Raw genomic sequence first — 105725 nt, 5'->3', positions numbered from 1 at the left:
AGATCCGCCCTTAGCCTTGGTCAGGATTTTTCCTTTTTCCGAGGGTATCTGGACAGCGAAATTGTAGTACATGTGGTTCCTCCTTTTAGTGTAACCGTTGCACTAAAATCATACCACTAAATCGGAGGTTTGGCAAGCAAAAATCGCGTAAAATAAGGCTTTGCGTGACTTTTTATATTCAAAACAGAACTTTAGTGTAACTCGCATGCAAAGTTAGCAAAATTAATTCAGAAAAGCGATTGTCAAGCCGCCTGTTATTCGGTAAAATAAAAGATAGCAGCAGTTTAACCCTTAATCCCTGATGTGCTGAACTGTTACACAAAATAAAGCAAAAAACAAATGCCGGCTTAATATACTGGCAGTCTATCTGGAAGGAAAGAGAATAATGAAAGGATTCAAATACTTGATCGGAGGACTGGGCGCCGTCCTTATTCTGTTCTTTGCCATGCCGGGGGCCTACGCGTCAGATTTTGAGGATGGCGTCGAGGCCGTGACCGCAGATTCAGGCGATGAAATGTGGGAGGAAGCGCTGTCTTTAAATATAAATCATCTGGGCGGGTATGAGAGCGCCTATATGTTTGCCAATGAGATCAGTACTTTTGCCCTGGATGTGGAGAGCGTGCTTCGCCAGGAGCTGGCCTCGGCACTGGAGCAGTTTGTCTTTCAGGTGGATGTCTCAGATCTCGGACTGAAAAGGGACAGCGCCACAGTGCAGATGCTTACAGATATTGCGTCGGATATTTTAAATTCAGATTACAGATATTTTTATATCAGCGGATTTTCATACCTCTATGACCAGAATGATAATATTGCCTCGGTAAGATGGACCTGCGACAGCAGTTACCTTATCAGCGGGACTCAGGAGCCGGATGTTGACCGGATTAAGGGGGAACTGTCTGAGCTGGAAGCTGCCCTTGATAAAGCCCTGGACTGTGTGGACAGCCGTATGACTGTGGTGGAAAAGGTGCTGGCGGTTCATGACTATATCGTGCGGGTATGTGATTATGACCAGGAGAATTATGTAAATAATACGGTCAGCGTTCATTCCTATTCTGCCTGGGGGGTTCTCATTGATGGAAAGGCGGTGTGCCAGGGTTACGCGGAAACTTTTGGCGCGATGATGAAGGCCCTCGGCATTGACAGTTGTCTTGTGGCTAGTCCATCCATGAATCATATATGGAATATGGTTTATATTGATGGGGTATGGTATCATGTTGACGCCACATGGGATGATCCGGTGCTGTACGGTACGACGGCTATGGGGCTGCCCAATAATGACTATGCCGATGAAGGCTATTGTGTACATAAAAGTTTCTTAAAAAGCGACAGTGAGATGACGGCCCTGGGTTATTTTTCCTGGGATGACGACGTGCCTGACGCGCCTGTCAGCCAGGCATTTAACAGCTATTGTTTTTACAATGCGGCGTCAGATATGAGCTATTACAATACTTACTGGTACTATCTCCAGTCGCCGGGGACAATCTGCCGGGCTAAAATCGACGGCTCTGACAAGCAGAATTTTTCCGCCGGAGATGGGGCATATCTCCACCTGCTTGGAAACGTTTTGTATTACAGCGACAGCAAAGGCGTTTATAGTTTTGATCCCGCAAGGGGCAGTTCGGCTGTATACTTTTCCGTGGATAAGACATATCCGGGATATACACTGACGGAATTTGCGGTGAAAAATGATCAGATGATCGGCGTACTCTGGGACGGCTCCGGGAAATTTTTGCGGGTTGTTCTTGAAGAAACCGGGCCGGCAGAACTGGAGAGCGGCTCCCAGACAGAAAACGGTACTCAAACAGAAAACGGTACTCAGACCGGAGACAGTGGTCAGACGGGAGGCGGCAGCCAGACCGGGACGCCGGGGCAGCCAGATACATCTGAGGATCCCGGTATGCAGGCCTATGACGATCCTGTAGAAGAGTTTGTGGCCCGGCTGTATGAATATATTTTGGATCGCTCTCCTGATCCTTCTGGACTGGCATCATGGACAAAGGTTTTGAAAGAAGGCAGAGAGCAGGGGGCCAAAGTGGCTCAGGGCTTTATTGACAGCGATGAATTTAAGGCGAGGACGATAAGCGGCGAAGAATATTTGAAAATATTATACCGGACATTTTTTGACAGGGAACCGGACGCCTCAGGGCTGCAGGCATGGTTGAACGTCCTTGATGACGGCCTTTCCAGACTTCATGTTTTTAAGGGATTTGCCGAGTCTGATGAATTTACAGAAATTTGTCGGGAGTATGGTATCCACCGGGGAAATGTGGCTTTAACCGCACCGAGAGATCAAAATGAAGGGGTCACAAAGTTCCTGGTTCGCTGTTACCGTCTCTGCCTTGGACGGGAAGCTGATGAGGATGGTTTAAACGCATGGTGTACCCAGATCCTGACCGGAGCCAATACAGCAAAAGAGGCGGCCTGGGGATTTGTTTTTTCCAATGAATTTAAGGGGAAAAATCTGTCTGACCAGGAATTTGTCAAAGTGCTGTACCGGGTATTTATGGACCGGGAGGCGGATGCCGACGGACTGAATGCCTGGATCAGAGTTCTTGAAAGCGGCCAGGGCAGGGAGCATGTGTTTAATGGATTTGCGGATTCTTTGGAATTTCAGGAGATATGCCGGGAATACGGAATCCAGTAAATATAGTAAACGACAATGTCGCTTACTATAAACCCTTCGGGGGATGTGTATCATTAATTTAAAAAGGGGGAGAAGAGAATGAGAAAAATGTACAAAAGAATCGGGGCATTTTTCCTCATCGCGGCAATTCTGTTTATTCAGTTTGGCTCCAGAGGATATGCCCAATCGTCCTACGACAATCAGGGCGTCCGGGATTTTGTTGTCCGCCTGTATCAGGTCGTTTTGGACCGGGAGCCGGATGCGGCCGGGCTGGACGCGTGGTACGGCCAGTTGGTCAGCGGTGGTCAGAGCGGCGCTCAGGTGGCCAGAGATTTTTTGTTCAGCCGCGAGTTTGAAGAGAAAAATTACAGCAATGCCCAGTATGTGGAAATTTTATACCGGGCACTGTTTGACCGGGAACCGGATGCCGAAGGGTATGAACAGTGGCTCGCCCAGTTAGACGCGGGAGTCTCCCGGCTGACGATCTGTAAAGGTTTTGTGGATTCTCAGGAATTTGCCGCGCTGTGTCAGAACTTTGGTATTGTCAAGGGAACCATTGAAGCGCCATCTAACGGACAGCAGATTTATCTGGTAGATCAGTTTGTGCGCAGACTCTATCAGGTAACTCTTGGCAGAGAAGCGGATCCAGACGGACTGGAATCTTGGAAGAAACTTCTTATTGAGGGAAGTTCCACAGGCGCCCAGGTGGTTAAAGGTTTTGTATTCAGCCAGGAATGCCAAAATATGAATCTTTTCGATGAAGACTATATCCGTCTTTTATACGCCAGCCTTTTTGACCGGGAGGCGGATCCAGACGGACTGGCAGGCTGGAAAAACTTGCTGGATCATGGCCTGACCCGGGATTATGTGTGCAATGGCTTTATTAATTCCGATGAATTTGCCGCACTGTGCCAGAAATATGGTATTGAGAAGGGAAGCGCTGTGTCGGAAGATATCCGCGACCGCAATGAATCTCTGACAGTTTTTGTGGCGGATATGTACCTTAAAGGGCTTGGAAGGGGATTTTCTCAAAGTGAACTGGAAAACGCCCTGAACCTGTTCTTTAATAATGAAACCAACGGTTATACATATGTCAGAGGAATTGTGGAGTCTGCTGAATTTTCGGCGAGATCTGTCAGTGACGAAGCTTTCATGGATTTTCTTTATGACACAGTCCTTCAGGCGGATAAAACCAGCGGTGATTACAGCCGTCAGCTTTCTGCTCTTAAAAATGGCAGTTCCCGCAGCGATATCCTGGAGGAGTGCCTTACCGGGGAAACTTTTGCAGCCAGATGCCAGGCTATGGGGGTTCAGGCAACCGGAAGGCTCATTGATCCGGACAAGCCGATGGTAGCCCTGACTTTTGACGATGGACCGTCAGCCCATACGCCAATCATACTGGATACATTGGAGCAGTATGGCCAGGTGGCAACATTTTTTGTTGTGGGAGAGTGGATACCTGTGTATCCCAACACGGTAAAGCGAGCCTATGATATGGGATGCGAGATCGGAAGCCACTCCAATACCCATGCGGATCTGGCAACACTTAGTCCTTCCGGGATTGTCAGCGAAATGTCCATTACCGACAATAATCTTCTTAACGTGACAGGAGCGCCGGCGACCGTCATGCGTCCGCCGGGAGGAAGTCAAAACGCTACCGTACGGGCAAATGTGGGCAAGCCTATTATTATGTGGTCTTTGGATACGGCGGACTGGAAGACGAGAGATGTAACATCGACCGTCAATGCGGTGTTAAATAATGTTCGGGACGGAGATGTGGTGATCATGCATGATCTTCATCGTCCTACAGCCCTTGCCGCTCAGATCATTATCCCGGAACTGGTAAACAGAGGATATCAGTTAGTGACCGTCAGCGAACTGGCCCAGTACCGGGGTGGCCTGGAGCCGGGGCAGGTATACTACGATTTTTATAAATAATCCCGATGGCCGGCGGCTTTTGCAATTTTGTAAAGCTGCCGGCTTTTTTGAAAGGAGAGTGGTCTTAACGAAAAGTGCAAAAGTTTTATGGGGAATATTATTGGCAGCATTCATTCTTGCCTGGCCGTGGAAGAGCTACGGAAGTGAGGCCGATAGCGTAAGAGAATTTCAGGAGGAGACCGTGTTTGAAAAACAGGGCGTCTATGATTTTCTTAACCGGCTGTATGTCATTATTTTAGGAAGAAATCCCGATGCTGAAGGTATGAGGGCGTGGTATGAGCAGTGGCTTATCCAGCTTCAGGCCGGGGTTAGCAGGGAGGCGGTTTGTAAAGGGTTTATTAATTCAGAGGAATTTAAAAATCTTTGCGGCCGTTACGGCATCCGGCCGGGAACGATTGAAAATAATGAAAATAGCCGTCAGATCGTTCTGATTGATCAGTTTGTGGAGCGGATGTACGTGACAGCCCTTGGCAGGACGTCAGATTCTGTGGGAAAAGAGCAGTGGAAGGCCCAGTTGATCCAGGGGAGTGCCACCGGAGCCCAGATTGTCCAGGGTTTTATTTTCAGTGAAGAGTGCGTCAACAAAAATCTCTCGGACGAAGCTTATGTGGATCTGTTATACAGAGCCTTATTTGACCGCCAGGCAGACGATGAGGGAAAGGCTTCCTGGCTGGATCTTCTAAATCGGGGAATGACCCGGAATTTTGTGTGCTGCGGGTTTATTAATTCCCAGGAATTTGCCGCGCTGTGTGAGCGGTATGAGATTATCCGGGGAAGTGCCGCTTCCGGTCAGATCCGCGATGTAAATCAGGCGCTGACTTTATGGGTGTATGATCTGTATGCGTCTGCACTTGGCAGACCATGTTCTGTTCTGGAGCAGGAAAATGCGCTGAATCTTCTGATCAACAGAAAAATTTCTGGCAATAATTTTGTGAAAAGTATTTTTTTGTCGGCAGAGTATCAGGCCAGACAGTGTTCCAACGAAGATTTCCTGGGCTGTATCTATACCTTTATTCTCCAAAAGGATATGTCGGGCGAAGATTTTTCAGGGCTTATCCAGCGGCTGGCCGGCGGCGCCGGGAGAGATGTGATCCTTGGCGAATGTTTGCGAATGCCTGAATTTGCCAGCCGGTGTCAGAACCTTGGGATTATCTGCGAAGATGCGGCCATAGAGATTCCGGATAGTAATCCGCTTCAAGTCTTTAACGCGTGGTCATCTGTTTCGCCTCAGGCGTTAAACCGCATTCAAAGCGCTGTCAATGACTTTTCCGTTGCGGGATATGACGTGGGATTTGTCATGGTAGATCTTCATACCGGACAGGGCATCAGTTATAACAGTCAGAAGGAATTTTACTCTGCCAGCACCATTAAAGGCCCCTATGTTGTATGCCTTAATGAAATGATTCCCTCCTCTGTTTCTGCCTGGGGAAATACCATGCGCCAGACCATTATGGTGTCCAGCAATGAGGGCTATGCGTCACTGAGGGCCACTTTCGGTTCCGCTTTGTTTCGCCAGTGGGTCAGCGAGGCCGGCTGTACCAGCGTGGACACATCCAGGAATTATCCAGGGCTGACGCCTAAGGAACTGGCCCAGATGTGGATTAAATGCTACGGCTTTTTTACAGGCGGCCAGGAAAATTCCCAGTGGTGCGCCCAGCTTTTTACCAACACACTTCAGTCAAGTATTTTAAATACTCTGGGCGGAACTTACACCACATATTCCAAGGCGGGATGGATCGGAGCGGGCGGTTACATGACGGTACAAAATGATGCCGGGATTGTTATGAAACCGGATCATCCCTATGTCATTGTCATTATGTCCGGCGCTTACGGACGGTTGGATCTTCTCAGTAATCTCGTGTCAGCTTTGGATAGCGCCCACTCGGAGCTGGTGATGTAAAAGAGAGCTTACGCTGCGCTAACTATTTCCATGTCCATCAGCTTGCTGCGGGGGATTTGACTGACCGGTGTTGTTTGTTGGCGGGGATGTTTGTACAAGCTCCCGTTTTTTGCGAACATCTTTTTGGAGCAGCTTATAAAGGGTTGCTGTGATGGGGACGGCAAACAACATGCCAATGATGCCGTTCAGGCCGCCGCCTACAGTAACTGCGCACAGAACCCATATGCCGGGAAGTCCCACGGAGGAACCAACCACTCTGGGATAGATCAGATTGCCTTCGATCTGCTGAAGAATAGCAATGAAGATTAAAAAGGCAATAGCGCGGATAGGATTGACGGTAAAGATCATAAACGCGCCCACCGCGGCACCTAGGTAAGCACCGACAACTGGAAGCAGGGCGGTGGCGCCCACCAGAGTGCCTACCATGGCGGCATAGGGAAATCTGAAAATGAACATGCCCACTGTACACAGGGCGCCGAGGATCACCGCCTCTGTACACTGTCCGACAATGAATTTAGTGAAGGTGTCGTGGGCCGTGGATAAAAACAGGGAGATCCGGTTGAAGTATTTTCCTTTAATATATGTTTTTGCCACAGACTGGAACTGAGTCAGGAGCTTTTCTTTTCCGGCCAGAAGATAAAAGGAAAAAATCAGCGCCACGACGAAGGTGATCACTGTGGAGGCAATACTGCTCAGCACATATACGGTGGAGGAAAAAATATTGCTCAGGCCGTTGGTCAGGTGGGACATGAGTTTTTGAAGCAATTGATCCCAGTTGACATTCAGTGATTGGAGAATACTTTGAAGCCTTGGCCAGTCTCTGTCTGAGGAAGACAGCCAGTTCATCATGTCGGAGATCGCCGATGGGATTTCCTTAGTTAAAACAGAGATTGCCTGGACAAGCTGTGGTATGACAATGAGGGTGATCAGGACAATAATGGCGGCAATGATAACGATGGAGCCAACAATACTTATCGGACGCTTGATTTTTTTTACCCATGGTTTTTCGGATTGAAAGATCGGAAGGCTTTCGATCCTTGAGACCGGAATATTTAAAATATAGGCAAGGACACAGCCCAGGGCCAGCGGGCGCAGTACGGTAATCATAAGGTTGGCCATGTCCAGCACACGATCGCTGTATTTTATGAAAAGGGCCAGCAGAGCAATGATGACCAGCACAATCAGTATCTTTTTTCTCAGTTTCATAAAGGACACCTCCTCCTCATAAATATTTGCCGGATCTTTGGTGACGATGATCCGCTGAAACTGTGGATTATATCTAATCTTAACATAGATCTTTGTTTATGGATAGTGAAAATACTGATTTGAGGAAAATATAGATAAACTTGTGGTAGAGAAATAACAAATGACAGATTAAAGACGGTATGCTATGATAAAGCCATAAAAAGTCACACGCAGATTAGGAGATGAAATGTCATGGAACATCAGGAAATATGGAAGACGAAAGAGCCTGTGGATATTGTTTTTAGTCCAAGGGTCGTGCCTCCAGGCTATGTTCCTTACCATTGGCATGACGCCTACGAGTTTAATTTTGAGATTGAGGGGAGTTTCCAGGTTATGATCCATCATGATAAATATGTGGCCGGACCGGGCGATTTTTTTGCCATTAATCCGGGTGAGCCCCATTCTTTTGTGTCTGAAAAGGGCGATACATCTATTACGATGATCATTCCAAGCAACTTTTTCAAACGTTTTGCGCCTAATGAGCCTCTGCCGGTATTTCCAAATGTTTTTTCAAAAGAGCAGAAGGCGGTGATCGGAGAATGGTTGATGCGGTGCAATCATTTATATGAAGCGTCTCTCGAAAGTAATTTCCTGGATTTTTACGGGGAACTGTTTTATTTGTTAAGCTACCTTTACCAGCAGCGCAAAAAGGATGCCCGCCTGGAACAGATCGCTCTTAGTGATACACAGAAGCATCGTCTGGAAATATTGACATCCTATATTGAAGACCATTACAATGAATCTATCGGTCTTAATGACGCGGCAGGCATTCTCCATCTTCAGCCTAATTATTTCTGTCGTTTTTTCAAAAAGCTTACAGGAATGAGTTTCATGGAATATCTTAATGATTACCGGATTATTAAAATTTATCGGGATATTATAGATACGGACGATTCAATTAGAGATATCATTATCCGCCATGGATTTGATGATTATAAGATTTTTCGAAAGTACTTTTACAGGCGTTATCAGGCAACACCGTCCCATGTGCGGAAGTTTAAAGTGATTTCTCAGTACTCGGAAAAGAAAAAATAAGGTATAAATGGAAAACGGAGTGTCCTGCTTTGAGGATGCTCCGTTTTTCATTTATGTGTTATTTATTTTTGGAAACTATTGTTGTCAAGCCAGGTTTCAAGCTGTTGCTGGTAAGCATCAATAACTTTCTGAATACCGGCGTTTTCCATAGCCTGGCAGTACTGCTCATACTCGCCTTTAAGATCTGTGGAGGCTCCGGATTCAAGGGTTGACCGGTACTGGTTGATAACGTTGTTAATGGCCGTCAGTTCGTTGCTGAACTGGGATGTGTCGGCGGAGAAGCCGATATATTTAGAAACCTCAGCGGCGTCATCGGATGCCTGGAGCCGCTCCATAAAATCTCCGCCCTGACCCTGAGCCGGGTAGGTGAGAAAACCGTTGCCCCACAGATACATATTGCTGGAATAAACAGCATCCTCCGCTTTGACAGCTTCTCCTTCTTCGTTGACTGTATAATCTCTGCCCTCAATACCCCAGGTCAGAAGATTCATTACATCAGCGTCAGAATAGAGAAGATCGATAAATTTCGCGGCAGCTTCCGGTTCCTGGCAGGTGACAGGAATACACAGTCCCCATGTCTGGGAAACGCTGCTGCCCATAGGAATAGATAATACCTGACTGGCCACAACATCATATCCGGTCACAGAACGGCGGATATCATCAATACCAACCTGGCCGGTGGCAATGTAAGAGAATGTGACCCCGTTGGCCATCAGAGTGTCTCCGCTGTCTTCAGTAATGGAGGCATCTTTATAAATATAGCCTTTTTCATACCAGCTTTGAACACGCTGAAGTGTTTCAAAGTAATCTTCGGATTCATAGTAGGGTTTTACTGTGTCTGTTTCAGGATCAGCATAGATAATGCCGTAAGTGTCGCCGAGAATATCTACGCCATAGTTTTCGGACCAATTATCGCTTCCTAGCATTACGCCCTGGAGAGGATAAACGCGGCCGGACAGGTCAGCATTGCTCAGGCAACATACAGTCTGAAGCTCTTCGGGTAAAGTGCCGTTTTGGTTGGCATCATAAACGGCGGCCAGGATTTCTTCATATTCGGACCATGAGGACAGATTTTCCGCTTTTTCCACAAGGTCAAGGGCTTCAAGAATATCTTTGCGCATGATCACATAAAGCTGGGTGGAGAATCCGGCGATTGTAGGTACTGCGTAAATTTCACCGTTGACCGTGTTGCCTTTTACAAATTCGCCGACAGCCTCCAGAGCATTTGGCGCGTATTCTTCAAGAAGATCCGTTATCCCCATGAGCTGATTCTGGGATGTCATGCTGGAAAAGGTAGCTGGCGGAGCAGGGGCGAAAAGCATGAGATCCATGCGTTCCTGGCCAGACATTTTAAGGCTTACCTGCTGAAGGTATGAGCCGAAATCAAGTATATTAAAATTAACATGAACACCGATTTTTTCTTCACTGATAGCGTTGACTGCGTCCGCTATATCTGTGATATCATTGGTACCGGTCAGATCAATGCCGTAGTATTCAATAGTTACAATTTCTTCCGGTTCGCTGGCGCTGTCCTGCGAAACGGAGGAAGATGAAGCCTCGCTGTTTTGCTGAGTCTGAGAAGTTACTGTATTGTTCTGGGCGTTGTTCTCACTGTTGCCGCAGCCGGCAAGAACAGTGGATACGGCGAGAATGCCAGATAGGAAAACTGCAGATAATTTTTTTAACATTTTATCTATCCCTCCAATTACAAAAAAAGAATCTTATCACGCTTATACCTTCCGGATGGTTAGGTAAATTATAGACTTTACAGGATATTTATACAATTATTTTTTTAGCTTTAAAGTAGGTAAATATTATCTTTTAGAAGAATATACTACATTGCGGAATTTTTTCGTTTGGCGATGGGAGTTGACAAGGTATGAAAAAAGTTGTAGAATTCCTAGTGAATTACTAGGAAAAAGACTGTTTGGGATGGCGCCGGTGGTTTTGGACGCGTCCGCAAATCAGCCATTTTTGAGAGGATCACAGGAGGAATCTATATGTTAGACGCTAAAGTTGCACAGTTGTTAAACACACAGGTGAACAAGGAGTTTTACTCTGCTTACTTATATCTGGATTTTGCCAATTATTATATTGAGGAAGGACTGGACGGTTTTGCTAACTGGTATAATGTTCAGGCCCAGGAAGAGCGGGATCACGCCATGCTGATGATCAAATATCTTCAGAACAACGGCTGCCCTGTGACTCTGGAGGCCATTGACAAGCCAGATCAGACATATAATGGCGTAGGCGATCCTCTGGATGCCGGATACAAACATGAGCAGTATGTGACAAGCCTGATCCATAATATTTATGATGCGGCTAATACAGTAAAGGATTTCCGCACCATGCAGTTTTTAGACTGGTTCGTCAAAGAGCAGGGTGAGGAGGAGACAAACGCGGAGAATCTTATTAAAAAGTTTAAGCTGTTTGGCTCCGATCCAAAATCTTTATATATGCTGGATAATGAGCTGGCGGCAAGAACTTACGCGGCTCCGTCTCTTGTACTGTAAAATATTAGCTTCGATAAAATTAAAAATCCGCGCTCTCGTTTCGGGAGTGCGGATTTTTTGAAATTTCGTGGATTTTAAATGGCACGATTCCCCTGCCATTTTCCTCTCAGATACCAGAAAAAGGAGATCAGGTAATTGGATAGCCAGCCCAGCGGTACGGCATACCACACGGCAGAGACACCAATAACAGGGGCAAAAATATGGGCAAAGGCCACACGGATTGTAAGATTGACCAGGTTGGCCACAGTAAAAACAATTGTATCACCGGAACCTCGCAGAACGCCGTCCACGCTGCACTTAAATCCGATCAGAACATAAAAGAAACCAAGAAATTTCATATAGGCGATACCTGTGGAAAATGCTAAAGCATTGGAATCTCCATCCAGAAAGGCGGTGATCAGTGTATCGCCGAAAAGTTCCAGGATAAGGCATAGGATTATTGCGATAGCTATGACCAGGCGGTAACTGGCGTGATATCCTTTTCGAACGCGGGCTGTTTGACCGGCTCCCATATTCTGGGCGGTAAAGGTTGACACTGCAGTACCTACGGCAACCATGGGGATGACACAGATCCCTTCAAAACGGCTGGCCGCCGCATATCCGGCCATGACCTGAGAACCAAAGCTGTTGACCACGGACTGAACCAGCAGCATTCCCAGATTGACAATCGTCTGCTGGATAATGGATGGAATGGCGATCTTAATAATTTTTAAGGACAGGCGCCGGTCATAAAGGGGCAACCTCCCGGACGAAGGATAAGTTTGAAGACGGCGTGTCATTATGTAAAAAGATAAAACCGCGGATATCCCCTGGGCGATAAGGGTGGCAATGGCCACGCCCGCGACAGCCATATGAAAAAACACAACAAACACAAGATCAAGAACGACATTGGTTAATGAGGACATGATCAGCAGTTTTAAAGGTGTTTTTGAATCTCCCAGCGCATTAAAAACAGAGGAGAGAGCATTATATAAAAATAGAAAAGGAAGTCCCCAGAAATAAATGCTCAGATAGGTCCTTGCCTCATCAAAGACATTGTCCGGAGTATTTAAGGCGTAAAGGATGTTATCGCAGAAAAGAAGACCGATAGCGGCCATAACAACAGAGAGAACAAGGAAGTTGATCAGTGTGGTTGTAATGGCTCTTTTCATGGCATCTATCTGTCGGGCTCCCAGAAATTGAGAGATTACCACACTGCTGCCGATACCGGCGCCAGTGGCAACCGCGATAAATACATTGGCCAGAGAATAGGTAGTTCCTACGGCAGCCAGAGCTTCCTCGCCGACAAAACGGGCGACAACGATCCCGTCGACCATATTGTAGAATTGCTGAAAAAGGTTTCCGAGGATAATGGGAACCGCAAAGAAGAATAAAGCTTTCCCAGGAGTGTCTGTAAGCATATTCAGTGATGTTTTTTTCCTGGATAAAATGGACATAGTCATTGTCCTCCTCTACAAACATTTGTGATCAATATATTTTTTTCTGTAGGCGATCACGACCATATTAAAAAAGAAATCCCTCTCATAATTATCCATGATGGTCTGGGTGCCGCTGAAATTGAAAAAGAAATCCGCGTACAATTTCAGCTTTTCCGGTGCGTGGGTTGTGATGACAATGGTGGTGGCACCGTTTTTGCTGCATTCCTTCAGAGCTTTCGTCAGATATTCTGTGGCCTTGAAATAAGGATACTGAAAAATAACAACGCTGCCTTTGCCAAATTGTTTTGTGTTATTTAAAGGCTTGCGGCTGTTGTTGGGACGAACCTGATGGCCGGCAACAATGAGTGCATTCTGCATAAAAACAGTGCTGGATGTATTGCCGTAGGAATAAATGCCGATGAGCCGTGAACTGTGGATCACATCGGCCAGCTTTTCATAAATATGCTTATCCATGGAGTGGAGTTCCCGGACGCTGTTTTCCACAGTATCCAAAAGTATGTCATATTCATCTTTTTGAGGTGTTGACATCATATCGGGGACAATCCGGTTGAAATCAGTGTAGTGATCCAGAACATGGACAATTTCTTCCTTGAAAGCGCTGTAGCTTTCACAGCCCAGCTTCCGGCACAGACGGCTGATCGTGCTTGGGGAGACATAGCACATCTCCGCCATCTGATAAATGGTGGAATTCCTGATTTGATTGAGATGATCCATCAGGTGCATGACTGTGTCATGGTAAATGTCACCTTGAGGGGTAGCATTATAAAAACCCAGTAAATCGTCAATAATATTCATATTCCTGCCGCCCTTTCCATGTACTTATATGGGAACTGGTGTCCGCGCTGTCAATACGCGGACAGACTTTAGTATTATTTTATATAGTTTACTGTATAAAAACAAGTATAAAAAAACATTGATTTTTTGTCACCGAGCGTATACAATGAGAAAGACAATAAAATAATGGGAGAAATATTAGAGATCAGAGAGGTAATCCAAAATGAAAAAGAACACTATTCTTTGTAGTTTACTGGTACTTTTAGTATCTGCCGCACTCTGCGCATGCGGAGGCGACAAGAATACAGAGACTTCATCAACTGCCGCTAATACTTCTTCAGAAGACACACCAACCACAGGCGGAAGTGTTGTTTTTGGAATGACACAGGACCTGGTAAGTCTTGACCCCCACCAAATAACGGATGCAGGAACTCGGAGTGTGGTATTTAATATTTATGAAGGGCTTGTAAAGCCCACTTCCACCGGTGATCTTGAACCGGCGGTTGCCAGCGATTACACCATTTCAGATGATGCGAAAACCTATACGTTTACATTGAGAGATGGCGTGACATTCCATGATGGAAGTGCTGTGACTGCGGAAGATGTTAAATATTCCATTGAACGTTATGCGGAGATTCAGGGCGAATCCTCCGCTTTTTCTTTGCTGGATCAGGTGGAGATTGTGGATGAAAAAACGGTGGCCGTTCATCTGACAGAAGGCAATTCGGAGTTTCTGGCCAATCTCACCCTGGCGGTGATACCAAAAGCCAACGAAGATCCGGCGGGCAATCCTGTCGGGACCGGTCCTTTTAAGTATGTATCCTATACGCCGGGACAAAATCTCACCCTGGCAAAAAATGAAAACTATTGGAAGGAAGGCGCGCCTTATCTGGATGAGGTTCAGTTTAAATTTATTGCGGACACAGATACGGCATTTACCCAGCTCCAGGCGGGGACAATAGATATTATGAATTATCTGACCACCGCCCAGGTCCAGACCCTTTCCCAGTCCGGAAGTCAGTTTGAGATTGTTGAGGGGAATATGAATCTGGTTCATGCCATGTTTTTAAATAATGAATATGAACCTCTTTCCGATGTGCGTGTGCGCCAGGCTTTATGCTATGCTGTGGACCGGGACGCTATCAACAGTTTCCTTTTTGACGGAAAAAGCCACATTATCGGTTCCCATATGATTCCGTCTCTCCAGACATGGTATGAACCGGAAGCGGAAACCGTGTATACTTACGATGTGAATAAGGCAAAAGAACTTCTGGCCGAGGCAGGCTACGGCGATGGTTTTGACCTGGAGATTACTGTGCCAAGCTCTTACAGCCAGCATGTGGATACAGCCCAGATTATTGTAGAACAGCTTGCCGCTGTAGGTATTAACGCCACTATCCAGAAAGTTGAGTGGAGTACATGGCTGGAGGATGTTTATACTAACAGAAATTATCAGGCTACAGTTATTGGCTTTGACGGCACTTTGGCCCCCAGCGATTGGCTGCAGAAATATGGCACCGGAGTTTCCAACAATATTGCCAATTATTCCAATGAAGAATACGATAGTATTTTAGAGCAGGCTCTGGCAGCTATTGACACAGATGAGAAAGCAGCGCTTTACAAAGAACTTCAGATGAATCTGGCCGAGAACGCCGCCTCTGTTTATATTGAAGACCCGGCGGATTTTGTGGCCATGGATTCACGCCTGGGCGGATACACATTTTATCCCACCGCGGCCTGGGATATGTCCGTCATCTATGTCAAAGAGGGCGCTGGCCAATAATCTAAAGATGCAGGAAAAAGGCGAAAATCAATGAAATATATACTGAAAAAAATCGTTACTCTCATTATCACATTATTGTTCATCTCGTTGATCACATTTACAGCGTTTTCAGTGATCCCAGGCGACGCGGCAACCGCTCGCCTGGGCACGGACGCCACCCCGGAACAGGTAGCTCAGCTCAGGGAAGAGATGGGGCTTGATGACCCTCTCCCGGAGCGTTATGTAAACTGGCTGGGGGGAGCCATACGGGGAGATTTCGGTGATTCCTACCAGTATGATACATCCACCGTAGCTTCCCTAATGGCGGACCGTCTTCCCGTAACATTGATCCTGGCAGTGATGTCTCTGGTGCTGATCCTTGTGATCTCTGTGCCGCTGGGGATTGTCAGTGCCCGGTATGCGGGGAAATGGCTGGATACGCTGATCAATCAGGTCAGTCAGGTCACAATGGCTATACCTGCCTTTTTTCTGGGAATACTCATTACTTACATTTTCGGGCTGATTTTGTCATGGTTCCAGCCGGGGGCTTTTGTGGATCCGTCGGTGAGCTTCTGGGGCTGTGTGGCCAGCCTGATTTTCCCGGCGATTGCCGTAGCTCTGCCTAAAATTGCTATGGTGGTAAAGTTTCTGCGCAATTCCATATTAAGCGAAATGCCCAAAGACTATGTACGGACAGCCTACAGCAGAGGTAATGGGAAGAGCCGGGTGCTTTATGTTCATATTCTTCGCAATGCCCTGATTCCAGTGATCACATTTGTGGCGATTATTATTGCCGAGATCATGGCGGGCAGTATTATTGTGGAGCAGGTGTTTGGCATTCCGGGAATGGGGCAGCTTCTTATTACATCCATTTCTGCCAGAGATTATCCGGTGGTCCAGGCCATCGTTACCTATATTACGGCCATTGTTGTTATTGTAAACTTTCTGGTAGATATCCTTTACCGTCTGGTTGACCCGCGGGTTAAGGCATAATAAGGCGAGGAGGCAGTGACCATGAAAATTTCCATAAAAAAGAAAAGAAATTATAATTTAATCATTGGCCTGTGTCTGACCGGCTTTTTTGCCCTTATGGCTTTAGTGGGCCAGTTCTGGACGCCTTACTCAGTGACATCTATGGACCCGTTAAGTGTCAACGTTGCCCCATGCCTTGCCCATCCCTTCGGAACCGATAATTTTGGCCGGGATATTTTAAGCCGGGTCATGAACGGCAGCGGCATGACTTTTTTCGTTGCGATCTGTACGGTTTTGATGGGGGCGGTTATCGGCACCGTGGTAGGCGCCCTGACTGGTTATTTTGGCGGCTGGATTGATGAGATTATTATGCGCATAAATGATATTCTTCTCTCGTTCCCTAGTGTACTGCTGGCACTGCTGTTTATCAGTTTTTTGGGGCCTGGGACGGTGAATGTGATCCTCGCTCTGGGAATTTTATTTATCCCAAGCTTCGCCCGTATTGTCCGCAGTGAGATGATCCGGTGCAAGGAACTGGATTTTGTTAAAAGCGCCAAAGTTATGGGTGTTGGACCCTTTCGTATTATGTTTGTCCATATTTTGCCAAATACACTGGTCAGCATGCTTACGGCGGCGGCCATTGGCTTTAACAACGCTGTTCTGGCGGAGGCCAGCATGAGCTACCTGGGACTTGGAGTACAGCCGCCCCTGCCGAGTCTTGGCCGTATGCTTTCAGAGGCTCAGTCCTATTTGTTTAATACACCCTGGTACGCCATCGCTCCAGGTGTGACGATTATCCTGATTATTCTGGGCTTTAGCATGATCAGCGAAGGCCTCCGGGCAGTGGAGCGATAGGAGGAACCGATATGGGTATGTTATTTGATGTAAGCCATTTGACCATCGGCTTTGAAGATAAGGGACAAATGAATAAAGTAGTCAATGATCTGTCTTTTTCTATGGATGAAGGGGAGATCCTTGGCGTTGTGGGAGAGTCTGGTTCGGGAAAGTCCATGACCGCACTGGCCGCCATGGGACTTTTGTCGCCTCAGGCCCATATTCTTGACGGGACTATCATGTTTGACGGGAAAGATATGTTGGCTCTCAGTGAAAAAGAGCGCAGCGCCATATCCGGAAAAGATATGTCTATGATCTTCCAGGAGCCGATGACATCTCTTAATCCTGTGATGAAGATCGGAAAGCAGGTGGGGGAAAGCCTGCGCCTCCATACCAGTTTGAGCAAAGAGCAGATCCATGAGAAGGTGATCCGGGCCCTGTCTGACGTGGGCTTGTCGGATCCGGAGGGATTGTGTAAAAAGTATCCCCATGAACTGTCCGGCGGTATGCGCCAGCGGGTAATGATCGCTCAGGCGATGGTCTGTTCCCCAAAACTTTTGATCGCCGATGAGCCGACAACGGCTTTGGATGTGATCGTTCAGGGACAGATTTTAAAGCTGCTTAGAAAGCTCCATCGGGAACGGGGCGTGGCTATTTTATTTATTTCTCATGATCTTAATGTGATCCGGGAAATCTGCCAGAATGTGATCGTCATGTATAACGGCGATATTGTAGAGCGGGGGAAAGTTCTGGATGTTCTGGAACACCCTAAGCATGAATACACGAAAACTCTGGTAGCTTCTATCCCGGATAATACCACAGCGGATAGGAAGCGCCGTCCTATTGTGACGATGGAACATCTGAACGTGTTTTACCGGGATCATGAAGGTGGTTTCTTCAATAAAAGCGGTCGTCAGCAGGTCATTAAAGAGTTAAATCTTCAGGTCTATGAAGGAGAACTGATGGGTATTGTGGGGGAGAGCGGATGTGGAAAATCCACCCTTGCAAAAACCATTGTCGGTTTAAATACTGACTATAATGGGACACTGAAAATGGATGAGGATCTTCACCCTCAGATGGTTTTTCAGGATCCCTTCGGCTCCTTAAATCCCGCCCGCAGAATTGGCTGGATTATGTCGGAACCTCTGCGTGTTCGGGGGATCCGCACAAAAAGGGAGCGCCGGAATATGGTCTGTGATATGCTGACGAAGATCGGCCTGGATTCCTCCTTTTATGACCGTTATCCCCATGAGCTGTCCGGCGGGCAGCGTCAGCGTGTCAGTATCGGTGCGGCTCTTTTGATGAACTCCAGACTTTTAGTGGCTGATGAGCCGGTGTCAGCGCTGGATGTGACTGTTCAGTCCCAGATCCTTGAGCTGCTTCTGGATATTCATAAGAAGGGCGGTCTGACGATTTTGTTCATATCCCATGATCTGAACATTGTGCGTCATATCTGCCACCGTGTGGCGGTAATCTATCTGGGGCAGATTGTGGAACTGGCGCCGGTGGATGAGATTTATAAAAATCCATGCCATCCCTATACCCAAATGCTTTTTGAGTCTGCTCTTTCTGGTAATGATTCCCGGACAGCTCATTTTGCTCCGGACGATATTGGCGCGGATATTGAGGACACAGTGATCGGGGATACAGGCTGTCCTTTCTATCCCCGGTGTAAGTACCGCACACAGCGCTGTGAGGCACAGGCGCCGGACTTTGTCAATGTAGGGGCGGATCAGGAACATTTTGTGAGGTGTTTTTTTGAAGGTAAAATCACCTTGGAAAAAAATGAACTGCATAATGGGGATATGCATATTATTTGAAACTTTCAGAACTGGAAAATATTTGAGCGGAAAACTGGTTCAAGGGGATTTGATTGAACCGGTTTCCAGTCATGGGAAAGGTAAGTATAGATTATTTATAAAAATAACTTTTTCCCTAGATAAGACTCCAGGCGTGTCTGTTCCGGCATGCCGTAAATCCCGGAGGCAGGGTCCATAAAAAGTCCAATGTGGGGCGGATAAAATGTGAAAATAAAAAACAGAGCGGTAGCGCTAAAAAGGATCAGCGCCGCTGCCATTGTGCGCGCCGGGAGTCTCCGGCGCCATTTTTGTATATAGACGGTCAGGATAAAAGTGATCAAGACGGAGAAAAAAAATAGTGCCAGATCCGCCCAGAGATAATGTTTTCCGACAACACCGGTGTAAGTATAAAAACCGGCGATGATAAAAAGGAGAGCGGTTAAAAGGGCAAGGGTGCGAGCATACAGAAACCCTGGGATTTTTTTAGTGTAGACGCTCACCTCCAGGATAGTATAGAGCAATACAGGAAAATATAAAAGTTTTAAATGTTCCCAGATGGATTCATTGACGGCGGAGAAAAGAGCGGCAGCGGGAACTCCGGTACTCCACTGGAACAGAAAGTGGAGCAGGAATCCCGCCGATGTTGTAAAAATAATTCCCAGAATGGTAAAAAAAACCGGTATGGCCATGGAGCGTGAAGCATAGTAATACATAAAAATTCCCTCATTCAAAATGTTTTCCGATGATAAAAAGTATGTTCGGCCGGGAGATTTTTATGCGTGCCAAAGTAAACTTTTTCCAAGCTTGCGCGGCATTGGCCCAATAGACAGGTCAGCGCCTTATCGGGTCTGCTGTCTGAGAGAATCAAAAAGGCATATCCCACAGGAAAAATATATTCCAGGGGGATATGCCTGATTTTTATAAAGTCAGCTCTATGGCTGAATGGATATTAAGATAAATTAGCAAACGCCCTGAGCCAGCATAGCATCGGCAACTTTCTTGAAGCCTGCGATATTTGCGCCGGCAACAAAGTTGTTCTCTACGCCGTATTCTTTTGCGGCGTCATCAATGTTGTGGAAGATGTTTACCATAATATCTTTCAGTTTAGCGTCCACTTCTTCAAATGTCCAGCTATAACGCATGCTGTTCTGGGACATCTCAAGGGCAGATGTGGCAACACCGCCGGCATTGGCAGCCTTGCCGGGAGCAAAGTATACGCCGTTTGCCTGTAAGTATTCTGTAGCGTCCATTGTTGTAGGCATGTTAGCGCCCTCAGCGACAACGATGCATCCATTGGCAACAAGCTCTTTTGCGTCTTCGATGAACAGTTCGTTCTGTGTTGCGCATGGAAGAGCGATATCACACTTCACGGACCATACGCCGCGGCCTTCATGGTACTCAGCGTTTGGACGGTAGTTCTTATACTCTGTGAGACGGGCCCGTTTAACTTCCTTGATCTCTTTGAGAGCGTCAAGGTCGATGCCGTCTTTATCATATACCCAGCCTGTGGAGTCGGAGCATGTCACAACTTTAGCGCCAAGCTGATGTGCTTTTTCGATAGCGTAGATGGCAACATTGCCGGCGCCGGAAACGGCGATAGTCTTGCCTTCAATAGTATTGCCTTTAGATTTTAATAATTCTTCAACAAGATATACAAGGCCGTATCCTGTAGCTTCTGTACGGGCAAGGGAGCCGCCGTAGGATAAACCTTTACCTGTGAGAACACCCTCGGAAACGTTGCGGATTCTCTTGTACTGGCCGTACATATAACCGATCTCTCTTGCGCCTGTGCCGATATCGCCTGCCGGAACGTCTGTGTCAGCGCCGATGTGACGGCAAAGCTCTGTCATGAAGCTCTGGCAGAATGCCATGATCTCGCGGTCGGATTTGCCTTTTGGATCGAAATCGGATCCGCCTTTGCCGCCGCCGATAGGAAGGCCGGTCAGGGAGTTTTTGAAGATCTGCTCAAAGCCAAGGAATTTGATAATGCTTAAATTTACAGATGGATGAAGACGAAGGCCGCCTTTGTAAGGTCCGATAGCGCTGTTGAACTGTACGCGGTATCCTCTGTTGACCTGAACCTTACCGTTGTCGTCAACCCATGGCACACGGAACATTACAACACGCTCAGGCTCTACGATTCTTTCAAGAAGAGCGGCATTCTGGTATTTTTCATCATTGTCAACGACAAGGCGCAGAGAATCTAATACCTCAGTAACAGCCTGGATAAATTCCGGCTCGTTAGGGTTTTTCTTTACAACACTTTCGATGACGGTATCAACATAAGACATTGTTTTTTCCTCCTTAAAAAATGAAAATGTCCGGCAAAAAATATTTTTTGCCCCGATTATGCAAGTAATTATACAATATTGATTCAATAAATTCAATATACTAAAGTGAGAAAGAATTAAAAAAATATAATTTTTTGACCACTGTATATTCATCATGTTCCGGAGAAAAACGCCGCGAGTGTCAAAAACACTGTCTTTTGTGTGATTGCGAGCGTGATGTTTTTTTGGTTTTCATTGGAGAAATTGATTTGAATGTGGATGACGGTAAAAAGAAAATAACTTTCAAATTTACAAAATTATAGCGGATATATACATTTTGTACAAGGAAATGTCGAAAATTGGGTGCAAAAAGTGCTTTCCTTTTTTGGTGGAAATGTGTATAATAAAAAAAGATTATCCAGTAAATTTATTGTAGCTATTCGGCCATGCCGGACAGTTGCAGATTATTCTATGTTCAAAGGTTTCCCTAAAAATTCCAAACTGATATTGAAAAAATTTCAAGTGAAGAAGAATTTCAAGTGCTTTTCTGTATAGATGTTCATAATTGGATGTTTCTGTATAAAGATTAAATCAGTATGCAAAGTTAAATTTAAGAACGGAGGTTTATATGATTGAAAAATATAATACTCTGTCGCTGGCTGAGTTGAAAGCTATAGCTAAGACATTGGGTATCAAAAATACATCGTCGATGAGGAAAGCCCAGCTCGCTCAGATTTTAAGCGATCTGGAGGAAAAGCAGAAGGAAGGCGCGGCGCATCCGGAGGATGCCGCTGGTGAGAAGAAAGAGCAGGAGGTAAAGGAAGAGACCCAGAGCCATACTCAAGTTCACACAGGTAGCTCTAATACATCTTCCTCTGTTTCCGTACCTGCCGGACATACTTCATTATCCGGACATAGCACAGAGGGCGGTGCGGCCAGGGTTCGGGCGGTGAGGAATGCCAGCGGGCGCATTTCCGGACGAAATCTGAGAGGTACGGTAACTTACAGCCCGCGTTCTGCCCATCGCTATGACACTGCCGAAGGTGACAGCCGCAGTGAGACACCGGGCCGTGCAGAGACGTACGGCCGCAGCGAGGCACCGGGCCGTGCAGAGACATACGGCCGCGGTGAGGCACCGGGCCGTGCAGAGACGTACGGCCGCAGCGAGGCACCGGGCCGTGCAGAGACATACGGCCGCGGTGAGGCATCGGGCCGTGCAGAGACGTACAGCCGCGGCGAGGCGGCAGGCCGCGGGGAGACTTACAGCCGCGGGGAGACTTACAGCCGCGGTGAGATAGCAGGCCGCGCAGAGTATGGAAACCATCGTGTGGATGACTGCCATATGGAGCCTGCTCTTGAGGAACTGGACAGCGGCAATATGGCCCATGGTATCCTGGAAGTTATGCCTGATGGCTTTGGCTTTATCCGCTGTGAGAATTATCTTCCCGGTGACAACGATATTTATGTTTCTCCGGCCCAGATCCGCCGTTTTAATTTAAAGACCGGGGATATAATCGAGGGTAATATAAAGATCAAACTGCCTACAGAGAAGTTCAGCGCTCTGCTTTTTGTCCGCGCGGTTAATGGATTCCATCCGGCAGAGGCCAGCCGTAGGATGAATTTTGAGGATATGACGCCGATTTTCCCCAATTCCAGGATACGTCTGGAAACTGAGCGGGCCAGTGTTCCCATGCGCATTGTGGATTTGGTATCCCCTATTGGCAAGGGTCAGAGAGGTATGATTGTGGCACCCCCCAAGACAGGAAAGACAACGCTGTTAAAGCAGGTGGCCAAATCTGTCCATGCCAATTATCCGGAGATGAATATGATTATCCTCCTCATCGACGAGCGACCGGAGGAAGTAACGGATATTAAGGAATATATTGAAGGGGACAACGTGGAAGTCATCTATTCCACATTTGATGAGCTGCCGGAACACCATAAACGGGTTTCCGAGATGGTGCTGGAGCGGGCTAAACGCCTTGTGGAGCATAAGAAGGACGTGGTTATTCTCCTGGACAGTATTACCCGTCTGGCAAGAGCCTACAATCTGACAGTTCCCCCCAGCGGCCGTACACTTTCCGGCGGTCTGGACCCAGCGGCGTTACATATGCCTAAGCGTTTCTTTGGCGCTGCCCGGAATATGCGTGAGGGAGGCAGTCTTACAGTATTGGCGACGGCCCTCGTGGAGACGGGAAGTAAAATGGACGATGTGGTTTATGAGGAATTTAAAGGTACTGGCAATATGGAACTTGTTTTAGACCGGAGACTTTCTGAAAAACGTATTTTCCCGGCGATTGATATTGCCCGGTCGGGGACACGGCGGGAAGAACTGTTGTTAAGCAAGGATGAGCTTGAGTCCGTCTATATGATGCGCAAAGCGCTCAGCGGTATGAAATCTGACGAGGCTCTGGAACGGATTCTGGAGATGTTTATGCGTACCCGTTCTAATAAGGATTTTATCGCCGCCCTGAAACGAACAAAATTTGTACAGTAACAGTTCAGCCATCAGGGATGGGCGGGATGATTTATGCTTGCATAAGGATCTGTCCGCCCCATTCCTGATGAGCCCGGCGCCGGATCATGAGCAAAGGAGCGGCGTAAGCCGCAGGTCAGCGCGTCTGCGCGGCTTTGCGAGTGGCCCAGGCTGAACTGTTAGTTACTGTTACACATACAGTAAAGAAAAAGTAAAAAACATATTGAAATCTCATCTTGATTATGCTATAATAGGGAAGCTGTTCAGAGAAAACAGATTGACAAGTTCAATTTTTTCAATATGAGAATTTCGTAGTGAGGTGAAAAAGATGAGAGAAGGAATCCATCCAAAATACTATCAGGCAAAGGTGACCTGCAACTGCGGCAATGAATTTGTAACTGGTTCCACAAAACCGGAGATTCATGTAGAAGTTTGTTCCAAGTGCCATCCGTTCTACACTGGCCAGCAGAAGGCTGCAGCAGCCCGCGGACGTATTGATAAGTTCAATCGTAAATATGGTATTACACAGTAATAGCGAAAATGAAGGTTGGGATTTGATAAATCTCAACCTATTTTTGCATTCAGGGATGTTTAAGGAGGAGCATGATGAAGTATGCTAAAATTGGCGGACAGGCGGTGATCGAGGGGGTTATGATGCGCTACGGCAATGACTATGCCGTGACCGTGCGCAAACCTGACGGAACTCTGGAAGTAAAAAAGGACAGATATGAGAGTCTTGTCTCCCGGCTGCATCTGACCCACATACCTATTTTGAGGGGTGTTTTTGCATTTATTGATTCCCTTGTTCTGGGAATATCCACACTGACATTTTCCGCCAGCTTTTATGACGATGAAGAAAGTCCGGATAAGGACTCCCAAAAGAAAGGGGAGAGTACAGGGGAGAAAGTGCTGATGGGCGTCACTGTGGCCTTATCGGTGGTTATTGCCGTTGGTTTGTTTATGATCCTTCCCTTTTTTATCTCCGGACTTTTTGGCCGGGTAACAGAATCTTCGTGGCTTCTCGGAATCATCGAGGGGCTTGTCCGTGTTATCTTATTTATGGCCTACATTCTATTAATCTCCCGTATGAAAGATATTCAGCGGGTCTTTATGTATCACGGGGCGGAACATAAATCCATCAACTGTATTGAACACGGAGCCCAGCTTACCCCGGAAAACGCCATGAAATATTCGCGTTTTCACCGGCGCTGCGGCACCAGTTTTCTATTTATCGTGATCTTTTTAAGTATTGTATTTTTTATTTTATTTTTCCAGATTTTCCCTGTGGAACATATGATCCTGAAAGTTATTTTCAGAATTTTGCTTGTCCCTGTTATCGCTGGGGTTGCCTATGAGGTGATCCAGTGGGCCGGCCGCAGCGAGTGCCGTTTTGCCTCAGTGATCAGCCGTCCGGGGATGGCTTTGCAGAAACTGACCACAAGGGAACCGGATCTATCCATGATCGAGGCAGCCATCGCTTCAATCGAGGCTATTTACGATTGGCGGGCTTTCCAGCGGGAGGAACTTGCCGGGGATGGAGCAGATTCTGACGGACAGGCGGGAGCGCAAGCATAAGATGGAACAGATCACATTAAGACAATTAATTAACGTGGGAACGAAGGAATTGGAATCTGTGGGAATTGTCGAGGCGGCCAATGACGCGTGGCTGCTAATGGCCTGGGTATTTAATATCAGCCGCCTGGATTATCTGTTGGATCCGGAGACTCCTGCGGATCCTGATCTGGCGGCCAGATACAGGGAATGTATAAAACTGCGCGGAGAAAATATTCCCTTGCAGCACATTACCGGCGAACAGAATTTTATGGGATTTTCTTTTAAGGTCAACAGAGATGTTCTGATTCCCAGACAAGACACAGAAGTTCTCGTCGAGACCGTTCTTGACCACATACCACGGGATGGCTCAGTGCTGGATATGTGTACCGGCTCCGGATGTATTTTGCTCAGTATCGCGGCCATGGCGTCCTGCGACTGCTGCGACGGAGCGGATCTCTCAGAGAGAGCCTTGGCGGTGGCAGGGGAAAATGAGGTTCGGCTGAGAAAAATGGGAAATATTGGAATTTCCGGGACTAAAAGCCCTAAGATCCGGTGGATACATAGCGATCTGTTTGAAAATGTCCGCGGAAGGTATGATGTGATCGTGTCCAATCCCCCCTATATTCCTTCCGGGCAGATTTTTAAGCTTATGGCGGAAGTGCGCTGCCATGAACCTTTAATGGCTTTAGATGGGAGCAGGGACGGGCTGGAATTTTACCGCAAGATTACCGTCAAGGCGCCGGAATATCTAAAACCCGGAGGAATGCTTTTTTTTGAGATCGGCTGGGACCAGGCCGATGCTGTGTCAAAACTTCTTGAGTTGGCAGGTTTTGACCAGATCCATGTGAAAAAAGACTTGGCCGGATTGGACCGGGTTGTTTATGGGTCATTGTAGAAATGGAGGAAAGATATGTTTGATAAACTGGATGATATTCTGATCCGCTATCAGCAGGTGATGGAGGAACTTAACGATCCGGATGTGGTCAACGACCAGTCAAGGTTTAGGCGGCTGATGAAGGAGCAGGCGGATCTCCATCCTATTGCGGAAAAATATACAGAATATAAGAAAACAAAGCAGGATATGGAGGACAGCGTCGCCATGCTTGAGGAGGAGCATGACGAGGAGATGCGGGAGATGCTCAAAGAGGAGCTGTCTGAATGTAAAAGCCGTATCGGTGATATTGAAAATGAGCTGAAGATACTTTTACTGCCCAGAGATCCCATGGATGATAAAAACGTTATTGTGGAGATCCGCGCAGGCGCCGGAGGCGATGAGGCGGCCCTCTTTGCCGCGGAGCTGTTCCGCATGTACTCCAAATACGCGGAATCCCGCCGCTGGAAGGTGGAACTGATGAGCGTCAATGAGAGCGGCCTTGGCGGATTTAAAGAAGTGGTCTTTATGATCAGCGGCAGCGGCGCCTACTCCCGCCTGAAGTTTGAGAGCGGCGTACACCGGGTTCAGCGGGTGCCGGAAACTGAGTCCGGCGGCCGTATCCACACCTCCACAGTTACCGTGGCCATTATGCCGGAAGCGGAGGATGTAGATGTGGAACTGGATATGAACGATGTGCGCATTGATGTTTTTAGGGCGTCGGGAAATGGGGGACAGTGTGTCAATACAACGGATTCCGCAGTGCGTATTACCCATATTCCCACAGGGATCGTGGTGTCCTGCCAGGATGAAAAGTCCCAGCTTAAAAATAAGGAAAAAGGTTTAAAGGTGCTGCGCTCCAGACTGTATGATATGGAGATGGAGAAAAAGCGCAAAGAGGAAGCCTCCCTGCGGAAAAATCAGGTGGGGACGGGAGACCGCTCGGAAAAAATCCGAACCTACAATTTCCCCCAGGGACGCTGTACAGATCACCGGATCAAGCTGACAAGTCACCGTCTGGGTGAGATCTTAAACGGTGATCTTGATGAGATTATTGATAGCCTGATCGCGGCTGACCAGGCGGCAAGACTGAGCAATATGGATGAAGAGTAATGTTCATACACAGGCGAAGAGAAAGAGAGGTCATGGGTCATGGTAATATCAAAAAATATGGAAAACCTTGTGGCAAACAGTTCTGTTATACGCCGGCTTTTTGAGGAGGGGGTTGAGCTGGCTGCTGTGGTTGGCAAGGAAAATGTCTACGATTACAGTCTAGGAAATCCGAGCGTAGCTCCGCCGGAAGCGGTGAAAAAAGCGGTTTATCACATTCTTGAGAGCAGGGATCCCAATTTTGTCCACGGATATATGAATAACTCCGGCTATGAGGAAGTGCGGGATGCTGTGGCCGCCTCCTTAAACCGGCGCTTTGCCACAGATTTTGTCCGGGATAACATAATAATGACAGTGGGTGCTGCCGGCGGATTAAACTGTATCCTCCGAGCCCTCCTTGATCCCGGAGACGAGGTCATCTGCTTTGCTCCGTTTTTTGGCGAGTACCGCAGCTATGTGTCCAACTTTGCCGGGACGCTTGTGATGATCCCGGCGGACACGGAGACTTTTCAGTTAAATCTGGACGTCCTTGACGGCTATATTACGGAAAAGACAAAAGCGCTGATCATTAATAACCCTAACAATCCTTCAGGGGCTGTGTATTCGGCCCAGACTCTGGACCGGCTCCAGGCCATCATTGAAAAGGCCCAGGAGCGCATCGGCCATCCTGTTTATGTCATCTCCGATGAACCTTATCGTGAACTGGTTTACGATGGACTTACCGTACCCTTTATGACAAAGCATGTTAAAAACTGTATTGTATGCTATTCTTTCAGTAAATCCCTGTCACTGCCCGGTGAGCGCATCGGTTATCTGGCCATTCCGGGACAGATTGACGCCTATGATGAAGTACAGCCGGCCATTGTGGTGGCTAACCGCTGCCTTGGGTATGTAAATGCGCCGTCCCTGTTCCAGCTTGTTATTGGGGAGTGTATTGACGCGGAGGTGGATGTAGAGACTTATGACAGAAACCGCATTCTGCTATATAACAGCCTGACGGAAATGGGCTTTCAGTGTGTGAAGCCCCAGGGAGCTTTTTATCTTTTTGTAAAATCTCCTGTGGCCGATGAAAATGAATTTGTGGAGGCCGCTAAAAAGCACAATCTTATTATTGTTTCCGCCAAATCTTTCGGATGTCCGGGATATGTGCGGCTGGCCTACTGCGTTTCCTATGATATGATCCAGCGTTCTATTCCGGCTTTTAAAGCGCTGGCTCAGGAATATTTTGGATGAGGAGGATGGCTATGAAGTTATGGGAAAAAAATGTGCGCCGGGTGATCCCCTATACGCCGGGAGAGCAGCCTTCGGCCGCTAATGTGATCAAATTAAATACAAATGAAAATCCTTATCCCCCCGCTCCGGGAGTGACCGCAGCGAAAGACGCCATGGACGCAAAGCGCCTGCGCCTGTATCCGGACCCCACCGCAAAGGTTTTAGTGGATGCCCTGGCCCATTACTACGATGTAGGAGCGGATCAGGTGTTTGTGGGGGTCGGATCTGACGATGTACTGTCTGTGGCATTTCTTACTTTTTTTAATTCGGAAAAACCGGTACTATTTCCGGATATTACGTATTCTTTTTATCCGGTGTGGGCTCAGGTTTACAGGATTCCCTATGAGACATGCCCTCTGGACGAAAATTTCCGTATAAATCCGGAAGATTATTACAGAGAAAACGGCGGCATTGTATTTCCAAATCCCAACGCGCCCACAGCCTGCTATGAATCTTTAGATAAGATCGAAGATATTTTGGACCACAATCGGGATGTGGTTGTCATTGTGGATGAGGCATACATAGATTTTGGCGGGAAGTCCGCTCTTGAGCTGATCAAAAAGTACGATAATCTGCTGGTTGTGCAGACCTTTTCCAAATCCCGCTCTATGGCCGGGATCCGTATTGGCTATGCCATGGGTTGTCCGGAACTGATCAAGGCTATGAATGATGTAAAGTACTCCATTAATTCGTATACCATGAATATGCCGTCGCTGATCATGGGGGTGGAGGCGGTGAAGGATGAGACTTATTTTTCCTCCTGCACCCAGAAAATCATCGCTACCCGGCAGCGGGCAAAAGAGCGGCTGTCCGAGCTGGGATTTGAGTTTCCGGACTCTATGGCCAACTTCATTTTCGCCAGACATCCAAAATATCACGCCAGGGAACTTTTTGAGGCTCTTCGCAGTGCGAATATTTTTGTGCGGTATTTTAACCAGCCCAGGATTGATGAGTATATGCGTATTACCATCGGTACCGATGATCAGATGGATGCCCTCTTTGATTTTCTGAAAAATTACATGGATGTCAATAAGAAAAAACTATAAGTTTAAATGTAACTGTTCAGGACGGCGCATCTTCTTGCCCTGACCGTTTTTTAAAAAAACGGCCGGGGCAGTTTCTTTTTTTGAAAATCAGACACCTTAGAGAGAAAGATTGTTGACATGTATCATAGTAGGGCCGTATACTTTATTTATTAGTTAATAGTTGTAGATACAACAGTTAAGGGGGAGTTTACTATGACAGGACAGGAAGAAGTCCAGTACAAAAAAATGACGGAGACGCCTATACCGCGGCTGATAACTACGATGGCGGTGCCGACAATTATCAGTATGCTGGTCACATCCGTCTATAATATGGCGGACACTTTTTTTGTGTCTAAGCTTGGAACCAGCGCCACAGGGGCGGTCGGAATTGTATATTCACTGATGGCCATTATACAGGCCGTGGGATTTATGATCGGCATGGGATCCGGAAGTCAGTTGTCAAGGCTGCTGGGACAGAAGAACCAGAAGGAGGCCAGCGAGATCGGCGCCACCGGTTTTTACATCTCCATCGCCTTCGGACTGCTGCTCACAGTGTTTGGCTTGATCTTTATTGATCCGCTGATGCGCATTCTGGGCGCTACGCCTACGATCCTGCCCTATGCCAGAGATTATGCCAGATATATTCTTCTGGGAGCGTCTATTATGTGTGCGTCTTTTGTACTCAACAATCTTTTAAGGGGAGAGGGAAAAGCGACACTGGCTATGGTGGGTATCGCCACTGGCGGCGTGTTGAATATTTTTCTTGACCCGTTGTTTATTTTTGTCTTCAATCTGGGTATTGCCGGGGCAGCTATCGCCACGGTATTAAGCCAGTGTATAAGTTTTATTATTTTGCTCAGCTTTTTCCTGAGAGGGAAAAGCCTGATTTCTCTCAATATCCGCAATGTGTCCAGACAAGCTAAAGTTTACATAAGTATTCTCAAGACAGGACTGCCTTCTTTGTGCCGCCAGGGACTGGCAAGTATCTCTACCGTGGCCCTGAATTTAAACGCTGCGGTCTACGGAGATGCGGCGGTGGCGGCTATGTCTGTAGTCAGCAGGATCTTTATGCTCATGATCTCAGTTCTCATCGGCTTTGGACAAGGTTTCCAGCCGGTGGCTGGCTATAATTACGGTGCCCGGAAATTCGACCGTGTACGTCAGGCGGTTAAGTTTTCCCTGGTGTGGGGAACAATTGTTGTTGTCGTTCTCGGAATTATCGGGTTTGTTTTCGCGCCTCAGCTTATGGCCATTTTCCGGAAAGATGACGCAGAGGTTATCGCTATCGGCTCCCTGGCTTGCCGGTGTCAGTCTCTCGCCTTAATGCTGGCGCCCACCGGCACTATATGTAATATGCTTTTCCAGTGTACGGGAAAAGCGGCGCTGGCGACATTGGTGGCTTCCTGCCGCCAGGGTATATGCTTCCTGCCGCTGGTAGTGATCCTGCCGCAGATTTGCGGACTGCTCGGTGTACAGTTGGCACAGCCTCTTGCCGATGTGATCACACTGGTTATCTGTATTCCGCTGCTGAGAAATTTCTTTGTCCAGTTGAAAAAAGAGGAGGCCAGGAAGACAGCTTAAAAAGGAAATGGGGGAGATAATATGGTTCGTGATATGACTTCGGGGAGTCCCATGAAGATCATCACAATGTTTGCCGTTCCCATGTTTGTGGGAAATGTGTTTCAGCAGGTTTACAATATGGTGGATTCCATTGTGGTTGGAAATTTTGTGGGCCCCCAGGCACTGGCCGCCGTAGGGGCCTGTTCCGGAGCTTTTAATCTGATATTGGCCCTTATTGTGGGGCTGACCAGCGGTATGTCTGTGGTGGTAGCCCAGTATTTTGGCGCCAAAAATCATGTCATGGTCAAAAAGACGTTTATATCGGCCATTATTGTCAATATGAGCGTGGGACTGGCGGTGTCTGTAGTTGGAGTTTGGCTGGCCCGCCCTCTGCTTCTGCTTCTTGGAACTCCGGAAGATATCATGGATGACGCTGTGGCCTACTTGACAATAATGTTCTTAGGGACTCTGGCAAACTGTATGTATAACGGAATGTCCTCCGTTCTCCGGGCACTGGGGGACGCGGTGCTGCCCCTGTTGATCCTCATCATGGCCAGCCTAATGAATGTGGGCCTGGATCTTCTGTTTGTTTTGACCTTCCACATGGGCGTGCCTGGGGTGGCTCTGGCAACCGTTCTCTCCCAGCTTGTTTCCGCGGTACTGTGTGTGATCTATGTATTTATCCGCCTCCCTATGCTGCGGTTTGGAAAGAAGGAATTTCGTCCGGATTGGGATGTGGTCAGGGAAATCGTAAGAATTGGTGTTCCGGCAGCATTGTCTTCATCAGGCGTGTCTATCTCCGTAATGTTTATGCAGAGAGCCATTAACGCCTACGGATCTACGGTGATCGCGGCATATACAAGTGGTAACCGGGCGGAACAGCTTGGTATGTGTCTAAGTTTTTCTATTGGATCTTCCGTGGGAACATTCTGTGGGCAGAATATTGGAGCGAAAAATTTTGACAGGGTTAAAAAAGGTCTCCATGCCGGATTAATTATATCTTTTGCCTATACCATTACTGTAGGGGCGCTCATGTTTATTTTTTCCGGATTTTTGTCCCGACTATTCTCATCGGATCCGGCGGTTATTGCCATAAGTTCGGAGTGTGTCAGGGTCACCGCTGTGTTTGCTCCCATGCTTGGCCTGGTTTTTATTTTCCAGAATTTCTTGCGCAGCGCCGGGGATGTGACGCCTACGGTGTGGATGAGTATTTCGGAGATCGTGGCTCGAAGTGTCCTTGCTTTTGCATTTTCGGCACTGTTTGGGTATCATGGCATATGGTGGGCCACTCCTGTGGGATGGACCGGCTCGGCTCTCATCGGGTACCTGAGATACCGGACGGGAAAATGGAAAGCGAAATTAAAAGTAACTACAGAGAGCGTCACGGGAGAAACGGCTGTAAAAGCCGGATAATTTGCCAAAAAAGGCAGCCTGTCCAGCAAAAATTGGGGGACAGACTGCCTTTTAAAGTCAAATATCAATATCCCGCAGCAAGCTGACGGGGCATGGAAATAGTTAGCACCGACAAATGGACGCGCAAGCGCGTCCGCTTGGCTCACTGCCCGCGGGAATAAATATATTTGTCTTAATACATAACCATGAGACGGCTGATGAGGAACTGGTATTCATCAATACCTTTTGTCATGGACAAAGCCTCGTCAATGTCAAAATCAATGAAGTTTCCGTTTTTATAGGCGATGACACGGTTGGTAGCCCCCTGCTTCAGCAGGTCCACGGCGTAGGCGCCCATGGTGGAGGCATAAACGCGATCCTTGGCTGTAGGAACGCCGCCCCGTTGGATGTGTCCCAGAATGGTTGCGCGGGTTTCAATACCGGTAGCCACTTCAATCCGTTTAGCCAGACGGTTGGAATGGCCGATGCCCTCCGCGTTAATAACAATGTGATGAGTCTTTCCCTTCTGGCGGTTAGAAAGGATGGTGTCGATGAGATCCTGCTCATTGAAATCACCTTTTTCAGGGATAAGGATACCGTCGGCACCGTTGGCAATTTCGCACCACAGAGCGATGTATCCGGCATTTCTGCCCATGACTTCTACAATACTGCACCGCTCATGGGACATGGACGTATCTTTGATCTTATCAATGGCAGCTACGGCTGTATTGACGGCAGTATCAAAACCGATGGTGTAGTCCGTGCAGGCAATGTCCAGGTCGATGGTACCGGGAATGCCGATAGTATTAATTCCAAGACCGGCAAGTTTTTGAGCCCCTTTAAAGGAACCGTCGCCGCCGATGACAATCAGGCCTTCAATGCCGTTGTCCCGAAGAATCTGCGCGCCTTTAGCCTGGCCTTCCGGTGTCTCGAACTCTTTGCAGCGGGCAGTAAAAAGGATGGTGCCGCCCCGGCGCATGATCTCAGAAACGCTTTTTGTATCCATATCAATAATTTCGTTTTCAAGAAGTCCGGCATAGCCTCTCTGAATGCCCTTGACTTTCATGCCACTGTTAATGGCTGTGCGGACAATAGCGCGGATAGCCGCGTTCATGCCAGGCGCGTCACCGCCGCTGGTGAGTACGCCGATGGTTTTTATCTCTGACATAATTTTATCCTCCCCGTGGACTACTTTTTCTATGACTATCATAATAAATTTCTATATGAGTGTCAAATGAAAGTTGCTTCCCATTGAGAAAAGCCGGTGAGTATGTTAATATGATGATGATACCAGGGTCAAATAGACATGCGTTTCATACTTGTATGAAAAAGCATGTCTGCTTGACCCGTAAAAACATCGAAAAGGCGCCATTTTTCCCAGAAAAAGGAGCGGATTTGAGGTGTTTTAGGATTTCGGGAGCATGAAATGCGGAGAAATCCGTGGTATCATCTTAATATACCAGGTGAAAGAAATCTTTTACAGCAAGGTGATGAAATGGATTTATTTGATTATATGCGGGAGACATCTATGGAGAAGGAGTCTCCCTTAGCCTCAAGGCTGCGGCCGCAGACTTTAGACGAGATTGTGGGACAGCGGCATATTATCGGGAAAGACAAGCTGTTATACCGGGCTATCAAGGCAGATAAAATACGGTCTGTTATTTTTTACGGACCGCCGGGGACCGGCAAGACGACCATTGCCAGAGTGATTGCCAACACTACAAGCGCTCAGTTTAAGCAGATCAACGCCACAAGCGCCGGGAAAAAGGATATGGAGCAGGTAGTGGAGGAGGCGAAAAATGCCCTGGGCATGTACGGGCAAAAGACGATTCTGTTTATTGACGAGATCCACCGGTTTAATAAAGGCCAGCAGGACTATCTCCTTCCTTTTGTGGAGGACGGCACAGTCATACTGATCGGAGCCACCACAGAAAATCCCTATTTTGAGGTCAACAGCGCTCTTTTATCCCGTTCCATTATATTTGAACTGGAACCTCTGTCCAAAGAGGATATTAAGACATTGATCCGCAGGGCGGTCTATGACCGGGAGCGGGGAATGGGTGCCTATGACGCGGTTATTACTGAGGAGGCTGAAGATTTTCTGGCAGACGTGGCCAACGGAGATGCCAGGGCTGCCCTCAATGCAGTGGAGATTGGCGTCCTGACAACAGACCGGAGCGGCGACGGGAAGATCCATATTGATCTGTCCGTGGCTTCGGAGTGTATTCAGCGAAGAGTGGTTAAATATGATAAAGAGGGGGACAATCATTATGATACTGTCTCCGCTTTTATAAAGAGCATGCGGGGATCAGATCCGGACGCAGCGGTGTATTACCTGGCCCGGATGCTTTACGCCGGGGAGCCGGTGGCGTTTATTGCCAGGAGAATCATGATATGCGCTGCGGAGGACGTAGGCAATGCCGATCCTCAGGCATTGATGGTGGCAACAAACGCCTCCCTTGCGGTGGAGCGTCTGGGAATGCCTGAGGCCAGGATTATTCTCGCCCAAGCGGCCATCTATGTGGCCAGTGCGCCTAAAAGTAATTCGGCTATTATGGCTATTGACCGGGCCATGGATTATGTAGGGAGCCATGAGACGGCTCCAGTCCCTTCCTATTTACGGGATGCCCACTATAAAGGCGCCGCCAGCCTTGGCCATGGCGTGGGATATAAATATGCTCATGACTATATTAATCATTATGTCAATCAACAATATCTTCCCGACGCTGTGGCCGGGGAGCGGTTTTATGAGCCGGGAACGCTGGGCTACGAAAAGAAAATGGGAGATTATCTGAAAAAGGTCAAAGATGCTGCCGCAGGAAGCAGTGAATAAAAGATACACAGAGGATGAAGAACGATGATTGAACTTTACATTTTACGTCATGGGCAGACCACGTGGAATGCTGCCCGGCGTATACAGGGAAGTACCGATATTGAATTAAATGAGAAAGGCCGTCAGGCGGCTAGGAATACGGGAAAAGCGTGGGAGGACATGGGGCTTCATTTTGACGCTGTTTATTCAAGCCCCTTAAAGCGGGCTTATGAGACGGCCTGTCTTGCCAGCGCCTATACAGGTCTTGAAGTACACAGAGACAAACGGCTGAGGGAACTTTGCTTCGGTGTTCTGGAGGGGGAGGATGTCACCCATATTAATGATCCAGGAACCGATCCGCTTCACGGATGTTTTTTTGAACATCCGGAGCGGTATCAGCGTCCAGAGGGCGGAGAGTCCCTGGAGGAGCTTTGCGCCAGGGTTCAGAGTTTTCTTGAGGATCTGATGAAAAAATACACTCACGGGGAGCGGATACTTGTTGCCGGACATGGCGCTATGAACAAGGCCATTATGCGGGTATTAAAAAAGACGCCGCTAAAGGATTTCTGGAGCGGTGGATTTTTAAAAAACTGCAGTGTCAACATTGTCCGTATTTCTCCGGGACAATGTGAAATCATTGAAGAAGGAAAAGTTTATGGATAAAAAGAGCAATAAAATGCTTGTGATTTCCCTGGACGCTCTGGGAGCTGAGGATGTGCCTGTGTTTACCCGGCTTCCCAATTTCAGGCGTATCCTTTCAGGGGGAAGCCACTGTTTTAATGTATCTTCGGTCTACCCAAGCCTGACCTATCCGGCACATACAAGTATTGTCACCGGGTGCTATCCCAAACGGCACGGAGTGATAAATAATACCCGGATTCAGTTTAAGCGGCTGTCTCCGGACTGGATGTGGCAGCGAAAATATATAAAAACAACCACCCTTTATGACGAGATTCTCCGTCGGGGGCGGACTGTGGCCGCTTTTTTGTGGCCAGTGACCGCGAGGTCCAGGATCACATGGAATGTGCCCGAAATTTTTGCTAACCGGCCATGGAATAACCAGATATTTACATCCCTTTATAATGGCTCCGCCGCTTTCCAGGCTGTGCTTCAGAAAAATTTCGGACATATACGCAACGGACGTTCTCAGCCGGAACTGGATGATTTTGTTATAGAATGTGTCAAATATACTCTGGCAAAAAAAAGACCGGATCTGACCCTTGTCCACCTGACAGATGTGGATACCCAAAGACACCTTCACGGCACGCTGTCCGGGGAAGCTACATCGGCGATCTGCCGTCATGACCGCCGTCTTGGGGAAATTCTGGATACACTTGAGACGAACCGCCTTCTGGATCAGACTAACATTATTGTTCTAGGGGATCACTATCAAAAGGATACATTTACGGCAATCTATATCAATTACTGGTTTTTGCAAAAAGGCTGGATTACCGTCAAAGGCGGACGACTCTCCCAGTGGCAGGTGTACTGCAAAAATTGTGACGGCAGCGCCTATGTGTATATTCGCAAAGGCTTCGGCTATCTTAAAGATGCGGTTCGGGAAGTGCTTTTGGATCTGGCCGGAGATGGGGACGGCGGCATTGAGCAGGTAATCGAGGGGAAAGACGCGGCGGCTTTGGGGGCGGATCCTCATTGCAGCTTTATGCTTGAGGCCAGGGATGGATTTTATTTCCTCGACGGTTTTCGCAGCCCTTCCCGCCAGGTGGATGATATGAATGTCCGGGACGGCGACGAGCCTATGCGGGCCACCCACGGTTATTTGCCTGGAAAGCCGGGATACCAGACGGTGTTTATGGCCAAAGGGCCGGATATTGCCAATAAAGCTGAGATTTTATCAATGTGTCTTGTGGACGAAGGCCCTACACTGGCCCGGCTTTTAGGCGTGACGCTGCCGGATGCTGACGGGCGCGTGATACGTCAACTGATCCGGACAGTGCCACAAATTTCCGTGAAAGAGAAAAAGGAGATTTAAGCAGCCGTTTGACGGTTGTGGGCGGCATTGCCGGCGGCGAGGGCCAACAGTTTTCCTATAGTTAAAAAGAAAGGATGAAGATAAAATGGCAAAAGTTGATACTGTAAGAGCCGCTATGGTTGCGGCAATGAAAAGTGGGGACAAGGAGCGTAAAAACGCTCTGTCTATGTTATTATCCGCGTTAAAAAACGCCACTATTGATAAGCGGGAGGATCTCACTGACGAGGAGTCAGATGTGGTAATCCGCAAGGAGATCAAGCAGACTCAGGAGACTCTGGATACCACCCCGGCAGACCGGGAAGATATTATTCAGCAGTGCCGGCTGAGAATTTCTGTCTATGAAGAGTTTGTTCCCAAAATGATGGAGGCGGACGAGATCGACAGCGTTATCGACAGTGTTCTGGCAGAACTGGGCATTGACGCGCCGACGGGCAAAGATAAGGGGCGTATTATGAAAACTCTGATGCCGAAAGTGAAAGGGAAGGCCGACGGGAAGCTGGTTAATGAGCTTCTGACAAAGAGGATGGCATAAACAATGGGCTCCCGGGAAAAAGAATGGTTTAATGTGGATTTTGTGCTTGAGGATGCATTGGAAGAACATATTCATCAGGAGATAGAATTTATTTATATCGTTGATGGAAAAATCCGTTTATTTGTTGGGGATGCTCAGTTTATTCTCCAGAGAGAAGACTGCGTAATTGTGAACAGTTATCACCGCCACAGATGGATAGCGTTGGAAAAGGCCTGTGTATGTACAGTTCATATGGATTCTAAATCTCTTATGGCTTATATTAACAGGCCATTTCTGTTTTTTTATTGTAACAGCGCTGTAGAGCAGGACAGCAAATATGTTCAATTGAGACGAATTATGAGTGATTTGTTAAGTGAATACGCAGTGAATCCGGGACAGAAGACGTTAATGAAAGATAGTCTGGTTCTGCGCCTGGCGGCATATCTGACCACATTTTTTCTGTCTGTTCAGATCTCCGGAAAAGATGTGGACGACGACCAGCGCCTGGAAAACCTTCTCCAGTATATTCACATGAACTATTTTAAAAAATTATCGATTAAAGAAATGTCGGACATTCTGTGTATAGCTCCTACATCATTTTCAAGATACTTTAAGAAACATACAGGAATGACTTTCGGAGAATATTTGCAGAACATTCGTCTTCATTTTGCCTTTTCTGATCTTATGTATACCGATTATCCGGTAACACGTATTGCTGAGGAACACGGTTTCACTAATGTTTCCGCTTTTTGCAGGATGTTTAAAAAGATCTATGGGTACTCACCTTTGAATTTCAGACGAGAATACAGGAATAGTGAGCTCCCCGGTACATCCGGAAAAAACCAGGAGATTAGCCGTGTGCTTAAAAAGTTTTATAAAGGACGACCGGATCTTACAGGACAGTTAGATGAAAAAGCCCGTAAAAATATTTTTCTTGACGTAAAAACATGTTCTCCTTTCTGCAATCCGTGGAAAAAAGTCATTTATATAGGAAACGCCTATGCGCTTCTGTCTTCAAAAATGAAAGATCAGATCCTTGAGGCCAAAAAAATGCTTGGGTTTACCTATGCTAAAATTGACAGGATTTTCTTTGACACTATGCGAATACGTCATGGACATATTCCTTTGATTACTAATTTTGAGTGGTTGGATGATATTTTTGACTTTTTAGTTCAAAATGATATTATTCCTGTTGTTGGTATAGATAACAAACCGGAAATGATGGTACAGGATACAGAACATGCCGACAGAGAGTATAATAACGTAATTTTGTTTGAAAGTATGGAAGAATGTCTGGGAGTACTTTCATCGTTCCTGAAACATATTATTGAAAGATATGGACAGCAGCGGGCGGAATGCTGGATTTTTGACTGCTTTTATGATGAATATCACAGAAATACGCTTGGAATGGGCGGAAGTTTTGCCAGTAATTTTACAAAGATCAGCCGGTGTATTAAGGAACATCTCCCCGGTGCGGCAGTAGGAGGATGCGGTTTGCTGCCGGCGGTAAATGCGTCTGCCTTTGACAGTCTTTTGTCGGAATGGACTAAAGAACCTATATGGCCTGATTTTATTTCTGTGGATCTTTATCCCTATTTTCGTGAAGGCACTCCGGAAAAAATCCGTCTGAAACCTCAGATATTGGAACATTTTTTTAAAAGTGAGATCAGCAGGCTGAAAGATTCACTGAGGCAGGCGGGCTGGGGCGAACTTCCGGTAAAAATCCTTGGCTGGAATTTAGGGCTGTCCCAGAATAATTTATTCAATGACAGTTGTGAAAAAGGGGCAATGATGCTCGCTTATATGCTTGCGTTGTCAGATGATTCGGATGTGATAGCCTATAATTGTCTGAGTGATCTTACCATCGGTTTTACAGATGTCCACGGCATATTTTCAGGAAAATGGGGGCTGATCAACAGCAATGGTATTTTCAAGCCTGCATTTTGGGCCATGTATATGTTTGCCAGACTTGAGCCTTTTTGCATAGACAGAGGCGAACATTATATTGTCACAACAGATAAAAAAACGAAATTTGTCATCGTATGTTTCAATGAAAAATCATTTTACAGTCGGTATTATATGAAAAAGGAATCTGAAATTGATAAAACAGCGCTGACCCAAATGTTTTTGAACAGAGAAGGCATAGAGCTTCATTTTTCTTTGACGGGGATTGAAGAGGGAACATATATTTTTCATGAATATAGTGTGTCTCCGGAAAACGGGAGCGCTCTTGAAGAAATGGAGCGCGGGGGATTTAAGTCAGAGGATACCCTCTCGCCTGAAGAAGAAATGTATTTAAAAGAAAGCTGTGTACCGTCAATGTATAAGAAATGTATGAAAAGTGACCAGAGCAAATTAACGTTTACAGAATATCTGATTGCCCATGAAATCCGTATGATTCTTATAGAAAAGGTAAATGGTTAAATAAAGCAAAAAAAATTGCATAAAACAATCGGACATAAAAAATAATACATAAAATATGAAAAAATAATAGTTTAAAAAGGTCGAATTAAAAAATTAATACCTGCCTGAACAATTTATAATACATATATAAATTTTACAGGCAGGAGGTAAAGCAATGAAAATGAAATGTATTGCAGGTATTCTTACAGGGGTTATGGTTTTATCTGTTATTGCCGGATGCGGTAATTCGGAAGGGGGTTCTGCTCAAAGCAATGGCGGGGCGGTGGATACAGGTTCTGCCCGAGGAAACACCGCGGATTCCCCATCGGAAGCGGGCGGCGGAGGTGATATTACTGAACTGAAAGCCGTACTCATGTCTCAGGGAAATACTGCCGGATGGGATGATGTAGAGGCTGAGATCAACCGTATTGCCGGGGAGGCCATTGGCGTTAATATTGATGTGGAGTGGATTGAACTGGGCTCCTGGAATCAGCAGATTAATCTAAAGATGTCCAGCCAGGAAGAAATGGATATTATTATGCTGACGCCCCTGATGACTTTCTCTAATCTTTATGGTGCGAATCAGCTTATGGATATTACAGATGTTCTTGAAGATTATGGCCAGGATATTTTGGATATTGATGGTGAATATCTCCAGTCGGCTTCTGTAGATGGGAGGATTTATGGTATTCCCAATTATTATCCCAAAGAGGGAACAGCTATTATACAGATGCGGACGGATGTGCTGGAAAATCTTGGAATTTTAGAACAGGCTGAAAATATTACCACATGGGACGACTATGAAGAAATATTAAAGGCCGTAAAAGAACAGACAGAGTATGTCCCCATGTTTTGTGTGGGACGGACAGGCTATGGAACTACAGTTGTCGGACATATCGATGTGTCGGAAAATGATTTTTCACAGGCCGAAGGCCTGGAAAGCGCGGGAGATCCCTATGGCCTTGTGAATATTGATCCGGAAACCAATCAGGTTTACTGCTATTATCTGACGGAGAATTTTTTGCAGGACGCTGCCAGAGCTGCCGATTTTTATCAAAAAGGTTATATGTATCAGGATGGCGCCAATTCATTGCAGACGGCTATTGATATGTTTGTTTCAGGTTCTTTGTTTTCAACCCTGAACATCGCTAATCAGCCCAAAATTAAAGAAACTGTTGAATCCAGCATTCAGGGGATTGACCTGACAGTCGTAGAAATATGCAATGAACCTGTGACGCGGAGCAATGCCAATATGTGGGGCTATGCTGTTCCTTTTACAAGTAAAAATCCGGAGGCTGCCGTAGAGTTTATTAATCTTTTGTACACAAATGAAGCATTGGCGAATTTATTTGTCTGGGGAATTGAAGGCCGGGACTATACAGTCAATGAGGATGGTACAGTAACGAAAACCGAAGAACCCCAGTATGAAAGTGAAACATTTTTTTATGGAAACTCTCTGTTAGCCTATCCCAATGATATTAAAGGCGGGGATTTTAATGATCTGTCCGAGGAAGTGATACAAAATCAGTCTTATTCTAAATACCTTGGTTTTTCCTGCGAAACGGATGCGATCGCTAATGAGCTGGCTGCCTGCTATAATGTAAAACTTGAATATGCGCCGAGCCTTGTATGCGGCTCATCCAGTGATTACGCGGCAGACCTTGAGGCTTTTAAAGAAAAACTGGAGAGTTCCGGAATACAGAAAATTCTGGACTATTATCAGGAACAGCTTAATCAATGGCTGAATAATCAGGAAAGTTAAAGGGGAATCAAAATGCTTAGGACAGCGCCGATTTTTGCAGATTATATGGTTCTTCAGCAAAAGAAAAATCTTTATGTTTGGGGGAGTGCATCGCCGTGGGAATGTATTTCCATAACGATACAGGGCAAAAGAAGTACCGCTTTTGCCGATGAAAATGGACACTGGATGGCTGCGGTGGCTCCGTTGGAGATGTCTTTTGAGGAAAAAATGGTCATTTCCGGAAAGAAAGAAGAAATTTGTATTAATAATGTTGCTGTAGGAGAGGTCTGGGTAGCCGCGGGACAATCGAATATGGAATTTTATATGCGATATGACCAGGATTTTGAAAAAGAACATCTGAATTGTCATAATGAAAATATACGATTTTTTGACGTTCCCAGAATATCCTATGAATCACAGATGGAAGAAGAGGATTATTCCCGCTTTGGTTTTTGGCGGGTCTGTGACGAAGAAAATCTGGAATATTATTCAGCCGTGGCCTACTATTTTGCGAAAGAACTGCAGAACAGTTATCACATACCGATCGGGATTGTAGGCTGCAACTGGGGAGGAACATCTGCCTGCTGCTGGATGGATTATAAAAGCGCGGTTTTGTCCGGAAAAATATGGGTGGATGAGTATGTGGAAGCATTGAAAAAATGCGGAAATTATCAGGCTTACATTGATAAAGAAAAAAAGGGAAATGCGATTTGGAAAAATGATCCTTTCAAAGATCCGCTCACTGAACGGCTAATGTATGGAGTGTCACCGGAAGAAACCCGGAAGATTCTGAAAAAGATGGCCGAAAGCGGAATGTTTGACGCGCCGGTAACACCGGTCCATCCATGGCGGCCCTGTGGTTTGTACAGGACTATGTTAAAGAAAATTGTTCCATACAGTGTTCAGGGGATTTTGTGGTATCAGGGAGAAAGCGACGCTGGTCACGCTGAAATCTATGATTCTGTGCTGACCCGACTGATTCAGTGCTGGCGCGGCGAATGGCGTGAGGAACTGCCGTTTATTATGGCGCATGTGGCTCCTTACAGCGATGGACGGCGCTTTGGTGAAATACGAAGGGCTCAGGAGCAGGTGGCTGAATGTATAAATAAGGTTTATACGGTGGCCACCGGTGATGTGGGGATGAAGTATGATCTTCATCCCAAGAAAAAAGGACCGGTTGGTTATAGAATGTCTTTAATTGCAAGGCACTACATTTACGGGGAAGATCTGTTATGCGAAGCTCCTGTACCGGAAAAATGGTCAGTGTTTGAAAACAGGGTGACGATATCTATGAAAAATGCAGGAAAGGGATTGGTGATGGAAGGCGAGTCGTTGACAGCGCTGAAAATATTTGACAAAGCCAATGTGTGTCTGTCTGAGACGGCCTATAGTGTCCGCATTGAAAAAAATCGCTTATCTATTGACTTAAAGCAGGGAAGTTTTCAGGAAGGAATGAAAATCAATTTCGCGATGGAGGATTTCTTTCAGGTGAATTTGTTCAATTCTGCTCACATTCCGGCAAAACCTTTTTCTTATGTCATTGAAGGAGATGATAAAAAATGAATCAGACGATTTATCCCTGCTTTCCTGAGGGGAAAAAGAAAGCGGTAACACTGAGTTTTGATGACGGAGTTATCCAGGATATTCCTCTGGTAGCACTGCTGAATAATTATGGAATGAAGGGAACCTTTAATATAAGCTGTGGAAAATTTGAACAATGTCAGACAATCGAAGCCGATGGCATGGTTTTTGAACATAAAGTGATTTCCCGGGAGCAGGCCGCAGGGCTTTACAGTGGTCACGAGATTGGAAATCATACATGGAGCCATATTGCTTTGGGGAATATGCCGTCCAATGTTCAGATGTATGAAATTTCCAACAATCAGCATATGCTGGAGACACTGGTTCATTCTATGATCAGAGGTCTGGCATATCCTTATGGCAGCTACAACAAAGATACTTTTGAAATTCTCCGCCTGTCGGGCTGTATTTACGGGCGGACAACTGTTGATACTAAAAAATTTGATCTTCCCGGGGATTTTTACCAGTGGCACCCGACCTGTCATTTCGCGGCACCGGAACTATTAAATCTGGCGGATATCTTTCTCAAAGAAGAACGGCCATGGTATATGCCCTGGCAGGTTTTTCATATCTGGGGACACAGTTATGAGCTGGACTGTCTGAATTTGTGGGGGCAATTCGAAACATTTATTCAGTTGATTTCCCGAAGAAAAGAAATATGGTACGTATCCAACGGAGAACTGGCGGCTTATGTTCAGGCAGCGGAAAAACTGGAACTTTATGATGATGGAAAGCGATTATATAATCCAACGCCTGTAACAGTCTGGGGGATCTATGGAGAAAGGCCGTTTTGCGCGGCTCCTGGACAGTGGACAGATGTGGGATAAAAGATGGAGGACTTAAAGAATGATGTTAAGATGGGTGACAGAATGGGCCTGTGCCCAATGCGATTGCCGGCTGTTTATTTCACCTTTGCCGGATAAAACCCTTCGATGCCGGTTTAAAAGTACATCAGATGGGGAAGCACTGCGCTTTCTGCTCTCAAATTTTTATGGCTCGGAGCCTGTAAGGATTGAAAAAGCGACGGTAACTATAGGTGAGGCCTGTTTCAGACTAACCGCAGGCGGTCGGAGCGGTTTTACTGTTGCCGCCCTTCAATCTATACGGACGGATCCTGTAAAGTTTCGTATTTATGCCGGAGATGAGGTGGAAATCTGTTTTTATGTGAAAGATGATATCATCTCCGGATCTATGACCCAAACAGGGGAACACTCCGTTGTCGGCGATTATACCGCCCCCGGAAGGTTTATCATAGAACCTAATCAAAGGACGGTACTTCCCCAGATTCCGGAAGCAGTCTTTCAGGAACCGCTGATGCTTGTTCAGGCCATGGAAATTTTAACGGGGGAGGAGAGTTTCGCCGTTGCCGCTTTTGGAGATTCTATTACACAGATGGGATTCTGGTTCAACCCTTTGAGAGATAAACTTTTAAATGCTTCTTCGGGAAGGATAACCGCCCTGAATCTGGGAATCAGCGGAAACCGGCTGCTGCGCAGTACTCCGGATCGGTGTATTTTCGGAGAAGCCTTTGGCGACAGCGCTTTAATCCGGGTTTATCAGGATATTCTTACCCTTTCCGGCGTCAGCAAAGTAATTATAGCTTTAGGTGTGAATGATATTTCCCAGCCGGGAACCGATGACGTCGGCGGCAAATGTGTCGATGAAATGCCTTCGTTTGGCCAGATGGCCAGGGGCTATAAAATTTTGAAGGATGTTTTGGAGAAAAATGGCATTCAGGTTTATGGAGCCACTATTACGCCTTTTGAAGGATATTCCGGTTTTAATGAAGGCGCGGAATCACTGAGAAATCAGGTGAATGAATGGATGCGCGGCAAAGAAGTTTTTGAGCATATCATTGATTTTGACCAGGCGATCTGCGATCCGTTTCATAAATCCCGGATCAGGCCGGAATATGATTCCGGCGATCACCTCCATCCCAATGAAACAGGCGGACGGGCAATGTTTGACCGGATTCCTGTAGATGGATTTACGGACAGATGAAAAATCCCATGTGAACCCTATTTTTTCACTGATTTGTCTGGACATATCCCCTTTTTCTGTTGTATAATAGCAATAACCTCGTTTGCTGAGGATAAAGTATCCATAATAAAAGGGAGTAGCCGCCATACATTTATGGATTTTCAGGCGTCAGGACGATAGAAATATCCGCTTGTAAGTTGAAATGGCAAGACTTTTATTACAGGCCTTTGGGCCCGTGATAAAAGCCTTTTCTTTTTAAAGTGAAGGTGCCTCACCTGAAATTACGGCTGATAAAATCAAACAAAGGGGTGTTTTATTTATGGATTTTCTTTTGGACGGCATAATGTCCGTGACATGGCAGCAATGTGTGATGTATCTGGTTGGAATCTTACTGATCTGGCTGGCCATTAAGAAAGGCTGTGAACCCACACTGCTTCTGCCCATGGGCTTTGGCGCGATTCTGGTCAATTTGCCATTATCCGGTGTTCTTAATCAGGTCATGTCCGGCGTAGGCGAGACCAATGGTATCATCGAGTGGCTTTTTGATATTGGTATCGAAGCCTCAGAGGCATTGCCAACACTGTTATTTATCGGTATCGGCGCCATGATTGATTTCGGACCGCTTCTGGCCAATCCGGTCATGTTCCTTTTTGGCGCAGCGGCTCAGTTTGGTATTTTCTTCGCCATCTGCGCAGCTTCTCTTTTTGGCTTTGACCTGGCGGACGCAGCTTCTGCAGGTATTATCGGTGCTGCTGACGGTCCTACAGCTATCCTTGTGTCCCAGGTTCTTGATTCCAATTATGTGGGAGCCATCGCCGTGGCTGCCTACTCCTACATGGCACTTGTTCCTATTATCCAGCCGCTGGTTATTAAAGCTATGACAACAAAGAAAGAACGGCGGATTCATATGGAATATCATCCGGCTATGGTTACAAAGACTGTACGTATCGCTTTCCCCATTATTGTAACCATTATTGTGGGCTTTGTCGCTCCGTCTTCCATTGCTCTGGTAGGTTTCCTGATGTTCGGTAATCTGCTCCGCGAGTGCGGTGTCCTCGGCACATTGTCTGATACAGCTCAGAATACGCTGACTAATCTTATTACCCTCCTGTTAGGTATTACTATTTCCTTCAGTATGCGGGCGGAAGCTTTTGTTGATCTGGATACTATCCTGATCATGTGTATTGGCCTTCTGGCATTCGTTTTCGATACTGTAGGCGGCGTCCTTCTGGCCAAGATCCTTAATCTGTTCAGAAAGAACAAGATCAACCCCATGGTTGGCGCTGCGGGTATTTCCGCGTTCCCTATGGCCTCCCGTGTTGTTCAGAAGCTGGCCAATGAGGAAGAGAAGGGGAATATTATCCTCATGCATGCTGCCGGAGCCAATGTATCCGGGCAGATCGCTTCCGTTATAGCCGGCGGTCTTGTTATCCAGGTCGTTACCAGTTATCTTTGATTGAAGGGAAGGTTTTGGATATATGAATGATTTTATAATAACATTGGAAATTATGGGAAAAGGCATGGCGGGCATTTTTACAGCGATCATTCTCATTATGATCATCGTGTGGGCCCTTGGAAAATTTTCCGCGTCCTCCGCGAAGAAAAAAGAGAATAAGGATGAAAATTCCATGCCCTGACAGAACAGATAGATGTTTATGATCTTTAAGATCCCTTTCAGGCAATAGGCCAGATATGTCTTATTGCCCGGAAGGGATTTTACTTTATTTCCATGAATCCATGCCGCAGCGGAGTTTTTCCAGAGCCCGCTTCTCAATGCGGCTGACGTAGCTTCGGGAAATCCCCAGTTTCTCAGCGATTTCTTTTTGGGTGGCGGCGGGCTGGCCGCCAAGGCCGTACCTTCGGCAGATGATTTCTTTTTCGCGGCTGCTAAGGAGCCGATCCAGATTGTCATAAAGCTGGTGTATGCTCCCTTTCAGAGCGATGCGGTCAGCAATATCCATTTCAGGGTTTTCCACAATATCTAAAAGACTGATCTCATTTCCTTCCTTATCTGTGCCGATAGGATCGTATAAAGAGACTTCCCTTGTTAGCTTACGCTCGCTGCGCAGCATCATGAGAAGCTCATTTGCTATCCTCTCCCCGATGGGTTTTTGTGAGGATATCGTCATCATCTTCGTAATCCACGTCACTGAACCGTTCCAGTTCTTCGAAGTCATCCTCCGCAGCGTTTGTTTCATTGCTGAGCTGGGAGAGCGGCGGATACTCAATGTCATCATCCTGTGCGCCAAATAAGATAATATGAGCATTGACGCCGTCCCACACGACTTTACGGACTAGAGTACGGATTGCAGAGCGTTTCTGTTCTACGGTCATTTCATCAATACTGTCTTTGAAAACTGATAATAACTGACGCATAACATCAAATTCTATATCGCTGAGATCATGCTGTGAAGTCAGTCCTTCCATTTCATGAATTCGGGAAGCTATCTCAACAGATTCCTGATTTAACTGTTCGATCCGTTTTGCTACATGATTTTTCGCTATACTGTCGCTAAGCTCTGCAAGGGAATCAACCAGCCTTTCGATTTTTCTTTCAATATCGGATTTATCTCTCCGCATAGAAGCAAGCTGCTCTTCATAGACTGCCCGGTTTCTTGTATAGAATTTCCTGCTTTGCTCCAGCTGATCGATAAAAGAGCCTTTGTCATCCTCAAGCAGTTTGATTTGCTCGATAACAGCCACGTCCAGGGTATTCCCATTGGCATTTTTGCTGTTGCAAAGAGTGCGTTTGCTGCGTTCTTTCAGCTTGCATACATAAGTATAGATCGGTTTACCATTCGCAGTTTTCCGTTTGCTGATCTTCGGGTACATACGGTTACCGCAGGTACAGTATAATAAGCCGGTGAGTAATGCTTCATTATTTCGGGGTTTACGGTAGGCTTTACTTTTATTCCGGTTGAGGGAATCCTGGACGGAAATCCATATCTTGCCTGGAATAATCCCCGGATGCAGGCCTACTGCTACGATCCACTCATCGGGCGGAAGATAGGTGGCTGTCTTTCCTTTTTCCTGACGGGTACGATTATATGCCATAATGCCATGGATGCCATCAAAATCTTTCTTATCAGAGTTCAGATCTGTATTTTCTTTTACAAGGTAATCGTAGGCGGTTTCATCTGCGGTCATATAGACTGGATTCTGTAAAATGGATTTTATGGAAAAACGGGTGAAGTGTTTATTATTCTTTGTTTTGATCCCCCGTTTCATTAATTCCGATTCTGTGGCTGTCAATGAGTCATATTCAATATATAGATCAAAGATCAATTTGATGATCTCTGCCTCTTCCGGTATCAGTTTCAGTTTGCAGGCTTTCTTTGCCTTTCCGTCTATGGTGACCTTCTGGACTGATTCTGAAGCATATCCGGTGGGAGTTGTGCCTCCAAGCCACCGTCCGGTTTTTGCCAGTTCGTGCATATTATCCCGGATACGCTCAGCTATAGTTTCACGTTCCAGCTGGGAAAAAACAGAAGCGATATACATCATGGCTCGTCCCATTGGTGTACCTGTATCAAACTGCTCTCGGATGGATGTGAAAGCAATGTCCAGCCTCGACAATTCTTCAATCAGATTAGAGAAATCACTAATATTACGGCTGATCCTGTCAAGACGGTAAACAATGATTGCCTTGAATTTGCGTTCTCTTGCAGCTTCCATCATCTTCTTAAAACCTGGACGGTTTAGATTGCCGCCGGAGAAGCCTTCATCCTCATATACTAAAATATGATCCTTTGGGATTTCAGCATAATGAGTCTGAATGTATTCTTTACAGAGTTCTATCTGATTTCCGATACTTTCGCCTTTGCCGGTAAATTTTGATTTTCGGGAATAAATGGCAACGTAATTCTCATTTTCTTTCATTGCGTTTCTCCTCATTATATGATATATGACATAAGCTATTATATCATATAGTATCAAATGAGTAAACGGTAATATAGACGCATATGCGTATAAAAGCAAAGTATGGACAACTTTCAAAAGGTGAAATTAACATAGGTCAAAAAGGCTCTTTCATCAACAAATTTCGTCCGTGTTCTTGGGCGAATTTCTATACTGACGTGGTGAATATCCATACATTTTGTGGAATTGAGATGAGCGGTATAGTGCCACATGTTGTCTGAAGCGGAGAAAATGATTTTGGGAATATTGCATAAAAATCAAAGAAGGGAATTATGATATATGATGAAAATAAATATAGCTATGGACAAATGAACTGAGAACTGTTAATATATACACATAAATTAAGTTTGTTATTACGTGATGGTAAGCAAGACTGTTTATAATACTGATTGGGATAATAGTATTATGGGCAGTTTTTTTTATAGTAAAGCCGTTTTGGATGCTTGCTGGAGGGGGCAGGAACAGGTGAAGATCATCAGAGTTCTGAATACAAATGCAGTTGTATCGTTGGATCCGTGCGGCCGGGAAATTATCATTACCGGCGTCGGGATTGGTTTTAAAAAGAAAAAGGGCGAAGAGCTGGACAAGTCCCGCGTGGAGAAGATTTATTGTCTGAAGAGTGCGGAGGATAATTACAGGCTCCAGCAGGTGGTGAGAGAAATCTCGGAGAAATATCTGGAGATTGCCGGCAAGGTAGTCAATGCTTCTAGAGAAGCAGGACTGAAGGTGAGAGATACCCTCTATGTGACATTGACAGATCACATCAATTCCGCTGTGGAGAGATACCAGAGCGGAATTAGCCTTAAGAATCTGATGCGACACGAAATTCGAAAATTTTATCCACAGGAATACAGGGTGGCCAAGGAGGCCATTGAGTGGATACGGAAGATGACAGATATTGATCTGGGAGAAGACGAGGCGGGATTTATCGCCATGCACATTATATCCTCAGAGCTTGAGAGCAGCGAGGTTTCAGATGTGCAGAAGATGACAGAGCTAATTAATGCCATTATCAAGATTGTAAAAATACATTTCAGGATTGAATTTGACGAGGATTCTGTGTCCTATCAGAGGTTTCTGACACATTTAAAATTCTTCTCAGCCAGAGCCCTGGACGGTGAGGTTTATCAAGATAGCATGGAGGAGATATACCAGGCAATGGTGGCACAAAACGGGCATGCCTATACGGGGGTGGAAAAGGTGGCCCGATTCATTGAAAAGCAGTACGGATACCGGATCAGCATAGATGAGGAGCTGTATCTGCTGATTCATATAAAGAGAATACTGGACGAACAGCACCGCTAGTTCGCAGGTTTGTTATTATTCAGTTAAGCAAGACCTGGCCCTGAAGGGCACATTTCCCGGGAAAATGTGCTCTTTAAGGCTAGGTCTTTCTTTTTCCGGATACTTCCGGGATACATATATTAATTATTCTAATGAGGTGAAGATATGGATTACGCAAGTGTTGCAAAGAAAATCCTGCAGCGTGTAGGGGGAAAAGAAAATGTGATCAGCCTTGTACACTGTATGACCAGGCTAAGATTCACGCTGAAAGACGAGTCCATTGTGGACGACGAGGCAGTGAAAAAGACAAAAGGCGTTATGGGAGTGATGAAGAAGGCAGGACAGTACCAGATCATCATAGGAAATGACGTGGCCAATGTCTTTGCAGAGTTGAATAAGCTTGGCAACTTCTCAAACGAGGCTCCGAAGAAGGCACCCCAGAAGCAGGAAAAGAAGGGAATCGTCTCTATGCTGATGGACACGATTTCCGGCATTATGGCGCCGGTTATTCCAGCAATCATCGGCGCAGCTATGATCAAGGTGCTTCTGACGCTGCTGCCCATGATAGGTGTGCTTGATACAGAAGGGAATACCTATAACCTGTTAAGTGTTATAGGAGACGGAGCATTTTTCTTTATGCCTGTTTTGATTGCCATTTCTGCATCAAAGAAATTCGGGACAAATATGTACTATGCGGCGAGCATTGCGCTTATCATGCTCCATCCCAATTTTATTTCTCTGATGAGTAATGCAAATGAGGCAGGGGAGGTGGTAAAATTCCTCGGCTTTATTCCGGTTACCTATGCTTCCTATTCCTACTCGGTCATCCCGATCATCCTGGCAGTATGGTCCCTAAAGTATGTGGAGAAGTTGGCAGATAAGATTACGCCCGTGGTGACCAAGAACTTCCTGCGCCCCATGCTGGTGGTGCTGATCGAGGCACCGATTGCCCTGATCGTACTGGGACCTCTGGGGGCAATCCTCGGCAATGTCCTGTCAGATGTCGTATACTTTATCCATGACCAGCTCGGTTTTATCGCTATCGGACTGGTGGCCGGTATTTATCCGTTTGTTGTCATGGCTGGCATGCACCATGCATTTACCCCGATAAAGCTTGGTATGATTGCCACAACCGGGTATGAGAACTTTATCTGTATCGGTGAGCTCTGCTCTAACATGGCGCAGGGTGCTGCTTCTCTTGCCGTATCCGTAAAGAGCAAAAATAAAGATTTTAAACAGGTGGCAGGCTCTTCCGCATTCTCCGCACTTGTGGCAGGTATTACAGAGCCCGCTCTCTACGGTGTGACACTGAGACTGAAAAGGCCAATGCTGGGAGCCTGCATCGGAGCTGTCGCAGGTGGACTCTTCGGTGGATTTTTTCAGATGAAATGCTTTGGTATCGCAACACCGGCAATCGTGACGATTGTTCAGTATGTGGAGGAGGACAGAGCGGCCAGCCTTCTGATAGCAGCCCTTACCATTGTCATAACAATCATTGTGGCATTTATCGCCACTATGCTGATCGGTTTTGAAGACATTGTGGACGAGGACGATGAGGATATTCTGGCAGAAGAAGCCAAGCCTGCAGCCGCTCCCCTTCCGGAGGGAAGAGAAATCCGTATTTCGAGCCCTATCCAGGGAGAGTGCATCCCGCTGGATCAGGTGAAGGACGCTACATTTTCACAGGGAATCCTGGGAAAAGGCGCCGCTGTCATTCCGGAGAAGGGAGAAGTGGTAGCCCCCTTTGACGGAAAAATAGATATGATGTTTGAGACCGGTCATGCAGTCGGAATGACCAGCAATGATGGTGTGGAATTGCTGATACATGTAGGTATGGACACGGTAAATCTGGAAGGAAAATATTTCTATCCGAAAAAGGCTTCCGGAGATACAGTCAAGAAGGGAGAAGTTATCCTGGAGTTTGACAAGGATGAGATCCTGAAGGCGGGATATGACATCACGACTCCGGTTATCGTATCCAACACGGATGCATTTGCGGATGTCTCTGCCACCTCCTCCGGACCGGTGAAGGAACTGGATGAGATACTGATAGTACGTTAATCGAAAATAAAAGGAGGAAGAGACATGGAACAGATGAGAGCAGCAGGATTTCCGGAGGGATTTCTCTGGGGAAGTGCTTCTGCCGCCTATCAGATTGAAGGCGGATGGAAGGAAGGCGGAAAAGGGATGACGAACTGGGATGCGTTTGTGCGCATCCCGGGCAAGACTTACAAAGCTACTACAGGGGATGTGGCAGTGGATCACTATCACAGGTACAAAGAAGATATCGCACTGATGGCGGAGATGGGACTGAATACATACCGCTTCTCTGTCTCCTGGGCCAGGATCTTCCCTGAGGGGACCGGGGAGGTCAACGAGGAGGGAATAGCTTTTTACCAGGATATCATTGACGAGTGCCTGAAATACAACATAGAGCCCATGGTGACTATTTACCACTGGGATCTGCCCCAGGCCCTTGTCGATGAGTATCAGGGGTGGGAGAGCCCCCGCATCATCGATGATTATGTACATTATGCAAAAACGCTGTTTTCTAGGTTTGACGGCAAGGTGAAGTACTGGATCACTCTGAACGAGCAGAATATATTTACTTCGCTGGGATGGCTGACAGCCCAGCATCCGCCGGGTAAATTTGATGACCAGAAAATGTTCTACCAGGTCAATCATCATGCGTTTATGGCTCATGCAAAGGCGGTGTTGGCCTACCGGCAGATGGGAGGAAAGGGACAGATAGGGGCGAGCTTTGCCTACACCCCCTCCTATGCCCTGGACTGCAAGCCTATCAACGCTATGGCAAAAGCCAACTACGATGACCTGAAAAACTACTGGTGGATGGATGTATATGCATACGGGCGTTATCCTGTTGCGGCGATGACATATTTGAAGAAAAAGGGGATTGCGCCGGACATGGCTGATGGAGACAAGGAGATTCTCAGACAGGCGGCATCACAAATCACGTTTATGGGCGTGAACTATTACCAGAGCTGTGTGTGCGAGTACAATCCCATGGACGGGGCCACTCCCTACGGGACTATGAACACGACCGGTGTTAAGGGCTCTGCCCAGGAGCTGGGGATGCCAGGGATTTACAAAAATCCGGCCAATCCGTATCTGATGACCACAGACTGGGACTGGAGTATCGATCCTTCGGGACTTCAGTTCTGCTGCAGAGAGATTACGAGCCGCTATGCGCTGCCCATAGTCATCTCTGAGAACGGACTGGGAGCATTTGACAAGAAGACTGAGGACGATCAGATACATGACGAGTACAGGATCTGCTACCTGAAAGAGCATATCAAGGCGCTGGGAGAAGCTGTGGAGGAGGGCTGCCAGGTACTGGCCTACTGTACCTGGTCCTTCACTGACCTTTTGAGCTGGCTGAATGGATATCAGAAGCGATATGGTTTCGTTTATGTGGACCGGGAAGAAGAGGAGGGTGGCACACTGAACCGCTTCAAAAAGGACAGCTTCTACTGGTACAAAAAAGTCATTGAGACAAACGGGAAAGAGATCTTTGAAGAGGAGTAGAGAACAGAAGCTTTATTCCTGACAGGGCTGCTAGACAGGTGTAAGCCCTCGATAAGAGTCTAATTAATCATGTGATAGAGTAACAGGCGGTACTTAGTGCCGCCTGTTACCGTTCATGATCATGCACTTTTTTCTTCAGTTGGACAGGCTGTTTTTTTCTGCGTTCCATTTTCCATAAAGCACGCTTTTGATAAGCCTGTTCACGGAAAGTTTCCAGATCTTCACCAAGCAGGTGATCTATATCACTGACAGATTCATGAAACAGGGAGGCATCGAATCTCTGTCCCATCGTGGCGTATAACTTCTGATAAATCTGATCCCTGACAGTATCTCTTTCATCAACTCTTGCATCGAATTTTTAAGAGTGATTTCACTCGTCTTTATCTCGGATTCATTGTGAAAGTAATTATTACAGATAAGCCGTTCTTTCTGCGACAGCAATTCTTCAATATCCTCAGTAAGAGTCGTGATCTTCTGGCTGATCTGATAGTACTGAACCGGTTGCAAAAAGCTGAGTTTCTTTTTCTGTGACTGAAGAGATTCCTTTTCTGACTGCTTTGTCCGGATCGCCTTTGTGATAGCTTTGTATGTCTTCAAAACCGGTGTGATCATAGAAATCCATTCTCTGGCGGAGGATGCCTGCATACGGTTATGGAACAGATAATAGCGGATCATGATCATTGTGCCCCGGAGCTGTTCCAATCGTTTTGCGATGGTCAGACAGCTTTAGCCAGTGTGCATATAGCCTGCCGCTGATCCCGCCTGCCGGGGCAAAGGAAAATCCCCTCATAATATCCTGTTCCGCCGGAGAAAGCTGATATAAGGAAAACAGAGTATGAATGTGGTCGTAGTAAGTAGCTTTGCGACTTTGTCCATCTTTGATGATGTCGATTGTATCTGTGGCATTCAAAGCTGATTTTTCCACTTGAAGTCTGATCAATAAATTTTGAGGCTCTAAAATTCCGGTTTCCAGCAGACGTGCGGACAATTCTACCGCCAGCGTATGGCTGTGTACGGCTTGAATGATCTGTTTCAAAACAGAAGAATATTTTCCTGCATCTGAGTAAAAGCATCTCATCAGCGATAACAAGGCTTCCGGATTGGAGATTTCTTCAAGATCCATGGAAGTATAATTATCAAACCGGCTGCGGGTTGTGAAAATAATACGGCAACGATATTTTAATACTACAGATAGAAAGCTGTCTTTGGTGGCGGTGGTGTTGAAATTATCTATGATCAGCAGAGTATCATCTTTCAATGTCCGAAGAAAACGATTATGTTTGCGAAAACGATCCTCCTCAGAATCTTCTGGTAGATCATCTGCAAAATCCAGATTGATGATATCCTGCCTCAGATCGCCGCTGTAAGTAAGATACAGGATGTTCGTGTATTCCTTCCTGTATGTTTGGGCATAAGCCTTTGCAACCTCGCTTTTTCCGATACCAGCAATGCCCTGCAGGAAGACTTTTTTGTTGTTTTCTATTAAATCATGGAGGGTGCAAAGTTCTGTTTCTCTTCCGCAGAAATGAGGGCAGACTTTTGGAACATCTCCATCAAATACAAAATCTTTTATAACTGGAGAAAGATTTCCGGCAGAAAGCAGTTTCTTTGTATCACTGTTTCTCTTCACAAAAGTGCGTTCCATGCCAAAGCAAAGAGCAGAGGCAAGGAATAAGGCTTCATCTGAGGTAGAGCTGCAGAGATACCGCCGAGAAAGCTGCTCTTTAACCTTATCTGAAATCGTGCTGTCCTGTATCAATATCTGATAAACTTCCTGTACAGCCATTGCACTATCGTACATCAATGGCAAAATATTTTTTTCTATATCAAAAATTAACCGTTCTCGATTTTTCTCATACATGTAATATTTTGAAATACGGGGACTGATCCGAGCCTGACCGTTATACCAACGGCAGACCAGACCGTTATCAAAATCAAAGTCCTGAGAGGATTCTTCCGCCAGAAAACTTTTAAATAATTCATATAGTAAATCTATCTGATTCATCCCCCGGTCATCGCTGATATATTTGCGAAACGTGGTAATGATCGAACTGAAATCGCACCGTTCCATGTAATCCTCCTGATAATAATCAATTTATGCTCAAATATCGTTCAATGAGCTTTTGAAGAGCTCTTGGTAAAATGATATCACAAAGAAGTTCCGAAGAGTTTCTTCAATATATTATAACATCAATTTTTATCTCGTGAAGCAAAAAGAGAATTATGTGGAGGGAATAGAGGACAACTTCTCGTTCATAAATTGAAATACCGGGGAGGTGTGTGGTATCGCAAGAAAAAGTGTTCCGATCAATGTGATTGTTCATTATCCGAAAACAGAAGAGGGCAGACGTGAACTGGCAGTCCGGGCGGCAGGCGTCCACGCCGATATGGTAAGCCAGTATATCAGCAAATTAAATTGCTCTTCCGAGCAGAAAATACAATTGCTTGGTGAGATCATAAGAACAGCAGCGAAAGAAAAAGCAGACGGACAATCCATATAAAGATTGAACGTCTGCTTTGTGTGCGCTCTATAAATCGACAATATCCCGAAAATATTTATTCCATGTTATTTTAAACATGCGCTTCTTATCAGCCTCCCAGTCCCGATATGTATTTGGATGTACATGGAGCAGTCTCGCGAAAGTTTTTTTCTTTAAGCCCATTTTCTCGCGGCATTCCCTCAGCAGTTCTCCTTGACCTTTATACTGAAAACGATTGTAGTCATCCAGCAGATCATCAACCGGTATATGGTAAAGAGTAGCCAGCCTGTCCACGATTTCTTTTGGATAGTAGTCAACGTTTCCCATCTCAAAATCTATGTAATGTTCCCTGGATACTCCGATCCGCTCTGCCACCTCTTTCTGCATCAGCCCCATGTGATGACGGCACCAGCGCAATCGGTCGGGAACATTTTGATCTCCTCGTAGCTGTGATATTGTTGATTGAATAACTGTGCTTCTAAGAGCTTGCGCGGGGCTATCAATTGAAAGGTATGGATACAAAGAGGCGCATACCTTACAATGCTGTCCTCTGTTCTGCACATCAGGTAGATTTCATCAGAATATTTGGCAAATACCCTCCAGTGCGGCTTTGATCTGTAAAGGGGAATCTCTTCAGGACGTAAAACCGCATTAGTGAGAGGATAGGTTTTTCAATGCATCGCGCCGCGTAAGTGACGATCCGGTTCCCCTTATCCGCATCAAAGGTGTTGACAGCTTTTACAAGGCCCACAATGCCAATGGCGATTAACTCATCCATATCCCGGCCGGAATTGTTATATTTTTTTACAATATGTGCCACAAGACGCAGATTTTTTTCAATGAGGATATTTTTGGCGTCCTCATCGCCGTTGCGGTAGCGCTCCAGATAACAGCGCTCCTCCTCGGATGTGAGCGGTTTGGGAAATGACTGCAATAAAAGCACCTCACAGCTGTCTTTCATTACAGTTTATGCGTCTGGTGGAAGTTAAGTGCATTTCCCATTTTCTTCTTTTGGCCAGAAGGGATGAGCATCGGGAGCAGGGCATGAAAAAGACATATAAAAAGCCCCCAACGGGCTGACAGGATGATTCTGTCAGTCCGTTGGGAGCCGATGATTGACTGTTTAGAAAAATTATAGGGTGAGTTAAAAGAATTTTCCGGCTTCAGGAATCTGTTCCGGGGTAAGATGCTGGATACAGTCCCAGTGTTCCGCCAGTTTACCGTCTTTGAGGCGGTAAACATCAAAAACAATATTCTCAATTTCACCTTTTTTCAGAACAGCGTGATTATGGCTGATGACAATGTCACCGTCCTCGTAAATGTGCATGATCTTCAGTTCCAGATCTGGAAACATTTTAAAAAAACGGTTTTGAGCGAAATCCAGAAAACCTTCTTTCCCCTGGGCAACTGTAGGATTATGTTGGATATAATCGTCATGCATATATCGGTCGATCGCGGACAGGTCTTTACCATTAAAAACAACGCGAGTAAATTCTTCCACAATTTCTTTGTTTGTCATAGCACAGATCCTTTATTCAAAATCAAAACCGGACCACACAGGAACACCGGTGTATTTCTTAACCTGTTCCTGTCCGGTTAACACGCGGATTGCACCGGAAGCCATAGCTTCCATTTCGAACTCGCCAGGATAAGCGGATACGGGAGCGATCCATTCGCAGGCTTCCTTGATTTGGGATACAAGATCTTTGTTGTAAACCATGCCGCCGCCGAGAAGGATGCCGTCCACCTTGCCGTGAAGCACTGTGGCCATAGAGCCGATGCACTTGTTGATCTGATAGATCATGGTGTTCCATACCATCTTGGCATAAGGCTCGCCGGCCTCAGCCTGCTGGCTTACAGAAAGAGCGTCGGAAGTTCCAAGGTGACTTACAAGACCGCCGGTCTTTGTGCAAACTTTTTTTACCTCGGACAGATCTTTTCCTTTAGCGTAATTGATCAGGTCGGAGACGGAAACAGAGCCGCAGCGTGTGGGAGCCATGGGGCCCTCGCCGCCGACGATATCATAACCGTCAACCATCTTGCCCTGTCTGTGGGCGGATACGGAAATACCGCCGCCGATATGGCATACCACATAGTTCTGCTCTTCATATTTTTTGCCCTGGGACTGAGCGTGACGGATAGCTGTCTCCTTCAGGTTTAAGGCATGAAGGTGGATAATACGGTTAACACCTTTGATACCTGTGAGACGGGCGAGATCCTGAAGCTCGTCAACATCCGGGGGATTGACAACAAAAGCCGGGCAGTTGTACTGTTTCGCAAATTCTCTGGCAAGCTGGGGCCCTAACTGAGCCGGATGCTGAACGCCGTTGGCGCCTCTTGTGGCATGGTCAAGAAGAAGGTCGTCAATTTCATATGTACCGCCTTCCATGGCGATGAGGCCGCCGCCGCGGCCAACGCAGGCGTCAATGCCTTCAAGAGATATGTTGGACTCTTTTAAAAGATTTAAGATAGTTTCCAGACGATAAGGGAGCTGGGCGGAAATACCGTCAAATTCAGCCAGTTTGCTGGCATCGTGGGAAACGTTTTTGGAAAAGAGTACTTTGTCATTTTCGATCAGAGCGATCTTTGTGGATGTTGATCCTGGGTTGATTGTGAAAATTTTGTATGAATCTTTCATGACACTCTCCTTAATAAATAAAATATATTTTCAGCGAGCCTTCCAGTCATGATCTGAGGTAAGGCTCGCCGGGGGTCTGTTCATTATTTTGCGCGGCGGCAAATACTATCGCCCTCCGGCGGCTTTATAAATCGCGGTGGTTCAGCCTTCTATCAGCTTTTCGACAAAATCAGCGGCTTCGCCGAAAGTCTTTTGGCGGCAAAACTCCGTGAAAGGAATCTCGATGTCATATTTGTCCTCAAGATCATTAATGATCTGATTATAGTTTACCGATTTCATGCCAAGTTCCCCAAATGGGGTCTCAGCCGTAAAAAACGCTTCATCTTTGCCGAACATGGCAGCGGCCCGTTTCGCCATGTTTGCCAGAATCTCCTTTCTCATAATGTAAACCCTCCAACTTATCATCATTATATTTACCATTGCGCAATATAACTTTATTATAGTATAATAATAAAATAAAAACATCGTGCAAATGTACAAAGATCAATAAATTTACTCCCTTCAGATTCGTACGGATTTATAAAAATCAGCGAGGAAAAGGGGAAAAATTGAAATTTTTGTACAAAGAATATGAAAGGTTGACATTTTATGCGATTGTGTGAGATTATGGAAAAGCTGGATAATTATGCCATAACTGTCCTGGAAGGGAAGAATCTTGAGACAGATATTACCGGTATTCGTATGATCACGAAAGATCAGACTGTATTTTTGTCCAACATTTTATATTTCGGAAGTATATCTCAGCTCCCGGAAGTATCTCAGAATGGATACTGCGTTAATTTTCTGTGTTATGGAAGTCTGACGGAACTCACCGGCATTTTGGACTCCGGTGTGGACGTGAACTGTCTGCTTATCTCTTCCAGGGAAGATGCTTTTGCCATATATAATCAGATTCAGGATATTTTTCTTGAAAGCGAGCAGGTAGTCACCGGTATGCGGGCTTTTCTTGACGCCCTCTTTGAGGATAAGGGTTTGCAGGGCCTTTGTGATGTGGCCTATGGGATTTTGGGAAATCCATTGTTTATTGTGGACAACAGTTATAAGTATCTTGCCTTTTCTTCTGGAACCGTGGCGGACAGCCAGCTCATGGAGAAAGAGACGATGATGGGGCAGATTGCCGAGGAGGGGATAAGACAGATCAGAAAAATGCAGTTGGACGATAAGATCCGCCGAAGCGGCCGTCCACTTTACTTTTTTAATCCGGTTCATAAAAGCGGAATGCTTGTGGGGCCGGTGACGATCCACGATATAGAGGTGGGGCATGTCATGCTCTATGAGATGAACAAGCCTTTTGCTGACAACGATTATGAGCTGGTACAGAGACTTTGCCGGATTACATCCATTGAACTCCAGAAAAATGATTTCTATAAGAAGAATAAAGGGACAATGTACGCCTATTTTATAGGGGATCTTCTGGATAACCGGGCGGGTAATCTTGAAGGAAGTAAGGAACGGTTGGCGACGCTGGGATATGTCCTCAAGGACGAGCTTTTTGTTCTGACCATCAGCCCGAAAAACAATCTGACTTCACATGCCCGCCAGGAGCTTATCATCTCAGATCTGCAGCGATATGTTCCCGACTGCCTTTATGTAGTGTATGATAACGCCATTGTCCTCCTTATTAATGGATGCGGGCAGGGGGAGAATCACCGGTTTGAAAGCGAGGGGCTGGAAAATTATTTAAAACATAACGGTCTTATTGCCGGTATCAGCAATAACTTTGAAAATATACAAGACATCCGTAAATATTATGAGCAGGCATTAAAAGCCGCAGATCTTGGCCAGCGGATTCTTCATGAAAGCGGGCTGCACCGATATGAAACTATGTCGATCTTTCATGTTCTGGAGATATGTGAAAATCAGGACTACAGTCTGTGGGATTTCTGCCATCCCGCCCTGTCCATTCTTATGGATTATGACAAAAGGAAAGGGACAGACTTTTTGAATACCCTTTATCAATACCTGAATTTTTCTCAAAATACAATGGAGACGGCAAAGTATCTCCATATTCATAAGAATACTTTGCTGTACCGCATTGAAAAAATCCGGAAAATTACGGGAAATCCCCTGAATCACGGAGATGAACTGATCAAACTTCATTTTTCCTTTAAAATTCTCCAGTATCTTGGGGTTTTATAGTCCGTGGATCAGCCCTTAAAGTCGGAGCAGGCCAAAACGGTGTGACTACAGGGGAAACAGGAACAATCTTTTTTATTATGATTTGTAAAAAGCTCTTGACTTTTATGCAAAATTACTTTACTCTGGTAGAGTGATAATCAGACAGCAGTGCCGCGCTTTGCGCGGCATAAAAATTTAAGAAGGAAGATGATGAAAATGAAAAAGTTTACAGCTCTGTGTCTTGCAGGAGTTATGGCCTTTTCACTGGCTGCCTGCGGTAGTGACAGCGGAAGCGGGGAAAGCACTCAGGCCCAGGAGACAGATACTCAGGCCGTTACAGAGGCTGCTCAGAGTGAGAGCGCTGCACAAAGCACTGATGCCGGCGCGGACACTCAGGCGTCTGACGGGGAGACTGTGGATCTGACAGATATCGGTTATGACCATCTGATCATTGGTGTGGACGATACATTTGCTCCTATGGGATTTCTTGATGAAAATAATGAGCTGGTAGGTTTTGATATTGATCTTGCCCGCGCCGCAGGTGAGCGCCTTGGCGTGGAGGTCGAGTTCCAGGTGATCAACTGGGATATGAAGGAGCAGGAGCTGAATCAGGGAAATGTGGATCTGATCTGGAATGGGTACACCATCACCGACGAGCGCCGGGAACAGGTGAATTTTACAGATCCTTACCTGGATAATGAGCAGGTTGTTTTGACAATGGCAGATTCCGGGATTACTTCTCTGGAAGATCTGTCTGGGAAAGTTGTAGCCGCTCAGATCAATTCCAGCGCTGTGGAAGCTCTGGACGCACATCCGGAAATTTCAGATACATTTGCGGACCGTCCGGTATTTGACACCAATGATATGGCCATTATGGATATGGAAGCAGGACGTTCTGACGCGGTTGTGGCGGACAAGGTACTTCTTGATTATGTGATCGCCCGAAAAGATGATCCTTCCCAGTACATGATTCTGGGCGAAGGTTTCGGAAGTGAAGAGTACGCAGTAGGTGTGCGCAAGGATGATACTGTACTGCTGGCCGCGTTAAATCAGGTGCTTGACGAGATGAAAGCCGATGGTACGGCTGCCGAAATCTCAGAGAAATGGTTTGGCGCTGATATTGTAAAATAAAGGGCGGGGCTGTTTCGCGTTGTGCTGGATAAGGCGCGCGAAACGGCCCTTAAATATTGTGTATTGTAGAGTGAGGAGAAGCGTATGTCATACATAATTCAGATATTACCCCAGATACTTGAGGGACTTGGGGTTACTATGGGAACCTTTGCGGTGACGATTGTTTTGTCCATCCCAATCGGGGCGCTGATCTCTTTGTGCCGTGTGTCAAAGATCAGTGTTTTACGGTGGATATCGGGATTTTATACATGGGTCCTTAGAGGGACACCTCTACTTTTGCAGATGTTCCTTATCTTTTTCGGGCTGCCCGCTGTGGGAATCCGTCTTTTTGGCCGTACTCGCCTGCCCTATGTGTTTTTCGCCTTTATCATTAACTACGCCGCCTATTTTGCGGAGATTTTCCGCTCTGGCATTCAGTCTGTAGAAAAGGGGCAGATCGAGGCAGCAAGACTTTTAGGATTCAGTAACGCCCAGATCCAGCTTAAAATCGTTATGCCTCAGGTAATCAAACGTACGCTGCCATCCATTGGCAACGAGATTATTACACTGGTTAAAGATACCTCATTAGTCTATGCCCTGGGAATCACTGAGATTTTCAAGATCGCTAAAAGTATTTCCACAAGGGACGTAACTCTGACGCCGTATATTGTCGTCGGTGTGATTTACCTGATATTAACGGCGATCATCACAAAACTGCTGAACCAGGCAGAGAAAAAGGTGTATTATGAGGAATAAAGACAGTTCAGACGGGGGTGAAAACATGCTTCTTCAGGTGAGAGGTTTATATAAAGCTTTTAAAGGCAATCAGGTGCTTTCAGATATAAATTTTGACGTGGAAAAGGGTGAGATTGTCTCTCTTCTGGGCCAGTCCGGCGCAGGAAAAACAACGATTATCCGGTGTGTCACAGGACTTGAACGTCCGGACCGGGGGAGCATCGCCATAAACGGCAGATTTATCTGTCAGGAACAGGACGGGAAAATGGTTTACGCCACTAAAAAAGAATTGTATAATATCCGCAGGGATCTTGGGATGGTTTTTCAGAGCTATCACCTTTTTCCCCATATGACAGTGCTTAAAAATGTGACACTGGCTTTGACAGATGTCCACAAAGAACCAGCGGCGGAGGCTAAAAAGAAGGCGATGGATATGCTGACCAGTCTTGGGCTTGCGGACAAAGCCCAGAGCCGGCCTTATGAGTTATCTGGCGGACAGAAGCAGCGGGTGGCAATTGCCCGCTCCTGTGTGGCTAATCCAAAACTTCTATGTTTCGACGAGCCAACGGCGGCTCTGGACCCTAAAACAACCCAGGAAATGACAAAGATCATTAAAGACCTGGCGGCAGAAGGTATGGGAATTCTCATTATAAGCCACGATATTCCTTTTGTAAAAGAGGTATCCGGGCGTGTTCTCACTGTGGAGAATGGAAAAATCAAAAATTTGTAGTAACTATTCAGCCATGTATCTCTGTGGGAAGTGCCAGAAATAGCGTTGTATTATCTTAATCAGGACGGTGTTAATTTATGACAAATATTCTTGTGCGGCTGTTTGTGAAGAATTATAATGATACAGAAAATGACCAGGTACGCACAGCCTACGGTGTTTTGGCCAGTATTGTGGGGATTTTATGCAATATCCTGTTGTTTGCGGTAAAGGTAGCTATCGGGACATTGGTCGGCAGTATCGCTGTTGTTGCCGATGCCTTTAATAACCTGTCCGATGCCTTTTCATCCATTATTTCTTTTGTGGGCGTAAAGCTGGCAAGCCGTCCGGCGGACCAGGAACATCCTTTTGGCCACGGCCGTTATGAGTATATTGCGGCGTTTATTGTGGCCTGTCTGGTCATTGAAGTAGGATTTACATTTATACAAAGTTCTTTTGACAAAATCCTGCACCCGGAGGCCGTGACATTCAGTATTGTTTCTGTGATCATCCTATGCCTGTCGATCCTGGTCAAATTGTGGCTGGGACTTTTTAACCGGAAATTGGGGAAAAAGATTAATTCTACAGTGATGATGGCAACTTCCGCCGATGCCCTGGGAGATGTACTGACAACTCTGGCCACTATTGTTTCTCTGCTGATCTATGGAATACTGGGATGGAATGTGGACGGAATTGTAGGTATGGTCGTGGCTATCGTGGTTGTTTTTGCAGGGATCAATATTGCCAAAGACACGATCCGCCCCTTGCTGGGAGAGCGGCCGGACCCTAAAGTTTATAAAATGCTGGAGAAAAAAGTGGAATCTTATGAAGGGATCGTAGGTACCCATGACCTGATCATTCATAATTATGGCCCCACAAAGAGTATGGCCACGATCCACGCGGAAGTCTCCAATAAAGAAGACATTGAGACGTCCCATGAGCTTATTGATAAGATCGAGCGGGAAGTGACGAAGGAGACGGGAATATTTCTCGTGATTCACATGGATCCTGTGGATGTGGAGGATCCTTTTGTCATTCAATGGCGGAAACGGGTTTATGACATGATCCATGAGATGGACCCCAATGTTTCGGCCCATGATTTTCGTATGGTTAAGGGAAAGGAGCAGATTAATCTGATTTTTGATATTGTGGTTCCTTATTCCTATGATCTTGAAAAGACTCACCAGTTTACGATCCGTCTTGAGGAGCGGATCAAAAGGATGGACTCCCGGTGCCAGTGTGTGATTACCATTGACCACAGTTTTGGCGATGAATAGAAAGGAGCGGACAGATTCCCTTTGCTCATAGTCGGCGCTCCGTCCATCAGTAACGTAGCGTCCAGATTTTTATGCAAGCATAAATCTGTTCGCTCGTTTCTGATGGCTGAACTGTTGTGAAAATTAAAAATTTTAAAAAAATTAAAAAAAAGGCTTGCTTTTTTTCTGGAACATGATATAATAACATCTGTCAACGGGATGATGGGCTGTCGCCAAAAGGCAAGGCACAGGATTCTGACTCCTGCATTTGAAGGTTCGAATCCTTCCAGCCCAGTTTAATTTAGTAAGGCAGTCCAATTTGGACTGCCTTACTTTTTTAATATCACAGCAAACTATGTTTGCTGTGATATTAAAAACATACCGCGTGAGAGGAGATCGACGGATGTTTACATATGAACGAAAAGTGACCTACAGCGAGGTGGCCAGTGATGCTATGGCTGATGTAGCTCAGATCGTCCGATATTTTCAGGACTGTTCCACGATGCAGTCGGAATCTCTCGGAATGGGCATTGATTTTCTGGCACAGCACAGCCATGTGTGGATGCTGACAGCTTGGCAGATCCAGGTGATGCGCAGACCGAGATATTTTGAGGAAATTGTGACAGGAACGTGGGCTTATGGATTTGATTCTATTTATGGATATCGCAATTTCTTATTAAAAAGCAGCCGGGGAGAAATATTGGCGGTGGCCAATTCTATCTGGATTCTTGCGAATACTAAGACCGGGAAGCCTGAGCGGCTGACCGGGGAAATGGTCCAAGGCTACGGCAGTGAGGAGAAATATCCTATGGTATACGCGCCCCGGCGCATTGCGCTTCCTAAAACATGGGAAGACCTTGAGCCATTTGAAGTCAGACGGAGCGATTTAGACACAAATAACCATGTCAACAATGCCAGATATATTGATATGGCTTTAGAATATGCGGACCCAGGGGTAAATATTTACCAGCTTCGGGTGGAGTATAAAAAAGCTGCCAGATATAAAGACAAAATATGGCCCCGGATTCATAGAGAGAATAACAAATTGACAGTTGCTCTGTGTGATAAAGATCAGAAGGTCTATGTGGCGGTAGAAATTGCTACTGATGAAAATTAACGGAGAGGTGAATATGATTCGATTAGGAGAAAAACAGATCTTAACAGTAACCCGTATGAAAGATTTTGGCGTCTATCTCGCCAATGAGGAGGATAACTCTGAGGAGGCGGTTCTGCTGCCTAAGAAAGAAGTTCCCCAGAACACTCAGGTGGGAACACAACTTGAGGTTTTTATATACCGGGATTCCAGCGACCGGCTTATTGCCACTACAGCTACGCCAAAGATTCTTCTGGGAAAGACCGCGCCCCTTTTAGTGAAACAAGTGACAAAAATCGGCGCTTTCTTGGACTGGGGACTTCCAAAAGATCTGCTGCTGCCCTTTAAAGAGCAGATCACCAGGGTAAAAGAAGGTGAAGAATACCTTGTGGCACTCTATATTGATAAAAGCAGCCGCCTGTGTGCCACAATGAAAGTTTACCAATACCTGGACACTCATTCCCCTTATGAAAAAGAAGATCACGCCCAGGGGTATATTTACCAGATCCATCCGGAATACGGCGCTTTTGTGGCTGTTGATGGCATGTATCACGGGCTTATCCCGTTAAGAGAGTTTAAGGGAAGGTATAGCCTTGGGGAAAAAGTTCACGTGCGTATTGTCCGGGTTCGGGATGATGGACGCCTGGAATTGTCTCTTCATGAAAAAATTCCCTTCCAGATTGATCTGGACGCGGCAAAAGTTATGGAAGTGATTGAAAGCTACGCCGGCGTTCTCCCCTTTACTGAAAAAGCTTCACCGGCAGTGGTGGAGAGGGAGACAGGGCTGAGCAAAGCGGCGTTTAAGCGGGCAGTAGGACGTCTGCTGCGCAATGGAAAGATTACCATTGAAAACGGCGTTATCCGGAAAATAAAAGACTGATACTTATGCAGGCATAAACCATCCTACCTATTCCTGATGGCTGAAGCAGAGGAAGCAACAGTTCAGCCCGCGCCATTCGCAAAGGCGCGCTAACGCGCTGACTCGCGGCTAACGCCGCTCCTTTGCTCATAATCGGCGCTCCGTTCATCAGGAATGTGGTGGTCTGGTTCTTATGCAGGCATAAACCATCCCACCTATTCCTGATGGCTGAACTGTTACTGGAATATTACAGAAGTTTTACAAAATTTGTTGACATGGAAATAGGGCACTGTTATAATAGATTCGTAACAAATTTGTAATAAATGTCATTTCAAGGATATATAGAAACGGTGGATTTTATGATTAAATTAACGAAATTCAGAAAGAAAGCCAGTCTCACGCTGGCAATGGCCATGGTCCTGGCGACGGCGGCAAGCGGTCCTTCCATTCCTGCTCACGCGGCCTCAACGGGGACAGTGACCTGTGATGTGTTAAATGTGCGTTCGGGAAGTTCTACCAGTGATTCTGTGATTGCCACAGTGACAAAAGGCACCCAGCTTGAGCTTCTCGCTTCTGAGAACGGATGGTATCAGATTTCCATAAATGGGACAACAGGCTATGTCAGTGGCCAGTATATTTCCACTGACGGCACAGGACAGACAGAAGCTGTTTCAGGACAGACCGGTACGGTCAATGTCAGTGTTTTGAATCTCAGAAGTCAGGCGTCTACAGATAGCAGTGTGATCGGAGCCCTTTATATGGGTGACAGCGTTACAATTACAGAGAGCGGTAACGGATGGTATGGTGTGACTACAGCATCGGGAAGTAAAGGCTATGTGTATGCTCAGTATGTGACTCTGGGCTCAGCAGGCACATCAGAAAGCACTTCCGGTTCCACAAGTGTTTCTCCGGCGTCAGGAGAAGGGGTATGTAATACTTCTGCTCTGAATGTCCGCTCTGATGCCAGTACGTCATCTTCTGTTTTAGGGTATATTACCAATGGAACAAAGGTGACAATTATAGGTACTGCCGGAAGCTGGTATCAGGTGAATACGACAATCAGTGGACAGTCCGTGACGGGCTTTGTCCATGGAGACTATATTACATTAGGCGGCAGCACAAGTTCAGGGACAACTACAGAGCCGGCATCCGGTCAGGGCGTTTGCAATACATCCGCATTGAACATAAGAAAAGAAGCATCCACATCCTCACAGAGCTATGGGCTGATCTATCAGAAAGATGTGGTAACGATCCTTGGTAAAAGCGGCGACTGGTACCAGATAAAAGCTACGGTTAATGGCAGTGAAGTTACCGGTTATGCCCATGCTTCCTACATTACAGTATCCTCAGATACCGGATCGGATACCCAGGACAACATTCAGGATGACTCATCCTCCGCTGTTGAGTCTGCATCCGGTGAGGGAGTCTGCAACACTTCCGTTTTGAATGTGCGGGAGAAGGCTTCCACAGATTCAAAAATTCTTGGACTGATCTATCAGAACGATTCAGTGTCTATCACCGGAAAGAGTGGAAGCTGGTATCAGGTGAACACATCGGTGAACGGACAGTCTGTGACAGGTTTTGTTTATCAGGATTATATCCAGTTAAAGAACAGCGATAGCTCAGAAAACAGCCAGGCCTCCGTGTCTGTCAGTGACGTCAATGAGACTGTGTGGGCGACGGCAGCTGTCAATGTGCGCGAAGAGTACAATACCTCATCGGCTATTATCGCTACACTGAAGAGCGGCGATAGTGTTACCCGTACAGGTGTTTTGAACAACGGCTGGAGCCGTGTGGATTATAATGGGCAGACTGCTTATATATCCAGTACATATCTTACAACAACGGATCCTTCACCTGAGGAGGAGGAAAACTCTTCAACCTCTGAGGAAAACGGCGGAGCAAGCACATCCACAGGCGTTACGGGAGAAGCGGTAGCGGCCTATGCTCAGCAGTGGGTTGGATACCCCTATGTGTGGGGCGGCAATGATCTGAATACCGGTGTTGATTGTTCTGGATTTACCCAGCAGGTTTATCTTCATTTCGGAATCAGTCTGAACCGTGTGGCTGATGCACAGAAGCAGAATGGCATTCGGGTAGCTTCCCTTGAGGAGGCTCAGCCTGGAGATCTGATTTTCTACGGAAGTAGTAGTTACGCGGATCATGTAGCCATTTACATCGGAAATGGACAGGTTGTCCATGCCAGCAGTCCTTCTGTAGGCATCATTGTCTCCAGCACAAGCTATCGTACCCCGGTGGCTATTGTGAGAGTAATTTATTAAAATATAAAATACTGCGATTGGTTCCCTTTTCTTAAAATGGCCCCGGAGCTGGAATATCGTGAAAAATCATAAAACCAAAAGATATATAAAAACTGCCATGTCGGTTAAGCCGGTGGCAGTTTTTTTGTTATAGAAAACGGTGTTCCTTATAATACAAAGAAGCGCTGTAAGCATCGGGGCAATGCGTAAATCGTCAGAATATTTAGCGGGAATAAAAAAGATGTGCGATGGACTATAAGCGACAAAATTGTCTGTGGGTGAAAAAGGGAAAAAATGCACAAAAAATGTCGGAAGCGTTTACATAATCAAGTGATAAAAAAATTATTTGCTCACAGAGTTATCCACTATAAAAAAACGGGTTTTTTTCGATAAAACAAAGTTATTCACAAAGTTATCCACATTATCCACAATCGAAATCTGTGGAAAAGTGGATAATTATGTAATTTAAAAACGAAAATATGTTTTGTTCATAATGTAAAATTTGCCTGTATTTGTAAAAAAAAATTAAAATCCCCTTGACTTTTTTATTTTTTTAAAATTGATAAAAATCCTATGAATAATTATATTTTGGTGAAAAAAACAGAACATATATAGAAATATTTTGAAAATAACTTTAATTGACTTGAAAAGAAAAGGTTTTATGCTATAATAATCTTACAGAGAATTTACATAAGGAGGTTTATTTTTTTCAGCAAAATTTATGGGCAAAGGAGTTGGGTAATATGCGTTATATTATCAGCGGAAAGAATATTGATGTGACCGAAGGATTAAAGGATGCCATTTATGAAAAGCTTGGTAAACTGGAAAAATACTTTACCCCTGAAACGGATGTTGTTGTCACCCTGAGCGTGGAGAAGCTGCGGCAGAAGATTGAGGTTACGATCCCGGTGAAGGGAAGCATTATCCGTGCTGAACAAGTCAGCGATGATATGTATGTATCTATTGATCTGGTAGAGGAGATCATTGAGCGCCAGATGCGCAAATATAAAACAAAACTTGTCAATCAGATGCATGGAACAGGCAATTTCCAGAAGGCATACATGGACATGGAGGGCGATGAGGATGAAGGCATTCAGATCGTGCGTACCAAACGTTTTGCCATAAAGCCTATGGATGTTGAGGAAGCCTGTGTACAGATGGAACTGTTGGGCCATAATTTCTTTGTATTCAGAAATGCCCAGACCGATGAGGTGAATGTAGTCTATAAACGCAAAGGCAATACCTACGGACTCATTGAACCGGAATTTTAAAAACTGAATTTTTTTAAATTATAAAAAGCCGGAGCGGGCTCCTTTTGGGAGCCCGCTGTTTTTGTGCCGCTATCCCTGATGGATCATTTGATGGGGGTTCCTGCTTCAAATCGACAGTGAATAGTAACAACGGTTACTTTAAATTGGTAAAAATGCTCAAACCGTATATGCAAAATCAGTGCTTTGTTATATAATATATGCAAACGTGGCGGAGACAGGACACAAAACAGGGGGGAGTTTTATGCCAGACCAGGATATTCGGATTTACAACCTTTTTCCGCGCCTTTATGATGGCGTTCAGGACTGGTGGAAGGCGGCGCAGCACGCGCGGGATATGGGTTTTGATACGCTGTATCTTAATCCCATTCATCAGACGGGCTCGTCAGACAGCATATATGCCATACGGGATTATGACGCCTATGACGAGGCTATCTTTCCAAAGTCAGACAGGGAGCAGGCCAAAGCGCAGGTTCAGTGGTTTCTCTCATCCTGCCGGACCATAGGTATGCGTGTGTTATATGATCTGGTGATCAATCATACGGCCATAGATTCGCCCCTTGTCACCGTCCATCCGGAGTGGTATGAGCAAAATGAGGACGGTTCAATACAGTGCGCGGGGACTTTTACTATTGAAGGTGATTACGAGGAATGGAAGGATTGTGCCAAGCTGGATTATCGCCATCCCCAAAATGGGCTTTGGGAATATATAGTGGCGCTGTGCCAAAGATATATGGCGTTAGGTTTTGCAGGTTTTCGGTGTGATGTGGCAGCGAAAGTGCCTGCCCGCTTTTGGAGACATCTGATTACGGAACTGAAAAAGGAGTATCCCCAGGTTATATTCGCGGGGGAAGCTTTTTTAGCGGCGCCGGAACAAATTCACGCTCTGGCCCAGGCCGGTTTTCAATATATATTCAATTCGGCCTGCTGGTGGGATTATAAGGAGAACTGGCTGGTGGAGCAAAACAACCGCAATGGGGCGGTTATCGCTGCGATTGCCTTTCCGGAAAATCATGATACCTGCCGGTGTATGGTAAGAGAAGAAAATAACCTGGCCAGAGTAAGACAGCGTCTCAGATTTACCGGTATACTATCCTCCGGATGGATGATTACCAGCGGATTTGAATATGGGTTTAAAAATCCCATCCATGTATGCCATACAAGAAAGGCGGATTGGGAACATACGCAGACAGATCTTACAGAGGATATCCGCAATGTTATGAGGTGGCGGGATACATACCCTGTTTTTCGCAAGGAAGGCGAACTGGCATTTATTCCTTCGGAAGATCGGCGGGTGACGCTGCTTTCAAAGACCGTGCGGGGACAACAGGCGCTGCTGGCCCTTAACCGTACTGAGGAGAGGATAACTTTACTGACGCGGCAGCTGAAAGAAAATTTTCCATATTCATCTCTGCCGCCGCAGATTGTTCTGGAACCTTATGATTTCCAGTTTTTTGTCGAAACTATCCCGGATGTGGGGGATTTGCCTGTAAATACTTCGTACTGCATAGAGACAGGGGGAGAAATGGTGCTGCGTCAGGTTCCCATCAGAGCTTTGGGATGGGGCGAGGCACTGGTAGAAATACTGGCCTGCGGTATCTGTGGATCGGATTACCGTGAAATGCGGCATGGAAGATTTTACTGGAAACGTCCGGATGAGGGCGGACATGAGTGGACAGGCCGGATTGTTGCCCTGCTGCCGCCGGAGAATGGATTGAGCCGGGGAGACATAGTCGCTCTGCGTCTGCCGCGGCAGGGGAACGGTATGGTACAGGGCGGGGGCTTTTCCAGGTACGCGGTGGTGAAAAATACATGCCTCTTTGCCCTGGAGCCACAGGATGACCCTATATGCTCAGCGATGACCGAACCCCTGGCGGTGGCCATACACGGAGCCAACATGATTGATAAAGAGGGAGAAATCGCTGTTGTCGGATCTGGGACACTGGCATTGTTAATGGAACGGGTATTGGGTTTGCTGCGCCCTTCCTGTCACATTACGCTGGTTTACAAATATGACAGAGTCAGGGACTATGTCGCTGCAGCCACCCGGTGTTGTCCTTTTCCCGCCGCGGATCGGGAGGTAGTTTGGGATACTGTGATTGAATGCAGCGGCGCAGGGGAAAATATTCCGCTTTTGCAGCCGTCCCTGCGCCGTGGAGGGCAGATGCTCCTTATGGGGATCTATGGACTTATGCCGTCACTGAATCTGTCGGATGTAATGTTTCGGGAACTGCGCATTCAGGGAAGCTTTCTTTATGACGAATCGGATTTTAGCATGGCGGCGCAGTTTATCCGCAGCGGCGCCATGAACGTAAAGGATCTTATACAGATGATTCCGTTTACTCAGGCTCAGAAGGCATTTTCCATGCCCTCACGGGAAAGGATAAAAGTCATATTGGATCACAGCAGATAAGGAGAACAGGCTATGGAAGAAGTGTATAAAAATCTCAATATTTTTTTAGTGGAGGTCATAGGCTTTCCCAACCACTGCAGCCTGGACTGCAGTTACTGTGACTGGGAAAAACAGTCGTTTTCACCATTGACAGAGCTGGAACTGGTGCGGGTGCGGAGGCATTTACAGGCGGCCTTAATCTTTATCCGGCGCCATTACCCCAATACCCAGGTGATCGAATACTCCGGGGGAGAGCCTTATGTCCATCCCAAAGTGGTGGAATTAGTATTGGAGATTTTTAAGGATTATTGGGTGCGCGTCAATACCAATGGCTTACATATAGATGAGACAGCGTTAGAGGCATTAAAAGCTCATGGGCGCGTTTATCTGGCCCTGAGTTTGGACGGGCATACGCTGGAAGCCAACAGCTACCGCGTCCGCTCGCAAAAACAACTGGATCGCATTATTGAGGGATTAAAAAACGCTTTGGAGGCCAAAATTCCAGTCGCGCTGCTCTGCACTATCCATGACCGGAATATTGACGGATTTGTGTATTTTGTGGACTGGCTGGAGCAGAACTGGCTCTCTGAGATTAAGCAGGGGCGGCTTATGATGGCGGCCCACCGGATGAGCAGCTATGGCAGGCCACACCCCTTTCCTTCTCCCGCCCAGAAGCAGCGCATGGGGGAAGCAATGGCAGGGAGCAGCTCCCCGGTCATTCTTCCGATCCGGGAACACTATGAAGCAATGTGGGATGATGACAGCCCCTGTACCATTTACCGCTGGGCCGCCTCCATGCATTTTCTCGGCAATAGTCTGGCGACTGCAGGGAGGTTTACCAGTTTTCGCTGCGGTATGAGGGGAGTTGCCCCCATCGGGGAATTTGCCCTGGATCAGGAGATGGAATGGGATTCATTTTCACGCGCCGCCTCATTAAGCGTCCAGATGGATTTTTCCTTTTACAGGTGCAGGTGTTTTGTGGACTGGAGAGCTTTTGACCTGATATTTTCCGGAGTTATCCCAATGGAAAGAGCAAAAAAATGGTTTCTGCCCCTTCAGGATCAGCGTGTACAGCAGTGGGTGAGAGATTATCAGAAATCAGATTCGTAATTTATTAACAGGAGGAGAGAATATGGAAATAAAAAATTGCCCTGCCTGCGGAAGTGCCATACCAGGCGGTGAGGATCGCTGTCCTGTCTGCGGACTGGACGGGCAGAATCAGATTTTTTTGTCTGAGGAGGACTATACAGCGTGGGTGGAACGGGTGCTGAAGCCCCACATGAAAAACGTTGCGCCGCCCCAGGTGTTCGCGGGGCCCAACCACGCTCTGATTCTGATGGCCAACGGGGATCTGTACGGGATCGGCAATAACTGGAATGAAGCGTGCGGCCCCGATCTGCCCCGGGAACTGAAAGAGCCTGCGCGCATTGCACAGGGGGTGAAACATGCAGCGGCCAGCCCCAATCATACCCTGTATGTTACCAGAGATGGCCAGACAGTGCTGCTGGGCAATTCCGACCTGACGGACCGGTTTGACTGTGTTCTGGATACTGCCAGGAGGGTGTATGGGAAGTATGATGAGGACGCTTTTTTGATTGAGGATTCGGATGGGCAGTTCTATTTCTTTGGGGAGAACAGCGGAGGCAGACTTGTGAATGACAGCAGTCAGGTGCTGCGCCGGCTTGAGGATGTGGTTGTACACACAAAAAAGACTTATACCTGGTGGAATGAATATGAGAACGGAACGATCAGGGATGCAAAGTATACAGAGTGGGGAGGGAAAGAAGAGATTCTTCATGCCAATTTTCACACTGTAAAACATCTTATCCCTGACGAGATCCCGGAGCTTGAGGCTGTGCGCCGTGAAAAATGGTATCGCCAACTGGCGCGGGAGTATGGCGAAAAAAATGTTGTCATCCGTCTGCAGCCTCCGAATTCTGCAAAGACGATCGAGAGCCAGATCCTCACTAAGGAACATGGCGTAAGAAATAAGGAAGCAACGTTGGAATACGTCTATCAGGCCAGCGTTGTCCTGGAAAATAACGTCATTTATCAGCCGGTACCCTGTGAACTCCAGGGTCGGCTGAACGGCTTCTTTTGCGATTGCTGGCCTGTTTTTGGGGGAACTGCCCAATGGCTTGAGCGTAAGGGTATTCCGGAAAAGGCGGTTAAGGTGATGACCGGCAGTTTTGATGATTTTAAAGTCTATGAAAATATCCTGGCCTATCTGGATGGGGAGGGCAATCTCTGTTTTATGAACGGTGCTTCCGGCCAGCCCGCTGTCAGTCCCCTGTCGGGGATCACAGATTTCGCTGTGAACTCACAGGAAGGAAATGGCGATTACATCCTGATAGTCACCGACCGGCGAGAAATTTATTTTGGAAGTAAAAAAGAACTTGCAGAAAAGGGCGGCTGGGATCATTTGAAAAAACTGACCCTGTAAAATATATGACGAGAGAAAAAACGGCTGTGTTAGGGAGGGATAGTTATGATTGACCTGGATCAACTGGGAAGCGGCGCGCGGAATTTCCTGACCGGCAGAATTTATTGCGGGGCTGTGGGTATGGGAAATCTGTTTGAACCTTTAAAAAAATCTGCCCGCAGCGATCCTCCTGTTGCGGCATATCATGTGCTGCTTACGGAGCCCTGGCGCCGTTTACATGGGAATGCTCCCTTTTCCATGCCCCTCCATGAACAGTGGACGGCGCGCCTTTCCGCTCTGGCATGGCGGCGGTATAACGGCCCGATCCATTTGTTCACAGACCGGCAGGGAAAAGCGTATTTCCGGGAAAAGGGGCTGGACAGCGTATATGACAGCGTGAGAGATGATCTGTGGGATACCTACGGCCTGGATCAGCGGAAATTCTGGGCTTCCGGCAAGCTGCTGGCTCTGCAGAAACTCCCGGTTCCCTGTCTGATCATAGATATGGATCTGATTGTCTGGGACCGGCTGCCTCTGGAGGGCGCGGCGCTGGCAGCGGCCCATATAGAGCATTTGAATGAAAAATTTTATCCCGATGTGGATTATTTTCTCATGAGTCCCCGCTATCAGTTCCCAAAGGAGTGGGATTATGGCGCAAAGCCCCTGAATACGTCCATACTTTATCTGGCAGATGAGCGGTTAAAGGAGGAGTATCTTTGCCAGGCGTTTGATTTTATGCGCTATGAGCGGGATACGCCGGATAATGGTTCCAACTGCATGATCTTTGCCGAGCAGCGTATTTTGGCCATGTGCGCGGCAAAACTGGGGATCCGGGCAAAAACATTTCTGGATTATGACAATTTACAGGCGCCCCAGAGATTGATCACCCATACATGGTCCGGAAAACGATTACTTACCCGCTTTAAGGATGTGGAAAATGTATTTGCCGCCTGCTGCCAGGAAAAATGCGGACAATTAGAGGCGGAAATATGGAATATGGCTGGAAGGAAGTGATATGCGGATGATACGTGTTGGGTTTGACCTGGGAACAACCTATTCCGCTTTTTGTGTATATGATGACAACAGTAAAAATGTAGATTATTTTAAATTTGATACCTGTGCGCGGGAATTTTTCCCCACGATCATCGCCTACCACAGGGAGGATCGCGCAAGATGCTATGTGGGGGAGGCGGCGCGGCGCTATCGCTTTTCTCCCCAGTATGATGTGTATGATACATTTAAGCTGAGACTGGGGGATGGCGCCTGTGAAAACGGCGGGCGGATAAGATCGCCATTTGAGGCCGCCCGGGACTTTGTCGGGCAGGTGCTGAAAAAATTCTCAGAAAACCGGGGAGTTTCACTGGAAGATATGATCCTGGTACAGACAGTGCCGGATATATGGAAAAATGAGATTCACAATAAAATCGCTCTGGAACACCTGGCGCAGATATACGAAGATCTGGGAATGGATACGTCCAGCCGGGTTTCTTTTGAAAGCGAACCGGTATCCGCCGCGGTATATTACCTCAATGAAATCTGCCAGGGCAATTATCACGGACATATTGTGGTGGTGGATTATGGCGGGGGCACACTGGATCTGACCCTGTGCAGGGCGGAGAAAAACGGCAGTATTTCCGTGCTTTACAGTTGCGGAAATGGAGGCAGGGGACAGACCGGCTGCGCGGGCAATGCCTTTGACCAGGCCGTCACCATGCGCCTGGCCAGCAGAAATGGAATGGACGCCGCGATCTATGTTCCGGGGAAGCCTGCTTTTGACGCTCTGCAGAGCGCTTTTGAGGACTGTAAGATTGCCTCCACAGAGAGTACCCGCGCAGCTTTGGAAAATTACTATGAGTCCGGCGGCCTGGATGACCCCGTCGCCTTTTCCGTGATGATGCCGCCGCCGGTCTATGAGGAGTATGATGTATATGCCTCAGATATCGCCCTGGCATTTGAATCGGTCAACCATCAGGCTCTGAGGGAGTCTGTGATGGAAATGCAGAAAAAGTGTGGGGAAATGGACGTTGATATGGAAGGTATTGATGATTTTCGGGTGCTTTTGGTGGGAGGCTTCTCCAATCTGTATTGTGTGGAAAATTGCGTTCGGGAATTATTCGGTTCAATGGCCGGCATTGACGACCCGCGTTTTGATGGGAGGATGAACCGGGAATCCCGCTCCACGGCCATCGCCCACGGCGCGTGTCTGATTGCCGCGGGCATTACACCGGTGGCCTATATCAATCAGACAGAAGTTGGCTTTTTTGCCCGCAATCTCCATGGGCAGGAAATAGCCGTGCCTGTGCTTCACCGGGGAAAGGCGGTCAAAGAATACGCTCAGCCCCAGTACTGCCCTTATACACTGGCGCGGACATTTCAGGATATGCCGGTGAGCCTGGATCTGTTTTTTGACGACGGCATGGGGCCGGTCCGGGTGCGGATGGATAAGGCATTTGGATCCATTTGTCCCAATTTTGACAAGGAGGACAACCGTTATCAGATTGGCTTTTCCATTGACCGCCACCGTATCCCGCAGCTCCATATAAGGGATGCCGGCGGGGAGGAAAATGTTATCTCGCTATATCAGACCATCGCCAGGCTTCCTGCCATTATTATCCAGGAAGAACTAAAGGAGGGACAGCCGTGAACATTGCATTGATTGAACACAATATCAGACAGCTGGAACAAAAGGCGCAGCAGGGGGACGGGGAGGAAGCGGCCAGGCTTGCGCTGGCCCTGGCCAGGCTGATCCTGCAGACCCCTTCTCCGGCACAGCCGAGGAATTTGTATGGCGCCTATGCCGGCGTGGCCTCAACCCTCCGGCAATGTTATGACACGCTGCTGGAAAATTATTCGCCCACATCGGACATTGAACAGATGCTTGGAAAAATACAGGAGGTCAACGCCTGTATTGAAGAGTGCGGGAAAGAAAGGGAAGCGGTTGCCCGGGCCAATAAGGAACTGCTGGACGGGCAAAAGGCGCTGGAGAAGCAAAAGGCGGAACTGGAAGCGCTGAAGGATAATGTGGCGAAGCTGACCGCGGTTAAAGAAAAAGAGATTCCCGAACTGCGGCGCGAAATTGACCGGCAAAAGGAAAAGTTAAAGTCTTTGGAGGAAGAGTGCGCGGCGGCGTTGGAAGAGAAAGAAAGATGGAAGGCGGTATTTGACGAAAATAACCGGCTGATCATTAATCTGCCCGACAGTGTGATGGATCAGGATGCGGATGCGATCATCGCCGAGGCAAAAGAATACGCGCTGCGGGCCAGACAGGCGGATGAGGAGGGGGATCAATGGCTGCGCAGGGTGATCGGGGCCATTATGGCCGGCAAAGAGCGGATGAAAGATCCGCTGCAGACGTGACGCGGCTGCGTCTGCACATGGTGGCCGCTCCTGTCCACACCCTGGGGCCGTATGCCCGTTTTGGCATCTGGGTACAGGGCTGTATGAAAAGCTGTCCCGGCTGTGTTACGCCGGATGCCCGGCCGCTGAGCGGAGGATATGAAATGGATGTGGATACGCTGGCGCGCCTGGTACTGCGCCGTCCGGATATTGAGGGACTGACCATCAGCGGCGGCGAGCCATTTTTACAGGGGGACGCCCTGTATCGGCTGATTCTGAAGATCCGCTGTGCCGCAGATATTGGTGTGATTTTGTATACAGGCTATGCTTATGAGGAAATTGAAGGTCAGCCTTTGACAGGACAGTGTGACGCCATTATCGACGGACCTTACCTGTCTGATCTGGATGATGGGGGGAGCCTGCGGGGTTCGGCCAATCAGCGGCTGATTCTGCAGACATCCCGATATCAGGGCTTAATTTCCTTTGGAGCCGGGCGAAGAACTACGGAATGGATCCGGCCTTATGGCGGGGGACTGGCGCAGGTTGGCGTGCCGTCCCGGCAGGACGCGGAGAGGGCGCAGAAACTGCGTTCCTTTTTTGAACAGGGAGGGACAGTTGATGGGGGAAAATGATTTTTTTGACGGGCTTGACCGGATATTTTCCAGCTATGGGGAATTTATGGAGGAACATACCTTTATCGGCCTGGGGCTGCATCTGGCCGGACTTATGGGCCTGGCCAAGATCAGCGACTGGCTCAGCGGCGATCATGAAAGAGACATACCGTCAGATTGGGATTTTGAATTGGATGAAGCGCGCAGACGTCAGCAGCAGGATCTTTGCGATCTTCAGGAACAGCTGGAGGACCGGCGGACCCGGAACAGCCAAGACTCCCGGACGGGGGATGAATTTTTGCGGCAGGCGGGGGACATCCTGGATTCACTGAAACAAAAACCGCGGCTGCATCTGATGGATAAACAGTTTCTCCATGATCTGGAGGGACTGGAGACAATATATCATGATCTGGAGAAATATTCCGCAGCATCTTCCCGGACTCCTTCCCAGGGACAGCAGACTGCAGCGGCCAGTTTGTACCGCCAGGCCGACGCTGTACTGACGGAGTACCTGGAATGGGAAGAACGGTGGTTAAATGCGCGGCAACAGTGGATTGACCAGTGGAGCCGGACAAAAGCGCTTCTTGAAAACAGCCGTACAGTTCAGATTTCTCTGAACACCACAGAGGGGGAAGAGACGGTGGAGATAGACTGTATATTCTGGAGCAGAGGGGCTCTGGAACAGGCAGAGCAATCCCTGCCGCCGTTGGAACAGCCGGAAGACACCGCCATGGATACCTTTGCCGCGTTAAGCGGCCAGGCCCAGAGCCTGTCCCGGCGCGTACAGGAGATTGTCCGGCAGGCCGGAGAAAGTTTTCTCTCCTCGCAGGCGCGTATTCAAATGAGCGCCGCCGTTTTGGAATTGATGGAAAGCAGAGGATGGTGTCTGGAGAGGGAGGAAGATTACGCCTTTGAACAGGATGATGAGCGGGAGACGCTCCATTTGAGACTGATAAGTCCGGTGGGTGATCAGCTGGAATTTCAATTTAAGCCTGACGATACACTTATGATGCGCCCTGAATTTCAGGGGGTGCATAACCGCAGCGTCATAGAACAGCTGACCCGGATCATTGGACAGGCGCTGCAAAGCCAGGGAATTTTAGTCCGGGATGTGACCATTATTTAACAGGAGAGGAGCGAGCATAGGATGAGTACTGTATTTATTATCCGGCCGGATACCGGAGAGATTGTGGAAGAATTAATCGCGACGGCGGATTATCGTTCACCCAGGGGACTTACGGTGAAGCCCAGGACGTGGATGGAAGAGCAGCGGCTGCGCGCTATATCTGACAATGCCGTTCGGATCCGAGAGATGCAGGCGGAGATTGCCCGGCTGGACCAGGAGATGGAGTACGCGAAAATGGCGGACAGATTGTCCGAGATGGAGGAGATTCGTCAGAGACGGCGCCGGATGGCAGGGGAAGTACAGCGGAAGGAAAATTTTTCCCAGGCAGTGAATAAGCTTCATCGCTTGCAGGAACGGATGGGGGAGCTGGAAAATATTGAGATCGACCTGCCTACATCCATTGGCACAGAAACCGTATTATGCAATCTTGATGAATATACACAGCATTCATTTTCCGGGCTGGCGGATCAGCTTGAGAAGCTTAATACCGATTTCCAAAACGATGATCCGGAATCTGTCCGATATACGATGCAGCGCCTTGTGGAACTGGAGCAGGCGCTGGAAGAACTTCCGGGGCAGGCGAAAAAGAATTATATGCGCACGATGGTGCGGCTGGAACTGGCCCAGTGCGTCATAGAGCGATTGGGCGAGGCCGGGTGGAAATCCACTGTTTTGGCCAGAGGGGACGGCGATACGCCTACGCGGATCACTGTGGAAAATCCTGTTGGCGACCGGGCCTCTGTGACATTTTCCTGTGATGATCAGATTTATCTGGAGACGCCTGGATTTTCAGAAAGCGCCCGCAGTGCCCTCCAGCAGCTTGTTTTAGGTACGCTGCAAGACAGCGGCGCTGTCAGGGCCACCGGGACGTGCATCAGTGACGATCCGCGGCATGACGCCAGGGTTCCCGGACAGGCGCAGGATTCTTTACAGGAAAAAATCACCCCGGTCAGAGAGGGCAAGGAGCGCTGACGCTTATGAAAAACAGTTATTTTAGTGCGGCCACAAGCCGGATATTTTGTTATTTCGGTGAGATTTTTGATCTTTTCACAGATGAATCGCTGGTGCCCATGTCCCTGCCTCAGCTGCTGCACCAGGATCTGAGATGCCAGGGATATGAGCGCATTATCTTTTTAGATTATACGGAAGGGGTCACTTTTCTGGACGCGGCATCCAGAAAGCTGTTTCAGGGGAAAAGCGCCGTACCCCGTGTTCATGGCGCCACAAAGGGAAAACTTTTATCCAATCGCGGCGCGGCTGCTGTGAGCCAGCCGGCCCGCAGAGATTCCCTCTCCTATAACATAGCTCCCGCAGAAATGATCCGCTATGCCGGAGAATTTATGAGGAATGGCCTGATTAAAACAGCTATTATCTGTTCCGACGGTCTGAATATGCTGGAGCATTTGCAGCGGGAAGGCGATAACGGCTCCATGCTCAATGATCTTTTTAAAAAAATCGAGAGTATTCACGATCCCTGCAACCGCAATGTGATGATTTTTCTGTTTGACCGAAGCGAGGGCCAGGTGGCAGATTTCTTTCACGGTCAGCGCTGGACCTATGTGTGGGAGAGCCTGAAGAAACGCGCGGTGTTCCATCATATTCCGCCGGTGCCGGCACCGGAGATCCGCCTGGCCCTGCACTATTTGCGGCTGGCGGGCATTGGCGGAAAACGGCTGGAGCTGGATCAGGATCATCTGGAAGATATCTGCCAGATGATTGCGGGAAAGATCCAGCGAAATATTAATGAGGGGGAGACTGGAGCCAAATATACCGGAACAGAAGAATTGTCCGCCTGCCAGCTCAAGGCATTGATGCAGCATTTACTTGATCATTTTATGGCGCCCGGGAAAATCCTTAACCTGGAAGCATGTCAGAAGATGTGCGGACAGGACATGAAAAAGCCTGCCATGGAGCAGTTGGATGAGCTGACAGGGATGCAGGAGCTGAAAGAAAAAATCCGGGCGTATATTGGTAAGTACCACGGAGAAACGGAAAAACAGGTACAGCCCCTGCGGCTGGAACCGCCTGCCTGTGAGGGGAAAAAAGCCGGACCTAATCTGCATTTTGTCATTACTGGCAAAAAGGGGACAGGAAAAAGTACGGCAGCGCGCCTGATCGGGGAGATTTTTGGGGAATATGGCCTGCTGCCGTCCGGACATATGGTGGAGACCCAGCCCAGCAAGCTTATTGGCCAGTATATCGGACATTCCGAGGCGAATATGCGGGACGCCATTGAGCGGGCCAGAGGAGGGGTGCTGTTTATTGACGAGGCATACGGCTTTGCCGCCAGCGGCCATGAAACCAACAGCTATCACCAGGGTATGGTCAATGAGCTGGTGGCCAGCATGACCTCACATCCGGGGGAATATGCGGTAGTTCTGGCAGGATATCCCGATGAAATGGAGCATATGTTTTCCACAGTGAACCCGGGACTCAGGGAGCGGTTTGGCAACCATATCCATATTGAGGACTATTCTCCCGAAGAACTGGCGTGTATCTTCCGCAAAAAGGCTCATGACCGGGGGCTGTCTGTTTCAGGAGAGTTAGATCACATGATCGTGGATTTCTTTGGCAACTGGTATGCCGATTGCCAGGATGACTGGGCCAATGGGCGCAACGCGGAAAATCTGGTGAATGATATGGCAGTGGCTGCCTGTGACCATGTGCTGACGCCGGAGCTGCTGCCGGCGCAGCTGCAAAAATACGCTTCCGATGAGCAGCAGCAAAGCGTTAAGCAGCAGTTGGCGCAGATGGTCGGCCTTTCAGGCGTCAAACAGACGATACGTGATTTTGAGAATAAATTGCGTTACAGTGACAGGCAGAACAAACGCAACTACCATTTTGTCTTTGCGGGGAATCCCGGCACAGGCAAGACAACGATTGCCGAGATTTTCGGCCATCTGCTCAAAGGCGCGGGGGTACTCAAAAGCGGAACCGTGCGCAAGGTGGAGGCGGGCAGCCTGATCAAAAATCCGGATGCCCTGGCCAGGGAAATCAGCAGATGTAAAGACCGGGTACTGCTCATTGACGAGGCGTATCAACTTTTGCAAAACCCTTATCTTATTGATCAGTTAGTGGAAAAGACTAATCCGGATAAGACGGAATTTCCTTTTTGCGTGGTATGTACCGGCTATGAAGACAAAATGAAAACTTTTATGCAATACAATGAAGGCATGGCACGCCGCTTTCAGGTAATTCATTTTGAAGATTACACGCCGGAAGATCTTTTGCAGATTCTTTGTATCGTGCTAAAAAATAAATATGGGAGATATGGCGTGACCGAGGGATTTTTACATGCCTCTCTGGCTCATTTTCAAAAATATAGGGATATTATCGGGGAAAAATATAACGGCGGCTATATCGGCCGGTATTTAGATGAAGTGGAAAAAATTCTCTACCGCCAATTTAATACTGTCTATGAAAATGAACAGCCTCCGGAAGACGCCTATTGTTTTACAGATTCATCAGTTCCGGATTATCTTGTTTAAAACCCCGCTGAATCATTCACACCCGCAGCCGTGCGGCAGGCGCATGGCTGCGGGTGCGGCATGTAATAAAACCAGCTCTGCGGTTTACAGAACTTTATAAAAAAAATTGACAAATGCGGCAAAGTGTAAGAATATATAAGAGTGGAAAAAATGAAAGAGAACACAGATCCGCAGGTCTGTGTAGTGCATAAAGAGAGAAAGGAGATTGTTATGGAAAATCAATATGGAAGCGGTCCGGGTACATATGAAGGAAACACCAACCCCTATGGCAGCAATTATGGAAATGGGCAAAACACAGGCCCCTATGGCGGCGATTACGGAAATGGGCAAAACACAGGCCCCTATGGCGGCGCTTATGGAAATGGGCAAAACACAGGCCCCTATGGCGGCGCTTATGGAAATGGGCAAAATACAAGCCCTTATGGCAATTATTACGGTACTGGCCAGAATGCCGGCCCTTATATGAACAATACAATGTATGGGGGCTTCGGAGGCGGTTTGGGTCAGCAGCAGCCGGGAGCGGCGGTGGCAGCAGTGCGCGAAACAGGAAGATCATTTCCCTTCTTGTTCGGCACTATCTGCTATAGTCTGGCTTGCGTTTTAAGTATTGCCAGCCTGTTTTTTCCAACAGTCAGTGATATCTATCATATGGATATTAATGTTCAGAGTGTACAGATAGGCTCATTTGTGGGCTGCCTTCTCCTTGGAATCACCGTGCTTGGTATGTGGCTTTTCTTTGCTAGCTGCGCCGGTTCAAAGCCGGTCCCTTCGACGGTGGGAATTACCCTGACACGGGGCGTGGTGATCACAGAGATCGTATTGATTTCAATTATGATCGGGATCGTAGCCATTGTCTCATGTATGCTCCTTTTCGGCGCGTCCTTTTTAAACAGCTCCCTGCGCTATTATAGTGGAGATTTTACACCTATGGCAATGATAGGCATTGTGGCTGTGGTTATATGCGTCGTGTTGGCTGTCTGTATTCTGATGCTCATCTATCAGGTTAAGATTCTCAAGACGACCAAGGTGATCCGCAATACGTTAAGGACAGGTCAGGTACAGGGGAATGTTTCCATGTATCATATTGTCTTTAATTTTATTATGGTTGCTTTTTATGTGATTACTATTGCCGGCAACTTTATCAACACATATTATGTGGCTAGTGTTGTGCCGGCGATGATCCAGTCTCTTTTAATGATTATTTCTTACATCTCTATCACTGTCAGCCTTCTTATGCTGCGGTCCAAATTCAAGATGATTACAGATCCGTTCCAGGGGTGCTGACCTGGAAATAAGACATCCGGAGTCCAGAGGGCGCCGGATGTCTGTGCGTTATTACATATAAGCCGGTGTTATCCGGCCGGCGCATTATTGCTGTTCACGGTGGAACAGTAACACGGTCTGGGCTTTCATCTCAAAATCTATTTACAAATACCATAGACTAGTGTTAAAATAAAAAGTATTCAGCCTGAGGCAGGGCTGCAGTGGGGCTGCTTCAGGGCTGGAATGTTACCTAACGTTTATGCCGCGGGAAAGGGCGGCGGCATTAAGGTGAAAATAACAGGAGTGAATATTTGGAATGAAACTGATGGAAAAAATTCTGGGAACGCACAGTGAGCGCGAGCTTAAACGTGTGTATCCTTTAGTCGATAAGATTGAAGCCTTGGGGCCGGAGATGAAAAAACTCTCCGACGAGGAGCTTCGTCAGAAAACTCAGGAGTTTAAAGATCGTCTGGCCAAAGGCGAGACACTGGATGACCTTTTAGTGGAGGCTTTCGCAGTAGTGCGTGAGGCAGCGGACCGTGTCCTTGGCATGCGCCATTACCGGGTGCAGCTCATTGGCGGCATTATTCTCCACCAGGGCCGTATTGCCGAGATGAAGACCGGTGAAGGAAAGACTTTAGTATCCACCCTCCCGGCCTATCTTAATGCCCTGGAAGGCAAGGGCGTCCATATTGTAACTGTCAATGACTACCTGGCGAAGCGTGATGCCGAGTGGATGGGGTCTGTCCATGAGTTTCTGGGACTGACTGTAGGCGTTATTTTAAACAGTATGTCGCCGGATGAGCGCCGCGCTGCCTATGCCTGCGATATTACCTATGCCACAAATAATGAACTTGGATTTGATTATCTGAGAGATAATATGGTCATTTACAAAGAGCGCCTTGTACAGCGAGACCTTAACTTTGCCATTATCGACGAGGTGGACTCTGTGCTTATCGACGAGGCCCGTACACCTCTGATCATTTCCGGACAGAGCGGAAAGTCTACAGAGCTGTACCGTGTCTGTGATATCCTGGCCCGCCAGCTTGTCCGGGGCGAAGCCAGCGGCGAAATGACAAAGATGACCGCCATCATGGGCGAGGAGATCACCGAGACCGGGGATTTCATTGTCAATGAAAAGGAAAAGACCATTAACCTGACCGAAGAGGGCGTTCACAAGGTTGAAAAGTTTTTCCATATTGAAAACCTGGCGGATCCGGAAAATCTTGAGATTCAGCATAATATTATCCTGGCTCTGCGCGCTCACAATCTGATGTTCCGGGATAAGGACTATGTTGTTAAAGACGATGAAGTTCTCATTGTTGATGAGTTTACCGGCCGTATCATGCCCGGCCGCCGCTATTCTGACGGCCTTCATCAGGCTATTGAGGCCAAGGAGGGCGTGAAGGTGAAGCGAGAGAGCAAGACCCTTGCCACCATCACTTTCCAGAATTTCTTTAACAAATATAAAAAGAAATGTGGTATGACAGGTACAGCTCTCACAGAAGAGAAGGAATTCAGAGACATTTACGGTATGGATGTGATCGAGATTCCTACCAATAAACCGGTCATCCGTAAAGATCATCATGATGCCGTTTATAAAACCCATAAAGAAAAGATCAATGCGGTCATCGAGGCCATTGAGCAGTGTCATAAGAAAGGACAGCCGGTCCTTGTGGGTACTATTACCATTGAGGCGTCTGAGGAGATCAGCAACCTGCTGAAAAAGCGGGGCATTCCTCATCAGGTCCTCAACGCCAAGTTCCACGAGAAAGAAGCAGAGATTGTGGCCCAGGCCGGACAGTATGGGGCTGTGACCATCGCCACCAACATGGCCGGCCGTGGTACTGATATTAAGCTGGGCGAGGGCGTGGCAGATGTGGGTGGCCTGATGATCATCGGTACAGAGCGCCATGAATCCCGCCGTATTGACAATCAGCTCAGAGGACGTGCCGGACGTCAGGGCGATCCCGGCGAGTCCCGATTTTATATTTCTCTGGAGGACGATCTGCTCCGTCTCTTTGGCTCAGAACGTCTGATGAACATTTTTAACTCCCTCGGTTTCCCTGAAGGAGAGGCTCTGGAGCATAAAATGCTCACCTCTGCCGTAGAAAAAGCTCAGATGAAGATTGAGTCCAACAACTACGGTATCCGTAAAAACCTTCTGGATTACGATGAAGTCATGAACGAACAGCGTGAGATTATTTACGCGGAGCGCCGCAAAGTTCTCGACGGCGAGAGCATGAGGGGCGTTGTGATCCGTATGATCGGCGATACGGTGAAAGAGACTGTGGACAAAGTAATCCACGATTCTGTGCCTTCCTCAGAGTGGGATATTGCCGAATTGAACAACGTTCTTATTCCTATGATTCCTCTGGAGCCGCTGTCCACGGAAAAAAGCGATTATGACGGCATGACCAAGGACAAGCTTGTGGAGCAGCTTAAAGAGAAAGCTGTGGCTTTATATGAGGCTAAGGAAAAGGAATTTCCTGAAATTGAACATTTGAGAGAGCTGGAGCGTGTGGTACTTCTCCGTGTCATCGACCGGAAGTGGATGGATCATATTGACGATATGGACCAACTCCGCCAGGGCATTGGCCTTCAGGCGCTGGGCCAGAGAGATCCGCTGGTAGAATATAAATTTGCCGGTTACGATATGTTTGATGAACTGATCGCGGGAATTTCCCGTGAAACGGTTTCAGTGCTGATGCATGTGCGCATTGAGCAGAAAGCGGAGCGTGAGGAAGTGGCCAAAGTAACAGGAACTAACAGAGACACATCTGTGGCCCAGGCTCCGGTGCGCCGCAGTGCCGGTAAAGTTTATCCAAACGATCCATGCCCCTGCGGCAGCGGTAAAAAGTATAAACAGTGCTGCGGCCGCAATAAGTAAACAGTAACGGTCCGGCTGTCTGCTCCGGATAGCCGGTCTGCTGTATAGAAAATGGACGCCTGCGCGTCCGTCTGGCCTGTGCCGTTACTATTCACAGTCCCCTCCACGCTGCATTCGCAATCCCGCCTGCTTTGCAGGCTTTGCCGCTGCAGCAGCAGCTTAAAATTGCTCATTTGGTGGAGGTTCCTGCTTTGCAGTTCGATTTGAAGCAGTTACCCATCTTCTTACGAGTAAGCTCGACGAATCTGTGTATTTGCTTCAAATCGACTGTGAATAGTAACCTTGTGCCAAAAAATTAAGAAAGAGGTGATTTTAGTGGTTGAATTAGACCAGTTCAAATTTACACTGGGCAATTATAAGCAGCCTCTGATCGAAGTGAGGGATTCACTTTAACTTAGCTGCAAAAGAAGCCCGTATTCAGGAGTTAAACAATATCATGGAGGAACCGGGATTTTGGGATAATCCGGAAAAATCCCAGGAGGCCATGAAAGAACTTAAAAACCTGAAAGATACTGTGGAACAGTATCAGAAGCTGTCCCAGGCCTATGAGGATGTAGAGACTATGATCGAGATGGGCTACGAGGAAAATGATGACAGCCTGATCCCGGAGATCCAGGAGATGCTGGACAGCTTTGTCAATGATTTTGAAACATTAAAGATTTCCACCCTGCTTTCCGGAGAGTATGACCATAATAATGCCATTCTTACCCTCCACGCGGGAGCCGGAGGCACGGAAGCCTGCGACTGGACCAGTATGCTGTTCCGTATGTACAGCCGCTGGGCTGAAAAGCACGGATATTCCACAGAAGTGCTGGACTATCTTGACGGCGAGGAGGCGGGAATTAAAACCGTGACGATCCAGATTAATGGTGAGAACGCTTACGGATATTTAAAATCCGAGAAAGGCGTACACCGTCTGGTGCGGATTTCCCCGTTTAACGCCAACGGCAAGCGCCAGACTTCCTTCTCATCCTGCGAAGTAATGCCAGAGATTGAAGAGGACCTGGATGTTGAGATCAATGACGATGATCTGCGCATTGATACTTACCGTTCCAGCGGCGCCGGCGGACAGCATGTTAATAAGACGTCCTCGGCTATCCGTATCACCCATCTCCCCACTGGAATTGTTGTGCAGTGCCAGAATGAGCGCTCCCAGTTCCAGAACAAGGATAAGGCGATGCAGATGCTCAAAGCGAAGCTGTATATGCTTAAACAGCAGGAGAATATGGAAAAAATGTCCGGTATTCGCGGCGAGATCTCTGAGAATGGTTTTGGAAGCCAGATCCGTTCCTACGTCATGCAGCCCTATAAGCTGGTGAAGGATCACCGGACAAATATGGAGATCGCCAATGTGGACAGCGTTATGGACGGCAATATTGATCCTTTTATTAACGCTTACTTAAAGTGGATCAATACTCAGCCGGAAGATATGGAAAATTAACAGAGATCAAAAGCAATCCGATGCGGGAACATTATAGCTGTATTATATGGCGGAACTGTTTCTGTCCAGGGTTGCTTTTGTTTTATCAGATGGGAAAGACCTTTGAGAGCGTCTTGATGGTGAAGAGTATGAATATGCATAAAGTATTGGAAAATTTTATTGCCCGGTATTTTGAAAAAAAGCTGATGCCTGGAATCCGGAAAAAGTACCGGGAGATGGAGGAAAAATATGGCGCGTCCGGTGCCGGGGATGGAGAATTGGGGAAGGATTATTATGTAAACTCCTTTGGCTTTCAGACAGAATTTATGATGCGTTATATGACCATCGCTTTTGGGATCGTATGCCTGTTTCTTGTGGCGACGGCCTTTAGGATTGGCGGGGACGCCTGGAACGGCGCTGGGATCTTCGGTGTGTTTTTCGGTATTTGCCTGATTCTTTGGGGTATTTGCAGAATCCGTAGAGGCTATATTGTATATAATACTCGCTGGATCAGCGTCAGCCGGGGCGGCCACTGGGCCGATGAGACGATGGACCGCTTATCCGGGATTAGTGTTACAGGCAATCTGACACTGACTTTTGGAATAGAAAAGAACACGGCAAGGAAGATATCTATTCCGCTGGAAGGCGGACAGTACATGGATTTTACCCGGTTTCTGGAAAAAAACTTCTCCCAGGTGATCGCCGCGATCCCGGAAAAAGTTTATGCCAGGGCAAAACGCAAACATGGGTCGTCCTGGGGGAATCAGATGTAGACTATGCATGAAAAACAGGTTGCATTTCCCGGATAAATATGGTACTATCTTCCTTGCGAGAACAATTGTATTTGTTAGACGAACAAAGGTGGTCAGCAATGAGTGAAGATATTAAATATTACGTGGTTAAGAAGAAAGCTGTGCCGGAGGTGCTTTTAAAGGTTGTTGAAGCGAAGCGTCTCCTGGACTCTGAGAAGGCCATGACTGTCCAGGAAGCGACAGAGATGACCGGAATCAGCCGCAGTTCTTTTTACAAATATAAAGATGACATTTTCCCTTTCCATGACAATGTGCGTGGACGGACGGTAACGCTGATGCTTCAGCTTGACGATCAGCCGGGACTTTTATCCAATGTGCTGAATCATATTGCCCGGTGCAGGGCCAATATCCTTACCATCCATCAGGCCATTCCCGTCAATGGAATTGCTTCACTGACACTGAGTATTGATGTGCTCTCCACAACCGGCGACATATCTGCACTGGTGGAAGAAATTGAGGGGCTTGAGGGGATTCATTACATTAAAATATTAGCTAGGGAGTGAAACGATGGTTAAAATTGCAGTTTTAGGGTACGGAACCGTAGGAAGCGGCGTTGTGGAGGTGCTGAATACCAATCACGACAGTATCGCGAAGAAAGCCGGAGAGGCTATTGATGTAAAATATGTTCTGGATTTAAGAGATTTTCCGGGAGATCCTATCCAGGAAAAAATCATCCATGATTACAATATTATTTTAAATGATGATGAAGTTCGTATTGTGGTGGAAGTCATGGGCGGCGAGGAGCCGGCATGCACTTTTGTTAAACAGGCGCTGATGGCGGGGAAACATGTGGCCACATCTAACAAAGCCCTGGTGGCCAGTCATGGAGCCGAGCTGGTTGCTATTGCCAGAGAACACAATGTGAACTTTATGTTTGAGGCTAGCGTCGGCGGTGGGATCCCCATCATCCGGCCTCTTCTGGCGTCCCTGACAGCCGACGAGATCGAGGAGATTACCGGTATCTTAAACGGTACAACCAACTATGTGCTGACAAAGATGGGCGAGGACGGCCTGGAATATGAGGATGTTCTCAAAAAGGCTCAGGAAAAAGGCTATGCGGAGCGCAATCCTGCAGCGGATGTGGAGGGCTATGACGCATGCCGCAAAATTGCCATCCTCGCTTCTCTGGCCTATGGCCACCAGGTAGATTATGAAGATATTTACACTGAAGGTATCACAAAGATCACAGAGAAAGATTTCCTTTACGCCAAAAAGCTTGGCGTGGCCATTAAACTTCTGGCCACATGCAGCCGCAGCGGCGAAAAAGTATTTGCTATGGTATCCCCCATGATGATTGGCCAGGATCATCCGCTGTATAATGTCAGTGGTGTATTCAACGCTATTTTTGTTCGGGGAAATATGCTTGGCGACGCTATGTTTTACGGCCGCGGCGCGGGCAAGCTTCCCACAGCCAGCGCGGTTGTGGCGGATGTTGTGGAGGAAGTCCGTCATATGAATACAAACATCCGCCTCACATGGAACCCGGAGAAACTTCATCTTGCCGATATGAAAGAGGCGTCCCACCGGTTCTTTGTCCGTGTGTCCGGCAGCGTCAGTGATAAAGGGGAACAGGTGTCCCGGATTTTTGGAAACGTGTCCTTTGTGCAGGCTGTGGACGGGGAGTTTGGTTTTGTCACTGAAAACATGGAAGAAAAAGTGTTTGATGAAAAAGCTGCCCAGATTGACGGTGTGCTGATGCGCATTCGGGGCAATTTCTAAGGCGTGGAAAAGTGAGGAAAGCATCATGAAATACGTGATTATTTTAGGTGATGGAATGGCCGATGAGCCTATAGAAGCACTTGGTGGAAAGACGCCTTTAGAGTACGCCGCCACTCCGGCTATGGACCGGCTGGCAAAAATGTCTCAGATCGGCATGGCAAAGACCATTCCTGACGGTATGCAGCCGGGGAGCGATACCGCCAATTTATCGGTGATGGGTTATGATCCAAAGATTTACTATACCGGACGTTCCCCGCTGGAAGCGCTGAGTATCGGAGTGGACATGGAGCCGGAGGATATTGCCCTGCGGTGTAATCTTGTGACTCTTACAAAAGAAGAGGAAAATTACGAAGACCGAAAGATCATAGATCACAGCTCCGGGGAAATCTCCACAGAGGACGCGGCTGTTCTATTAGAGGCGGTCAGGGAAGCTCTGGAAGATGATATTTACAAATTTTATGTAGGAACAAGCTACCGCCACCTGACCATCTGGAAACATGGCCAGGTTGTTCCTCTGGAGGCGCCCCACGATCATTTAGGACAGGTTATCGGAGCATACCTCCCCAAAGAAAAAGTACTTTACGAAATGATGAAAAAGAGCTATGATATTCTGGCGAATCATCCAATAAATATCCAGAGGGAAAAAGAGGGGCTTAATCCTGCTAATTCCATATGGTTCTGGGGAGCGGGAACCCGCCCGGCTCTCACCTCCTTTAAAGAGAAAACCGGCAAGGACGGCGTTATGATCTCAGCGGTAGACCTGCTTAAAGGCATTGCTGTAGGCGCTTCCATGGAGAATATCCAGGTGGAAGGTGCCAACGGAGGGCTTCACACCAACTATAAAGGAAAAGCTCTGGCAGCAGTAAAAGCGCTGACCCAGGACGGCAAAGATTTTGCCTATATCCACATTGAAGCGCCCGATGAGATGGGACACCAGGGCAGTCTGGAGAATAAGATCGAGGCTATTGAGAGCATTGACCGCTATGTGGTGGACACGGTGGTCAGTGGATTGGACGCCTCCGGCGAGGCGTACCGCCTTATGATCCTTCCCGATCACCCAACGCCTCTGCGCACCCGGACCCACAGTTCGGAACCGGTGCCCTTCCTTCTCTACGACAGCAGAGCGCCCCGGCAGGAGCAGTGGCTTTATAATGAACGGGAGGCAAAGACAGGCGGACTGTATGTGGCGGCCGGCCACACACTCATGGATATGTTATTGGAAAATGTTGCTGTGAACAGTGACAAATGATAGCGTAACTATGAGGTACAGGAGGCTGACATGTTAATTGTTAAAAAGTTCGGCGGCAGTTCAGTAGCCGATAAAGACAGGATTTTTAATGTAGCCAGGCAGATCAGCGAGTCCTACAGGGAGGGCAATAATGTAGTTGTCGTCCTCTCGGCGATGGGAAAGACAACAAATCATCTGATCGCCCAGGCCAACGACATTAATCCACGTGCCTCCCGCAGGGAACTGGATATGCTATTAACCTGCGGTGAGCAGATCAGTGTGGCCCTTATGGCAATGGCCCTTTCATCTCTGGGAATACCGGCGGTTTCACTCAACGCCTGGCAGGTGGCCATGCACACCAACAGTGCCTATGGCAATGCCCGTCTGAAAAATATTGACACAGAGCGGATCGCGGCGGAGCTGGAGTCCGGGAAAGTTGTTGTTGTCACAGGTTTTCAGGGGATTAATAAGTATGATGACTATACTACTCTGGGACGGGGCGGCTCAGATACTACAGCGGTGGCCCTTGCAGCGGTCCTTGGCGCGGATGCCTGCGAGATTTATACGGATGTGGAAGGAGTCTATACCGCGGATCCCCGCGTTGTGCCAAACGCCCGGAAATTGAAAGAAATTACTTATGACGAGATGCTTGAAATGGCGTCTCTGGGGGCGAAGGTTTTGCACAACCGGTCTGTGGAGCTGGCCAAAAAATATGGTGTGCAGCTCATTGTCCGTTCAAGTCTTACCCCGGCGGAGGGAACAGTGGTCAAGGAGGTTGTTAAAGTGGAAAAGATGCTTGTCAGTGGTGTTGCTGTGGATGAAAATGTGTCACGGATCGCGGTTATGGGGCTGGCCGATGTGCCGGGGACGGCTTTTCGCCTGTTTAATCTGATCTCCCAGAAAAAGATTAATGTGGATCTTATTGTACAGTCTGTCGGCTATGAGGGCACAAAGGATATTGCTTTTACTGTATCTTCCGACAATGTGAACGATGTTGTCAGCCTTCTGGAACAAAATAAAGAAATACTTCAGTATTCTTCCCTGGAAATCAGTTCTGATGTGGCTAAAATTTCTCTAGTGGGCAGCGGGATCATGTCTACGCCGGGCATGGCCAGCAAAATGTTTGAGGCTCTCTACGATGCAGGGATCAATACCCGTATGATCTCCACATCTGAGATCAAGATTTCTGTTCTCGTGGACAAGCGCTATGCCCATAAGGCCATGATCGCTGTCCATGATAAATTTCAACTGGGCGAATAAAGATTTGTTCTTTTGGCTTGGTTCAATCTCTGAACAAATGCTCTCCCCTTATCTTGACATTCAAAGTATGAATAGGTATAATGAAGTCAAATCTAAAATTTTTATTAAGATTTTTTAAAAACAGAGGAGGAGCTACTATGAATCAGAAACCTTCAAATGGCGCTGGCGTTGCGGCATTAGTTCTTGGTATCGTTGGTATTGTCACAGGCTGGCTTTACGGCCTTGGCTGCATTCTTGGTATTATCGCCGTAGTTATGGCAGTAATGTCCAAAAAGAATGTTGGACCTAACGGTATGGCAACAGCAGGACTTGTTTGCGGGATCATCGCTATAGTATTTGGAGCTGTATGGCTTGTTTGTACTGTATGCACCTGCAGCGCTGGTCTTATGGCGTTTTAATGAAACAAAATGTGAACAAGAGGTGAGGGAGAGGCAGACGGATGTTTCGTCTGCTTCTTTCACGTGATCTATGAGTGTCTGTGGTACAGGAGGAAAAATGTATCCTTATATCGAAATTTTTGGAAGACAGCTCACATCTTATGGAGTTATGGCCGGATTGGGATGTCTTATTGTTTTTGTGATCTCCCTTGTCCGGGTGCGAAAGCTGCGGTCCTCCCTGGACGATCAGCTTTTTTTTATCGGTTTTATTCTTGTAGGCGCCATCGTTGGGGCGAAGGTTTTGTATCAGCTCCAGCATATCAGCGAACTGTGGAGGTACGGTTCGGTGATATTCTCAAGTTTAAATACATTTCTTGAATATTTCGGCCAGGGCATGGTTTTTTACGGCGGCCTGATCGGCGGTTGTCTGGGAGCCATTGCCTATGCCAAATGTTTCAATGTGAACGCCGTACCCAATGCGGAGGCGATTATTCCATGTATCCCTCTGTTTCATTGTTTTGGACGTATCGGCTGCTTTTTAGGCGGCTGCTGTTATGGGATCGAATATGACGGTCCGTTTTCCGTGACTTTTACCCAGGCTATCGGCGGACCAAACGGAGTTCCGCTACTGCCCATTCAGCTCATTGAAGCCGGGGCTAATCTCATCACATTTTTTGTGCTTATGGCTCTGTTAAAGCGGTTTAAGCGTCCGCTCCAGGATTTTGGCCTGTATCTGGCCATCTATTCAGTGGAGCGTTTTATCTTTGAGTTTTTCCGGGGAGATATTGTGAGAGGTTCTTTTCTGTCCCTCTCCACATCCCAGTGGCTCAGCCTTATCATTCTGCCCATCGGACTATATTTTCTTTTGGCGAAAGATAATATTATTGTGAGACTGTGCCTGAATTCAAAGAAAACGGCCACCATATATAAAGGTCCGGAAAAATACGCTGCGGAGCATCAGAATTCTGCAGAAAGCTGATCGTTGTGCAAAGTGTAAAATGGTTCGACTATCTCTGGCGGCAAAACTGCTGCTGAAAATGACATTACTGAAAGGACTTACATTATGGATATTATAGAAGTACTTGCCAGGGAGCTTTCCATCCGCCCGGCTCAGGCTGAAGCTGCGGTAAAGCTCATTGACGAGGGAAATACGATTCCCTTTATTGCCCGATACCGCAAAGAGGTGACTGGTTCATTAAACGATGAGGTTCTGAGAAATCTTTACGAGCGCCTGACCTATCTGAGAAATCTTGAAGAAAAGAAGCTTCAGGTTTTATCAGTTATAGAAGAACAGGGAAAGCTGACCAAAGAGCTGCAAGAGCAGATCCTTCAAGCGGCAACCCTGGTGGCGGTGGAAGATCTTTACCGCCCTTACCGGCCAAAGCGGCGCACACGGGCTACGGTGGCGAAAGAAAAAGGTTTGGAACCTCTGGCGTCCCTTATTATGCTCCAGATGCTTAATCAGCCGTTGTCGGAGACTGCGGCTCCTTATATTTCTGAAGAAAAGGGGGTTGTCTCTGTCCAGGATGCGCTGGATGGGGCGAGAGATATTATCGCAGAGATAATCTCTGACCAGGCGGATTACCGGACGTGGATACGCAGGGCCACATTTAATGAGGGAAAAATTGTCTCAAAAGCCAAAGAAGAGAAGAATATGTCGGTTTATGAGATGTATTATGATTTTCAATCCCCTGTGTCAAAAATGGCAGGATACCGTGTTCTGGCCATTAACAGGGGAGAAAATGAAAAGATACTTACAGTCCATGTAGAAGCGCCTGAAGAAAAGATTTTACAATGGCTGTGCCGGCAGGTGGTGAAAAAGGATAACCCCAGCACAACGCCATTTCTTAAAGAGGCGGTGGAGGACAGCTATAAGCGCCTTATAGCTCCGGCCATAGAGCGGGAGATCCGCAGTGAGCTGACGGAGAAAGCCCAGGAGGGGGCCATTAAAGTTTTTGGAAAAAATCTGGAGCAGCTTCTGATGCAGCCGCCTGTTGCCGGGCGAACGGTTCTTGGCTGGGATCCGGCGTTTCGTACCGGATGCAAGCTGGCAGTTGTCGACCCTACGGGGAAAGTGCTGGATACGGTAGTGATTTTTCCCACAGAGCCGCAGAAAAAGGTGAAGGAGTCCAAGGAAATCCTCAAAAAGCTTATAAGAAAATACGGCATTACGCTGATCTCTCTTGGAAATGGCACCGCCTCAAGGGAGTCGGAGCAGGTGATTGTGGAACTTTTAAAAGAGTTGGATACACGGGTGGAATATGTGATCGTTAATGAGGCCGGTGCCAGCGTTTATTCTGCCAGCAAACTGGCCACGGAGGAGTTTCCCAACTTTGACGTGGGGCAGCGCAGCGCCGCATCTATTGCCCGGAGACTTTTAGATCCCTTGGCTGAACTGGTGAAAATTGATCCAAAGGCGATCGGCGTGGGACAATACCAGCACGATATGGATCAGAAAAAGCTGGGCCAGGCTTTATCCGGGGTGGTGGAGGACTGCGTCAACAAAGTGGGCGTGGACTTAAACACCGCCTCTGTGTCCCTCCTGGAATATGTTTCCGGGGTTACAAAAACCATAGCCAAAAATATTGTGGCTTACCGGGAGGAAAACGGCCGCTTTACAGACCGGAGTCAGCTCCTTAATGTGTCAAAGCTCGGACCGAAAGCTTTTGAGCAGTGCGCGGGGTTTATGCGCATATCCGGGGGCGCTGAGCCTTTGGACGCCACAAGCGTTCATCCCGAATCCTATGAGGCGGCCCGCCAGCTCCTTAAAAAATTGGGATATACTGAGGCGGATATTGGCGGCGATAAGGTGAAGGGCCTGGGGAAATCGGTGAAAGACTGGAAGCAGACGGCCCAGGAGCTGAATATTGGTGAAATGACATTAAAGGATATTGTCCGGGAGTTAGAAAAGCCAGGGCGTGACCCCAGAGACGAGATGCCAAGGCCGGTGCTGCGCACGGATGTTTTAGAGATGAAGGACCTTAAAGAGGGGATGATCTTAAAGGGAACGGTGCGCAATGTTATTGATTTTGGCGCCTTTGTGGATATCGGCGTACACCAGGACGGACTGGTGCATATTTCCCAACTGACAGACAAAAAGTTTGTGAAACATCCCATGGAAGTTGTCAGCGTTGGAGATGTTGTGGATGTTAAAGTCCTCAGTGTGGATATGGAGCGCAAGCGAATACAATTGACAATGAAATTGTAAACTTGCAACTTGCCTCATATCGTGGTATGATATATAAGAAATTGAAAAAATCGTTTTCGGGGCAGGGTGAAATTCCCGACCGGCGGTATAGTCCGCGAACTGTTTTAAAAGTGGGTGGCTTATATAGTCAGTATCCACGGATTTTAGTACAGTTGATTTGGTGAGATTCCAAAACCGACAGTAAAGTCTGGATGAGAGAAGACGGCATGAATGCGTGTGTAAGTTATTGATATGCCCCGGTATTTTGTACCGGGGCTTTTTCTGTGAGGATGATTTTATGTAACAGTTCAGGACGGCCTATGGCCGGGCAAGAAGATGTGCTGTTTTGAACAGTTACAATTTTACTATCTTATAACTGACATTGATTCATGGCAGCCGGAAACTTTGACTGCTTTCGGAAACAGAGAAAAGGAGAGACGACTTATGAATTTAGGAAAGCTGTGGGAAGATGCCAGAGGGCATGTGGAATTTGTTGTTGTGGTGATTGTCATTGTGGCAGCAATCATCGCTCTTGCGGTCATCGCTGAGAAATTTCTGTTTAAGGAAAAAAAGTCCAAACGGTTTAAAACCCGGAATATTGCTGTGGTGGGGATGCTTTCGGCGATTGCCCTTGTACTGTTTTTATTTGAGATTCCCCTGCCTTTTGCGCCCAGCTTTTATGAACTGGATTTCAGCGAGCTTCCCGTACTGATCGGTTCTTTTGCCCTGGGCCCTGTGGCCGGTGTTGTTATCGAACTGTGTAAGATTTTGCTAAAGCTGGTGATCAAAGGGACGACTACGGCTTTTGTCGGGGATTTTGCCAATTTTATTGTGGGCTGCAGTATGGTTGTCCCGGCGGCGATCATTTATCACCGGTTCCGCACGAAAAAGGCGGCTCTGGTCAGCCTGGTAACAGGAACTGCGATTATGACCGTTTTTGGCAGTGTGTTTAACGCCTTTTACCTTCTTCCCGCTTTCGCGGATCTCTACGGTATGCCTCTGGACAGTATTATCGCCATGGGGCAGGAAATTAACGGAAATATTAACAGCGTGGCAACTCTTGTATTGTTTGCCGTTGTTCCTTTTAATCTCCTTAAAGGCGCTGTCCTTACCATTCTCACCATGCTTTTGTATAAGCATATCAGCCCGATTATTAAAGGGCATTAAGGCGCGGACTGCCCTATTCCTGATGGCTGAACTGGGCTGGGGGGGAACAGTTCAGCCCGCGCCATTCGCAAAGCCGCGCTAACGCGCTGACCCGCGGCTGCGCCGCTCCTTTGCTCATTATCGGCGCTCCGCTCATCAGGAATAGGGCGGTCCGATTCTTATGCAAGCATAAATCATCCCGCCTATTCCTGATGGCTGAACTATTACAAATATTGTCATTTATTTTCCGGTGTGTTATAATACAGCAAGATAACGCACCGGATTTTTTCTGGGACGGATAGAGAGAGTGGATTAAGAACATGATTGAAACATTCAGTGCGAAAGAGACTTTTGAAGTGGGACGCCGCCTCGGAAGCGGGGCAAAGCCGGGAGAAGTATACTGCCTTCTGGGGGATCTTGGTGTGGGTAAGACGGTGTTTACTCAGGGATTTGCCAAGGGCATTGGGATTGAGGAGCCGGTGTCTAGTCCTACGTTTACAATTTTGCAGGAATATGATGAAGGGCGTCTGCCTTTTTACCATTTTGATGTGTACCGCATTTCGGATCTGGAGGAGATGGATGAGATCGGTTTTGAGGATTATATCTACGGCTCCGGCGTGTGCCTTATTGAGTGGGCCAACCTGATCGAGGAGCTGATCCCGCCTTTTGCAAAGACGATTACTATTGAAAAAGATCTGGATAAAGGATTTGATTACAGAAAAATCATTGTGGAGAAAGGAGAAATGAGACGATGAAGATACTGGCGATTGAAAGTTCCGGCCTTGTTGCCTCAGTGGCTCTTTGGGCCGATGGCTGTATTATGGGGGAGTTTTCCACCAATTTTAAGAAGACTCATTCTCAGACGCTCCTTCCAATGCTGGATAAAATGATGAATACGCTTGGTATGGATGTCAGCGAATGCGACGCCATCGCGGTTTCTGCCGGTCCGGGGTCTTTTACCGGACTTCGCATTGGCAGCGCTACGGCGAAAGGTATCGGTCTCGCATTGAACCTTCCGATTATTGAGGTTCCCACAGTAGACGCCATCGCTTACAATCTTTTTGGAACTGACCGGATTGTATGTCCGCTGATGGATGCCCGGCGGCAACAGGTCTATACGGGTTTGTATACTTTTGAGGGAAGCGAGATGAAGGTTCTCTGTCCCCAGAAAGCAGTGAGTATTGACGAGATTTTGGAGGAAGTTAATGCACTTGACCGTCCTGTGATTTTTAACGGGGACGGAGTGGCAGTATATAAGGATGCCATCGCGGAGAAATGTTCAGTGTCGTGGTGCATTGCGCCGGCCCATGCCGCTGTCCAACGAGGCGGAGCCCTGGCGGCTTTGGCGGCAGATAACTGGAAGAATAAACAGGAGTGTGTGGTCAGTGCCAGAGATCATAAACCGGATTATCTTCGTCTCTCTCAGGCTGAGCGGGAGCTGGCCGCCAAGATGGCTCTTAGAGAAAAGACAGAGGAACAAAAGTTAAGATGAATGAATCCATTGAGATCACCCCGGCTGTTTTTGAAGACATTGACCAATTTATGGCGATTGAAACTCAGTCTTTCTCTGATCCGTGGAGCAAAAAGGGGTTCGAGGACGCGCTGAGTTACGATTATTCCTATATGGTGACGGCCCGATGTCTTGGAAAAGTGGCCGGGTACTGCTGCCTTTACTATGTACTGGATGAGGGAGAGATTGTGAATGTGGCTGTGGCCCCTGAGTTTCGCGGGCGTGGTGTGGGATTTTCCATGCTTTCATCACTTATTCAATATGGAAGGGAGCAGGGGGTATCCCGTTTTTTGCTGGATGTGCGTGTGAGTAACCATCCGGCCATTGCGCTATATAAAAAGTCCGGGTTTAAACCGCTGGCACTTCAGAAGAATTTTTATCAGAATCCGTCGGAAGACGCATGGCTTATGGAACTTATTACCGCTGTTTATTCCGCTGAAAATTGATTATAATGGGTATGCCGCTGCAGTTCGCTCTGTGAACAGTAACGGTGTGCCGGTATGGCTGACATGAGCTGCCTGATTTTCGCGGAAATAAGGAGGATATGAAAGATGCGTATTTTCGACAAAGAACAAAAGTTGATAAAAATCATATGCAATCAGTGTGGAACATCTGAGGATGTGGATGGGGGCCTTATGAAGAAAGAATTTGTTTCCGTGGAAAAAGAATGGGGATATTTCTCAGACAAAGACACCCAGATCCACCGTTTTGACCTGTGTGAAGCCTGTTATGACCGGCTTGTGGCAGGATTTTGCTATCCGGTAGAGTTGGAGCGCCGGCTGGAGTTATAGTCCGGCGGCCGGGAGTCCGCCTGGTGTTTTTTTGCGCCCTAAAGTCATGAGCGTCTATGCAAGGACAGTTTGTATGGCCTTTTGACGCTTGTTTTATATCATTTTTCGTAACTATTCAGCCACGCAAGCGGCGGAAATCTAAAGAGGCATGGCTGAACAGTTACCGTTTTTACAAGAAAGAGGTACTCATGTTAGATATTTGTTTGTTAGGAACCGGCGGAATGATGCCGTTGCCTTACCGGTGGCTGACATCGCTGATGACACGATATAATGGCAGCAGCCTTTTGGTCGACTGCGGGGAGGGAACTCAGATTGCTATACGGGAAAAGGGATGGAGCTTTAAGCCTATTGATGTGATCTGCATTACTCATTTTCACGGCGATCATATCAGTGGACTTCCGGGGATTTTGCTGGCTATGGGAAATTCAGAGCGCACCAGCGATCTGACCATGATTGGACCCAAGGGCCTGGAACGGGTGGTCAGCGCTCTGCGTGTCATTGCCCCGGAGCTGCCATTTAAAATAAAGTTTATAGAGTTATGCCGGCCTCAAGAACAGATCTGTATCAATGGTTATGTCATTGATGCTTTCCGGGTTAATCACAAAATTACCTGTTATGGCTACAGCATTTCTATTCCCAGAGCCGGGATGTTTGATGTGGAGCGGGCTCAGGCCAATGAGATTCCAAAGATGTTCTGGAGCCGGCTGCAAAAGGGGGAAACTCTGGAATATGAGGGGCGCACCCTGACGCCGGATATGGTTCTTGGACCAGAGCGGAAAGGGCTGAAAGTAACCTACTCCACAGATACCCGTCCTGTACAGTCTATTGTGGATAATGCTGCCGGAGCGGATATTTTTATATGTGAGGGAATGTATGCCGAGAAGGGCGATATTAATAATGCGGTTAAGTATAAACATATGACCTTTGAGGAAGCGGCGGATCTGGCAAAACGTGCCGGCGTGGGACAGCTTTGGTTGACCCATTACAGTCCTGCCCTGAATTATCCTGAAAATTTTATGGAAGGTGTAAGGAAGATTTTTTCAAAGGCCATTGCGGGGAAGGATAAAATGTCCGCAGAACTGAATTTTGAAGACTGATGAAAGGAAATAGGGATATGGATAAAGATATTTTAATCCTTGCAATAGAGACGTCCTGCGATGAAACTGCGGCGGCTGTAGTGAAAAATGGCCGGGAAGTTTTATCCAATGTGATCTCTTCACAGATCGAACTTCATAAATTGTACGGCGGCGTGGTTCCAGAGATTGCCTCAAGAAAACATATCGAAAAGATTAATCCAGTCATTGAGGAGGCGCTGTCTACGGCGGGAGTGACGTTAGATGATCTGGATGCTGTTGGTGTCACTTACGGTCCGGGGCTTGTAGGCGCCCTCCTTGTAGGGGTTGCCGAGGCAAAAGCTATCAGCTACGCGAAACATTTGCCACTGGTAGGCGTACATCATATCGAAGGGCATATTTGTGCAAACTATATAGAAAATAAAACACTGGAGCCGCCTTTTTTATGTATGGTTGTTTCCGGCGGTCATACCCACCTTGTTATGGTCAAGGATTATGGAAAATATGAGATTCTGGGACGGACAAGGGACGACGCGGCCGGGGAAGCTTTTGATAAAGTGGCCCGTGCTATCGGCCTTGGCTATCCGGGAGGACCAAAGATTGACCGGCTGGCAAAAGAAGGCAATCCTAAAGCCATCTCTTTTCCAAAGGCTCATGTAGACGGGGCTCCGCTGGATTTCAGCTTCAGCGGCTTAAAATCATCTGTGCTTAATTATATTAATTCCTGCAAGATGAAAGGGGAGCCTATTGTGGAGTCAGATATCGCCGCATCTTTTCAGGAGGCTGTGGTCAGCGTTATTGCTGAAAAGACGATGCTGGCCGCTCAAATGTACGGTATTGATAAAATATGTTTAGCCGGAGGCGTGGCCTCCAACTCTGCCCTGCGCAGCAGGATGAGGGAGTGCGCGGATGCCAATGGATTTCTGCTTTTTTATCCGTCACCGATTCTGTGTACAGATAATGGAGCAATGATCGGAGCGGCTGCCTACTATGAATATATGGCTGGAACGCGTCATGGATTAGACCTTAACGCGGTGCCTAATTTAAAGATTGGACAGAGATAATTAGGGATGGAAAGGAAGAAACCAGATGAAGGATGATTCCAGGGAAAGAGATAGTGGACGGAAATTAAATATTGCGGCGGTTGTTCTCGCCGGAGGTCGTGGGACTCGTATGGAGAGCGATATCCCTAAACAGTATATGGCGATTGACGGGTATCCGGTCTTATATTACTCGCTGAAAGCCTTTGAAAACAGCTCTGTGGACACGGTTGCTGTAGTCTGTGGAAAGGGAGAAGTTTCCTATTGTAAAAGAGAAATCGTAGATAAGTACCATCTAAGCAAAGTAAAGTTTATTGTTGAAGGCGGTGAGGAACGGTATCATTCTGTTTTTAACGGACTAAAGGTGGTTTCTGACAGCGATTATGTGTTGATCCATGACGGGGCAAGGCCCTTTATTACAGAAGGGATCATTTCAGACAATATCTCTGCGGTCGTTGAAAAACGGGCATGCGTTACAGGGGTACCTAGCAAGGATACTGTTAAGATTGCCGACGGGAAAATGGCTGTGGCCAGCACACCGCCCCGGGAAAATGTGTGGATCGTTCAGACCCCTCAGACTTTTGAGACATCCCTGATCTACAATGCCTATGAAAAACTATTAAAAGAAGGAACTGTTCATGAAGAAGGAACTGTTCATGTGACGGATGATGCCATGGTTATTGAAAAGGTTTATGATCTTCCGGTCTATTTTGTCATGGGAGACTACAAAAATATTAAAATCACAACGCCGGAAGATTTGCTGATCGCCCAGGCGTTCTTGTCCCAGGAGACTATTTGAAAAGCAGCGATGGCCGTACTGTAAGCATAGCGTTGTTTTGTCCTTATACGGATATAAAACATGCCAGCAATCGTTGATAGCTAAATTAGAGAAGTAATAGTTTTGAGCGCACCATTCCTGGTGATTGAGCGATTAAAAAAAATTGAAAATTGGTATTGACAATTAATGACAGTAATGGTAAGATATCTATTGTCGCGAGCGCGGCGAGTAAGAAAAAGATAAAAATATTGCAAAGAATTGATGAAGAAAAAAGTTAAAAAAGTTCTTGACAAAGATTGATTCGATGTGATATAATATCTGAGCAAAACGCATCCGGAGAGGTGTCCGAGCGGTTTAAGGAGCTGGTCTTGAAAACCAGTGACTCCGAAAGGGGCCGTGGGTTCGAATCCCACCTTCTCCGCTAGCAAATCAAAGGATTTGCGTATATATTGTAAGAGACAGTCGGATTACTTGGAGAAGTACCCAAGAGGCCGAAGGGGCTCCCCTGGAAAGGGAGTAGGTCGTTAATAGCGGCGCGAGGGTTCAAATCCCTCCTTCTCCGTTGGTTACTTACAAAAAGTAATGTGACCATGAACATTGATAATTAAACAATAAAACAATCCCGAAAATTCACAAAGATTTCGATGAGCGTTTTGAACGATCGTCGAAATGCCCGAAACTCTGAACGAAAGATTGTGAAGAGTGCCGGGGAGCGAATTTCAAAGAACAAAAACCAAAGTAAAGAACGGGAATAATGACAGCGAGTTGTTGTTCTGGTTCAGGATTAACGGGGGAACATCTTTTAACTAAACTCGCTGCAAAGCAGCTCGTTAAGGGAAAAGATATTGGTTCGACTAAACTCGAAAAGACCTCGTTAAGTCGAGACTCAAACATGAGAGTTTGATCCTGGCTCAGGATGAACGCTGGCGGCGTGCTTAACACATGCAAGTCGAACGAAGCAGTTTCAAAGAAGCCTTCGGGCGGAAATGAGATTGACTGAGTGGCGGACGGGTGAGTAACGCGTGGGTAATCTGCCTCATACAGGGGGATAACAGTTAGAAATGACTGCTAATACCGCATAAGCGCACAGAGCTGCATGGCTCAGTGTGAAAAACTCCGGTGGTATGAGATGAGCCCGCGTCTGATTAGGTAGTTGGTGAGGTAACGGCCCACCAAGCCGACGATCAGTAGCCGACCTG

General features: G+C 47.2%; 85 protein-coding genes, 3 tRNA genes, 1 rRNA gene, 1 pseudogene and 1 riboswitch. Of the genes and pseudogenes, 74 read left to right on the top strand and 16 right to left on the bottom strand.

Annotation, left to right across the window (positions count from 1 at the left end):
- Positions 1 to 385: 385 nt before the first annotated feature.
- The 3 genes from HNP82_RS14005 (at position 386) to HNP82_RS13995 (ending at position 6461) form a co-directional block, all read left to right on the top strand.
- Positions 386 to 2644: a DUF4214 domain-containing protein gene (locus HNP82_RS14005; protein WP_183775712.1), complete on the top strand. Its 2259-nt coding sequence runs from the start codon at positions 386 to 388 to the stop codon at positions 2642 to 2644.
- Positions 2645 to 2722: 78 nt separating this feature from the next.
- Complete coding sequence (locus HNP82_RS14000) at positions 2723 to 4561, top strand: DUF4214 domain-containing protein (RefSeq protein ID WP_183775710.1); 1839 nt, start codon at positions 2723 to 2725, stop codon at positions 4559 to 4561.
- A 100-nt stretch (positions 4562 to 4661) separates the two neighbouring features.
- Complete coding sequence (locus HNP82_RS13995) at positions 4662 to 6461, top strand: DUF4214 domain-containing protein (RefSeq protein ID WP_183775708.1); 1800 nt, start codon at positions 4662 to 4664, stop codon at positions 6459 to 6461.
- An 18-nt stretch (positions 6462 to 6479) separates the two neighbouring features.
- Here the strand turns inward: HNP82_RS13995 and HNP82_RS13990 are convergent, their stop codons facing one another.
- Entirely contained in the window at positions 6480 to 7667 is a 1188-nt protein-coding gene (locus HNP82_RS13990; RefSeq protein WP_183775706.1) for an AI-2E family transporter, read from the bottom strand.
- Positions 7668 to 7898: 231 nt separating this feature from the next.
- On the opposite strand from HNP82_RS13990, the gene HNP82_RS13985 reads away from it, so the two are divergent.
- Complete coding sequence (locus HNP82_RS13985) at positions 7899 to 8741, top strand: helix-turn-helix transcriptional regulator (RefSeq protein WP_183775705.1); 843 nt, start codon at positions 7899 to 7901, stop codon at positions 8739 to 8741.
- Between the two features lie 62 nt (positions 8742 to 8803).
- Here the strand turns inward: HNP82_RS13985 and HNP82_RS13980 are convergent, their stop codons facing one another.
- Positions 8804 to 10429: an ABC transporter substrate-binding protein gene (locus HNP82_RS13980; protein ID WP_183775704.1), complete on the bottom strand. Its 1626-nt coding sequence runs from the start codon at positions 10427 to 10429 to the stop codon at positions 8804 to 8806.
- Positions 10430 to 10741: 312 nt separating this feature from the next.
- On the opposite strand from HNP82_RS13980, the gene HNP82_RS13975 reads away from it, so the two are divergent.
- Positions 10742 to 11254 carry a ferritin gene (locus HNP82_RS13975; protein ID WP_183775703.1) on the top strand — a complete coding sequence of 171 codons (513 nt, stop codon included), beginning with the start codon at positions 10742 to 10744 and terminating at the stop codon, positions 11252 to 11254.
- A 74-nt stretch (positions 11255 to 11328) separates the two neighbouring features.
- On the opposite strand, the gene HNP82_RS13970 is transcribed toward HNP82_RS13975, so the two are convergent.
- Both HNP82_RS13970 and HNP82_RS13965 read right to left on the bottom strand, forming a co-directional pair.
- A complete protein-coding gene (locus HNP82_RS13970) occupies positions 11329 to 12696 on the bottom strand; it encodes an MATE family efflux transporter (RefSeq protein ID WP_183775702.1) in 1368 nt (455 codons plus the stop codon).
- Between the two features lie 9 nt (positions 12697 to 12705).
- Positions 12706 to 13488: a MurR/RpiR family transcriptional regulator gene (locus tag HNP82_RS13965; protein ID WP_183775701.1), complete on the bottom strand. Its 783-nt coding sequence runs from the start codon at positions 13486 to 13488 to the stop codon at positions 12706 to 12708.
- Positions 13489 to 13906: 418 nt separating this feature from the next.
- Here HNP82_RS13965 and HNP82_RS13960 point away from each other — a divergent pair, with 418 nt between their 5' ends.
- From HNP82_RS13960 to HNP82_RS13945, 4 genes are read left to right on the top strand one after another with little or no spacing between them, the layout of a single operon-like run.
- Entirely contained in the window at positions 13907 to 15250 is a 1344-nt protein-coding gene (locus HNP82_RS13960; RefSeq protein ID WP_330599619.1) for an ABC transporter substrate-binding protein, read from the top strand.
- 30 nt (positions 15251 to 15280) lie between these two features.
- Positions 15281 to 16222, top strand: coding sequence for an ABC transporter permease (locus HNP82_RS13955; protein ID WP_183775698.1), 942 nt, complete (start codon positions 15281 to 15283; stop codon positions 16220 to 16222).
- A gap of 21 nt (positions 16223 to 16243) precedes the next feature.
- Complete coding sequence (locus tag HNP82_RS13950; RefSeq protein WP_183775696.1) at positions 16244 to 17056, top strand: ABC transporter permease; 813 nt, start codon at positions 16244 to 16246, stop codon at positions 17054 to 17056.
- Between the two features lie 11 nt (positions 17057 to 17067).
- On the top strand, positions 17068 to 18855 hold the full coding sequence (locus tag HNP82_RS13945) for a dipeptide ABC transporter ATP-binding protein (RefSeq protein WP_183775695.1): 1788 nt from the start codon (positions 17068 to 17070) through the stop codon (positions 18853 to 18855).
- Positions 18856 to 18950: 95 nt separating this feature from the next.
- Here the strand turns inward: HNP82_RS13945 and HNP82_RS13940 are convergent, their stop codons facing one another.
- Together HNP82_RS13940 and gdhA are read right to left on the bottom strand one after the other, a co-directional pair.
- Complete coding sequence (locus HNP82_RS13940) at positions 18951 to 19547, bottom strand: DUF6512 family protein (protein ID WP_183775693.1); 597 nt, start codon at positions 19545 to 19547, stop codon at positions 18951 to 18953.
- A gap of 246 nt (positions 19548 to 19793) precedes the next feature.
- Positions 19794 to 21125: an NADP-specific glutamate dehydrogenase gene (gene gdhA, locus HNP82_RS13935; RefSeq protein WP_183775691.1), complete on the bottom strand. Its 1332-nt coding sequence runs from the start codon at positions 21123 to 21125 to the stop codon at positions 19794 to 19796.
- 607 nt (positions 21126 to 21732) lie between these two features.
- Between gdhA and rho the strand changes: the two genes are divergently transcribed.
- The 9 genes from rho (at position 21733) to HNP82_RS13890 (ending at position 32385) form a co-directional block, all read left to right on the top strand.
- A complete protein-coding gene (gene rho / locus HNP82_RS13930; protein WP_183775689.1) occupies positions 21733 to 23601 on the top strand; it encodes a transcription termination factor Rho in 1869 nt (622 codons plus the stop codon).
- 307 nt (positions 23602 to 23908) lie between these two features.
- Entirely contained in the window at positions 23909 to 24112 is a 204-nt protein-coding gene (gene rpmE, locus HNP82_RS13925) for a 50S ribosomal protein L31 (RefSeq protein WP_183775687.1), read from the top strand.
- A gap of 74 nt (positions 24113 to 24186) precedes the next feature.
- Complete coding sequence (locus HNP82_RS13920; protein ID WP_183775686.1) at positions 24187 to 25155, top strand: DUF1385 domain-containing protein; 969 nt, start codon at positions 24187 to 24189, stop codon at positions 25153 to 25155.
- A gap of 10 nt (positions 25156 to 25165) precedes the next feature.
- Positions 25166 to 26029, top strand: a complete 864-nt coding sequence (gene prmC, locus HNP82_RS13915) for a peptide chain release factor N(5)-glutamine methyltransferase (protein WP_183775722.1) — start codon at positions 25166 to 25168, stop codon at positions 26027 to 26029.
- Between the two features lie 15 nt (positions 26030 to 26044).
- A complete protein-coding gene (gene prfA, locus HNP82_RS13910; RefSeq protein ID WP_183775685.1) occupies positions 26045 to 27118 on the top strand; it encodes a peptide chain release factor 1 in 1074 nt (357 codons plus the stop codon).
- Between the two features lie 39 nt (positions 27119 to 27157).
- A complete protein-coding gene (locus HNP82_RS13905; protein ID WP_183775684.1) occupies positions 27158 to 28348 on the top strand; it encodes a pyridoxal phosphate-dependent aminotransferase in 1191 nt (396 codons plus the stop codon).
- An 11-nt stretch (positions 28349 to 28359) separates the two neighbouring features.
- Positions 28360 to 29433, top strand: coding sequence for a histidinol-phosphate transaminase (hisC, locus tag HNP82_RS13900; RefSeq protein WP_183775683.1), 1074 nt, complete (start codon positions 28360 to 28362; stop codon positions 29431 to 29433).
- Positions 29434 to 29625: 192 nt separating this feature from the next.
- On the top strand, positions 29626 to 30993 hold the full coding sequence (locus HNP82_RS13895; protein WP_183775682.1) for an MATE family efflux transporter: 1368 nt from the start codon (positions 29626 to 29628) through the stop codon (positions 30991 to 30993).
- A gap of 21 nt (positions 30994 to 31014) precedes the next feature.
- On the top strand, positions 31015 to 32385 hold the full coding sequence (locus HNP82_RS13890; RefSeq protein ID WP_183775681.1) for an MATE family efflux transporter: 1371 nt from the start codon (positions 31015 to 31017) through the stop codon (positions 32383 to 32385).
- 172 nt (positions 32386 to 32557) lie between these two features.
- Here HNP82_RS13890 and pfkA read toward each other — a convergent pair whose 3' ends face one another.
- The gene (pfkA, locus tag HNP82_RS13885) at positions 32558 to 33532 is read right to left on the bottom strand and encodes a 6-phosphofructokinase (protein ID WP_207720629.1); all 975 of its coding nucleotides are present in this window, start codon (positions 33530 to 33532) and stop codon (positions 32558 to 32560) included.
- Between the two features lie 327 nt (positions 33533 to 33859).
- On the opposite strand from pfkA, the gene HNP82_RS13880 reads away from it, so the two are divergent.
- From HNP82_RS13880 to HNP82_RS13830, 11 genes are all read left to right on the top strand, one after another.
- Positions 33860 to 35197, top strand: a complete 1338-nt coding sequence (locus tag HNP82_RS13880; RefSeq protein ID WP_183775680.1) for a replication-associated recombination protein A — start codon at positions 33860 to 33862, stop codon at positions 35195 to 35197.
- Between the two features lie 24 nt (positions 35198 to 35221).
- Complete coding sequence (locus HNP82_RS13875; protein WP_183775678.1) at positions 35222 to 35839, top strand: histidine phosphatase family protein; 618 nt, start codon at positions 35222 to 35224, stop codon at positions 35837 to 35839.
- Positions 35832 to 37169 (top strand): alkaline phosphatase family protein, encoded by a 1338-nt coding sequence (locus HNP82_RS13870; protein WP_183775677.1) that lies wholly within the window; start codon positions 35832 to 35834, stop codon positions 37167 to 37169. The genes HNP82_RS13875 and HNP82_RS13870 overlap by 8 nt, the downstream gene beginning before the upstream one ends.
- Before the next feature lie 85 nt (positions 37170 to 37254).
- A complete protein-coding gene (locus HNP82_RS13865; protein ID WP_183775676.1) occupies positions 37255 to 37701 on the top strand; it encodes a GatB/YqeY domain-containing protein in 447 nt (148 codons plus the stop codon).
- Between the two features lie 3 nt (positions 37702 to 37704).
- Positions 37705 to 40104, top strand: coding sequence for a GH39 family glycosyl hydrolase (locus tag HNP82_RS13860; RefSeq protein ID WP_183775675.1), 2400 nt, complete (start codon positions 37705 to 37707; stop codon positions 40102 to 40104).
- 154 nt (positions 40105 to 40258) lie between these two features.
- A complete protein-coding gene (locus HNP82_RS13855; protein WP_183775674.1) occupies positions 40259 to 41845 on the top strand; it encodes an extracellular solute-binding protein in 1587 nt (528 codons plus the stop codon).
- 12 nt (positions 41846 to 41857) lie between these two features.
- Complete coding sequence (locus tag HNP82_RS13850; RefSeq protein WP_183775673.1) at positions 41858 to 43387, top strand: sialate O-acetylesterase; 1530 nt, start codon at positions 41858 to 41860, stop codon at positions 43385 to 43387.
- Positions 43384 to 44232 carry a polysaccharide deacetylase family protein gene (locus HNP82_RS13845; protein ID WP_183775672.1) on the top strand — a complete coding sequence of 283 codons (849 nt, stop codon included), beginning with the start codon at positions 43384 to 43386 and terminating at the stop codon, positions 44230 to 44232. Before HNP82_RS13850 ends, HNP82_RS13845 begins: the two co-directional genes overlap by 4 nt.
- A gap of 19 nt (positions 44233 to 44251) precedes the next feature.
- A complete protein-coding gene (locus tag HNP82_RS13840) occupies positions 44252 to 45406 on the top strand; it encodes a GDSL-type esterase/lipase family protein (protein ID WP_183775671.1) in 1155 nt (384 codons plus the stop codon).
- A 298-nt stretch (positions 45407 to 45704) separates the two neighbouring features.
- Complete coding sequence (locus HNP82_RS13835) at positions 45705 to 46841, top strand: sodium ion-translocating decarboxylase subunit beta (RefSeq protein ID WP_183775670.1); 1137 nt, start codon at positions 45705 to 45707, stop codon at positions 46839 to 46841.
- Between the two features lie 22 nt (positions 46842 to 46863).
- Positions 46864 to 47022, top strand: coding sequence for an archaellin/type IV pilin N-terminal domain-containing protein (locus HNP82_RS13830; protein WP_183775668.1), 159 nt, complete (start codon positions 46864 to 46866; stop codon positions 47020 to 47022).
- A gap of 84 nt (positions 47023 to 47106) precedes the next feature.
- Here HNP82_RS13830 and HNP82_RS13825 read toward each other — a convergent pair.
- Positions 47107 to 47478: pseudogene (locus HNP82_RS13825) on the bottom strand (sigma-70 family RNA polymerase sigma factor); the annotation flags it as partial.
- Complete coding sequence (locus tag HNP82_RS13820) at positions 47468 to 49264, bottom strand: recombinase family protein (protein ID WP_183775667.1); 1797 nt, start codon at positions 49262 to 49264, stop codon at positions 47468 to 47470. The gene HNP82_RS13820 and the pseudogene HNP82_RS13825, both read right to left, overlap by 11 nt.
- Before the next feature lie 504 nt (positions 49265 to 49768).
- Here HNP82_RS13820 and licT point away from each other — a divergent pair.
- From licT to HNP82_RS13805, 3 genes are all read left to right on the top strand, one after another.
- The gene (licT, locus tag HNP82_RS13815; protein WP_330599618.1) at positions 49769 to 50608 is read left to right on the top strand and encodes a BglG family transcription antiterminator LicT; all 840 of its coding nucleotides are present in this window, start codon (positions 49769 to 49771) and stop codon (positions 50606 to 50608) included.
- Between the two features lie 144 nt (positions 50609 to 50752).
- On the top strand, positions 50753 to 52648 hold the full coding sequence (locus tag HNP82_RS13810) for a beta-glucoside-specific PTS transporter subunit IIABC (RefSeq protein WP_183775665.1): 1896 nt from the start codon (positions 50753 to 50755) through the stop codon (positions 52646 to 52648).
- 24 nt (positions 52649 to 52672) lie between these two features.
- On the top strand, positions 52673 to 54133 hold the full coding sequence (locus HNP82_RS13805) for a glycoside hydrolase family 1 protein (protein ID WP_183775664.1): 1461 nt from the start codon (positions 52673 to 52675) through the stop codon (positions 54131 to 54133).
- Positions 54134 to 54370: 237 nt separating this feature from the next.
- Here the strand turns inward: HNP82_RS13805 and HNP82_RS13800 are convergent, their stop codons facing one another.
- The 7 genes from HNP82_RS13800 to HNP82_RS13765 form a co-directional block, all read right to left on the bottom strand.
- Positions 54371 to 54808, bottom strand: a complete 438-nt coding sequence (locus tag HNP82_RS13800; protein ID WP_183775663.1) for a hypothetical protein — start codon at positions 54806 to 54808, stop codon at positions 54371 to 54373.
- The gene (locus tag HNP82_RS13795; protein ID WP_183775659.1) at positions 54783 to 56204 is read right to left on the bottom strand and encodes an NB-ARC domain-containing protein; all 1422 of its coding nucleotides are present in this window, start codon (positions 56202 to 56204) and stop codon (positions 54783 to 54785) included. Before HNP82_RS13795 ends, HNP82_RS13800 begins: the two co-directional genes overlap by 26 nt.
- A gap of 457 nt (positions 56205 to 56661) precedes the next feature.
- Positions 56662 to 57174: a helix-turn-helix transcriptional regulator gene (locus HNP82_RS13785; protein ID WP_330599617.1), complete on the bottom strand. Its 513-nt coding sequence runs from the start codon at positions 57172 to 57174 to the stop codon at positions 56662 to 56664.
- 1 nt (position 57175) lies between these two features.
- On the bottom strand, positions 57176 to 57574 hold the full coding sequence (locus HNP82_RS13780) for a sigma factor (protein WP_183775655.1): 399 nt from the start codon (positions 57572 to 57574) through the stop codon (positions 57176 to 57178).
- A gap of 183 nt (positions 57575 to 57757) precedes the next feature.
- Entirely contained in the window at positions 57758 to 58132 is a 375-nt protein-coding gene (locus tag HNP82_RS13775) for a nuclear transport factor 2 family protein (protein WP_183775654.1), read from the bottom strand.
- A 12-nt stretch (positions 58133 to 58144) separates the two neighbouring features.
- Positions 58145 to 59251, bottom strand: coding sequence for a butyrate kinase (gene buk, locus HNP82_RS13770; protein WP_183775652.1), 1107 nt, complete (start codon positions 59249 to 59251; stop codon positions 58145 to 58147).
- Positions 59252 to 59392: 141 nt separating this feature from the next.
- Positions 59393 to 59632 carry an acyl carrier protein gene (locus tag HNP82_RS13765; RefSeq protein ID WP_183775650.1) on the bottom strand — a complete coding sequence of 80 codons (240 nt, stop codon included), beginning with the start codon at positions 59630 to 59632 and terminating at the stop codon, positions 59393 to 59395.
- Between the two features lie 207 nt (positions 59633 to 59839).
- Between HNP82_RS13765 and HNP82_RS13760 the strand changes: the two genes are divergently transcribed.
- From HNP82_RS13760 to HNP82_RS13555, 42 genes are all read left to right on the top strand, one after another.
- Complete coding sequence (locus HNP82_RS13760) at positions 59840 to 61390, top strand: PucR family transcriptional regulator (protein ID WP_183775648.1); 1551 nt, start codon at positions 59840 to 59842, stop codon at positions 61388 to 61390.
- Positions 61391 to 61585: 195 nt separating this feature from the next.
- Positions 61586 to 62500: an amino acid ABC transporter substrate-binding protein gene (locus HNP82_RS13755; RefSeq protein ID WP_243164778.1), complete on the top strand. Its 915-nt coding sequence runs from the start codon at positions 61586 to 61588 to the stop codon at positions 62498 to 62500.
- An 84-nt stretch (positions 62501 to 62584) separates the two neighbouring features.
- Positions 62585 to 63235 (top strand): amino acid ABC transporter permease, encoded by a 651-nt coding sequence (locus tag HNP82_RS13750; RefSeq protein WP_183775647.1) that lies wholly within the window; start codon positions 62585 to 62587, stop codon positions 63233 to 63235.
- Positions 63225 to 63944, top strand: coding sequence for an amino acid ABC transporter ATP-binding protein (locus tag HNP82_RS13745; RefSeq protein ID WP_243164777.1), 720 nt, complete (start codon positions 63225 to 63227; stop codon positions 63942 to 63944). The genes HNP82_RS13750 and HNP82_RS13745 overlap by 11 nt, the downstream gene beginning before the upstream one ends.
- A gap of 77 nt (positions 63945 to 64021) precedes the next feature.
- On the top strand, positions 64022 to 65197 hold the full coding sequence (locus tag HNP82_RS13740; RefSeq protein WP_183775645.1) for a cation diffusion facilitator family transporter: 1176 nt from the start codon (positions 64022 to 64024) through the stop codon (positions 65195 to 65197).
- Between the two features lie 202 nt (positions 65198 to 65399).
- A tRNA-Gln gene (locus HNP82_RS13735) sits at positions 65400 to 65471 on the top strand.
- A gap of 108 nt (positions 65472 to 65579) precedes the next feature.
- Positions 65580 to 66293 carry an acyl-[acyl-carrier-protein] thioesterase gene (locus HNP82_RS13730; protein ID WP_183775643.1) on the top strand — a complete coding sequence of 238 codons (714 nt, stop codon included), beginning with the start codon at positions 65580 to 65582 and terminating at the stop codon, positions 66291 to 66293.
- A gap of 13 nt (positions 66294 to 66306) precedes the next feature.
- Positions 66307 to 67149: a CvfB family protein gene (locus HNP82_RS13725; protein WP_183775641.1), complete on the top strand. Its 843-nt coding sequence runs from the start codon at positions 66307 to 66309 to the stop codon at positions 67147 to 67149.
- Positions 67150 to 67487: 338 nt separating this feature from the next.
- A complete protein-coding gene (locus HNP82_RS13720; RefSeq protein WP_183775639.1) occupies positions 67488 to 69410 on the top strand; it encodes a C40 family peptidase in 1923 nt (640 codons plus the stop codon).
- A gap of 722 nt (positions 69411 to 70132) precedes the next feature.
- Positions 70133 to 70660, top strand: a complete 528-nt coding sequence (hpf, locus tag HNP82_RS13715) for a ribosome hibernation-promoting factor, HPF/YfiA family (protein ID WP_183775638.1) — start codon at positions 70133 to 70135, stop codon at positions 70658 to 70660.
- A 241-nt stretch (positions 70661 to 70901) separates the two neighbouring features.
- A complete protein-coding gene (locus tag HNP82_RS13710) occupies positions 70902 to 73070 on the top strand; it encodes an alpha-amylase family glycosyl hydrolase (RefSeq protein WP_183775636.1) in 2169 nt (722 codons plus the stop codon).
- Positions 73071 to 73082: 12 nt separating this feature from the next.
- The gene (locus tag HNP82_RS13705) at positions 73083 to 74159 is read left to right on the top strand and encodes a radical SAM protein (protein ID WP_183775634.1); all 1077 of its coding nucleotides are present in this window, start codon (positions 73083 to 73085) and stop codon (positions 74157 to 74159) included.
- Positions 74160 to 74181: 22 nt separating this feature from the next.
- Entirely contained in the window at positions 74182 to 75492 is a 1311-nt protein-coding gene (locus HNP82_RS13700; RefSeq protein ID WP_183775633.1) for an RCC1 domain-containing protein, read from the top strand.
- A 45-nt stretch (positions 75493 to 75537) separates the two neighbouring features.
- The gene (locus HNP82_RS13695; RefSeq protein WP_183775631.1) at positions 75538 to 76485 is read left to right on the top strand and encodes a DUF6734 family protein; all 948 of its coding nucleotides are present in this window, start codon (positions 75538 to 75540) and stop codon (positions 76483 to 76485) included.
- A 7-nt stretch (positions 76486 to 76492) separates the two neighbouring features.
- Positions 76493 to 78115 carry an Hsp70 family protein gene (locus tag HNP82_RS13690; protein ID WP_183775629.1) on the top strand — a complete coding sequence of 541 codons (1623 nt, stop codon included), beginning with the start codon at positions 76493 to 76495 and terminating at the stop codon, positions 78113 to 78115.
- Entirely contained in the window at positions 78112 to 78828 is a 717-nt protein-coding gene (locus HNP82_RS13685; protein WP_183775628.1) for a hypothetical protein, read from the top strand. Before HNP82_RS13690 ends, HNP82_RS13685 begins: the two co-directional genes overlap by 4 nt.
- Positions 78759 to 79439, top strand: a complete 681-nt coding sequence (locus tag HNP82_RS13680) for a 4Fe-4S single cluster domain-containing protein (RefSeq protein ID WP_183775626.1) — start codon at positions 78759 to 78761, stop codon at positions 79437 to 79439. Before HNP82_RS13685 ends, HNP82_RS13680 begins: the two co-directional genes overlap by 70 nt.
- On the top strand, positions 79426 to 80544 hold the full coding sequence (locus tag HNP82_RS13675; protein WP_183775624.1) for a hypothetical protein: 1119 nt from the start codon (positions 79426 to 79428) through the stop codon (positions 80542 to 80544). The genes HNP82_RS13680 and HNP82_RS13675 overlap by 14 nt, the downstream gene beginning before the upstream one ends.
- Before the next feature lie 21 nt (positions 80545 to 80565).
- Positions 80566 to 81516 carry a hypothetical protein gene (locus HNP82_RS13670; protein ID WP_183775623.1) on the top strand — a complete coding sequence of 317 codons (951 nt, stop codon included), beginning with the start codon at positions 80566 to 80568 and terminating at the stop codon, positions 81514 to 81516.
- Positions 81517 to 81521: 5 nt separating this feature from the next.
- The gene (locus tag HNP82_RS13665) at positions 81522 to 84032 is read left to right on the top strand and encodes an AAA family ATPase (protein WP_183775621.1); all 2511 of its coding nucleotides are present in this window, start codon (positions 81522 to 81524) and stop codon (positions 84030 to 84032) included.
- Between the two features lie 150 nt (positions 84033 to 84182).
- A complete protein-coding gene (locus HNP82_RS13660; protein WP_183775619.1) occupies positions 84183 to 85316 on the top strand; it encodes a sulfur globule family protein in 1134 nt (377 codons plus the stop codon).
- Between the two features lie 295 nt (positions 85317 to 85611).
- Positions 85612 to 88185 (top strand): preprotein translocase subunit SecA, encoded by a 2574-nt coding sequence (gene secA, locus HNP82_RS13655; RefSeq protein ID WP_183775617.1) that lies wholly within the window; start codon positions 85612 to 85614, stop codon positions 88183 to 88185.
- A gap of 315 nt (positions 88186 to 88500) precedes the next feature.
- A protein-coding gene (gene prfB / locus HNP82_RS13650; RefSeq protein WP_408609662.1) for a peptide chain release factor 2 occupies positions 88501 to 89626 on the top strand; the annotation gives its coding sequence in 2 pieces (ribosomal slippage) (positions 88501 to 88575 and positions 88577 to 89626; 1125 coding nt in all).
- A 134-nt stretch (positions 89627 to 89760) separates the two neighbouring features.
- Positions 89761 to 90378, top strand: coding sequence for a hypothetical protein (locus HNP82_RS13645; protein WP_183775613.1), 618 nt, complete (start codon positions 89761 to 89763; stop codon positions 90376 to 90378).
- 98 nt (positions 90379 to 90476) lie between these two features.
- Positions 90477 to 90920, top strand: a complete 444-nt coding sequence (locus tag HNP82_RS13640) for an ACT domain-containing protein (protein ID WP_183775611.1) — start codon at positions 90477 to 90479, stop codon at positions 90918 to 90920.
- 4 nt (positions 90921 to 90924) lie between these two features.
- On the top strand, positions 90925 to 92136 hold the full coding sequence (locus tag HNP82_RS13635) for a homoserine dehydrogenase (protein ID WP_183775610.1): 1212 nt from the start codon (positions 90925 to 90927) through the stop codon (positions 92134 to 92136).
- 25 nt (positions 92137 to 92161) lie between these two features.
- Positions 92162 to 93385, top strand: coding sequence for a cofactor-independent phosphoglycerate mutase (locus tag HNP82_RS13630; protein WP_183775608.1), 1224 nt, complete (start codon positions 92162 to 92164; stop codon positions 93383 to 93385).
- 30 nt (positions 93386 to 93415) lie between these two features.
- On the top strand, positions 93416 to 94624 hold the full coding sequence (locus HNP82_RS13625) for an aspartate kinase (protein ID WP_183775606.1): 1209 nt from the start codon (positions 93416 to 93418) through the stop codon (positions 94622 to 94624).
- A gap of 137 nt (positions 94625 to 94761) precedes the next feature.
- Positions 94762 to 95022, top strand: a complete 261-nt coding sequence (locus HNP82_RS13620; RefSeq protein WP_183775605.1) for a hypothetical protein — start codon at positions 94762 to 94764, stop codon at positions 95020 to 95022.
- A gap of 97 nt (positions 95023 to 95119) precedes the next feature.
- Positions 95120 to 95980, top strand: coding sequence for a prolipoprotein diacylglyceryl transferase (locus HNP82_RS13615; protein ID WP_183775603.1), 861 nt, complete (start codon positions 95120 to 95122; stop codon positions 95978 to 95980).
- A gap of 84 nt (positions 95981 to 96064) precedes the next feature.
- Positions 96065 to 98209 (top strand): Tex family protein, encoded by a 2145-nt coding sequence (locus tag HNP82_RS13610; protein ID WP_183775601.1) that lies wholly within the window; start codon positions 96065 to 96067, stop codon positions 98207 to 98209.
- Positions 98210 to 98257: 48 nt separating this feature from the next.
- Positions 98258 to 98416: riboswitch (FMN riboswitch) on the top strand.
- Positions 98417 to 98632: 216 nt separating this feature from the next.
- The gene (locus HNP82_RS13605) at positions 98633 to 99355 is read left to right on the top strand and encodes an ECF transporter S component (protein WP_183775599.1); all 723 of its coding nucleotides are present in this window, start codon (positions 98633 to 98635) and stop codon (positions 99353 to 99355) included.
- Positions 99356 to 99654: 299 nt separating this feature from the next.
- Positions 99655 to 100089 (top strand): tRNA (adenosine(37)-N6)-threonylcarbamoyltransferase complex ATPase subunit type 1 TsaE, encoded by a 435-nt coding sequence (gene tsaE, locus HNP82_RS13600; RefSeq protein ID WP_183775598.1) that lies wholly within the window; start codon positions 99655 to 99657, stop codon positions 100087 to 100089.
- The gene (gene tsaB / locus HNP82_RS13595; RefSeq protein WP_183775592.1) at positions 100086 to 100826 is read left to right on the top strand and encodes a tRNA (adenosine(37)-N6)-threonylcarbamoyltransferase complex dimerization subunit type 1 TsaB; all 741 of its coding nucleotides are present in this window, start codon (positions 100086 to 100088) and stop codon (positions 100824 to 100826) included. Before tsaE ends, tsaB begins: the two co-directional genes overlap by 4 nt.
- The gene (gene rimI / locus HNP82_RS13590; RefSeq protein ID WP_183775590.1) at positions 100823 to 101290 is read left to right on the top strand and encodes a ribosomal protein S18-alanine N-acetyltransferase; all 468 of its coding nucleotides are present in this window, start codon (positions 100823 to 100825) and stop codon (positions 101288 to 101290) included. The genes tsaB and rimI overlap by 4 nt, the downstream gene beginning before the upstream one ends.
- Positions 101291 to 101395: 105 nt before the next feature.
- Positions 101396 to 101635, top strand: coding sequence for a hypothetical protein (locus HNP82_RS13585; protein WP_183775588.1), 240 nt, complete (start codon positions 101396 to 101398; stop codon positions 101633 to 101635).
- A 188-nt stretch (positions 101636 to 101823) separates the two neighbouring features.
- Positions 101824 to 102732 (top strand): ribonuclease Z, encoded by a 909-nt coding sequence (locus HNP82_RS13580; protein WP_183775586.1) that lies wholly within the window; start codon positions 101824 to 101826, stop codon positions 102730 to 102732.
- On the top strand, positions 102732 to 103772 hold the full coding sequence (gene tsaD / locus HNP82_RS13575) for a tRNA (adenosine(37)-N6)-threonylcarbamoyltransferase complex transferase subunit TsaD (protein WP_183775585.1): 1041 nt from the start codon (positions 102732 to 102734) through the stop codon (positions 103770 to 103772). The genes HNP82_RS13580 and tsaD overlap by 1 nt, the downstream gene beginning before the upstream one ends.
- Before the next feature lie 25 nt (positions 103773 to 103797).
- Positions 103798 to 104547, top strand: a complete 750-nt coding sequence (ispD, locus tag HNP82_RS13570) for a 2-C-methyl-D-erythritol 4-phosphate cytidylyltransferase (protein WP_183775584.1) — start codon at positions 103798 to 103800, stop codon at positions 104545 to 104547.
- A 314-nt stretch (positions 104548 to 104861) separates the two neighbouring features.
- A tRNA-Ser gene (locus HNP82_RS13565) sits at positions 104862 to 104947 on the top strand.
- Positions 104948 to 104999: 52 nt separating this feature from the next.
- Positions 105000 to 105088 (top strand) — tRNA-Ser (locus HNP82_RS13560).
- A 326-nt stretch (positions 105089 to 105414) separates the two neighbouring features.
- Positions 105415 to 105725 (top strand): 16S ribosomal RNA (locus HNP82_RS13555); the annotation flags it as partial.

Source organism: Catenibacillus scindens (assembly GCF_014202115.1).
In the GTDB taxonomy this organism is placed as follows: Bacteria; Bacillota; Clostridia; order Lachnospirales; family Lachnospiraceae; genus Catenibacillus; species Catenibacillus scindens.
The sequence above is the reverse complement of the archived record's forward strand: the minus strand, read 5'-3'. Positions and strand labels throughout refer to the sequence as shown.

Coding starts and splice junctions, on each gene's coding strand:
- HNP82_RS13795 (WP_183775659.1), bottom strand. CDS start 56,204: ATGGAACGGTGCGATTTCAGTTCGATCATTACCACGTTTCGCAAATAT.
- HNP82_RS13690 (WP_183775629.1), top strand. CDS start 76,493: ATGATACGTGTTGGGTTTGACCTGGGAACAACCTATTCCGCTTTTTGT.
- HNP82_RS13880 (WP_183775680.1), top strand. CDS start 33,860: ATGGATTTATTTGATTATATGCGGGAGACATCTATGGAGAAGGAGTCT.
- HNP82_RS13670 (WP_183775623.1), top strand. CDS start 80,566: ATGAGTACTGTATTTATTATCCGGCCGGATACCGGAGAGATTGTGGAA.
- HNP82_RS13740 (WP_183775645.1), top strand. CDS start 64,022: ATGACAAATATTCTTGTGCGGCTGTTTGTGAAGAATTATAATGATACA.
- HNP82_RS13805 (WP_183775664.1), top strand. CDS start 52,673: ATGGAACAGATGAGAGCAGCAGGATTTCCGGAGGGATTTCTCTGGGGA.
- HNP82_RS13950 (WP_183775696.1), top strand. CDS start 16,244: ATGAAAATTTCCATAAAAAAGAAAAGAAATTATAATTTAATCATTGGC.
- HNP82_RS13920 (WP_183775686.1), top strand. CDS start 24,187: ATGAAGTATGCTAAAATTGGCGGACAGGCGGTGATCGAGGGGGTTATG.
- HNP82_RS14005 (WP_183775712.1), top strand. CDS start 386: ATGAAAGGATTCAAATACTTGATCGGAGGACTGGGCGCCGTCCTTATT.
- HNP82_RS13955 (WP_183775698.1), top strand. CDS start 15,281: ATGAAATATATACTGAAAAAAATCGTTACTCTCATTATCACATTATTG.
- HNP82_RS13820 (WP_183775667.1), bottom strand. CDS start 49,264: ATGAAAGAAAATGAGAATTACGTTGCCATTTATTCCCGAAAATCAAAA.
- gdhA (WP_183775691.1), bottom strand. CDS start 21,125: ATGTCTTATGTTGATACCGTCATCGAAAGTGTTGTAAAGAAAAACCCT.
- HNP82_RS13780 (WP_183775655.1), bottom strand. CDS start 57,574: ATGAAAGACAGCTGTGAGGTGCTTTTATTGCAGTCATTTCCCAAACCG.
- tsaB (WP_183775592.1), top strand. CDS start 100,086: ATGAAGATACTGGCGATTGAAAGTTCCGGCCTTGTTGCCTCAGTGGCT.
- HNP82_RS13840 (WP_183775671.1), top strand. CDS start 44,252: ATGATGTTAAGATGGGTGACAGAATGGGCCTGTGCCCAATGCGATTGC.
- HNP82_RS13890 (WP_183775681.1), top strand. CDS start 31,015: ATGGTTCGTGATATGACTTCGGGGAGTCCCATGAAGATCATCACAATG.
- HNP82_RS13975 (WP_183775703.1), top strand. CDS start 10,742: ATGTTAGACGCTAAAGTTGCACAGTTGTTAAACACACAGGTGAACAAG.
- HNP82_RS13750 (WP_183775647.1), top strand. CDS start 62,585: ATGTCATACATAATTCAGATATTACCCCAGATACTTGAGGGACTTGGG.
- rimI (WP_183775590.1), top strand. CDS start 100,823: ATGAATGAATCCATTGAGATCACCCCGGCTGTTTTTGAAGACATTGAC.
- ispD (WP_183775584.1), top strand. CDS start 103,798: ATGAAGGATGATTCCAGGGAAAGAGATAGTGGACGGAAATTAAATATT.
- HNP82_RS13810 (WP_183775665.1), top strand. CDS start 50,753: ATGGATTACGCAAGTGTTGCAAAGAAAATCCTGCAGCGTGTAGGGGGA.
- HNP82_RS13710 (WP_183775636.1), top strand. CDS start 70,902: ATGCCAGACCAGGATATTCGGATTTACAACCTTTTTCCGCGCCTTTAT.
- rpmE (WP_183775687.1), top strand. CDS start 23,909: ATGAGAGAAGGAATCCATCCAAAATACTATCAGGCAAAGGTGACCTGC.
- HNP82_RS13720 (WP_183775639.1), top strand. CDS start 67,488: ATGATTAAATTAACGAAATTCAGAAAGAAAGCCAGTCTCACGCTGGCA.
- HNP82_RS13985 (WP_183775705.1), top strand. CDS start 7,899: ATGGAACATCAGGAAATATGGAAGACGAAAGAGCCTGTGGATATTGTT.
- HNP82_RS13730 (WP_183775643.1), top strand. CDS start 65,580: ATGTTTACATATGAACGAAAAGTGACCTACAGCGAGGTGGCCAGTGAT.
- HNP82_RS13610 (WP_183775601.1), top strand. CDS start 96,065: ATGGATATTATAGAAGTACTTGCCAGGGAGCTTTCCATCCGCCCGGCT.
- HNP82_RS13585 (WP_183775588.1), top strand. CDS start 101,396: ATGCGTATTTTCGACAAAGAACAAAAGTTGATAAAAATCATATGCAAT.
- HNP82_RS13580 (WP_183775586.1), top strand. CDS start 101,824: ATGTTAGATATTTGTTTGTTAGGAACCGGCGGAATGATGCCGTTGCCT.
- HNP82_RS13705 (WP_183775634.1), top strand. CDS start 73,083: ATGGAAGAAGTGTATAAAAATCTCAATATTTTTTTAGTGGAGGTCATA.
- HNP82_RS13850 (WP_183775673.1), top strand. CDS start 41,858: ATGCTTAGGACAGCGCCGATTTTTGCAGATTATATGGTTCTTCAGCAA.
- hisC (WP_183775683.1), top strand. CDS start 28,360: ATGAAGTTATGGGAAAAAAATGTGCGCCGGGTGATCCCCTATACGCCG.
- HNP82_RS13775 (WP_183775654.1), bottom strand. CDS start 58,132: ATGACAAACAAAGAAATTGTGGAAGAATTTACTCGCGTTGTTTTTAAT.
- rho (WP_183775689.1), top strand. CDS start 21,733: ATGATTGAAAAATATAATACTCTGTCGCTGGCTGAGTTGAAAGCTATA.
- pfkA (WP_207720629.1), bottom strand. CDS start 33,532: ATGTCAGAGATAAAAACCATCGGCGTACTCACCAGCGGCGGTGACGCG.
- HNP82_RS13605 (WP_183775599.1), top strand. CDS start 98,633: ATGAATTTAGGAAAGCTGTGGGAAGATGCCAGAGGGCATGTGGAATTT.
- HNP82_RS13940 (WP_183775693.1), bottom strand. CDS start 19,547: ATGTATTACTATGCTTCACGCTCCATGGCCATACCGGTTTTTTTTACC.
- HNP82_RS13895 (WP_183775682.1), top strand. CDS start 29,626: ATGACAGGACAGGAAGAAGTCCAGTACAAAAAAATGACGGAGACGCCT.
- HNP82_RS13965 (WP_183775701.1), bottom strand. CDS start 13,488: ATGAATATTATTGACGATTTACTGGGTTTTTATAATGCTACCCCTCAA.
- HNP82_RS13980 (WP_183775704.1), bottom strand. CDS start 10,429: ATGTTAAAAAAATTATCTGCAGTTTTCCTATCTGGCATTCTCGCCGTA.
- HNP82_RS13870 (WP_183775677.1), top strand. CDS start 35,832: ATGGATAAAAAGAGCAATAAAATGCTTGTGATTTCCCTGGACGCTCTG.
- tsaD (WP_183775585.1), top strand. CDS start 102,732: ATGAAAGGAAATAGGGATATGGATAAAGATATTTTAATCCTTGCAATA.
- HNP82_RS13765 (WP_183775650.1), bottom strand. CDS start 59,632: ATGAGAAAGGAGATTCTGGCAAACATGGCGAAACGGGCCGCTGCCATG.
- HNP82_RS13695 (WP_183775631.1), top strand. CDS start 75,538: ATGATTGACCTGGATCAACTGGGAAGCGGCGCGCGGAATTTCCTGACC.
- HNP82_RS13615 (WP_183775603.1), top strand. CDS start 95,120: ATGTATCCTTATATCGAAATTTTTGGAAGACAGCTCACATCTTATGGA.
- HNP82_RS13645 (WP_183775613.1), top strand. CDS start 89,761: ATGCATAAAGTATTGGAAAATTTTATTGCCCGGTATTTTGAAAAAAAG.
- HNP82_RS13620 (WP_183775605.1), top strand. CDS start 94,762: ATGAATCAGAAACCTTCAAATGGCGCTGGCGTTGCGGCATTAGTTCTT.
- HNP82_RS13905 (WP_183775684.1), top strand. CDS start 27,158: ATGGTAATATCAAAAAATATGGAAAACCTTGTGGCAAACAGTTCTGTT.
- HNP82_RS13665 (WP_183775621.1), top strand. CDS start 81,522: ATGAAAAACAGTTATTTTAGTGCGGCCACAAGCCGGATATTTTGTTAT.
- HNP82_RS13635 (WP_183775610.1), top strand. CDS start 90,925: ATGGTTAAAATTGCAGTTTTAGGGTACGGAACCGTAGGAAGCGGCGTT.
- hpf (WP_183775638.1), top strand. CDS start 70,133: ATGCGTTATATTATCAGCGGAAAGAATATTGATGTGACCGAAGGATTA.
- tsaE (WP_183775598.1), top strand. CDS start 99,655: ATGATTGAAACATTCAGTGCGAAAGAGACTTTTGAAGTGGGACGCCGC.
- HNP82_RS13875 (WP_183775678.1), top strand. CDS start 35,222: ATGATTGAACTTTACATTTTACGTCATGGGCAGACCACGTGGAATGCT.
- HNP82_RS13700 (WP_183775633.1), top strand. CDS start 74,182: ATGGAAATAAAAAATTGCCCTGCCTGCGGAAGTGCCATACCAGGCGGT.
- prfA (WP_183775685.1), top strand. CDS start 26,045: ATGTTTGATAAACTGGATGATATTCTGATCCGCTATCAGCAGGTGATG.
- HNP82_RS13855 (WP_183775674.1), top strand. CDS start 40,259: ATGAAAATGAAATGTATTGCAGGTATTCTTACAGGGGTTATGGTTTTA.
- HNP82_RS13760 (WP_183775648.1), top strand. CDS start 59,840: ATGCGATTGTGTGAGATTATGGAAAAGCTGGATAATTATGCCATAACT.
- HNP82_RS13680 (WP_183775626.1), top strand. CDS start 78,759: ATGGCTGCGCAGGGTGATCGGGGCCATTATGGCCGGCAAAGAGCGGAT.
- HNP82_RS13835 (WP_183775670.1), top strand. CDS start 45,705: ATGGATTTTCTTTTGGACGGCATAATGTCCGTGACATGGCAGCAATGT.
- HNP82_RS13745 (WP_243164777.1), top strand. CDS start 63,225: ATGAGGAATAAAGACAGTTCAGACGGGGGTGAAAACATGCTTCTTCAG.
- HNP82_RS13990 (WP_183775706.1), bottom strand. CDS start 7,667: ATGAAACTGAGAAAAAAGATACTGATTGTGCTGGTCATCATTGCTCTG.
- HNP82_RS13660 (WP_183775619.1), top strand. CDS start 84,183: ATGAAAGAGAACACAGATCCGCAGGTCTGTGTAGTGCATAAAGAGAGA.
- HNP82_RS13755 (WP_243164778.1), top strand. CDS start 61,586: ATGAAAAAGTTTACAGCTCTGTGTCTTGCAGGAGTTATGGCCTTTTCA.
- HNP82_RS13970 (WP_183775702.1), bottom strand. CDS start 12,696: ATGACTATGTCCATTTTATCCAGGAAAAAAACATCACTGAATATGCTT.
- HNP82_RS13865 (WP_183775676.1), top strand. CDS start 37,255: ATGGCAAAAGTTGATACTGTAAGAGCCGCTATGGTTGCGGCAATGAAA.
- HNP82_RS13830 (WP_183775668.1), top strand. CDS start 46,864: ATGAATGATTTTATAATAACATTGGAAATTATGGGAAAAGGCATGGCG.
- HNP82_RS13725 (WP_183775641.1), top strand. CDS start 66,307: ATGATTCGATTAGGAGAAAAACAGATCTTAACAGTAACCCGTATGAAA.
- secA (WP_183775617.1), top strand. CDS start 85,612: ATGAAACTGATGGAAAAAATTCTGGGAACGCACAGTGAGCGCGAGCTT.
- HNP82_RS13860 (WP_183775675.1), top strand. CDS start 37,705: ATGGGCTCCCGGGAAAAAGAATGGTTTAATGTGGATTTTGTGCTTGAG.
- HNP82_RS13675 (WP_183775624.1), top strand. CDS start 79,426: ATGGGGGAAAATGATTTTTTTGACGGGCTTGACCGGATATTTTCCAGC.
- HNP82_RS13845 (WP_183775672.1), top strand. CDS start 43,384: ATGAATCAGACGATTTATCCCTGCTTTCCTGAGGGGAAAAAGAAAGCG.
- HNP82_RS14000 (WP_183775710.1), top strand. CDS start 2,723: ATGAGAAAAATGTACAAAAGAATCGGGGCATTTTTCCTCATCGCGGCA.
- HNP82_RS13945 (WP_183775695.1), top strand. CDS start 17,068: ATGGGTATGTTATTTGATGTAAGCCATTTGACCATCGGCTTTGAAGAT.
- HNP82_RS13800 (WP_183775663.1), bottom strand. CDS start 54,808: ATGATCCGCTATTATCTGTTCCATAACCGTATGCAGGCATCCTCCGCC.
- HNP82_RS13640 (WP_183775611.1), top strand. CDS start 90,477: ATGAGTGAAGATATTAAATATTACGTGGTTAAGAAGAAAGCTGTGCCG.
- HNP82_RS13630 (WP_183775608.1), top strand. CDS start 92,162: ATGAAATACGTGATTATTTTAGGTGATGGAATGGCCGATGAGCCTATA.
- buk (WP_183775652.1), bottom strand. CDS start 59,251: ATGAAAGATTCATACAAAATTTTCACAATCAACCCAGGATCAACATCC.
- HNP82_RS13625 (WP_183775606.1), top strand. CDS start 93,416: ATGTTAATTGTTAAAAAGTTCGGCGGCAGTTCAGTAGCCGATAAAGAC.